We start from the raw sequence: 112,070 nt of genomic DNA, 5'->3' as shown, positions 1-112,070 counted from the left end.
AGGCCGAGCTTGGTGGCGAGGAAGCGTTCGACCGGGCGGCCGAGCAGCGCCAGGTCGCGGTGGGGGCACGGCAGCGACCCCAGGTGGGTGGCCATGAGGCGGCCGAGCCGCTGGGCCAGGTCGCCGCTGGTGTCGGGTGGGACGTAGTCGGCGCGCAGGCGGGCGACCGCCTCCTCCAGCCGGGGCGGGGCCGGCCGCAGCTCGCGCACCAGCAGGAACAGCCCGAACCCGATCAGGGCCCCGGCCAGCAGGAACAGGTTCATCGCACTCCCCCGGTGAGGAAGCGGCCAGGTGGGCGGGCGGTGCCGAGGCGGTGCAGCCACCACAGCCCGACGGCGTAGCAGGCGACGACGACCGCAAGCGCTATTTGTCCGGCGGTGGTGCCGAACGGGGCCACGTAGTCCCTGTTCAACGCGGCGAAGCCGCTGTAGCCGAACAGGAAGGCCATGATCCAGCGGACGGTGGCGCGGTGGCGGGCACGTTCGGCTTCGACCTCCCGCCGGGCGGCGACGTTGGCTGCGACCATGGCCGCCAGATTGGTCAGCACCTGCCGTACGCCGGCGCCGCGCCGGGACGCGGCGCGGATGAGCGCGGCGGCGATCAGGTCGGCCACCGGGTCGTCGAGGGCTTCGGCGAAGGCGCGCAGCGCCTGCTCGGTGTCCGCCCGGGCGGCGAGTTTGCGGCCCAGGTCGCGCACTTCGGCGGCGATCGCCTCGGGCGGGTGCTCGACACTGCGGGCCAGGGCGTCCTCGAGCCCGGAGGCGGCGCCGAGCAGGTCGGAAAGGCGCCGCGTCCACTGCTCCAGCCCTTCCAGGCGGGCGATGCGCGAGCGGGCGCCGCGCCCTCCCGTCAGGCGTGGCACGGCGAAGCAGGCGCCGATGGCGGCGAGGCCGGCGACGGGCCATCCGGTCAGCAGGAACACCGCGGGGCCGAGCAGGATCGCTGCCCCGGCCTGCCGGCGCACTGCGACGTCGCCGGCCGCGCGGGCAAGGGTGGCCAGGTGGCCGTCCGGCCTGGGCGGCGCCGGGGCCCTGCCGCGTACGGCGAGCACGAGGCAGACGATCCCGGCCGCGCCCAGCCCGCCGGCCAGCGGCGCGAGCAGCGCGCCGGTCATGACGCCCTCCACAGCACGGCGGGGTCGAACCCGGCGGCGACCAGGTCGTCCAGGCACTGCGGGGAGGTCGCCGGGATCGCACGCCCGTCGGGGCCGGGGCGGTAGATGTGGTTGCGCGCGGGCGTCGGCGTGTCGGCGGGCGGCAGCACCTCCAGCACCTCGGTGACGTAGCGGCGGTTGGTGCGCACGTCGCGGCGCAGGTGGACGACGAAGTCGACGGCCATGCCAACCAGCCCGTGGATGTCCTCGGAATCCAGCACGAGGCCGCCGGAGCGGCACAGCATGAGCAGGCGGGGGAAGACCTTCTCGGCGGAGTTGGCGTGGATGGTGCACAGCGAGCCTTCCTGGCCCGAGTTCATGGCCTGCAACATCGACCACGCCTCGTCGGCGCGGACCTCGCCGACGATGATCCGCACCGGGTTCATCCGCAGCGAGTGTTTGATCGCCGCATCAAGGGTGATCTGGCCGTGGCCTTCGCTGTTGGCTTGGCGTGACTCGAAGGCCACCACGTCGCGGTGCCGGTGCGGCAGCTGGTCCAGGTAGAGCTCGTACTCGCTTTCCAGCGTGGCGATCCGCTCGTCGGGGTCGATCTCGGCGGCCAGGGCCCGCAGCATCGTGGTCTTCCCGGCGTTGACCCCGCCGGTGACCAGGATGTCCTTACGCGCCCGCACCGCCGAGGCGAGAAACGACGCCTGCCCGGCCTCGAGAGTGCCGAGCTCGACCAGGTCGGTCAGGGTGACGTCGACGTGCCGGTGGCAGCGGATCGACACGTGCGGGCGCGGTGTGATCGCCATGACCGCCGACAGCCGCACCCGCTCCTTCAAGGCGGCGTTGAGCACGGGGGTGACGGTGGAGAACTCCCGGGAGGTCTGGCCGCCGTGGACGCCCCACATGCGGATCCGCTGAATGAGTTCCTCGTCGCTGCCGGCGACCGCCGGACCGCGTACCTTGCGCCCGTCGGCGTAGGTGACCCAGACCTCGCGGCAGCCGTTGATGTCGATGTTCTGCACCGCCGCATCGGCGATAAGCGATTGCAGCGCGCCCAGGCCGTAGCGCTCGTCCTCGACCGCGCGGACCAGACGGGCGTGCGTCCCGGGTGAGATGACGACGCCGTCGGTGAGTCGCTCTCGGGACCAGGCGGCGGTTGCGGCGTCGATGAGCTGGACGGCCTCCTCCCGGCCGGCCGCCCCTTCCAGGGCGTCGGCCACGCGGGCGCTGATGTCGCCGACCGCCGCACGGAACGCCACGTCGTCGAGGCCGTCGTCGGTCGGGGTGGGGATGCCGGGGATCGGCGGCAGGCTTCCCGGCCCGGCCGGGCGGGCGGCGGGGGCAGCGGGAAGGTCCTCGGCCAGCCACAGCGGGTGCTCACTCATGCTCGCCCTCCCCCAGACTCGGCACCCGCGGCGGGGCCGGAGTGAAGGTCGGGGCCGGCGCCGAAGGACGCAGGTGGCACCACCCCAACCGCGGCGACCGGCTGCTCCTCGGGTGCCGCTTCGAGGCGCTCCCGCAGTTGGGCCCCGAGGTTGCCCACCGTCCGCAGCAGGGAGGACATCTGCAACCGGCCGGCCCACCTTGTGCGGCCGGCGGCGCCGTCCGACAGGATGTGCGCGGCCTTCGGCAGCATTGGGACCGTCCCCAGGATGGGCGTCCCTCCGAGCGTCCGGCTGACCTCCGCCGCGGGGTAGGGCCCTTCGCCGATCAGGAGCAGGAAGCGGGGCGTGGCGGCGAGGGCGCCGCGGCTGAGCGCCTCGATCCGCGGCCCGGCCATCGCAACGAACCGCACCGTCGGCCGCAGCACGAGCACCACGGCGTCCGCAGCGGTGAGGATCGCGTACGGCACGCTCTCCACGCCGAGCGCGCCCACGTCCGCGATGACGTCGCGTCCGGCGGTCGTCAACACCTGGGCGATCTGCGGCCAGGAGCCCTTGATCTGCAGGGCCTGCCGCGGGTCGGCCACCCCGGGCAGCAGCAGCCTGCGCCGGGCGTCCCCATCCAGCGGAACGGCCTCCTCGGCCAGCTGCACCCGCGCCGCCTCCAGGTCGCGCGCGGCCGTCATGGCCACCTCGGCGACACCGATCCGGTACGGCTGCTGCCCGGCGAAGTAGCCCGGCAACACGCCGCCGCCCGACGGGTCGCATTCGGCGAGCAGCACCGGGTCGGGCCAGGTGAACGCGGCGGCCAGGCACACCGTGGTGACCCCGGGCGCCCCTCCAGGAGACGTGACCGCGATCAGCGCCATCCGCCCACCTCCGAGCAGGACGGCAGCGGTACGGCGGACACCAGGGCGGCGGCCGGCCCGCGCGAGCCGTACCGGCAGCAGCGCGGCCACCGCGCAGAGGAACCTCGGCCGATCACGCCGCGTCCCTGCGGGAGGTGAGGATGAGGGCGATGTGGCCACCCATGGCCTCCCGCGCGATGAAGCCGCCGGCCCCGGGGCCGACCAGCAGGTCGACGACTCGCACCCCGTCGGGGTCTGCCTCCCCCACCCGATCGACGACGGCGGCCAAGTCCTTCGTCACGGCCCTGGTTTCCTGCCCGGGGTCGGCCAGTTCGGCGGCGACCAGGACGCGGTCGCCGGCACGCAGGCCCCGGGCTGGAAGCTGACCCGGCTTGAGCGCGAGCGGCACCAGCTGCTGACCGGGGCCCGGCGTCATCGCGTCCGTCGTCTGCGTCTCCGCCAGGAGCGCGCCGGCCGTCAGGTCGGCGGCCGCGACCCGGCCGATTGTCTCCGGCAGCCGCCCCGCCGGGACGGTGGCGATCTGGGGGTCCGCCGAGATCTGTACCGAGGCCAGGTCGTCGGCGGTGATCACCTGGCCGATCGGGACGTCCCGGGCGACCATCAGCACGGGGCTGCGCCGGTCGAGTTCGGTGTAGGCGTACTGCCCGGCCAGCACGCCCGCCCCGATGAAGACCAAGACGAGCAGGAACATCGGCGACCGGCGCCGCCTCGGCAGGGGAAGCGGCGTGACCGTATCGCGCGTACGCGTGCGCACCATCGGAAGGGAACTCCTCAAATTTCAGTCGGTGACCAGGGCCTGCGCCTCGGCCACGGTCAGGGCGTAGGAGGTGGACCGGCTGATCGGCGCCAGCGGGCCTCCCGCTCCCCCAGACCCTCGCCACGTCGCGCCCCACACGACCGTCACCGACACCCGGTAGGCGTTTCGCGGCTGACCGGCCGACGACCGCTCATACAGATAGGTGCAGCCGCTGTCCTGCTCCTGTGGCGGGCGATGCGGGTCGTACGGCGTGCCGGGGCCGTCGCAGACGACGTCGGGCAAGCCCGCGCCCGGCGAGATGAGAAGCCGCCGCGGGGACGCCGTCACCTCGGCCCAGACAGCCCCGACGTGCACCCGTTTGGACTTGGTCGTCCACTGCCCCGAGCCGTTCAGCCAGAACCACTGCCGAATGCCGACCATCCCCGGACGGCCGCGCGGTGGCGCGGTGCTCACCTGCGGCAACGGCAGAGCCAGTTCCTTTACGGCCTGGCCCACCAGCATCTGCGGGGTCACCCCGGCTCCGCCACCCGGCCGAATCAGCCCGCAGTAGAAGTCGTCGCTGCCCTGAGGGAAACCATCGACCATCGGAGCGCAGTCGGCGTCAACTTCCTTCTTCGCCTTCCGCACCGGGGCCGGACGGACAGGGGCCCGGCCGGGCGATGTCTCCTTGGCCCAGATCGACCAGCCCTTGGGACTGCGGCTGGCTCCGGCCCCACTGCCGGGATCCCCATTGGCTACCGCAGCAGGTGAGGCAATCAGCGCGAGGACGAGCAGGGCGGTCACCGCGTGCACTTCGATTCCAGTGCCTTCTTCTGAAGGATGCGCCAGCGCCCGTCCGCACCCCTGCGCATCGTGGCTTCAACCGAGAAGTAAGGAGTGCTGAGCGTGCCCGGGATGAGCTTGTGGGTGCGTGAATCAGCTTCTCCTGTCCGAGATGCATCCATGCAGTCAAGGACGGTGGCCGTGTCGCCCTTCACCGTGACCTTCTTGACGTGCACGACAACCTCCCCCCATCCCTCGCGGTCCATCTCCTGGTAGCGCGCGATGCCCTTGAGCTCGCCCTCGACCTGGTCGTCGGTCTCGTACTGACTGAGCAGTCGCCGCGCCTCCTCGCGCGGCAAGGTGACAGCACGGGTGCTCGCTGGCCAGTAGGCGGTGTAGGCCTCGACGATGGCGTCCTCCACGGTGGTCGCCCGTGCAGAGGGCGCCGCCAGCGGAGGACTCCCGGTCGGCGAGGCGGGGGGTGTCGCCGTACGACCGACCTCCTGCGAGGCGGTGCAACCGGAGACGGCGGCCAAGAGAGCAAGGAATCCCACTCGCCACGTCACACAAGACACTTCAGCACTCTCTGTAGTCGAATAATTGCGCGCTGTAGGGTAAAGGGGCGGCCTGATTTAGATCAAGAGCAAATTGCGGTTGGCGACCCAGCTTTAGCTCCGCGCCTTCCTGCGGAGGTATGAGAGTCGCGCGCAGTGGCGGACAACACGTCGCAAGGATCACGAGAACCCATTGCTTACGCCGTGACATCGGACGCGAGAAACAGCGAGCTGAGCCGATGACCGTGAACTTTCCACCGGCATTTCGGTCGTCCCAATTCGCCAGGAAGCACGCAGCTCTCAGAGAGGCCCTGTTGCTCGTGATCGCGAGGGCTGATCCCTCTCCCTGACCGCCGACGAGGCTTTTCAGCCGGAAGGGCGACGAGCAGCTTGTACGCTTCTCCGTGGACGCCGCGACTACTCGCCGCAGGTCACGCGATGACGGCGATTGCCCATGGCTGGGACCGGAGGGAGGAGACAGAGGCAGATCGGAAAGCCCAGCGTTCTCACCAGCGCAACCGCGCCGAGAAGACGTGGAGCTGAGGGCGATTTCCTCTGGCTCTTTAGAGGGTTTACGGGCGTGACGTTTGTCGGGAGAGTCCCGCCTCGGCAGAAGGAGCCGCAAGCCGCGATGCGACTCTCACGGTTGGGAAGCGCGGCGAGTTACTCTCCTGCACCCATACGGGCCGAGTATTCCAGCAGGTACAGATCCGCCGGCAACACGATGTCGGCCGTCTCGACCACCTTCCCGCGCGACTCGTAGACCCGCTCGATCGTCAGCATGACGGAGCCCTGCGGGTGAGCGAGCTTTGCGCACTCCTCGGCAGTGCCCAATCGCGCTCCGACGGTCTCCCTCCAGTCGTCGATGGGGTGGCCGATGACGAGCATCCGCTCGGCCACACCTCGCCCGGCGTGCGGACCCTCCTCCGGCATAGCGATCGGCGTGCCCCTGGTGATCTCGAGCGGTTCCCAACTCGTGGAGAGCATGACGGGTTGTCCGTCCGCGGAGAAGAGGTACTCCGTACGGAGCACATCGGGCAGGTCCCCGGTCGGTTCGCCGAGGCCCAGCCGTTCCCGAATTGACGTGGGCGCCTGCGCGGTGTGTGAGGTGTAGTCCCATGCGGCCCGACGGCCCTGGGCTTCCATCTCCGCGGCGAAGGGGCTGCCGGAGCGGTTGCCTCGGTACCAGGCCCGAACGAGACGCTGAAGTTGGGGCTTGCTGCGCACGTAGGTGCCGGAGCCGGGCTTGGCCACAGCCAGGCCCTCGGAGACCAGAACTCGGGCGGCCTGCTTGGCGACCGCATCGGACACGCCGAACTCGCGCATGATCTCCGGACGGGACGGCAGGCGTGCGCCCGGAGGCAGCTCACCCGTGCTGATCTGCTGCCGGAAGTGTTCGACGATGCGCAGCCATAGCGGGCGATCGGAATCCATCGGAACAGGTTGACAGGCTGTGTCCCCAGGCTGCAAGCTGAGGACTCAGAACGTAAATCAGTGTCACCAGCTTAGGCGGTCTCCTCCCATGTACAAGCGAACTTTGCCCGGGCTCCCGGAGGCGGCCGACAAGGTGCGATCGTGGGCACGCAGCACTGCCAGCAGGCATCGCCCGGAACTCGCTGATCGGTGCGAGCGAGTGGTGTCCCGACTCGTCGCGAACGCGGTGCCCCGCACGCCCGAGGACGGGGTGATCGCGGTCACGATCACTCCGTCTGCCGGCCGCCTCCGGGTAGAAGTCCACGACCCGGGCGAACCCGTGGGAGGCGACGAGAAGGACGAATGGTCAGAGGTGTCGGAGCTCACGCCGTGGTACGGCAGCAGCCGTACTCGGAACGGGCACGTGACGTGGGCTGAGCTAAAAGGACCGGCGCCGTGATAGGTGCGATCCCCACGCTCTGCGCCGGGTGAGTCGTACGCACCTCGGTCGGCAAAGAGCCTGCGTGCAAGTCAGCACCTGCTTGAACAGGCGCATCGAAGCTGCCCCGCTGGTCGAGTTGTCACGACTGGCGGGGCTCGGGCGGCCCCACACCTGAGGGGGTCACGGGGCCGCCCGCCCTATCCGCACGCTGGCCGCCGAAAAAGCGAGCCCGCCGCGGCGACGAAACCACCGGACGGGCTCTTGAGATCAGGAATCGAGGTCCTGACCGTGAACAACGATCCCACACGTTCCGCCCAGCCCGACTCCGATGACGATTCGTCGTTTCGCCGACTCGTTGACGCGTACCGCGACGACTGGGTGGTCCGACGCCAACCATGGCTGTCGGCGACCAGGCGACGTCAGCTCCCCTTCGGTGTGCTCAGGAAGAGCGACCTGGCCATGACGATCGAGGCGTCCAATCTCGCCGACCTCGCGCGGCAGCTCGAAGAGCAGACCCGGCTCGCGAACGACCACCTGGTGAAGGAATGATCCCCCCGCCCTACCACGGCATCCACGTCCCTGACCCGCAACCCGGCGCGGAGGAGCTGCGGTGGCTGAAGCCGCAGCGCCGCTGCACCCACATCAGGGTACGGCGGCACACCTGCGAGTGCCGGCCCGCATATATGAGCTGTGTCAGGCCGGAGGCCTCGTCTTCGTCCGGCGGACCAACCGGAAGAAGACAGAGCTGGAGGTGGCGGAAACGGAGTGGCTGCTGACCGCCCGGGCGCAGGAGCTGTGGCAGAAGATCCTCACCGGCCGGAGCGTGTGAGCTGACGAGGGTGACGGCTGGCGTCACAGGCGGTGCAATCCGACCGGCGCAGCGTCAGGGGCGTGGTTGATGAGGTTCGAGACCCCGAACGCCCCGATGCTGCGGCGCTGCTGGACATGGCCGCTCAGGAAGCCTCCCTGCTGCGCAGCGGCCAGGACTGGGCGCGGTTTCTCGACCTGGCCGCCAAGCATCGCGGGTACGGTTTCGCCGCTCTCCTGCTCATCCGCGCGTCACGGCCGGACGCCACCATGCTGGCCGACTACGACTCCTGGCGACAGCTCGGCCGCCAGGTGCTCAAGGGCGAGCGAGGGATCCGCATCGTCCAGTCGAATGGCACGCGGCCGTCAACTGTGTTCGACATCGGCCAGACCACGGCCATTCCGTCCGCCGACAGCTGGGTACCAGGTGCGGCGCCGCTCGAACCTGGAGAGGCTCTGGCCTCGCTCTCCGATTTCGCTGGACGGCTGGGTTTCCCCGTTGTGCGGTCGCCGTACGACGGCGTGGCCCTGACCGTGCTTAGCAATGAGCACGGGCGCCGCTTCATCCGCGTCTCCGACCATCTGGACGACAACACCGCCGTCGCCGCGGTGGCCCACGAGCTGGCGCACGTCCTACTGAAGCACCCGGCCGAAGCCCCCGCCGTCACCTCGCCCGTCTGCCGGGGCATCGCGAAGCTTCAGGCGGACTCGGTCGCGTACCTTGTCCTGCGGCGGCTCAGCATGGACGCCCACGGGATCGGCTTTCCGAGCGTGTCCAGCTGGGCGGGGGCCGACCCCCGGGCTCCGCGCTTCGGCACGATGCTCGCGGTCGGCGACCGCGTCCTCCTGACCGCGTCGCTCGTCACCACGCACATGGACAGCGCGTCACGCACGACGACCGACGTGCAGCAGGGTCGGACAAAGGACGTACGCCGAGCGGAGCCGGATACTGCCCAGGCCCTCGAGGCGACGTCTTCGGCGGCGCGGATGCGTGGGATTCACCGTCAGGCCGAACAGTTCTTCGCGGCCCAACTGAAGGGTGGCTGGGCCGTGCCGTACCTCGGCAAGCGCGGCATCGACGCGCAGACGGCCAGGGCATAGCGGATTGGATACGCCCCGGGTGGGCGGAAAGGGCTGGTTGCGCACCTCCGCGGCCGCGGGTACGAGGACGCGGTGCTTGAAGCGTCCGGCTTGGCCAGACGGCGCGGTTCCCGTCTGGTCGATGCGTTACAGGACCGCATCGTGCTGACTCTGCGGACGCCGGAGGGCGGCATCGCCGGATTCATCGGCCGCCACTCTCCACGAGGTCACGGACCGAAGTACCTTGCCAGCCGCGGCTCGGCGAAGGGCAATGTGTTGTACGGCCTGGCGGAGAACCGGCAGGCCCTTGCCGCCGGTGCCCGCCCTGTCATCGTCGAGGGCCCGTTCGACGCCATCGCGGTCACCCTCGCCGGGCGCGGGCGCTATGTGGGCGTGGCGACCTGCGGGACGGCCCTCTCTCCCGCTCAGGTCGACGCCCTCGGACAGGTCTGCGACCTGGGCACGACCGGGGCCGTGATCACGTTCGACGGCGACTCGGCGGGGATGCGGGGTGCCGTCAAGGCGTTCGAACAGCTGCGAGGCGCGGAGGCCGTACGTCTCCCAGAGGGGAGGGACCCCTCGGCGATCCTGGCGCAGGACGGCCCCGCCGCACTGCACCGGCTGCTGGACCGCAGCCGGGTGCCGCTTGCCGACATCGTGGTCGACGCCGCGCTCGCGCGATTCCCGCGCTTGCAGTTTGCCGAAGACCGGATGCGTGCCCTGCAGGCCGTCGCCCCGATCGTCGCGGGCCTGCCGTCGGGACAGGTCGCCCGCCAGGTCGTCCGTACGGCCACGCGATTGGGGCTGGAGGCTACGACGGTCAACGATGCTGTCGTGAACGCCGTCGAGCAGGCACGCTTGCAGTCAGGACGGGTGACCCAAAGCTTTAACCCGGTCGACGTGGCTGGCCTCGATGCCCAGCCTGGGCACGCCAAGCCATATGCCGAACCAGCAGTCGCCCGTCCGACCTCCTCGGCACACCGGCCTCCATATTCTCTTCGCCCGAAAACATGATCAGTGGGCAACTCGAAGTCTGGACGCTTCGATCACCCCACGTGCGGGGAGGATCCTGGATATTGACCTGTAACGGTCGTACACCGGCTCACCCCCACGTGTGTGGGGAGGACGCCCGGCAGGCTGCTGGCGAGGTAGGTGGAGCGGGCACGTGCGTGGAGAGGACGAACTCGGCGCCCAGGCGGTGAATGTCGGCCTCGGCTCACCCCCAACTGCGTGGGTGTCCGTGGCCTTGTAAAAGTAGCCGCAGGTGGCCGGGTTGAGGTCACCGCCGGTGGCCAATTTTAAGTCCCCACTCGTCTTCGTGCGTGTTCGCGTGTCGTGGGGAGGGGTGTGCCCCTGAACGGTGATCGTGACGGTGTCAGCCAGTCACAAGATCAACGCTCAGGCAGTCTGCCCAGCGCGACCAGCGCGCCGAACGACGACTCACCCCCACGTGCGTGGGGAGGACGCCTGGAGGTGGCGCTGGTACTCGGCCACACGCGGCTCACCCCCACGTGCGTGGGGAGGACGTGGCATGGCGCCACATTAGGGTCTGACTCCAGGGCTCACCCCCACGTGCGTGGGGAGGACACCCTGATGCGCCCCGTGGAGGTGAGAATCACCGGCTCACCCCCACGTGCGTGGGGAGGGCGTGTCGAGGCTGCGGCGCATCGCCGGGCCGACCGGCTCACCCCACGCGCGTGAGGAGGACGTGCCCCGCGTCGAGATTCCGTACGTCGGCACCGGCTCACCCCCACATACGTGGGGCGGACTCCACCTTGAAGTGGCCGCGACCGGTCTCGTCCGGCTCACCCCCACGTGCGCGGGCAGGACAGCCGCGTCACCTCGTCGCGGTAGGGCGTCCCCGGCTCAGCCCGACGGGCGTGGGAGGACGGCAGCTCCATCAGCCGGTCGTGCCGTGCCTGCGGCTCACCCCCACGTGCGTGGGGAGGACTCATAGCAAGCCCATGTTTCCTTACCACCGTCCGGCTCACCCCCACGTGCGTGGGATGACCAGTTCGGCCCGTACGAGGTGCCCGCCTACGGTGGCTCACCCTCACGTGCGTGAGGATGCCTTCCGCAGCGCCTCACTCGGCTCCCCGGAGCGTCGGCTGACCGCGACGGACGACGATTCTTCAGGACCAGCTCGGCCTCTTACGACTCACCCCCCACAAGCGTGGGGAGGACGGGTGATGTCCTCGACCCGGAACTGGAACATCGGTCACCCCCACGGCGTGGGGAGGACAACATTGCGGCAGCGGGATCCTGCCCACCTGCGGCTTACCTCCAGGTGCGTGGGATGGAACCCTCGAAATCGCTGTCGTCCTCGGTCGGCTCTCTCACCCCCACGTGTGTGGGGAGAACGGTTCCGCGCCTCGTGCTCCGCGGCTCACTGCTCACCCGCGTGGGACCGACTCGGCCCGCTTGAAGAGGTCCTCGCCCAGCCACGGCTCACCCCCATATTTGTGGGGAGGACGTTAAGCCCGGCTGGACGCCCAGCTCCGTCTTCGGCTCACCCCCACGTGCGTGGGAGGACACACTCGCGCGTCGCGCGTACGCGCGTCGCACCGGCTCACCCCAGGCGCGCGTGGGGAGGACGCGGCCGTCGTCGCCTACCTCGTCCTGCACTTTGGCTCACCCCCACGTGCGTGGGAGGACGCTTCCCAGGACAGGGGGAACCCGGCCTCGTACGGCTCACCCCACGTGCATGGGGAGGACTCCTGCCCGCCGTTGGTCTCGGTCTCCGGCTCCGGATCACCCCCACATGCGTGGGGAACGCCCTAAAGGCAGTCAATGCACACGATTTCCTGTGGGTCACCCCAGAGCTGGGAGAGCTGCCCCATGGGCTCTTCAGTTGTCAATCTGCGACTTGCTGATCACCGCGCTGCGGCGAGACTGATTAGGCCGCAGCCGTAAGCCTTGCCCCGGCCGACGCCGTCTCGGACAGCCGACGCGAACAGACCTGGGTCTGTGACAATCAGATGACCGTCGTACCGGACGTGATCGATGGTAACTTTCTGCGCCTCATCGCCGAAGTAGGTCTTCCCCTGCATGCGGAACGCCGGGGAGGGTGCGACGTCGGGTCGGCCGTTTCTGCCCGCTGGGACGACGAACCCGTTGCGTTCCCCCTGGCGGATCATCCAGTCGATTTGAGCCTCGGGGGTGCGGTGAACGACGCGGCGCGGTTGATCCCGCTTGCCTTGCTCAGCTCGCGCGCTCTGCTGTTTCTCGTCGCGCTTGACGGCTCTTGTGGGGTTGGCGACCAGGCGGAACGCGAAGCATCGGCCACCCGTGATGGCGTCGAAGAGAGGTCGCAGATCCCGCACCTGGTGTGGTTCGGTGAGGTAGTGCTGCGGCAGGCGGGACCAGTCGGGCTCGACACGACTTTGCACATATAGGAGGTAGCCCTGCTGGCTGGGGTCCAGCCTCCAGAGCACGCCATGCTTTTGCCGTGGCGGCTGCTCGTCGTCGACCTGCGGGAACGCCGCCATTACGGTGCGGTGCATCTGATGCACGTCGGCGAAGTCGCGGCGGAACTCCCGCGAGGTCACGTCAATGTTGAGCTTGCTCAGGAACACCCGAGTCTCCTGCTGAAATCATGTCCTCAGTGAGTGCGACGTACCCGGGCAGTACAGCGCGGGTGGTGAAGCGCCGGTCGTGCCGGACAAGGGAAATGGGCTGGTCGTGTCTCGGTTCGGCTCCGGGGACGGCCGGGTCGCAATCGATCATCGTGCGCAGCTCGATGGTCTCGCCGCGCTGAAGGTCGGCGAGCGCCCAGGCGCGGGCTTTGGGGCGTGTTTCGAGCCAGGGGTGATCATGCAGGACCGTGTCGAGGGGCTTTTCCTGGAGGCCTTCACCGGTGCGTGGTCCCCCGGGACGGCCTGAGCGGGTCAGCGGGCGGGCCGGCACGAAGGGCTTGCGTCCGAAGCACAGCGGCCAGTGCGGGCGTTGCACGGCCGCGGCGGCTCTGGTGATCGTGGCTTCGTCTCCTTCGAGCACGACGAGGAACAGCGCGTCGGCGAGGTAGTAGCGCTCGCTGACCACGGTGCGGTGGCCCGTGCCCGCGGTGGTGGGGACGTTTTGGGCTGTGTGGTAGTCCCGCTCGAGGATGCCTTCGCGATCCACGCGCACGGCCATGCGTAAGCCGGCGAGCCGGCCCAGTTCCTTCTCGTCGTCGCGGGGGATGCCGAGGGCGGCGCCGAGCAGCCCCACGATGCCTGACTTGGTGGGTTCTCTGGTGGTCTCCCGCATGGTGAAGCGGGATCGGATGCCCCAGGACTGCATGGGTGCGTCGAGGCAAAGTGCCAGGGAGAGGGTCATGGCTCAGGCCTTGAGGGAAGCCAGGACGCGGTTGCTGAACTCCTCCAGGGTCGTGGCCCGTTCGGCTTCGTCGATGCCGGGGAGCGTGCCGGTGACCGATGCGGCCGTCACGGACAGGTCCTTGCCTCCGTAGAAGTTGCGCAACTGTCCCAGGTGCTCGATGAGCCGCTGGGTGGACAGGGCCATCAGGTCGGGGCCGGTGACCGGCTTGAGGAAGGCGTTGGCCAGGTTCCAAGCTCCCGTCTCGCGGGTGACGCCGATCAGCGTGTCCGGCATGGTGCGGGCCGCCATGGAATTCTGCTTGCCGGTGGGGACGGCGTGAACGAGGGCGTACAGCCATGCCTGTGCCGTACGTGCGGCCAGATCGGCGTCTCCGCCGAGGTTCTTGTTGAGCTGGCCCAGGTCGAGGTTGGCGTATCGGTAGTAGCAGGCGCTGTTGAAATCGACCGTGCCGATCATATCGGCGCCGGATTCGTCCTGCGGCTTGAGGTCGTCGACGGCGGTGTAGTAGTCGAACTCGTTGGCCACGGCGTGGGTGGACAGGGCATGGGCCACCTGGGAGGCGGCCTCGACGCTGAAGTCCTTGTTGTCGGCGATCATCCGCCCGAACAGTGCGATGTCGGCGACTTTCTGGGCATCCAGGATCTTCTGTGCCTCTGCCAGGGTCGCCTTGTCCGGCTTGATCTTCTTGCTCTTGGCGGGAGTCTCCGGCTCGGTAGAGTCCCCGTTCTTCTTCTTTTCTGCCGCCTTCTTCGCCTCCGCCGCCTTCTGTGCGGCGGCCTTCTCAAGCTTGTCCCACTCACGCTCGCAAAAGTCGGCCAGCAGTTCGCTCGCGCTGCGGCCGACGAACAAGAGGTATTGGGTGAGCCTGGTCTCGGCGTCGATACCGAAGCCAAGGGCCTCCAGGCCGGCTCCCGCCACGACCTGACTGCGCTCCCCGTCGCGGCCGTGCCGTTCGGCAAGCAGCTTTGCTGCATTGTCCAGGAGTCGCTTGGTGCGCACGCCTGTCTCGTCGACGCTGAGCCCGTACTGGTTGAACAATCCCCTGGCTGCTCTCTTGAGGCTCTGGCTGGAGATGCGCCCGCGGGTGACCCCGCCGAAGGTGGCCGTCTTGGGCTGCCCGATGTCGTCGCGGTTGAGGTTGCTGACCGGGAACGACTGCAGCAGGTGAAGCTCGATGATCACTAGTTCTCCTGGTGGGGGGACTGGTTAGGCAGTCGGGGCGACGGGGGCGTTCGCCGGGGTTTGGCGGAGCTGGCGATGGAAGTCGCGGGCCCACGTCAGCCGTACGCGGTGGGCGCGCTCGGGATCGTGGTGCTCGCTCATGAGGATCACCACGTCGTCCAGCAGCCGGTCGTAGTCGAGCGGGATGTTTTCGGTGTGCAGGAGTTGCACGGCCTGCCGGAGGTAGTGCGGCAGGGCTGTGCGGTCGACGCCCAGCAGCTGCAGGAATCTGCGTTCCGCGGAGCTTCGGCGTTCCACGAGCCGCCTCATGGACACGCCAATGGAGCGGGACGGCGGGCGTTGCGCACCTGACGGGCCGGGCGAGGTCCGGGGCCGAGGCTGAGGATGCAGCGCGAACAGACCGGCCACGAGCAGCCATGCCTGCTGCTCCTCGATCGGCGGGTCGTAGGGAAAAACCACCGCGTACGCGTCCGCCTCCTGACGGCCGCCAGCGAGGGAACGGCGCAGCAGGGCCAGGTCGCGCCGGGCCTCGGCGCTCTGATACTGCCGCCCGGACTCGAGCTTGGCGTGCAATCCGTACAGGTGGTTGACGAATCGGCGGCGCCGTTGGCGGATCTCCTCCAGTGAGGACGCTTGGGGGATCAAGAAGAGACCTCCTCGTCGACGTAATTCATGGCCTTGGCGGCGAACACTTCCGTGAGGTGGTGCAGCGCGCCTGTGAACCTGCCGAACTGCTTGCCGGCTTCGGAAAGGTTGCGCCCCTTGCGCGGCGATCCGTAGGCCCAGCGGTCGGCGACGGCGGTGGCCGCCTTCCGCACGGCCCGCGCCCATCCCTCGATCGCGTCCGTTTCCGGTTGCCCATTGCGGCGTGCCTCGGCCAGCGCGCGCAGGAACTCGTCGAAGGGCTGGGGGAGCTGCGTCCAGTACGGAAGGTCGATGCCCACGCTGCGGTCCGCGTGCATCGCCGCGCAGAAGTCGTGATCCATGTCACGAAGGGCGCCAGCGACCTGGTCGGCGAGATCGACGGCGTGGCCGATGATGGGGCCGACCGGCGCGTGGCGCGCGCGCAGCAGCGCGACCGGCGCGGAGACGGCCTCTTCCGCCCACGACTCCACCACCGCGCCCTTGGATCCGAGCTGCTGTCCGAAGACCCGGATCGTGTAGACGGTCTCCTCTGGGATCGTCTCGCTCTCGACGAGGTCCGCGATGTGGTCCAGCGGGCGGGGCCGGCGCCGCGTGTCCTCGTCCCCGGCCAACAGGAACGCCTCCGCATGCCGCCAAATCCCACGGCGCCCATCCAGGCGCACCGCGCGGAAGTCCTCGCGTTTCTTCTGCCTGGCCTTGCGCGGCGGCCGGCGGAAGGCGGCCATCAGCTCGATGTCCGCCAGGTCGCCTCGCAGACGCGTACCGGGGGTGATGACGACCTTGTCGACGGCTACGCCGGTGCCGTCGACGTGCGGGTGCAGAAGCACGCGCCGGGATGGCCAGGTGAGCAGGTCGGTCCACCCGAGGGGGGACCGCTCGTCCGGCTCCGGGTCGGGAGGGGAGTCTGCCTCCCACGGCGGCCGGTCGTCCGGGGAGGTGGGCTCCGGCTGCTCCCGCTCGGGGTTGTAGATCGGCATGTTGAGCAGCAGGGTCTCGTGGAGCGTCGCGCCTTCGACCAGCACCATTCCGAACTGGTTCGCCGGGGCGCGTTCCGATGACTTGACCTTCGTGTAGGGGGTCTTCAGGCCGCCCGGGTCGTACGCGTGGACCGTCACCAGCCACTGCGCGGCCTCCGCGGGTTCGAGGGCGACGCGATCATGTGCGGTGGTGTGATCGAACAGTGTGACGTTGTTGCCGACGGCGCGGCTGGGTACGAGCTTGGCCGCGCCTGTCGGCTCGCACGTGGCCAGGGCCGGGCATTGCAGGAATGGCCGGTCGGGATCGAACAGATCGAAGCGCCTGGGGTGCTGGGACAGGTAGTCATCCAGCTGTTTCCGAGCGAACTCCCCGTTCCACAAGGCTGCCCATGTCTCGCTGTCGGCTGGCCCATAGGCGCGATGTGCGAAGGCGAGCACCAGGCGGTAGAGCGCGGCCGTCACCGTGGGGGTCTCGGCCGACAGCCGCCTGATGTCACGTGCCTCCAGTAACAGCTGCCGCAGCCCCAGGCAATCGGGTGAGCCGTTCCTACGTTCGACTGGCAGCCACGGCTCCTCGACGAGATCGAAGGTCACGTTCGCCTTCCTGTTGTCCGGCGTCATTCACCTGTGTCCGTTCTGAGCAGCTCGTCGACGACGAGTCCGAGGCGTGGGCTGTACCTCATCTGGAAGGCACCCAGGGCCGCGCGGCCATCACGAAGGACCAGCGCCCGGTGCGCACGCAGCCAAGGCGTCCGCGTGAAGACCGCAGGAATCGGCACCTCATTGATGGCCTCGACGACCTCGTAGGGCACCTCGGAGGGCGCGGTGAGGCGCACGCTGGAGTCGAGCAGTTGGGCGACCAGCTCGGGTGTCGGGGGCGTGCCGGCGTCAAAATCGACAGCTATGTTCCCTTCGAGCGGGATGAGCTCCCCGCTGACCGGCCCTTCACGGAGGAGCACCACCGCGACCGTCGCGTCGATGCTTTCGGAGAAGCCGAGCGCGTCGGTCATGACGGGCGTCCTTCCCTGCGGGTCTGGCGGGAGCTTCCCGCTCGCCCGGTCATATCCCTGAGCGGCATGTCCCGGCGTGGCCAGGGCAGATAGAGCACGCGGGCGTCGAATCGCTGGTTGGCGTGCGACCTCTCCAGCGTGAGCGCCGCCTCAGCAAGGGCCGTCCACCCAGGCGGACAGGTCACCGGCTGCGGCCCGTACACCTTCTCGATCAGTTCGGCCACGTCGCCTGGCGAGTGGATCGCCGTACGGTCTCGCAGCAGCGCCCACGTACGCCACGTGAACGCCTTCGGATAGATGCTTCCCGTGTAGGGGGGAAGCTTCGGCCCCTTGTCGGTCTCCTCGACCCCGGTAATGGCCAGCGTCAACTCCGTCAAGTGCGCGGGGCGGGGATGCGCGTCTCCGCGACGGTGCACACGGCCCATGCGCTGGATGAGGCTGTCGATCGGGGCGAGGTCGCTGACGAGCAGGTCGAAGTCCAGATCGAGGCTGGATTCCAGCACCTGGGTGCCCACGACGATGGCACGAGCCGGCCGAGCAACCTCGCCTCGTCGCCCCTTGCACGGACTGTCCAATTCCTCTTCCCGGGAAGGAGGACCGAAGGCGCGACGAAGCTGATCTTCAACCTCGGACCGCGCCTTCGCCGACAGCTGGCCGGTGATGACGTACAGCTCCGGCCGTTCCTCGGCCGGGAGTCTGCTGATGGCTTCCTCGAGGGCAGCCTGCGTCTTCTCGACACGTCTCACCAGATTGTGAATCACGGCGACACAGCCGCCGCGACGTACCTGTTCCAGCAACCAGGTGACCATGTCCTCATCGGGGACCCGGATCACGGTCATGCGCCGATCGGCGTTGAGGCCGCTGACAGCGGTCGGGACCGTCCTGCTTGTCTCGGCGGTCGCGTAGGTGATGCGAGGGTAGGCGACCGTGGCGTCGAGGGCAGGGCTCGTCACGTTGTCGCCGAGCAGCCCCGTACGCCAGCTGCGGACAAGGTCATTACGCCGGTGGGCCGGCAGCGTGGCCGACAAAAGGATCACCGATACGCCGAGGAAGCCCAGCCACTGCAGGACCCGGTCCAGCATCGTGGACATGTACGGGTCATAAGCGTGCACCTCGTCGATCACGACGACCTTGCCGGACAGCCCAGTCATCCTGACAAAGACGTGGCGCGACCGGATCCCCGCCATCAGCACCTGGTCCACCGTGCCGACCGCGACCGGTGCCAACAGCCCTCTCTTGCGGGTGAACCACTCACGTGCGTCCGCCGCGACGGCCGGGTCCCCGTCCTCATCCACGGCGCTCGGCTGGAGGGCCTCGTCCTCCTGGTTCCGCATCCGCTCCGCGATAAGGAAGTCCTCCGCGCTGCTGTGCAGCAGTCGCACGGCGAGTTCGGGCTGGTGCCTATTGATGAGGTCATTGATCTCGCGATAGGCCTGATTGCTGGTTGCCCTGGTCGGGGTGGCGAAGTACAGCCCATCGCCAGAGCCGGAGCCCGGGCGGGAACGTGCCAAGCGTGCGGCAGCCTGCAGCGCGGCCTTCGTCTTCCCCTCGCCGGTCGGAGCCTCCACGATCAGCATCAGTGGAGCCTCGAGCTCATCGGTGATCTGTTCGACGTCGAGCTGCATCTGCCGAGGGTCCTCACCGAAAAGGCTCTTGTACCGGGCCCCTTCCGGCGGCTCCCAGGGGACCCACTCGAGCCGCCTCACGGCTTCGCGGGCCTGCTTCGCCGCGCGCTCGACGTAAGCAGCCAGGTCGACGTCGGCTCCGGCGTAGGGGAAGTTGCTCTCAGCGGAGGCGATCCAGTCGGAGACCGAGGTCAGTCCCGACAGGACCACCAGCAAGTCGGTCTCGATGTGCAGCTGCGCCCATGCCGCCTTTGCCGGCTTCGGCAGGTTCCGCAACTGGAGAACGTGCTCCGCGAATTCGACGCACCAGTCCTTCCAGAGGTCACCTCCGTGGTCGCGGACGCCGCTCCGGGCCTGCCGCAGGGTCTCGCTCCTCAGGAAGGAGCCGTGGTGCCCGCCGATCGCATTCGCCAGGTCCTGAGCCGTGCGGGCGCTGGCTCCCCACGCCCTGAGCATCGGTTCGACCCGCACCGCCGTCAGGACTCCATGCGGAGTATCAATACGTCCAACACGCTTGTAATCCGGCATCCGCCGGATGGCACCAGCCGCGGGCTCCCCCATCAACCGCACCGCCACATCGGCTCTCAGCGCCTGGAAGGCCGGCGACAACTTTCCAAGGTCATGAAGCCCACAGAAGAACGCCACCCACATACGCGCCTCACCGATCGGCGCGAACACTGAGGCGAACCTCGAGCGGAGCCGAGCGCTCAAGAGCTTGTCAAACAGCAGCTCCGCCACCGCCATGGTGTCGATCGCATGGCAGATCAGAGGATGCGGAACGTCGCTGTTGCCCAGCTTGCCCCAAGGAGCTCGCAGATCGATGACATGACTCAAACAGCACCATCCATCACTAGCAGGGCGGAAGGAAAGGAACTCGTCCCCGTAGGGCACGCCCCCACCACAGTGGGGAACTTGGCCAATAATCAGCTCGTACTGGCACACCCCCAACAACCCGGGGAGGCACCCTTCGGGAGCATTCGCCAGACACGCCCAGGGCATCACCGCTCTTGGCCGCCCCTCGCACGAATGTACGAGAGGACTATTGCCTGCGCCAGCCAAATCACCAAATCCACCACACCGAAGCATGTCAGGGCATGGCGCATAGAGCCCGCACTTGAACCACTCCGACTTTCGTGGAGGCCCTGAAGCCAGCATCATCTGCTGGCGGAAGGGAGAATCACGTCACGATGCCAGCCCCGAGGAAGTATCCCCAAGAGCTTCGAGAGCGCGCGGTGCGCATGGTCTTTGAGGTCCGCCGGCAGACCGGCGGTGCCCCCGGCGCGATCGCCCGGGTGGCCGATCAGCTCGGTGTTCACCGCGAGGCATTGCGCGGGTGGGTGCGCCAGGCCGAGATCGACGAGGGGCAGCGGCCGGGCACCTCGACCACCGACGCCCAGCGGATCGCCGAGTTGGAGCGCGAGGTGCGCGAGCTGCGCCGCGCCAACGAGATCCTCAAGGCCGCGGCCGCTTTTTTCGCGGCCGAACTCGACCCCCGGCCGCCCAGGTAGTCGCCTTCATCGACGCTCACCGCGGCGCTTTCGGCGTCGAGCCGATCTGCCAGGTGTTGCAGGTGGCGACGTCGACGTACTACGCGGCCAAGTCCCGTCCGCCCTCAGCCCGGCAGGTGCGGGACGCCCAGCTCATGGCCGAGATCACCACGGTGTGGAACGAGAACTTCGAGGTGTATGGCGTGCGCAAGATGTGGAAGGAGCTCAACCGGCGCGGCACCCGCGTGGCCCGCTGTACCGTGGCCCGGCTGATGAAGCGCCTGGGGCTGGCCGGGGCGGTTCGCGGGGACCACAAGCGACCGACCACGATCCCCGATGCTCTCATTGACCGGCCCGCCGACCTGGTCAAACGCGACTTCACCGCCCCCTCCCCCAACCGGTTGTGGGTCGCCGACCTGACCTACATCCCCACCGCGTCGGGGTTCGTGTACGCGGCGCTGGTGATCGACGCGTTCTCGCGGATGATCGTCGGGTGGCGTCTGGCCGATCATCTGCGCACCGACCTGGCGCTGGACGCCCTGGAGATGGCCATCTGGCGTCGCGGAGACGGACGGCGGCTGGAGGGCCTGGTGCACCACTCCGACCGCGGCTGCCAGTATCTGTCGATTCGCTACACCGAGCGCCTGTCGGGTGCCGGGGCGGTCTGCTCGGTCGGATCTCGAGGGGACAGCTATGACAACGCCCTGGCCGAAAGCACCATCGGGCTGTACAAGACCGAGCTGATCCACCGGCGCGGCCCGTGGAACGGCCTGGACGACGTCGAGATCGCCACCATGGAATGGGTCGACTGGTACAACAACCGGCGCCTCCACAGCGCCTGCAACGACCTTCCACCAGCCGAATTCGAGACCCACTACCGAACCCAAACCGCCCCGGCTATCCTCACCCCAGCCAGCTAACCCGGCCTCCACGAAACTCGGCGCGGTTCAGATTGCGAGCATGCGCGGAGGCAGGAAGGTCCGGATCACCATCACCGTGGACGCCGGCATCCTCGAATACGCCGAGCACCTCGTCGCGGCAGGCAAGGCCGCCAGCGTGACCGCGGTCTTCAACGACGCCGTCACCGAAAAGCACATCACCGACCAGCGCGCGCTGGCTCTGCTGCGCGAACGCGCCCGGCAGGCCGACCCCGCCCGGGTGGCCCGGATGACGCGGCACGTGAACCGCCAACTGGCTGAGCACGGCTTCCCGGTGGCACCGGCCTCGACATCACTATCCGCCAGTCCGGTTCGCAGTGATCGTAGCCGTTTCATCCCAGGTCACCCCGAGGCGTGTTCACCGAGTGACCGCCGGATTCCGCCCGAGGCTGTCAGGGGTCTGTCACGCTGTGTGACGTGCTGCTGGCGTACGTGGACGAGAGCTACACCCGCGACCGCTACTCCATGGTTGCGCTGCCGGTCTCGTACGTCCAGGTGATCTCCCTGACACGCGCCCTGGACGAGGTCGTGGCCGGCGCCGGGCAGGCGTACGGGGTCGTCCCGGAGGAGTTGCATGGCACGGACCTGTTGCACAGTGACCGTGGCTGGGAGCCGATCGTGAAGATGCCGCGGGCGACGATCGGGGTCTACCGTGCGGGGTTCCTGGTCATCGCCGACCACGAGGTGCTGCGGGCCCGATTCCGAGGAGGCCCCCGGGGGACGATGCCGCGTGAGGGTGAGCACCGCTTGGGCGGATGAGTCGTTTCAGGAGCACGACACGGCCGGCTTCTACATCATCGCTGCCGTGATCATCCCCGCTTCCGCGCAGGAGTCGGCACGTGCGCAGATGCTGCAGGCGCAGGCCCGGCACGCCCCGGCCAAGCTGCACTGGGTCGCCCGCGATGACAAAGAGCGGTTGGAGCTGGCCTACACGGTGGCCGAGATCGACGGGTTGCATGTCGTTGCGGTCGGGTCTCCGGTCCATCAGCGCAGACAAGAGCGCGCCCGCGCCTACTGCCTTCACCAACTGGTGCTCGAACTGCACGGGTTCGGAGTCGAGCAACTGTTCATGGAGGCCCGCCAGCCAACGCTCAACACCAGGGACGTCACCACTGTGCAGCACGCCCGCTACACACTGCCCAAGGGCACCCGCTTCCGCATCGATCATCTGCCCGGCGCGGGCGAGGCCCTACTGTGGGTCGCCGACATCGTGGCCGGCGCCGTCCGCGCCGAGAAGCTGGGCGACCCTCGCTACCGGGAGATTCTCGGCGACAGGGTGATCGACTTCCCCGTGAGGGTGCTCTGATCCGAACCCTGAAAAGCGCCAGGCCAGGCTCCCGGTCATGCCCCAGGTCACCTGGCCTCACGGCTTCCAGGAACCCGCGGTTCCCGGCGTCACCGACAGACTACCTCGGGTGACTATCTCACCGGAAGCGCAGCAACTCAGCCGGAACCTCAGCCGCTACAGATCAAGCGCGCCCCGGATAACTTCGATCTTTCGGCGAACACTACGGTTGATGCCGGTCACCGACACTGCATGCATCTTGAACGTCGCGCCTTGGGCGCTCGCCGCCTACCGGACGCTCCCTTGCCTGGATGGGGCGTGGGAGCGTCAACCCGGCCTTCTGTTATCTCTGCTGACCAGCGTCTGGCTTTGTTCGTGAGTTCTGGCATCAGATCTCGCTGATTTTCGGCACCAGCGGAATTTCACCGACCTCGATGTTCGTAAGTTTGGGCGCCACCCCTCGGTGGGGGCGGGATATGCCTGTCGTCTGCCAGCGCACCGCTAACGCACGGTGACGGGGTGTCGGCGGCGGGGCGCGCCTTGTCTGCGGCAGATCCCCATGGATCAGAATGTGCCGATGACGATCTCCGCTGACGACTCCGGTCCCGTCCGGATTGTGACGGCAGTTCTTCGCGACGGCGATCGGGTGTTGCTGTGTCATCGAAGCGCCGGGCGCCGTTGGTATCCCGACGTGTGGGACCTACCGGGCGGTCATGTTGAGGAGGGGGAGGATCCGAAAGAGAGCCTTGTCCGCGAGCTTCGGGAGGAGTTGGCAATCACGGCATCGGAGCCGTCCAGCCCGCCGATGCATGAGATCCGGACCGCGACGTTCGACATGCAAATCTGGTTGGTCGACAGGTGGACCGGAACACCCGTCAACGCCGCGCCGGACGAGCATGACGCTGTGGCGTGGTTCGAGACGTCCGACCTTGACAGCCTGCGTCTCGCCCATGAGTCGTATCTCTCGATGCTCACCGCCGTGCTCGTCACGTGACGTCGCTCCGAAAGCCAGGGGTGCGCGCTCATCGGCAGATCCGCGCACTCGCACCCGGCTCGGTCCATGAGTGATTGCACGGAGGTGAACGGGGCTCCGGAGCTACCGCCGACGTCACCGGCGGGCAAGATCCGCAAGTGGTGCCAGTTCTCACGAACATCTCGGCACGCGGCGCCAGCAACGTGGCGCCGAAAGTCGCGAACATCTGGCGCCCAATCTCGCGAACGAAGCCAAGCGTCATCAGGTTGTGAAGATCTCAAAGTTGGCGGGAGTCGTCGCGATCGCCAGGTGAGGCCAGCCGCTGCCGCCAATGGGCTCCTCCGGGTGCGGGCCAGGTGTCTTCCGCCACCCGCCTCTCCCACCGATGCACGTAGTCCCGGAACCCGGTCTCAGTCCGCGGCATGTCCAGCCACTCCCGCGCCGCGAGTCTGAACTCGCGCATGACCAGGTCATCGGTGTCCGCCCCATAGTCGACGGGCCAGCCGTCGAGAATGTCGTCGATTTGAACCGCGCCGAGTTTCGTGGAGGCCGGGTTAGCTGGCTGGGGTGAGGATAGCCGGGGCGGTTTGGGTTCGGTAGTGGGTCTCGAATTCGGCTGGTGGGAGGTCGTTGCAGGCGCTGTGGAGGCGCCGGTTGTTGTACCAGTCGACCCATTCCATGGTGGCGATCTCGACGTCGTCCAGGCCGTTCCACGGGCCGCGCCGGTGGATCAGCTCGGTCTTGTACAGCCCGATGGTGCTTTCGGCCAGGGCGTTGTCATAGCTGTCCCCACGGGAGCCGACCGAGCAGACCGCCCCGGCACCCGACAGGCGCTCGGTGTAGCGAATCGACAGATACTGGCAGCCGCGGTCGGAGTGGTGCACCAGCCCTTCCAGCCGCCGTCCGTCTCCGCGGCGCCAGATGGCCATCTCCAGGGCGTCCAGCGCCAGGTCGGTGCGCAGATGATCGGCCAGACGCCAGCCGACGATCATCCGCGAGAACGCGTCGATCACCAGCGCCGCGTACACGAACCCCGACGCGGTGGGGATGTAGGTCAGGTCGGCGACCCACAACCGGTTGGGGGAGGGGGCGGTGAAGTCGCGTTTGACCAGGTCGGCGGGCCGGTCAATGAGAGCATCGGGGATCGTTGTCGTGGGCCGCTTGTGATCCCCGCGCACCGCCCCGGCAAGCCCCAGGCGCTTCATCAGCCGGGCCACGGTACAGCGGGCCACGCGGGTGCCGCGCCGGTTGAGCTCTTTCCACATCTTGCGCACGCCATACACCTCGAAGTTCTCGTTCCACACCGTGGTGATCTCGGCCATGAGCTGGGCGTCCCGCACCGCCCTCGCGGAGGGCGGGCGGGACTTGGCCGCGTAGTACGTCGACGTCGCCACCTGCAACACTTGGCAGATCGGCTCGACGCCGAAAGCGCCGCGGTGAGCGTCGATGAAGGCGACTACCTGGGCGGCCGTGGGTCGAGTTCGGCCGCGAAAAAGCGGCCGCGGCCTTGAGGATCTCGTTGGCGCGGCGCAGCTCGCGCACCTCACGCTCCAGCTCGGCGATCCGCTGCGCATCAGCGGTCGAGGTGCCGGGACGCTGTCCCTCGTCGATCTCGGCCTGGCGCACCCACCCGCGCAGCGCCTCGCGGTGAACACCGAGCTGATCGGCCACCCGGGCGATCGCGCCGGGGGCACCGCCGGTCTGCCGGCGAACCTCAAACACCATCCGGACCGCGCGCTCGCGAAGCTCTTGGGGATACTTCCTCGGGGCTGGCATCGTGACGTGATTCTCCCTTCCGCCAGCAGATGATGCTGGCTTCAGGGCCTCCACGAAAGTCGGAGTGGTTCAATTTCCATCCAGGCACGGTAGAGCCCGCCTACCCCCCGCAGGTGCTCGAAGTACGGCCGCTCCATACAGTTCCACGCTGCTTCGAGGACGAAGCCGCGTATCTGCTTCACATCCCCACTGACGAGGACGCCCTGCATGAGCGGATCAATCCTTGCGGCGGTCCCGGCGAGCAACTCCAGATCCACAGGCTCGAGATCGGTCACGACTCTAGAATCGCAAGAGGTGCTGGACTGCTTACGGTCGGCGCGGCCAGGGCCCCGATGATCGCTGGCCTCACCGGCTATGAGCTGCGATTTCAGGATGAAAGAGGCTTGCGGATGTGCCACGTCTCTCCGGGGCACATGGGCCGCCCGTAGGTGTAGCGCTTTCCGGTCTCCGTCGTCGCCGTGAACCGGTCGTCGGGCAGGGGAGTGACCCGGCAGCGGTTTGGCGGCGGAATCTTCTCGATGGATCCGCCGGGAGGAAGGTTGGCGTACAGGTCGCCTCTGTTCCAGGTGACCACGACGTTCTCGCCAGTTTCGTTGACGATGTTGAAGATCTCGTCCCGGTAAGGCTGGCACGCGGCCAAGGCGAGGGTCACCAAGACCACCGCCCCGGCCAACGGCCGAATGCGCTTGCGGCTCGCGCCTGGCACCACTTGTCCTCGTCTCCGTCGACCATGTGTGTCCGGGGTCTTTGAACCGCGCCGAGTTCCGTAGAGCCTCTGATGTGGCTCGGGTTTCGCCGCGCACACGCCGTTGCTCCCGCACTCGTTGCACGACCGCGCCCGGTCGTAGGACTCCCGCCGCCCCGGGAGTCGTAAGCATGGTTTATGCATATCTTGCTGCTTCGAGTGCGGCGGGTTCACGGTGACTGAAGGTTCTTCAGCAGGAACCCACGGCTGTTCGGCGTTCCAGGGTCGCAATGGCGTCGGGTTCGGGTGTCAATTCCGGCTCGATCGTGACCCGGCTGTTCCGGGTGAACTTTGAACCACCCGAAGTTTTGATCTTTAGTTGTCGGTCTTGGCTGCGGGGACACGGCCGAGGTCTCGGTCCTTGAGCCGGTAGCTGTCGCCTTTCAGCGAGACGACCTCGGCATGATGGACCAGGCGGTCGATCATGGCTGCGGCCACGACGTCGTCGCCGAAGACTTCGCCCCAGCGGCCGAACGGCTTGTTGCTGGTCACGATCAGGCTCGCCCGCTCGTAGCGACTGCTGACCAGCTGGAAGAACAGATTGGCCGCCTCGGCCTCGAAGGGGATGTAACCCACCTCATCGACGATCAGCAGCGGGATGCGGCCGAGCTTGACGAGCTCGCCCTGGAGCCGTCCGGCCTGGTGGGCCTCGGCCAGACGCGCCACCCACTCGGCGGCGGTGGCGAAGGCGACGCGGTGCCCGGCCTGGCAGGCCCGTATCCCCAGCCCGATGGACAGGTGGGTCTTGCCGGTGCCGGGCGGGCCGAGGAACACCACGTTCTCCTTGGCGGTGATGAAGTCCAGCGTGCCCAGGTGGGTGATGACCTCGCGTTTGAGGGACCGCTGGTGATCGAAGTCGAACTCCTCGATCGACTTGCGGGCGGAGAAGCGGGCGGTGCGGATGCGGCCTTCACCGCCGTGGGCTTCGCGGGCGGCGACTTCCCGCTGCAGGCATGCGGCCAGGAACTCCTCATGACTCCACTGTTCGGAGCGGGCGCGTTCGGCCAGCCGTTCGACCGCTGCGGCCAGGGAGGGAGCCTTTAGCGCCCGGGTGAGATAGGCGATCTCACTGGCCACGTTCCTGCCGGTGCTTTTGCTGCCGGTCGGGGCGCTCATCCGGCGATCTCCTCATCGGTCAGGCCGAGCAGCCGGTCGTAGTCCGACAACGGCCGCTGCTCCACCGCGGTCTGCAGCGGGCGCAGCGCAGCCAGGTGCCGCGCCTGACGCAGTTGCGCCGCTGCAGCCTGGTGGGCAGGGTCGGTGATGGTCTGATGGTCGGCCCAGCAGCGGTCATGGCGGGCCACCGCGGCGCCGTCACAGGTGACCACGACTTGGTCCAGGTCAGCGGTCACGTGGACTCGCCGGCCGATCACCGACGGGTGCACCGAATAGTCGTTGGAGTCCAGCCGCACGTAGTGGTCGCGGGGCAAGCGGGTGCTCAGTTGCCATCCCACCGTCGGCGCGACCGGCGGCAGGGGCAGCATCGCCGCCCGGTCGGCCTCCCACCGGTCGATCGGCCGGCAACCGAGCCGCCGGTGATGACGGGTACCGGCCCGCACCAGCCAATCGCTCAGCTGGGCGGTGAAGTCGGCCGGGCCGACGAACGACCGGCCGGGCAGGAATGAGGTCTCCAGATAGCCGTTGGCGCGTTCGACCAGGCCCTTGGCCTCCGGGTCGGCCGGACGGCATTGGATGACCTTGATACCCAGCGTTCCGCGGAAGGCGGTCATCGCCTCGCTCAGCTGCGGTTTCCCGGCCCGCCACTGGCCGATCGCGGCCTCGTTGTCCCACACCAGGGCCCTCGGCACCCGGCCCCACTCGCTGAGCAGTCTCCAGTGTCCGGCCAGCAGGTCCGGCGCTCTGCGCGAGGGCAGCATGACCGCGCTGATGATCCGTGAGTAGCCGCTGACCATGACCAGCACCGGCGGACGGCCCCTCTGCCCGAACCCCAAAGGGACATCGACCGGCGGGAACCACAGATCGCATTGGGCCAGCTCGCCGGCCTGGTACTCGGTGCGGGAGGCCGGATCGACCGGCCGATACAGCGGTCGCAGCTGCTGCACCCGCTCGAAGAACACCGTCTTACCCCTGCTCCAGCCGACCCGTTCCATGACGACCGAGGTCGGCATGTCCGGGAACTCCGCCAGCAGCGCCCGGATCCGCGGCTCGACCGCGTCGACGATCGATCCTTTCCCGGATCGCACATACCGGGGCGGTTCATGCGAGGCCAGTGCCTTGCGCACCGTGTTCCGAGCGATCCCGAGCCTGCGGGCGATCGCTCGGATCGCCAGTCCCTCAGCCCGATGCAACCGGCGGATCTCCGCCCAGTCCTCCACCTTCAACACCTCACCAGCGTCGGGGGTGGGTCACGATTCCGCCGGAACCACAGGGTCAGTCTTCAACCGGAACCGACATTCGGGGTGCGACTCACGCCGGGGACGGCGGTCGGCATCGGGTGCCAGTGTGGGAGGCGGCGGGCGCCTCGGCTGAGGCGGTGGCGGTTCGATGGGTCGCTCGAGCAGGTGCCGGGCGATGCCGGCGTGGGCGATCGCGGTCGCCGAGCTGAGGTTGAAGGCAATCGCCAGATGCAAAGGACGACGGCCAGAGCGATGACCGGCCGCTGCCCGGGCGTCACCGCGACGTGCTTGACCGCAGTGATCTGTTAGTCGGTCATCGGCAGGAACGCATTCTGTGGCGCTGTCCGGCGCTGAGCCGACGGGTGGGGTCGGCGAAGATCCCGCTGACGGCCTGACTCGCCGAATAGGTGGCGTGACCGTTGTTGTGCACGATCGGCATGCTGATCTTGATCCGCATCACCCACGGCCAGTCCGACGCCCTCCGGCAAGTGATGGTCGCCGCATACGACGCGACGACGTTCCTAGTCGGGATATGGGTCATCGGGTGCTCGATCGCCGGGCCAGCACATCCTTGATTTGGCTTCGCTTGATCAGCGGGCTCGTTCAGCGCATGGTCTGACGCGCAGCGGTAGGAGATTTTTCGAAATACCTCTCATCTCTCCGTGGTAACCAGTAAGTTCAACCCCGTCCCGCCTTCATCTAGGCCTCTCGTCTCTGCGTGATTTAGCCCGGGATGGTTCGTCGCCCGCTTCGCGGGCCTTCATCTCCCGCCTCCGGTGATAGCAGCCGGGTGCGACATTTCCGTTCAAGTCAAGGAGCTGAGGTTGTCTTCGATCACGTTGGACACGCTGTTACGCGCGACCGCCCCGGGAGGCGGTAGCTGTCTCACGTCCACGACCGAACTCGCCCCTGCGGGAGGGAGTCACCAGGCGGTGGCTCCGGCCAAGTTCGCGGCCCCTCGCGGCAAGGAGAGCGTCTACGCCTACGAGCGGCGGTACTTCGGCGGGGAGTTGCGAACCGCGGTGATCATTGATTCGAAGCAGAGCCAACTCAATCGGGCGGAGGCGGGGCTGGCGCTGGCCATTGAGGACGGGAACCCCGTCTTGGCACGGATGCCGCGAATCGTCGTCACGTACGAGATCGATGGGCGGGTCGAGAGGTACTCGGATCTCACTCTTCCGCACAGGGCTTATGACGGCCACATCCGCGCTGCGACAAAGGCCGGCGTTCCGGTTACTGACCTGCCGGAATACCGTGCGATCCGCGACGCCTCGCCAGCGAACGCTCGGGCGTTGCTGGATGCCAGTCCCATCACACTCGTATACGGGGGCTGGGATTCGAGCAGAAGGGCGCGGCAGGGCCGCTGGCGCAGCGCCCTGGTCGGAGAGATCATCGGATTCTGCCGCGAGCGAGAGCCGTCACTGCGTGGCGGCGCACGCGTCGACGGAGTCGGAATGCAGATGCTGCTGACGGGCAAGGATCTGCGGGAGATCGTGGAGCGCCAGAACGGCGAACTGAGCCCGAAGACGGCGGACAAGCTCCTCAAGGAGGCCGACAAAGCGACCAAGGACAAGACCTTGATCTCGGCGTCGCCTCTCGGATTGGGCGGAATTCCGCCCACGCTCAACCAACTGGCCGGTGTCGCATGCGAGCGGATCATCCGAAGCCACGTGCTGTCGTTCGCCACGCTGCGCCAGATGCGATTCGGCGCCGGCGCGGAGGGCGATCAGGCGTGCAGAGCGCTGCTGGCGGCGTTGGCGCTCAACGGGCTGGCCCGTTCGGACGCGGAGCTGTATCTGCGGGCCAACTGCGACCTGCTCGAGGCCGATGCCACCAGGGTGACCATGGATCAGCGCGGCGGCCAGACGATCAGTCTCGAACCGCTCGGCATCAAGGAGGCAGACGCCCTGCTGGCGGAGGCGTTGGCGCACGCCGAGCAGGTAGCTGGCGTTCAATGGAACGGTCCGGTGCTGGAGGTCGACGGAAACCCCGCGATCGTCGCGGGCGCCGTGGCTGGTGACGCGGCCGACGGGGAGTGATCGGCTGTGCCGTACGCCATCATCGCCGAGCTTCCGCTCGGCACCTACCACGGTCACACGGGTGACGGTGAGATCGATTCGGTTCCCTCGCCGGCTCGGCTGGCGGCGGCGCTGTTGTGCGCGGCGGCGAGCGGACCGCGGGCCGAGCAGGACGGCGAGCTGCTGCGTCCCTGCGAGGCGGATATGGCCGCGCTTCGGTGGCTGGAGACTCATCCGCCGGACGGAGTTCGTGTGCCCCCGCTGTCGGTGAACCAGCCCGATGGGCTGGCCTACCGGATTCGCCTTTTGGAGACGCGCCGGCATGGGCGGGTCTTCTCCCGAACACCGCAACCGCTGGGGTCAGTCGCGGTGAACGGAAGTTACGCATGGACATGGCAGGTCGGCCCCCCTGCCTCGCTCCGCGAGCCGATCGAGGCCCTGTGCGCGGACGTGTCACACCTGGGCATGGCAGAGACGCCTGTGCGGATGCGTGTCGGTACGGCCGAGCCCACTCATGACCTGGTCCCGGATGCGGACTGGTGGGACAACGCCAGAGGTGATCTGGACCTGGACGTTCCGGAGCAAGGTCGTGCAGAGGCCCTCCTGGCCGCCTATCGGACCGACAATGCCAAGGCTCCTGCCGCCACAAAGGACCGGCTGGTCAGCAATGAGACCCATGTGAGGCCGACGCGGGTCACGAAAGCCATCGCTCCGGCCAGGTACGCTTCCCGCCAGCCGGCGCCTCCCAGCGGCCCGTGGGGCCAGGTACTGCTCGCGGACGTCGACATGCCGCTGACCAGCGACGCTGATCGGGTGCGCTGGGCGGTCACTATGCATAAGGCCCTGATCAAGATGATCGGGTACGGCGCTCCCCCCGTGCTGACCGGGGTGTACGCGCCCGGGGTCGAACGTCCGGCCAACCGGTGCGCAATCCAGATCCTCACCGAGCGGGAGGCATCCGCCTGCGGGTGGATCTCACAATCCGTGTTCGCCCTGATGCTGCCATCCGACATCGACGGTGGGGACTACCAGGTCATCAAGGACGCATGGGCAGCGCTCACCGAGATCCGCCCCGGCCGGCGTCTGACCTTGACCGCACGCCCGGAACAGCGCGCGGACCAGTTCTGGGACGCGCCACGCGACGGGCTTGTCCGGTTGTGGCGCACTGTCCCGGCCGCTGTGCCGGAGACGCATGGCCAGGGCAGGAACTGGACACTGACCGACGCCATCCGGCTGTCGGTGGGCCTGGTGCTGCGGGACCAGCTGGGCATCCCCGCGGGCAAGGGCAGTGCGTGGTACCGAGAGGTCGCCGAAGCCGTGGGGCGAGGCGGGCTCACCGTGGCAAATGCCGAGCCGGTCCGGGATGGCGACTTGAGCCGGTTCGTCCATAAGATCCCATCCGGGCTGCCGCTGCGCCCCTATCGGGCGATCATCGACCTCGCTGACCTGGCCCCCTCCCGGGGGCTGCTCGCCATCGGCCAGGCCCGGCATCTGGGCAACGGGCTGTTCGTGCCCGAGGACGTCCCCGCCGAAGAGGTAACCCGATGACTCTGTCCATCAGCGACTTCGATGACTTCTTCTCCGCCGTCAACAGCGGGGATGGGATCCCTCACGACGGCATCCGACCGTTCGGTTGGCAGCGCAGACTCCTGGAGGGCCTCGTCGAGGACGGCAGGTGGCCCGATGTCATCGGGGCACCGACCGGCGCCGGGAAGACCAGCGTGATCGACATTCATGTGTTCAGCGTCGCGCTGATGGCGGCGGGTGCTGCACCCCGGCTGCCGCGCCGCCTATCGATGGTCGTGGACCGGCGGGTACTGGTCGACGATCAGTACCAGCACGCCTGCGGCGTGCGTGACAAGCTCGGCAATCCGTCCAGCGAGATCCTGGCCGAGGTCGCCCACCTCCTGCGGTCACTGCGCATCACCGCGGATGCCGTATCCCCCCTTATGGTCACCAGGCTGCGCGGTGGGATGCCGGCGCCGCGCGCCTGGCGCGACGACGCGACCGCCTGCCAGATCATCTGTGCGACACCCGACATGTGGGGCAGCCGACTCCTCTTCAGTGGGTACGGCTCCAGCTCCTCCTCCCGGCCTCGGGAGGCGGGGCTGCTCGCCTTCGATTCGGCGGTGGTCGTGGACGAGGCGCACCTGTCTCGGCAACTGATCCGAACGGCCCGGCGGGTGGCGGAGCTCGCCGCGATCAGCGATCGGCCGTTGCCCGTGCCCGTGCTGCAAGTTGTGGAGGCGACCGCGACCCCGGATGAGCCCGGCGCCATGGTCATGGTCGACGTGGACGAGGCCGACCTCACCGAGAGCCCAACCCTGGAGGAGCGGCTACGCACCCCCAAGCCCGTCGAGTTCCTAAAGCTGCCGACCTGGCCCATCCCGGCCAAAGGCACCCCGCGAACCGCCGCACTGGCATCGATGGTGGAATGCGCGACGAGGTTGCGCGACACCTACGGCCCCACCATCGGCTGTTTCGTGAACAACGTGGCGACCGCGACGGATCTCGCCGCGCTGCTCGGTAAGCGTGGCGTCACGCGCCTGGTGTGCGGCCGACTGCGCCCGTACGACCTGGACCGGCTGCGGGACACCAATCCGGGCTTGCTGAGCGCAGATGGTAACCCGGCGGTCGATTTCCTGATCTCCACGCAGAGTCTGGAGGTTGGCGTCGACCTCGACTGGGCCGCCGCCCTGATCGAACCGGCCTCCGGTTCTGCGATCGCGCAACGCGCTGGCCGAGTCAACCGGCGGGGCAAGCGCGCCGACACCCGCATCGTCATGGTGGTGCCCGAAAAAGACGTCGGCGACAAGGCCAACACCGCGCCGTACCAACCCGAAGACGTCAATGCCGCGCTCACGTGGCTGCACGGACGTCAGGCCGACCCACGAGGGCTGGCCCCGTGGGCGCTGCGGGAGGATCCCCCACCCAGCCAGCGCCGACACCGTACGCTGTTGCAGCGTGCCGAGCTGGGCGACGCCTGGATGTGGGCGCGCACCAGTGACCAACTGTTCGCCACCGCCGATCTGGACCTTTGGCTGTCCGACAACCTCGCTGAAGACCTCGACGTGGGAGTCGTCGTACGACAGGGTCTGCCCACCGACCCGGTCGCGGCCATCGAACTGCTCCGAGCACTCCCACCGTTCGACTACGAGGCGATCCCGGTAAGGATCAACACGTGCCGAAAGAGGATCGACGACATCTCCACGCCCGTCTTCCTCGTCCGGGACGACGAGGTGTCGATCTACTCCACGGGAGATCTGCGTCCCGGCGACATCGTCGTGGTGGACGCGAGCTCTTCCATCTTCACCGTCATCGACGGCATGCCGGTGGTGGACCAGACCGGTTCCTGCGCGGCGGCGGATGTGCTGGAAGGCCCCGCCGATCCGGAGACCGGTCAGTTCGTCTTCCGGCTTGGCCACGGTCCCTTCCTTGACCCCGCCACATGCAATGACGACGAGACCAGGACGGCAATCGCCCATGTCCTCACCGTCGCGACTACCCTCATGAGCACCGACGGCCTCGACAGTCGTCGGGCACGGACCGACCTGGCCGACGCACTGGACAAGCTCACCCCGGTGCTGGCCGAACCCGTGGCGGACAAAGTACGGGCCGCAATCCAAGTCCTCAGGAAGGCCAGGCTCAAGGATTTCGAGGTACACCTGCTCGGCGAGCCACCTGCCACCCTCCTCATCACAGACAACCGACGGATGGTGCACGACGAAACCGCCCGTCAGCAGTGGACACCCCGACAGCGCGTCCCCTTACAAGCCCATGCCGCCGCCGTCGCCGAACGGGCCCGGATCACCAGCGACCAGCTCGGCCTGGAATCCCTGAGCACCTTGCTGGAACTCGCCGGGCTCCACCACGACGACGGGAAAGCCGATCCACGGTTCCAGTTCAGCCTGGACCCCCAGCGGACGAGCGAGCAGCCCCTGGCCAAAAGCGATATGAGCACATTGCGGCAGATCACCCAGGCGCGAGCTCAATCAGGCCTGCCGGCAGGGTGGCGGCATGAGCAACTGTCCGTACTCGCCTGCTGGAGTGCCCTCGCGCATCTCCCCACCGGCGACCGCGACCTCGTTGCCCGTCTCGTGGGCACAAGCCATGGCCAGGGACGCCACGGTTTCCCCCACACCGCCACGGAACTGACCGGGGACGACACCTATCGGGAACTGGCCCGGCTCCTCTATGACGAGGGCGAGTGGGACCACCTGATCGAGCGAACCCATTCGACCTTTGGCGTGTGGGGCTGCGCCTACCTGGAGGCGCTACTACGGGCCGCCGATGGCCAAGTGTCCAGCGAGGGATCATGAGCGGCATCACTCTCGGCGGCGACCCCCGCCGCCTCATCACCCACCTGGCCCTGTACGGCCTGGCCGCAATCTGCTCCGACGCCGGCCACACTGACCTGCGCATCTCCTGGACCACAGGCATGAGCCCGCGCCCTCACCTGAACATCGACCCAGATGCCGCCGGGCGTATCGTCCAAGCTCACGCTTCCAAGTGCGACTGGGTGAAGGAGACGATCACCCTCGGCGGCACACCGCGCGGCCTCATGAGCCCCCGCCTAACCGCCATCGCCACCGACGACGGCTGGCAGGAACTCCAGAACCGGCGCCACAAGGTGCTCGACACCCTGACCACAGCCCGCGCGGACCTCGACCTCCGCTTTCTCGGCGCTCTCGGCGAGCCGGCCTACTGGCGGTTCGACAGGACGGGGAAACGGTTGCAGGACGATGCGGCCAACCGGCTCGAGATGCAGCCGCGTAATACCGGAGCGGAATTCATCGGCAGCCGCCTCAGCAAGATCGCGGAAAAGGTTGCCGAGCGGACGCACAGCCAGATCCTCGACGGGCTCCTCGGGCATCACGTACGCGATGAACTGTCCGGCGACGCCCCCGACAGCCGTTCGGCGACCGGATTGGACGCCCCGGGCCCCGCTGACAACACCGTGGTGTGGTGCGCGCTGTGGGGCATTTCCCAGATCCACATCGCCCTCCGAACCGGTGGAGCAGCCTTGACCAGCGTGTCCGTACGCAACAGTCGCTCCGAGCACTTCGCCGTCCCTCTGTGGCGTATCCCGTGGCATCCCGCGCGGCTTCGCAGCATCCTCGCCTCCGCGCAGTTCCAAGCCGTCGCCGCCGCACTCGCCCACGGACAAGCACCCGACGACATCCCTCGCTTGTGGCTGAACGCTCGCGGAGTGACCGCGATCATTACATTCCCCGTGACCATTTCCGGTAGCGACAAAGCCCCGGAACGCCGAGCGGGCACCGGCCAACTCCACCCGATCGGCAGGCGCCAATGACCGCCCTTCAACGGCCGTGACCGACGCCCGCGGACGCCGCCCTTCATTGAGGCTCCTGGTTGAACTCGATCTCCACGGAGCCGGCCTTCGGTCGCGGCGCTCGTGAGTGCCGCCCTTCATCGAGGTGCGTGGATCACGCCGTCGAAGTCGACCGCGATCGCGTCTCGGCGCTCTTGGGCGCCACCCTTCATCGAGGCTCGATCGTGAGTGGCGCCTGGCAGATCCGGACGCGTCGCGGCGCTTCTGGGCGCCGCCCTTCATCGAGGCGCGTCCATCTTCCGGCCGGCCACGTCACCACCATCGAGTCGCGGCGCTCCTGGGCGCCGCCCTTCATCAAGGCGAGGGCGTGCCTGTGAAGACCATGGTGGCGTTGGTGCGCGCGGCGCTCGTTGGTGCCGCCCTTCATCGAGGCCGCCAGCACTGGGTTCAGCAGGCCAAGGGCCGCAGTCCCGGCGCTCGTGGACGCCGCCCTTCATCGAGGCGCCTCGGCGTAGCCGCAGATCCCGGCGACCTCGCCGTCGCTGCGCTCCTGAGCGCCGCCCTTCATCGAGGCGACCCGATGAAGCCCCGTCTTCGGATCCTGCTGACTGGGTCGCGGCGCTCCTGGGCGCCGCCCTTCATCGAGGCTCGTCGTACTCGCGCTCGCCGAAGACGGGCACCAGGTCGCGGCGCTCGGAAACGCCGCCCTTCATCGAGGCTTCGTCATCTCGATCCCCGTGGGGTCGTCACGCACGTCGCGACGCTGGTGGCGCCGCCCTTCATCAAGGCCACGGTGACCGGCTGATCCGGCAATCATGGGACCTGGTCGCGGTGTTCGTGTGCGCCGCCTTTCATCAAGGCGCTTCGCCGCCAGTTTCAGGTTCGGTCCAGACACGCAGTAGCGGCGCTTGCGGGTGCCGCCCTTCATCGAGGCTTCGTGCAGGGGTCCGCCTACGACTTCCTGGCGGAAGTCGCGGCGCTGGTGGGCGCTGCCCTTCATCGAGGCCAGAAAAAGATCGACGGGCTGGTGTACCTTACGGGATCGCAGCGCTCGTATGTGTGCGCTGCCCTTCATCGAGGCCCGGTGCGCTGCTGGGTGATGTGCCGCCACACATCCCGTCGTGGCGCTCCTGGGTGCCGCCCTTCATCGAGGCGAGCGCACGGTCTGCGTGTATAAGGCCGTCGAGGCCGCCGCGGCGCTTGTAGGCGCCGCCCTTCATCGAGGCTCGTCGTACTCGCGCTCGTCGAAGACGGGCACCAGGTACGCGGCGCTCGGAAACGCCGCCCTTCATCGAGGCAGGATGTTCGCCGTGGTCGACTCCGCGGGGAACAGGTGTCGCGGCGCTCGTGGGCGCCGCCCTTCATCGAGGCCCGAGGAAATACAAGGACCAGGCTCGGAAACGCCAGTCGCGGCGCTTGCAGGCGTACCCTTCATCGAGGCAATGGCAGGTCGGTCCACCTGACCGCGGGCATCGCTGCGGCGTTCGTGGGTGCCGCCCTTCATCGAGGCTATGACCCCAACGGTGTCGTCCTGCACCCCTTCGATGCCGCGGCGCTTGTGAGCGCCGCCCTTCATAAGGCATTAACGACGACCTAATCGACCGGCGGCCGAACGCGTCGCGGCGCTCTTGGGCGCCGCCCTTCATCGAGCCACGCCTGATGACGATGTAGCTGCACAGTTGCCTGGAGCGGGTGGAGCGGGCCAGCGATGAGCTGCCCGGCGATCCTCGACCACCGGCACGGACGAAAGACTGGAGCCGTGCGGCTTCTGGGTCCTCTCCGTCTTACCCTCGGCGACAATACCGGATGTGATGGAAGTCACACTAACTCTGTCCAAGGCTTTACAGGGGGCACCTGCGTGCGTGGAACCTGACCGCCTCGGTTTATACAGTCCGAGGTGAGGAGGTATTTTCGCCAGCTAAGTACCCGTACGTTGGCCTGCGACTATGTCGCTAGGTGGATGTACTCGTCCCCCTTGCGGCGTGCCTTGTACTGCCGCCTAAAGGCGGCGCACGGATTAGGCTTCTCGGCGTAGCGCTCCCCAGGGTTCGCCCCTTTCCTTCCGAGTCCGTAGACCTCCCGCGGGGGTCTACCGGCTCCGCCCCCGGCCTCGCCGAGGAGCCCTGCAAAGGAAGGAAAGGGATGACGATGGAGGAGTGGCGCAGGAGGTCGAGTAGGCCCAGTGAGTGGGTGGCACTCGCCGTACGGGGACGGCTAATCCTGCTGGACTGGCTGCTGAACAGGAGGCCGCGTCCATGATCGTGGTGTATGAGAAGACCACTCGTAATCCGGCGAACTTCTAAGCCGTAATCGCCTCGATATTCACTTTAGCATCATTTGTCTCATTTTGAGAGTGGGTGTGCTTACGGCATTCGGCCAGGATCTCCAGGCCCATGTAGCGGCGCTGCTCGGTCCACTCGTCGTTCTGCTCGGCCAGCACCGCGCCGACCAGGCGGACGATGGCCTCCCGGTCGGGGAAGATGCCGACCACGTCGGTGCGGCGGCGGATCTCCTTGTTCAGCCGCTCTTGGGGGTTGTTGGACCAGATCTGCCGCCAGACGGCCGTGGGGAAGGCGGTGAAGGCCAGGATGTCATCACGGGCCTCGTCCAGCCGGTCGGCGGCCTTGGGGTACTTGGCCTCCAGCACCTCGACCACGTGCCGGTGCTGGGCGTGCACGGACTCGGTGTCGGGCTGTTCGAAGATGGTGCGCAGCATCGTGTGCACCCACGGCTGCGCCGTCTTCGGGACACAGGTGCCCAGGTTTCTCGCGAAGTGGGTGCGGCAGCGCTGCCAGGAGGCGCCGGGCAGCGTGGCGGCGATCGCGTCACGTAGCCCGGCGTGGCAGTCGCTGGTGACCAGCAGGACGCCGGACAGGCCGCGGGCGACCAGGCCACGCAGGAACGCCAGCCAGCCCGCCCCGTCTTCGCAGGAGACGACGTCCAGGCCGAGGATCTCCCGCTGCCCGTCGGCATTGACACCGGTGGCGATCAGGCAGTGCACGTTCACCGTCCGCCCGCCCTCACGCACCTTCTGAGTGAGCGCGTCGATCCAGACGAAGGTGTACGGCCCGCCGTCCAAAGGCCGGGACCGGAACGAGGCGACCAGCTCATCCAGCTCGGCGGCCATCTTCGACACCTGCGATTTGGACAGCTTGGTGATGCCCATCGACTCGGCGAGTTTTTCCATCCGCCGTGTGGACACACCCAGCAGGTAGGAGGTGGCCACCACGCTGGTCAGCGCCCGTTCGGCCCGGCGGCGCTTGTCCAGCAGGAAGTCCGGGAAGTACGACCCCGACCGCAGGCGGGGGATGGCCAGCTCGATGGTCCCGGCCCGGGTGTCCCACTCCCGGCTGCGGTAGCCGTTGCGGGAGTTGACCCGCTCGCTGCTGACCTCGCCGTAGCCGGCCCCGCACAGCTGCTCGACCTCGGCGTCCATCATCCGCTGCGCGAACTCGCGGATCATCGTGCGCAGCAGGTCCGGGCTCGCCGCGGCGAGAGTCTCGTCGAAGTAGTCCCCGGCAGCGGGCACAATGTCATTGACGGCCACTTCATCCCCTTCGTGTCTGAATGTGCGAATCGAAGGATTACGAAGTGGCCGTCTCTTGTCACATGGATCTCTCCCGTCGCACCAAGGGAAAGATCACCCGTACACCACTCCCATGGACGCTAACGAACAGGAACGGGCTCGGCTGACGCCGAGCCCGAACCAAACCTTCTAGCGGGCAGTTGGCCCCGCGTTGTTGCTTGGCCGGCACGCGCGGGGCTTTCTGCTGTTGCCACACAGACTACATTCCATGTGATGGGGGTGTACTACCGGCGGTGGAAGCCGGAGATGGAAACGAGCACTCCAACTGGGCATTCGATACGGATGACGAAACGGGCATCGCCTCGGGATCGAGCGGCGGAATGCTGCTGGCGCAGGCGAGAACTCGTCGGCCCATGCGACCTGGTGGAGAGGACGACGCTGGGATTCCCGCATCCTCAAGTCACGACGAGCGTCCGCTACGGAAAGAACTAGCGTCCTCGGCACCACCACCAGGCAAGATCAATTCGACGGGCCCCTCCCCCATGCAATGCGGCCGTGGCGGTCGATTCGGACGAGCAGCGGGCCGGAGGTGTGGCCGACCTCGGTCATAAAGGCCAGAAGGTCGCGCAAGGCCCGGAGGAGGCAGGTAGCGGGGATGCGCCGTACGGGTTCGGTGACGGTCTCGGCGGTTGACGGGAGCGGGAGGCAGCCGTGCTCAGCGCACCAGGCGGTGCAGGCCGATCAGTCGCGAGCGTAGGCGCGGCGGGTCGAAGCGGAGATGCCAGCGAGGACGGCCGCCCGGGCGGCGTCGCTGAGGAAATGGTCGGCGGCGGAATAGACGGACCAGGCGTTGACGACCGCGGGGCCGAAATGGCTCCTGAGAAGAAACATTCTCAGGAGCCAAGACGGGGAGGGAAGGGACGACGCGGCACGGCGGGAGACGGACAGAGACGGCGGCGGAGTCAGCGATGGGGCGCCAAGGGGGATGGCTCGCGGCCCGAGTCGCGAGGGCAGTACCGGGCCGAAACAGGGAGATACGCGCCCGCCCGTGAGTGATGCGCTCACGGGCGGGGAGGCAAGGCCAGGCGATCGACCGGACGTCAGGTTCCGACCTCTGGGAAGCGAGGTCTGAGGAACAACGGAACTGGACCGTGCGCTGAGCGTTGTCCCTTACGTTGCGGACATCACGCCCCAGAAGCGGTCGTCTGCACCTTCGGCCGGGGCCCCTTCTTCTTGACACGGCGGGTTGGGTAGATGGCCTTAGGAGAGATCAAGCCCATGTCCTTGGCCGCCTGCTCCAGCAGCTTGCGCAGGGGGTCGCCCACGATCATGGGGCTGATGGCGTGCCCAGCCTGGATGAGCGACACCGCTATCCAGATGGCGTCGGCGTAACCGAGATTGCGGGACGTGGTGCGCAGTCGGAACTTGCCGTCCCCGACCTGCTCGGCGTACTTGTCGGCGGTCGTCACACCAGCATGGGTGTATTCCGACAGGTGCCGATACACCGTGTACATGTCCGGAGGGCCAAAGTGCTTCGCCCGCTCCTGGAAAGAGCCGATCTCCCCCATGAGAGTCCTGTACCGCTTGGCTGCATCCGGGTCGGAGGGGCCGACGGGCGGCGGGCCGGGGTCAGCGTCGGCCGGGATGTCCCAGTCATTTCCCACGGCGTCCTCATAGATGCCCTGATTCCGGTTGTGCTGAATACCTTCCGCAGCTTCTAGGCCGGCGGCTCCGACATCGGCGAGCCACACCATCGCGTAGGTGTGGTCTATGATGTTGCGGTTCAGTACGACGATCTCGGCAGAGTAGCCCGCGTTGTGGGCATGCCAGAACGCCTTGGCGCTCTGGTTAACAAATCGCCACCAGCCGAACATCAGTGGGAAGATCGGCACATGCTCGGCGCGGACGTCCACGTACCCGCCCTCAGTGATCCGGTCGGCTGCAGCCAGCAACTCAGCGGCGAAGTGATCGGCTCGCCGGAACGTGGACCTGTTGTTCTTGAACTCGTAGACCAAGGGGTCTCCTTCTAGGGGAAATCTGCAGGCCCCGGGCCCGCCAGCGGCGGGAGCTCCCGGGGCCCACTTACAAGCGTCCGAACGCTTAGCGCATGATCCGGTTCCGTTGTTCCTCAGACCTTCTTCGTACGAACGGACGCCCCTATCGACGATGTGCGCGATCTGCTTCTCAAGAGCTCTACCAGCCTCTTGGTTGCTCTCGATACCGCAGGGACGGTGGCTGGCTACATCAATTACCAGACGGCTCTGGCCGGCACATTGAGCAGGAATCCAGCAGCACCCGGCGTTCCCTGCTCACCGTGGCCCACGCCCCTCTCCCGGAAGGGGGTGAACTGTCATATCGACGAGCCGAGCGCCGACGGTGGTCACGAATCACCGCCGAACCGATCCATCGGGCGCTTGGTTGGCGCGTCGTTTCCAGCGGCGGCGTTTTCCGGTGCCGGTGAATATCAGGGGCTGAGCCGGGTGAAGAGCATGGCGTGGTCGGAGGCCGGCGCGTCGCGACGGCTGGTGGGGTCTTCGGTCATCGAGGGCAGCCCGTCGTGCGGGCTGGCCCCGTCCTCCGGACGCATCGTATGGACCTCGACGGCGCGGGCGACGAGGACGTGCGAAACCAGCAGGTGGTCGATGAGTTCGCCACGACCGTGAAAGACCCGGGAGAACCGCTCGGCAGCGGGGATACGAGGGGCGAGGTTCCATAGCCGGGCCTTGTCGCCCCGGTCGGGCTGGTCGGCGCCCCTGGTGCCCAATTCGGAGCCGGGCGGGCCCAGCAGGATCTGGGTGGTAGCGGCCTCCGGCTCGTCGTTGAAGTCGCCCATCACCATGACCTGGCGCGCCTCTCCCTGACCAGCGAGCAGTTCGTCGGCCAAGGCACGTACGGTGACGGCCTCAGCGGTCCGCCGGTACAGGGCGTAGGCAGCTACCCGGGCCCGTTCGCCCTCGTCCCGGGGCTGGAAGCGGGGCCGCCCATTGGGCCCTGTCGGGAACGACAGCAGCTTGCTCTTCAGGTGCGCGACGATAACGTTGATGGTCCGGCCGTCGGGTTCGGTGACGCGGACGGCCAGGGCGCCCCGGCCCATCTGGTGGGCCGTCGCGCCGTCATCGCCGGCTTGAATCGCAGACAGCTGCTGGGGGAAGGTCGCTCGGTCAGCGACAACCTCGACCGAAAGTCGGGACAACAACCCGACCCGGATGGGGTGCCCGGGATCGAAGATCCCGGAGGTGACGTGCTGCCACCCATCGCCCAAACGGGCCGCCAGCTCGGCGAGCGCGTCGGGGTCGCCGACCTCCTCCACGGCCAGGACGTCGACGCCTGCCCTGGTGATGGTCGCGGCTAGGCCCTCGATCTTGGCGTCGTACGCCGCCTGGCTGGTCGGACCGAACTTGCTCCCCAGCGTGAATTTGAACAGATTCTCGACGTTCCAGGTTCCGATAACAGTCATCGTCGTTTTCCCGTCTCGTCTGTCCGGGTGAACAAGAACGCGCAACCCGTCTTACAACCAGAAGCGCATCTGTCGCAATGACCCTTAAGCCATGGTCGTCGTTGCGCCGCGCGCCCGCTCGGCGACCGGCAGTTTGGTTCCGACGTGCCCGAAGGACGGCGCCGTGTCGGCTACGGCCAGGTCGAGCGGGAGCGCCATGGCGATGCCCACGTCCGGATCACTGCCCTGCAGCGCCGCCTGGGAGCACATGGAGCGGAGGTAGCTGGTGAGCTGGTGGCGGTCCTTCTCCGGCGGCGTCGGTGACGATCGGCGAAGGCCCCGTCGTCGAGCGGCTCGGCGTCGCCAGAGCCTCATAGATCTCCGGCACCGTCAGCGACCTGGCGAAGGCGAGGAAGCCCTCCAGGTTGGTTGGAGGTCGCCGAGCATGCCGGTGAGCGTCAGCTGGCTCACGTCGCCGGGCAGCTTTGGGAAGAACGCGCCGCGCGCGTTGGCGGGCAGAGCCAGCGAGTTGATCGACAGGTCGCCCTCATAGAGGTCGGACCGCAGCCTGAAGTGTGGGTGGTGTGAGCCAGGCCGACCTTCACCCGGTCCTTCTCCGGCTTGCGGTAGCCGAGCTCCTGCAGCCACGGGGGCGTCCGCAAGCCTCGGCCGGTGGCATCGACGACCAGATCGGCCTCGACTACCTCCGAGGCACCCTAATTGAGGCCGTAGCAGTGGGTTTCGCCGGTCTCGAGGGTCTTCTCGCCCATGTACGGGTTCGGCGATGCCCTCGCCTGATCCCAGCGGGATGCCGCCGAGGGAGTCCCGGTAGGGCAGGGCAGGAATGAGCCAGCGTGGGAACTCCGACGCGGAGGGCTTACCCGACCCTGAGGAGCCGAGTAGCTCAACGCACATGTTCAGGGAGGCCGGCGAGCCGACCCGGTGTCCGTCTGAGGCGGCACCAGGTCCCACCCAGGCCAGCTCGCCGCCCCACACCAGCTGAGCTCATGAGAGCGGTAACGGGAGTGCGCCGCCTGCCGGGCGTCCCAACATCCTCGACGCGCGCCGACGCGCCCCGGCGCACCCCCCTCGTCGTGCTCTACGCCCGCTTCCAGTGCCACCGCCGGTTGCTCGTGTAATACGAGCAGCGGTACCGCTTGCCCGTGACCTTCGCGTACCCGTACTTCCCGTGCGCGGCCGCCGGGCAGTATGCGCCGGGGGTGATGCAGTTCCAGTGGTTGCCGACCCGCTTGTAGCAGCTCGCCGCAGCGCTGGCCGAATGGGTGGCTGTGGCACCGGCCGGGGCCTCGAGCGTAGCGGGAGCGACGAGGGCGGAGGCGACGAGCGCACCCGCAACGAGGACACGACGGAGCATCAGCTCTCCCGTGATTGGGGGACATTGACCGGTGAGAGGACGGCTGCGTGGCACCACGAGTTTGCAACTGACAGCACGAAGTTGTGATCCCTGGTAGGCACCCGATCAAGGCCGGTGCAGGCCCCGCCGGTCACACTGCCGGAAGTTGTGATCAATCTTTCGGATTCGCCTGTTTGTCGTGGCCTGATCCGTTAGATCGGCGTGTGTGACGCGTGCTCAACTGACGGATGAGGAGTGGGGAGTTCATCAAGCCTTATCTGCCGATCGGCAGGTTCGGCCCGTACCCCGAGCGGCTGCGGCAGCAGTTTGAGGGTGTGATCTGGCGGTTCAGGACGGGCGGGCGGTGGCAGGAGATGCCGCAGGAGTTCGGCGCCTGGCCGACCGTCCACAACCGCTTCCGGCAGTGGAGGGATACCGGCGTCTTCGACGCCCTGCTGGAAGGGGCGATCGCGGAAGCCGGCAGGCGCGGCGAGGTGGATTTGTCTTTGGTCAGTGTGGACTCCACCGTCGCCCGGGCGCACCACGACGCTGCGGGGATACACCTCGGCCACGAGCTTTCGCCGCGCTGGAGAAGGCCGCCGAGGAGGAGAAGGCCCGGCAAAAAGGGGCGACTCGGAGGGACGACAGGAGCAGAACGCGGTTAACGACCCCGGAGCAGAACAACGGCGATGCATCCGGCATCGGCGGAGGCTCCGGCTGAAAGCCGCCCTGGTCGGACGGTCCAGGGGCGGGCAGACCAGCAAGATTCACCTTGCTGCCGACCGCAGGTGCCGCCCGCTGGCGTTCGTTCTGACCGCGGGACAGGCCGCCGACAGCCCGCAGTTCATCCCCGTGCTCAAGAAAGTACGCGTCCGGGTGCCCGTCGGCCGTCCCCGCACCCGGCCCGATGCGGTCGCCGCCGATAAGGCCTATTCCTCCCGCGGCAACCGCGCTTACCTGCGCAGACGTCGCATCAAGGTGGTCATCCCGGAAAAGAGGGAGCAGGCCGCGAACCGGAAGAAGAAGGGCAGCAAGGGCGGCCAGCCGGTCAGCCACGACGCCGGCTTGTACAAGGAGCGCAACACCGTCGAGCGCCTGATCAACAAGCTGAAGGCCTGGCGAGGCATCGCCACCCGCTACGACAAGACTCCTGCCAGCTACCTCGCCGGCCTCCACCTCCGCGCCGCGATGATCTGGATCAAAGACCTCACCCGGACCACCCCTTGATCACAACCAAATACACGCCCTAGTACTACAGCCAGGTTTTGTGATCTATAGTTCTGGATCATGTCTGATGAGCTGACCGCGGGCGACCTTCAAGAGTGGGTGGCCGGGCTGGATGTGTTGTTCGCGCGGGTGGCGGGACGGTTCGGGCGGGTGGAACCGCGCAGGCAGGCGCGGGCGTATCTGCTGGGGCTGCTGGCTCCGATCGAGCGTAAGAACGGCTGGCAGCTGGCGGAGGCGGCCGGGGATGCGGCTCCTGATCGCATGCAGCGCTTGTTGAACAGTGCCCGCTGGGACCCCCGCCAGGTGCGGGTCGACCTGCGCGATTACGTGATGGACAACCTCGGTCACCGCGATGGCGTATTGATCGTGGATGACACCGGCTTCCTGAAGAAGGGCGACAAGTCGGCCGGGGTGCAGCGCCAGTACTCCGGCACGGCGGGTCGCATTGAGAACTGCCAGCTGGGCGTGTTCCTCGCCTACGCCTCTCCGCTGGGCCGGACGCTGATCGACGCCGAGCTGTATCTGCCGAAGTCCTGGACTGAAGACAGGGAGCGTTGCATCCGGGCCGGCATCGGGGAGGAGGTGGCGTTCGCCACCAAGCCGGTGCTGGCTCGGACGATGCTGGCCCGGGCCGTGAAGGCGGGGGTGCCGGCGTCCTGGGTGAGCGCTGATGAGGCCTATGGCATGGACAACAAGTTCCGGCGCTTCCTGGAAGAGCACCGCCTGAGCTATGTGGTGGCGGTGCCCAAGAGCCAATGGATCGGCATGGGGTGGGGCGGGGAAATCCGGGCCGACACCGCGACCGCACAAGCTCCGCCCGAGGCGTGGAAGCGCCGTTCCTGTAGCGACGGCGCCAAGGGCGAGCGTCTGTATGACTGGGCGCTGGCCACGGTGACCTTCGAGGCCGAGCCCGGCTACCAACGGTGGCTGCTCGTCCGGCGCAGCCTCACTCCCAATGCCAAGGGCGAGCTTGAGCTGGCCTACTACCTGTGTTACGCACCGGTCGGCACCACCTTGGAGGACCTCATCGCCGTCGCCGGTTCCCGCTGGGCGATCGAGGAGTGTTTCCAGTCTGCTAAGAACGAGACCGGACTGGACCACTATCAGGTCCGGCGGTTCGACGCCTGGCACCGCCACATCACCTTGGCGATGCTCGCCCACGCCTATCTCGCCGTCACCGCCGCGCACGCCCCAAAAGTCCAAGCGGCCTGGTCCGCCTCACACCAGCAGAAATCCGCCGTCTGCTGGCACGCCTGACCGCCGCGATCACCCTTCCCCTCAGTCACGCCCTCGCCTGGTCCCGACACAGACGACACCACCAAGCCCGCGCCCGAGCTAGCCACTACTGGAAACGCTGGCTCCGACATCACGAAATCAGGCTGTAGTACTAGTACGCCTGAGCCTGGACCCGCGTCGACACCCACCGGCCCGGTCACCGGTGGCTGCTGATCCGTCGCGACCTGACCACCGGGGAACTGGCCTTCTACCGTTGCTACGCATCCACGCCGGTGCCGCTGGTCGCCCTGGTGCGCATCGCCGGCATCCGCTGGACGGTCGAGGAGTCCTTCCAGGCCGCCAAGGGCCAGGTCGGGCTGGACCACTACCAGGTCCGCAGCTGGAACGGCTGGCACCGCCACATCACGCTGGCGATGCTCGCCCTGGCCTTCCCCGCGGGCCTGGCCGCATCCCAGCCCGGCGGCGACGAAAAGCACCTGCCTTGACTATGCCGGAGATCCGTCGCCTGCTGATCAGGCCACCGCCCGCCGATGCCACTACCAGCGCAGACCTCACTCATGATCTCAAAATGTCACTGGAGTACTTAGGTGGTCCTCACCGTGCCGAAGGCAGAGTTCGTGCATGTGCTTGAACGAGACCACCGCTGCGATCAGCGCCAGAAGCGCGACACCCGCGATCGTCATACACCGGATGCGTCGCGCAGCCAGGGAGAGACCGGTTTCCACAACCGCTCACCTCTGGTCGAGTAGGAAGCGGGTGGTGAGGGCGAAGGGATGTGTAATTGGTTCGTCTCCCCCCTCCGACATCAACCCCCATGTGAGATCAAGGATTGCCCCCGAGCTGCGGCTCCACCCCAAGAAGCTTGAGCAGTTCGGCTGTAGGGACGAGGTAGGCGACGCCGACGCGGATGACGCGGCAGGGGAACTCGCCCTTCTTGGCCAGCTCGTACGCCTTGGTCCGCCCAAGCCCAAGAGCCCGGGCGGCGGTGAGCAGGTCGACCGTCGCAGGCAGTTGCTGCAGCTCGGCCAGGGTGAGGCCCTTCATTTCTTCTCCATCAAGCTTGCCGGCCGGGTGAACCCGACCACATCAGAACGAGCGGAATAGGACGCGTAGCGCACGACGTCTCCGGTGTGCGGCGCGTGGATCATCTGGCCGGGAGTGACGACGACCCCGACATGCCCGGGCCCGCCGGCTCCCGGGTGCATGAAGACCAGGTCGCCGGGCTGCTCCTGGCCGCGAGTGACAGTGGGCCCCTGGCGCCACTGGTCGGCGGCGACACGCGGCAGCAGGATTCCCGCGTACTGATAGGCGCGCATGGTCAGCCCCGAGCAGTCGAACGCGCCTGGCCCCTCAGCTCCCCACGCGTACGGCTTGCCAAGCTGCATCCGCGCGTAGGCGAGGACACGGCCGGCCACGGCAGTCCGCGCCGCAGGAAGCGCGCACAGCTCCTCCCCCACACCAGCCGAGCCCGAAGAGTAACCGCGGGCGAAGCCGAGGACCCGGCGGACGTACCAGTCGGCGTGGTTGTAGCGCCAGACGGCCCGGTACATGTCCGCCGGCGCCCCGTTCGCCTTCAGGTACTTCGCCGCCGACGGGATCGCGTCGGCCGGGTCGTAGACATCCGTTCGGCCGTCGCCGTTCCCGTCCACGCCGTACGCCGCCCAGGTCGTATCAAGGAACTGCATGGGGCCCATCGCGCCGGCGCGGTTCGCACCATCCCGGATGCCGACACCGGTACCGCGCCCGTGGTCGCTTTCGGCCTTGCCAATCCCCGCGAGCACTTGCCAGGGGATGCCGTACTTCTGCCCAGCCTGCTGATACAGCTGCAGGTAGTCCGGCGGGATGCCACCGTCCTGCCCCTGACCACAGCCAACGGAGCCGTTCAAGGCGGTGAACGCCAGGATCAGCCCGAGCGGTATCGCGATGAGCAGACCGGCGGCCGCCACGAGCAGCCGCGCGGTCATCGAGACCGGCCGGTGTCACAACTCCCGCGCAGCTCGGTCCCGAGCTTGCTGCGTCGCCAGCCGTCCGGCGCCCGGCCTGCTCTCCTCATTTCCACTGCCCCCCGCTATCGGATGGGGCTGTTGCAGCACGTCGAGGACCGCGTTCCACGAGTAGCGGTAGTCCTTGCCGGTCCGCAGCGCCGGGATCTGGCCGGCGCTGGCCATGCGGCGGACGGTCTGGGCCGACAGCCCGAGCTTGGCGGCCAGTTCCTTGGTGGTCAGCACATCCGGATCACGCCCAAGCGGATCGGTCATGGTCACTCCTCGTGGTCAGCGGTCACCGTTCAGTTTCCCCCACGCGACTGCGACAGCACGTCTTGTGAATACCTGAAGACGGATGCAGCCGTTTGAGACTGCTTGCGCTCTGGAATACCCACGGAGCGTGACAGTCACGCTACCGATTGCGACAATCCATCGACCCCATGTCAGCAAAGGGAGGGCAATCCATGCTGGTCAGCGCAGTTGCCGACATGCTTCAGGCGGGGCCGGTGCCGAATCCGGCGCCGATCGCACCGCCGGGCCTAGAGAGGCCGATCACGACCATCCTCGGCTGGGGCAAGTGGGGCGTCATCGTCGCGGGCGTCGCCGGCCTGCTCATCTGCGGCGCGCAGATGGCGATCGGCCGCAAGAACCGCTCGTCCTTCGCGGCCGACGGCGCGTCCGGCATCCCCTGGGTGCTCGGCGGGCTCAGCCTGGCCGCGACCGCCTCCGGCATCGTCGGGATGTTCCTCCGATGAAGGCGCCCGCCCTCGTCCTGGTGCTGCTGACGGCGTGCGCCTGCGGCACGTCGACAACACCGGCTCCCCCGGCCCGCCAGGCGCGCATCACCTGGCTGGACTTTCATGGAGTACGGCTGCCGCTGTCGGACCTCGACGGCCCGCGCGTGCTCGACCATGACCGCGCCAAGGGCTTCTCCCACACCCGGGAGGGTGCGCTGCTCGCCGCGCTGCACATCGGCGTACGGGCGAACTCGCAGTGGGGCCCGACCGTGTTCGAGCCCACCATCACCGAGCAGGTGGTCGGTCCGGACGCAGGTCGTCTCCTGGAGCAGACGCGGACCACATACGAGGAGAGCAGGCAGGAAGCCGGACTCCCCCAAGGCAGTCCGCTCGGCAAGGCCTACGTGGATGAGGAGGCCTACCGCTGGGAGTCCTACGCCGCCGATGCCGCCACCGTCGACATCGTCAGCGCCGGCCCGGACCGACGCGGCACCACGGTCCGAGCCACCACCCGCATCCAGGTCGTCTGGCGGGACGGCGACTGGCGCGTGGTCGCGCCACTGGACGGCGACTGGGGCAACGCCGCGACGGAGCTCAAGTCTCTCGACGGCTACACCCGCTTCAAGGAGTGACCAACCATGCCGTGCGAGAGCCTGCTTTCTCCAAGCTGTTCAGTGACCGAGTACGTCGCCGGCAAGGTGGCCGCCGGGGCCGCCAACGGCGTGCTGGGCGAGATCGCCAAAGCCATCCAGGACGGCGTGGCATGGGTGGTCGGCAACAGCATCTCCTGGTGGGTCAGGGTGCCCTCGCCCGACCTCGCCACCGAATCAGCCGTGGACCGTTTGCGCGAATGGACGTTGCCGATCGCGATCGCGGTCGCCGTACTCGGTGTGCTCAGTGCGGGCGGCAAGATGGCACTGACCCGCAAGGGCAGCCCGCTGGTCGACGTCGGCTCCGGCCTGGTCGTCATCGCGACGACCTCGACCATCGGCGTGCTGACGGCTTCGATGCTCGTCAAAGCTGGCGACGCCTGGTCCACCTGGGTCCTCGACACCGTCTCCCATGACGACTTCGGCCGGCGCCTCACGAAAATCCTGGCTCTGACCGGCGCGGCACCCGGTGTGGTGATCGTGCTGGGGGTCGTGGCCATCTTGATCGGCGTGGTGCAGGCCGTGCTCATGCTGTTTCGCGAGGCGGCCCTGGTCGTGCTCGCCGGCCTTCTCCCCTTGGCCGCCGCCGGGTCGATGACTGTGATGACCAAGCCGTGGTTCCGCAAGGTGACCGGCTGGATGCTCGCCCTGATCTTCTACAAGCCCGCCGTCGCCGCCGTGTTCGCCACGACGTTCACCATGGTCGGCGAAGGCAAGGACGTACGGACCATCCTCATGGGGTTCGCGATGATGCTCCTGTCGCTGATCGCCATGCCGGTGCTGATGAAGTTCTTCACGTGGACGACGGGCTCGCTGGCAACCGCCGGTGGAGGTGGCGGCATCCTCGGAGCGAGCGTCGCCGGAGCCGTCGCCCTCAGCTCCTTCCGCAACTCGTCTTCGTCCTCCTCCCCCACGGGCGCGAGCAGCCACGCCGATTACTTGTCATCCCAGCTCGGGGGCAGACGAGCGTCAACTGGCGCGCCCCCATCCTCTGGGACGACGACCGCGGGCTCGACGACGGCAGGAGCAGGTGCCAAAGCGGCGGGACCAGCTGCCGCCGCGGCGTCGACCGCGGCGAGTGGCGTGGCATCCGGCGCGAAGACCGCGGCGAACTCCATGCGAGAGGACCACCAGCGATGACGGACATCCGTACCTACGGAGGCTGGCGCCGACGGCGCGGGCTCGGCCTGCTCGGCCTGGGCACGACCGGGACGTTCGTCGCGCTGGGTGCGCTCACCGCACTGGTCCTCACCGTGTCCGTGGACCTCCGTGCCGCGCTCTACACCGGGCCGCCCACTGCCCTGGCTGGAGCACTGGTGCTTATCCGGGTCAGCGGCGTTCCCGTCGCCCACCTCGTCACGCGCCGGATCCGCTGGTCGTACGGCAAAGCCCGCGGTCACACCCGCTACCGCGCCGGAGTCGTCGTCGCTCACCCCCGCGCCTTTCAGCTCCCTGGGGTTCTGGCCGCGACTCGGCTGATGTCAGCCGAGGACGCCTTCGGCCGGCCGTACGGCATCGCGTGGGATCGCCGCACCGGGCTGTTCACCGCGACGCTGAAGGTGTCGCCCGCGTCGACCTGGCTGGCGGAGCGGTCGGACGCCGACGCCTGGGTGTCCAATTGGGGTGCCTGGCTGGCCTCGCTCGGACACATGCCGGCCGTCCGCTGGGCCACGGTCACCGTCGACACCGCGCCCGAGCCCGGCTCCGCGCTCGCCGACACCGTCGGCCGCGCGCTGTCCTCCACGGCTCCCGAGGCGGCGGCCCTGCTCATGCGGCAACTGGTCAGTACGGCACCGCGTACGGCGGCCCGCGTGAACACCTACGTGAGCGTGACGTTCGACCCGGCCCGCTCCCCCGCCGGACAGGGCGACATGAGCACGGCAATCGGCGAGCTCGGCCGCACCACCGACGCGCTGGCCTCCGCGCTCGGATCGTGCGGCGTCACCGTCACCGGCCGGGCGACCGCCGCCGAGCTGGCTGGAATCGTCCGTGCCGCATACGATCCCGCCGCCAGAGCCGACACCGCCCGCGCCGATGACCTGACATGGGCGGACGCCGGTCCGATCGGCGCCGAAGAGCACCCAGATCACTACCGGCACGACAGCGGGATCAGCGTGAGCTGGGCCTGGCACGAGGCGCCACGCCAGAACGTCCCCGCCGACGTACTCAGCCGCCTGGTCGCTCCGGGTCCATACCCGAAGCGGGTCAGTCTCCAATACCGTCCGTTGCCCGCCGCCGAGGCCACACGGGTGCTCGAAGACGAGGTCAACGCCGCCGCGTTCCGCGAGCAGTACCGCCGCCGGACCGGGCGGGACGAGACCGCCCGTGACGCCTACGACCAGGCCCGCGCCCGGCAGGCCGCCGCCGAGGAAGCCACCGGGGCCGGGGTCACGCTCGTGACGCTGTACGTCACCACCACGGTCACTCACGAAGAGGACCTGGCCCAGGCCGTCGCGGTCACCGAGGCCGCCGCGGAAGCCTCCCGAATCCGGCTGCGCCGCCTGTGGGGCAGCCAGTCCGCCGGGTTCGCCACCACCTTGCCCTGCGGCGTCTGCCCGGCCGAGCTGACCAGGAGGTCATGGTGAAGACTCCCGCACGCGGCTGGCGAGAGCCGTACGGCGGATGCGCCGTGCACGTGGAGGCCGGCGCGGAGTTCCAGGCGACCACGGCACAAGTGTGCGGCCTCTTCCCGTTCGTGGCCGGCTCGGGCTCCCCCGCCATCGGCACACCGATCGGCCGCCACCAGCTGTTCGGGGAGGTCGTCTGCCTCGACCCACTGGCCTGGCTGCGCGCCGGGCTGGTCACCAACCCGGGCGTGTTCGTCCTCGGCCAGCCGGGGACCGGCAAGTCGACCCTGGTCAAGCGGCTCATCGTCGGGGCCATCGCGTCCGGCTCGACCGCGCTGATCCTCGGCGACACCAAACCCGACTACACCATGCTCGTCGAGCACGTCGGCGGACAGGTCATCCGCGTCGGTCGCGGCCTCGACCGCATCAACCCCCTCGACGCCGGGCCGCTCGGCGCCGCCGTACGGACCCAGCGCGGGGCCGAAGCCGAACGCACCCGCTGGGAGCTGCGCGGACGGCGGCTCTCGCTGCTGATGGCGCTCTGCACGCTCATCCGCGAGGCACCGGTCAGCAACGCCGAAGAGGTCATCCTCGGCCGGGCCATCGACCTGCTCGACGAACGCCTCACCGCCCCGACCGTGCCCGACGTGCTCGCCGTACTCGAAGAAGGCCCCGAAGCGCTGCGATCGGCCGCGCGGACTGACGACCCGGAGCGATACCGCGAGCGGGTCAGCGACCTCGTCTTCACTCTCGAACTGCTCTGCACCGGTTCGCTTGCCGGCGTCTTCGACGGGCCGACCACCCGCCCCATCGACCTGACCGCGCCCGCGGTCTCCGTGGACATCTCCCGCGTCGGCGCGGCCGGCGACAAGCTCCTGACCGCAGCGATGCTGTGCACTTGGGCATACGGCTTCGCCATGGTCGACGGCACGACCGGCCACTCCTATATGGCGGTCATGGACGAGCTGTGGCGGGCGCTGCGCGGGGCGCCGGGTTTGGTCGAGTACGCCGACAGCCTGACTCGGCTCAACCGCGCCAAGGGCATGGCCTCCATCATGATCACTCACTCGCTTGCCGATCTGGAGGCACTGCCCACCGAGGAGGACCGGGCAAAGGCTCGCGGCTTCATCGACCGCAGCGCCATCACCGTGCTGGCCGGGCTGCCCCCGCGCGAGCTGGCCCGCGTCAGCGAGATCACCCGCCTGACCGGGCCGGAGCAGGAGCTGGTCGCCTCCTGGTCCGCGCCGGACACCTGGCAACCGGGCGCCCGGCATCCGGGTCGCGGCAAGTACCTCATCAAGACCGGCGACCGGCTCGGCATCCCGGTCGAGCTCGCGCTCGTCGGCGTCGAGCACGAGCTCTACGACACCGACCAGGCGATCCGATGACGAGAGCGGTGGGACCGCGCACCGGATTCACCCCGCACGGCGCGACCGGAGCGTGGATAGCGCTCTTCGCGGGGTGGGGCGTCGTTGCGTTCTTCGGCCTCATTTGGGTCGCCGCCCGCGTCGCGGCCGCCCTGTTCGGCGGGCGGGTCCGCGAGTTCGGCACCGACTTCGCATGGCGTGTGCTCGAAGGCCGTACGGCATCCGCCTGGCCCAGCACCCCGACGCTCGCCGTTGTCGTCGTTGCCGCCGTCCTCCTGACTACCGCGCTCGGCATCGTCGTGGCCGCCTGGTGGTTCGTCATCGGACGGCTGCCCGATCCGGTGGATCCGGTGGCCGCCCTCGCGGACAATCCCGGGCTCGCTGCGCTGAAGCCGGAGGCGGCAGAGAAGAAGGCGCGCGAGCTGCGGCCGTCCCTGTCCGGGGCGGTGATGCCCTGCGACATCGGGCTGGCGCTCGGCGACCTGATGCGAAGCGGGCCCACGCTGTACGCCTCCTGGGAGGACACCATCGTGGCCTTCATGGCCCCCAGGTCGGGCAAGACGACCTGCCTGAGCATTCCGTACGTGCTCTCGGCTCCTGGGCCGGTCATCGCGACGTCGAACAAGTCCGACCTGTGGGCGGCGACAGCCTCACTTCGTGCTGCCGAGGGCACTGTGTGGCTGTTCGACCCACAGCACATCACCTATCAGCCGCAAACATGGTGGTGGGACCCGCTACGCGGTCTCGCGACGGTGGAGGACGCTCACCGCCTCGCTGGGCACTTCGTCCTCACCGTCGACGACGGCACCAAGCGTGACCTGTGGGGACCCGCCGCGCAGGACCTGCTCTGCGCGTTGTTCCTCGCCGCCGCGTCCTCCGGCCGCACGATGCGCGATGTCGCCAAATGGCTCGACACGCCTGCCGTACCAACGCCGGTTGAGCTGCTGGAGGCCGCAGGCTTCTCCCTGCTCGCCTCGTCGCTGCGCGGCGCGCAGAACGGCGCGGTCGAGACACGCGACGGCATCTACCAGACAGCCCGCACAGCCGCCAAAGCACTGCGCGACGAGGCGATAATCTCCTGGGTCACGCCGTCGGCCCTGCCGGTCTTCGACCCGCAGGCTTTCGCCGCTGGAACCGACACCCTCTATCTGTTGTCGAAGTCGCGCTCGGCTGCCGCGCCGCTGATCGCCGCGCTCACCGACACCGCGATGCGGGCCGCCGAACGCCGGGCTGAGCGCATGGGCGGCAGGCTCGACCCGCCGATGGTCGTCTCCCTCGACGAGGCGGCCAACATCTGCCGGATCGCCGACCTGCCCGAGCTGTACAGCCACCTCGGCTCGCGCGGCATCGTCCCCGTGACGATCCTCCAGTCGTACGAGCAAGGCGTCACGGTGTGGGGCGAGGCGGGCATGGCCGCCATGTGGGGTGCGGCCACCCGCAAGGTCATCGGTGCCGGCGTCGACTCCCCGCGCCTGGCTCGTGACCTGGCCACGCTCGTCGGCCAGCACGACGTGCCCGTCCGTTCCGTCTCGTACGCCGACGGCCGGGCCTCGGAGCAGATCTCGCTGCGCCGGCAGGACATTCTCGAACCCGCCGCCATCCGCGCGCTCCCGCCGGGGACCGCGCTGCTGCTGGCCACCGGCGGACGTCCCGCCCTGATCTCACTGCTCCCCTGGTACGAGAGCCGCGACGCCGACCGGATCCAAGCCTGCCGTGACCGGCTCGAACGGCTCATCGCGGAAGGAGCGGCACGATGACCGAACCGGTCTACGAGACGGTCGAGGAATGGGTGACCGAGCGATTTGTCCCCATGTACCGGCGGACGCTCGGTGGGGAGTTCCGCTGGTGCGCCCAGTGGTGGAGGCACGCCGAGGCCATCTCGCGGCTCACGGCACTCTGGCACGCCTGGGAGGTGTTGCGCCTGGAAGCGGGCACCGGCATGGGCGTCTGGTACCGCGACCACCTCGACCACCAACTGCCCATCCTGCTCGGTGCCCGCGGCCCCTTCTATCAGTGCAGTGAGGACGAACACCTCGAACCCCATCTGGCCAACGTCGACCCCGCCCCGCCTGGCTGGTGGCCCTCTTCCACAGAATCCGCTTCGGATGGTCCGGCGGATGAGCCCGAGCTCGACAGTCATGTCTGAATCACTAGGAGGTCTCATGTCCCTGATCGATGAGCTGTCCAAGGCGCACGCCGAGCTGGAGGCATGGCGCGACGTCGACACCGCTCTGCACGCGTTCCTGGTCGCGTCGGAGGCGGCCAGAGCCATGGAAGGCGCGAGCGCCCCAGAGGAATTTCCGGCGTGGGTTTCGGCCGGAAGCGCCGCGTTCGAGGGAGCGTCGGCGTTGAGGTCGGTTCCTGCCACGGCGTACGACATGCCGCTGGTCTTCAAGGACGCCGACGACCGGTCAGCTGTCACAGAGGCGATGGCTGCCCTGGGCGGGCTTCTCCGAGAGGTGATGGCCGAAAGGGCTCTCGATCTGAAGACCCCGGACGCCCGGCTTGCCGCGCTGACCGCCTCACGCTGCGGGACCCGTATTCAGCTTTTCCTGGGCGGGTGAACGGCCATGACTACTGTCTTCGGCGTCTTCTTGCGTGAGGCGTCCGAGCAGATGAACACGGCCGTCTATTGCGCGGAGCGGTCCGTTTCCGGTGTCGCCGCCATCGCGACGATCCAGCCGGCGCGCCGGATGACGACGGTCCTGCTCCGCTACCTGGACGATCTCGCACCCGAACGCGCCCCCGCGCACGAGCGGCTGTCCCATCTGTGGGACCGGGTGAACCATCCGCGCGTCCTGCTGCAGGAAGCCGACGTGATCCTACGCGACCTCGACCGGCAACTCACCGGCCGGAATCGCAACACCGCGCATCCCGTTCCGGTCCATGTCGCCGGCGCCGCGCTCGCCCTCGGCACCGGCCATGACCTGCTGAAGACGCACTACAACCCACGGTCGGACTGGGCGAACGCGATCGAGGACATGAGCGTCCGGCACGCGGTGCTGGACATCGTGGCACGCCAGGCACAGCTCCTCGGCCGAGTCATGAAGGCGGCCCGAGCCGAAGTGCGCAGGGCGGGTCTGGACAGCGTACGGCTCGACCGGTTGGTCACCGCTCTGCAGACTGCGGGTGACATCGCCTTCCGGGTGACGGCGCCGGGCGCCACCGAGACGCTGGCCGCCGTACCCCTCAGGGCGACCCAGCCACCGTCCGCGCTACCTGCGACCGCTTCGGTCGAGCAGCTCTGCGCCGGGATCATCACGAACGCCGAGGGGATACGCACGGCCCAGCCCGAGGCGGGAGGGCAGCTGTCGTCCGCGGACTGCCGGCGCAACGCCACCGCCGCCGTCGTGGCCCTCCACTGCGCCTACCAGGCGGTCACGATGCTGACCCGACGGCACATCGAACTGCATCCCGCCCGCGAACTGCTTGTCCGCCGCGCACTCCGCCAATCGGCGGAAGGTCTTCACCGTGTGCTCGACCGCTGGCAAGCCGTACGGCACCGCTGGCAGCGGCTCCTGTTCGACCAGCGGCGTCCAGGCCCCGCGGATCACCTTGACCAGATGACCATTCGCCTGGGCCGTCTCATCTCGGCCAACCCGGAGTGGACCTTCGAGCTGCGGAACCTGCCGGCGCTGAAGTCCCCAGCCGAGCTGGCGCCGACGACCGCGGACATGTCGCAAATTCTGCTTTCCGTCCGGCATGCCGTAGAAGCCCTCGCCGTACTCGGCCATCGTGATCTGGCGCAGGTCACCGCCCCTGGCCAGATCGAAGCGATCCACGCGATGTCGAGAACCACCGCTGCCGTGAACGGCCAGGTGGGAGCATCCGGGGTACGAGCCCTCGTGGGGGCGTACCGAGACGTCGTCGGCTACACGAACGCGGTGCTTGCGGATCTGAACCGGGCCGCTCTCGACACTGCGACTCCCGCGGAACGTCCGAGCGTCATGGTCGCGCTGTCCATCTTGGACCGCCGCCGAGATCCCGCCCTGGTCTCGGCACTCTTCGACGATAACACCGTGGCCAACAGCGCGACGGCATCGCAGTACACCTCGAATATCCCGGGGGCTCCCGTCGGCGCGGTCACGGCAGCCTCAAGGTCCAACTCCGACGGCGGACGGCAGGCAAGCAAGCCGACGAGGTAGTGGCGGGGAGCGGGAAGACTTTGGTTGTCTCCCCGGCTCTCGTGCGCTCCGCCATCCTGGCCCTGGGCGGCCCGAGCCGAGCCGTGAGATCGTGACGGTCATGGCGACCGAAGATCCTCTGCGCCTTTTAGGACGGCTCCGGCTCGGCCGGGAAGAATATTGCCAGCGGCTGCTGACCATGCTGATCCTCGGCGGGCCCTATCCACGGTGGAATACGCCCAACGCTCCCTCGGACCGCGGAGCCCGTTTCCTGCTTGAGCTGGACGCGCTCTCGTTCGGCACCGGCGCCTGGGATGTTCGGCCGCAGTTCGTCGACGAGTTCGACCTTCCACGGCGGCATGACGACGAACAGGGCGGAGCACCGGACTACGCGATGCTCTGGCCCGAGCGCCTGTGGATGATCGAGCTGAAGACCGAGACCGCAAGTCACCGTCAAGGGCAGCTCTCGGGGTACCTCGACCTCGCCGAACATCATCATCCGGCTCGCCGCATCGACCTCACCTACCTGACTCCGCCGATGCCTCACACACCGCCGGCCGCCCAGGCGCTTCAACCACCTCACCTGGGCTCAGGTCACTCCGCTGATCACCGCTGTGTGGGGAAACGGCGACGACGCAGAGCGGCGCGCCGTCGAACTACTGCTGGCCGCCTTGGACAGCATCGGAACCGACTGGAGCACCTGGCGCACAGCCCGGCTCCAGGTAGTGCCGGGCACCGAGCTCGAGGCTCCCGTCGCTGACACGCAGCCGACGGCCGACCCTTTCAAGCAGGCGATGGCGCTTGTCGATGCCACCGCCCGGGACGGACGGCAACGGGCCCTCAGTCACGCGGTGACGGACCTGCAGGATCTGCAGGAGCTGCGCCTATCCCTACGGCAGGCCATCTGCGCCTCACCCGGCCCCTCCCCCATTCACCACGTACTGCCCTGGATCTGGAACGCCAGAGCAATCGTCAAGACCTGTGGATCACGAGTTCCTAAGCAGCTGCTGGTGAGGGCTGATCGTCGGGGCGTTCGACGAGCTTGCCGTTGACGAAGGTGGCCCCGGCGCGGACCAGGGCGACGAGGTGGGGTGCGTTGACCGCGCGCCAGCGGGCCTGGGCCGACTCGATCAGCTTGAACGCCATGGCCAGCCCTGCCGCCCGTGAACCGGGGCCTTTGGTGACCTTGGTGCGGTGCCGGACTGTGGCGAACGTCGACTCGATGGGGTTGGTCGTGCGCAGATGCACCCAATGCTCGGCTGGGAAGTCGTAGAAGGCCAGCAGTTCGTCCACGTCGTCGACGACCTTGGCCACGGCCTTGCCGTACTTGGCCCCGTAAGCGGCCTGGAACGCCTTCACCGCCGCCAGGGCGTGGTCTTTGTCCTCGGCGTTCCAGATCTCCGCCAACGCCTTCTTCGCGCCGCTCTGTGCGGACTTCGGCATGGCTCCCAGCACGTTGGCGATTTTGTGAAACCAGCACCTTTGAGCCCTGGCCTGCGGGAACACCTCACCGAGGGCGGCCCAGAACCCCAGTGCGCCGTCCCCGACGGCCAGCACCGGCGCGCGCATCCCCCGCCGTTTGCAATCGCGCAGCAGGTCGGCCCACGACTCGGTCGACTCGCGGTAGCCGTCGGACAGCGCGATGAGCTCCTTACGGCCGTCGGCGCGCACGCCGATCATCACCAGCAGGCACAAACGGTGCTCCTCCAGGCGGACGTTGACGTGCACCCCGTCGGCCCACAGGTAGACGTAGTCCACGCCCGACAGGTCACGGTCGGCGAAGGCGCGCTGCTCGGCCTTCCACTGCTCGGTCAGCTTCGTGATGACCGGCGCCGACAGGCCGGCCGCCGAGCCGAGGAACTGCCCCAGCGCCGGGACGAAGTCACCGGAGGACAGGCCGTGCAGGTAGAGCAAGGGCAGCACTTCGGTGATCTTCGGTGTCTTGCGCGCCCAGGGCGGCAGGATCGCCGAGGAGAAGCGCTTGCGCTCGCCGGTGACCTCATCGACGCGCCTGTCGTTGACCCTGGGCGCTTTGACCTCGATCGCGCCGGCCGCGGTGAGCACCTCGCGCGCGGCGTGGTAGCCGTTGCGCACGACCAGACGGCGTCCATCGTCGTCACGCTGATCGGAGAACTGGGCGATATAGGCGTCGACTTCGGCTTTGAGCGCTTCGGCGAGCATCCTGCGGGCGCCTTCCCGGACGATCTCGTCGATCAGGGAGGAGGAGACCGGGCCGTCTGTCATGCGGCGGTCGCCGTCAGCGGGGTCAGGGACTACGGTGAGCACGGGTGTGCCTTCCCGACCGACGTTGGCGCGTCGGTCATGCATGAGACCTACATGATCATCGGGAAGGTACACCCCTTCCCTGAAGATCCACAGGTTCTAAGCATTGCTCGGAACGCCACGACCAGCGGCGGCACGGCACTCACCGCCGCTGGCGCGGAGACGGGATACGAACTGCGCCTATCCCGGTATCGCAAGCCCATCTGCTGACGGGCTGCTCGGGCGACGCTCGTATCAATCGCGCAGGGACGTGAAGGGCCGGGAGGGCATGCTGACGAGTTCGGCCATCCACGAACGGATCGTCTCCAGATGCGTCGGCAGCAGCCCGACTCTGGGATCCGGCTGGACGAGCAAGGTGGGAATTCCTGCTGCCGTCCGGCCTGCGGCCCAGGCGTGGTCGGCGGGGGTGAAGTCGTCGTCGATCCAGACGGCCTGAGCTGTGCCGAGCCAGGCCGAGACGTCGTCCCGTTTCCAGAGGTAGCCGTTGGGGTGGCTCGTCGTGATGTCCTGACGCGCCAGTTCGACATGCGCGAACGGCTCCAGGCCCAGCTTGGCGCCGATCAAGGGGCTGGCGTCGCCACGCCAACTGGTGCACCAGACCGGTGTCAGAGGCAGCTCGCTGATCAGCTCAGCCAGCATGGGCCCGTGCGTGGGATCCAGCCATATGGGAACCGGTGAGCCCGCGTCATAGCCGGTGGGTACGACGCTGTGCCTCACGTGAGTAGCCGGTCCGTTCCCCTCGCTGTCGGGGAACGGGATCAGCACGCCGTCGACGTCGATGAGCAGATAAACCTCGGGCACGACAGCCTCCTCGAACCGTCATGATTTACGGGCGACAACGAGCAAGGTGTTCGGGCCTGCCGGCGACTCACCCAGGTGCTGGAGGTCCTTGACCCGGAAACCGGCTGCCAACAGCAGCGCGACCCAGGCGAGCACGCTCGGCTCCCAGCGGCGGATCGGCATTCTGCCGCCGGACGGCAACAACAACGTGCTGTCCCGGTCACTGCGTCTGGGATGCGGAACGGCGAAGGCCAACACTCCGCCGGGCCGCAGCACCCGCGCGATCAACGGCACGAGCACATTCGGCGAGGTGAGTCCCACGGCGCCGAAGACGGAGTAGCAGATGTCGTGCGAATGGCACGACGCCTCCAGGAACTCAACCGCGTCGGCAGCGACGAAGGAGATCCCCGGCAGGTGCCCATAGCGCGTGCGCGCCCGTTCGATCTGCCTCTCCGAGATGTCGACGCCGACCCCAGTGGCGCCATGGACTCCTACAAGGTGCGCGAGGTGATGGCCCGGGCCACACCCCAACTCGAGAACGCGCGCACACGCGAGGTGTCCCAGGATCTCGGCTCCTGGCCCGCCGTCAGGCTCCGGCGTCCAATACATGCGAGGCGGAGCCGCCGCCGGCGCTGCCGACTCGACAGCCTGACGTTGCCGGGCGTGCTCCTGCCATGCCTGGCGGTTCATGGCGCGAGCAGCCGTACGGCTTCACGGAGGTGACGCCGAACGGCCTTGATGTAGACCGGATCGCTGCTCGGGTCGTTGATCCAGTGCACGGTCTGGTCCATGAACCACTCCACGATCCAGACCCGGTGCCAGCCGAGGGCCCACGCCTCGGCGGACAGGCCACCCCGTGGCGCCAAGGCCTCCTGCGATCCGCCGGCGGCGACGTAGGCTTCGATCAGCCGACGGACCCGTTGCACGTTGGCGGGCTGTTGAGTTCCAGGCCAGGAGGCCAAGTCGAGCAGGCCGGAGCCGTTGAAGGCGCGGGCGAAATCGAGCAGCCGCCATCCTGTCCGCCCGACCTGCAGCGAGCTGGGGTGGAACTCCGAGTGGCACAGCCCGAACGGCGCCAGCTCCGCCCCCTGAGCACGTACGGGAGCCACCTTGTCCAGCGCGGAGAGCATCTCGGCAATGTCGAGAGTGGATTTCCAGCGACGGACCTGCCGCAGGTAGTCCAGGTGGGCGAGCGCCCGCAAGGGCAGGGCCCGCAGTTCGTCGGCGTCGATGGTCGTCGGCAGGATCTCCGAGGGGCGAACCCGGTGGAGGACAACCGCCGCCTTGACCCCGTCGTCGTCCGCTGCCTCCCGAACCGGTTCGCCAAGGTCCTGCATCAGCATGCCGAGGATGCCGCCGCTGACGGCGGAGGCGTACAGCTCGGGGACGGGTACGCCATGAACGCCGGCCAGCTTGAGCGCCCGGTCCTCGCCGGTGAACGGCTCGGCGGCGAATTTGAAGATAGCCGTGGAGCCGTCGGGAAAGTGCAGGCGTTCCACCGCCGACAGCGACCAGGCACGCATCGGCTCACGTTTCGGCTCACCCGGGACCCTCGCCTTGGCACACAACTCGGCGCACAGCCGGGTGACGGTCAACTCATGCACGACGGTTACTCCTTCGGCATCTGGGGCGCACGGCCCGCGCTCATCGAAGCGCGGGCCGTACGGGAAGAGTCAGCTGGCGGTGCGACAGGCGTAGACCTTGGCGAGCCACTCCTCGCGGAAGCTCGTCAGCTCGGTGCGGAAGGTCTGCATCGAGGCGCCGTACGGCACGCAGGCACCGCCCGACTGGTTGGGCACCGACTGGCAGCCATGGACCAGCCGGCCGCCGAGCGCGGCGTGCGCCTTGATCGACTCGATGCGGCGGTACTCGTTGAACCATGTGCCGTGGTAGACCTCGTCGAGCATGCCGCCCTCCTCCTCGTCCAGCTCGTAGACGACGGAGGTCGCGGCGGGGAAGAACCAGCATGGGCCGACGTTGGAGATGTGGCCGTCCAGCTCGACCTTGTTGAGCGCCATGAAGGTGGCGGCCTCGCGGAGCATCCGCAGGTGGTCGGCGGTGATCTGGGGCAGGCCGAGGGTGGGCAGGTGCTCCTCACGGAACAGGTAGCTGTAGACCTCCCAGGCCGTGGCCAGCACCCGGCCCGCGTCGGAGGTGGAGTAGCCGTGCTCCTGCACGAACTCCAAGGCAAGCTGTTCGACAGCGGTCTCCGCGGACTCCTCGATGCCGAGAAGCTGGCCGGCGACGAGGTTCCAGTCGCACAGGAGCCAGGTGGAGTTCTCGAACCGGAAGAAGTACTTCTCGGGGTCGACCGTGATGGTGGCTCCGTCCACGGTGATCCCGGGGATACGGTTCCAGCGCGGGTCGAAGGCGACCGGCAATTCGACGGCGAACGCGTCGAGCTGGGCGCTCAGGGTCATTGAGGCACTCTCCTTCTGACGTGGGATTGCTGGTGGAGGGGGAGCTATCGGGCCTGCCCGGTGAGCAGGCGCTGCCAGAGCTCCATGGCTCTGGCCGTCAGGAACCACTCCGTCTCGCGTACGGACAGACCGGCCGGCTTGCGGACGGTACGGCGGATGAACACCAGGCCGCCGGAAACGCACAGCTCGTAGACCACCGGCTGGCACTCACAGGTGTGCCGTCGTACCCGCAGGTGTGTGCACCGCGCCGTCGGTTTCCTCCACACGAGCCTTTCGCAGCCTGTCTGCGGTGGCGCGACGTGGACGCCGTGGAACGGCGCGGGAAGCTGCGCGTCCTTGGGAGCGCCGCGAGGTGCACCGTGCGAGACCATACGGGTGTGCTCCGGCTAACGGTCGACCTCGGCCAGCACACGCTCGATGCGTTCGGCGGCCTCGGTGACATTCGTGACGAGGGCGATCCGTTCGGGCCAGGGGAACCAGAAGCTCCACTCCCCCTCCGCATCCGGCGCGATCATGATGTGTTCCGTGAGGACGGGAGCCTCAGGGTTCATCACGAACAGGTGGAGCGAAGACCCCTCACCGCCGCGGAGCCGCGCGGCGAAGCCCCGGCCATCGAGTGCGGCGGCGAGCGACTGGAGGGCGTCGCGGACCACCGCCGGATCGGCAAGCTGCGTACTCATGGCGCGACCGTACGGCCGGCTCACGTGGGCAAACCCAACCAGCGGTTGGGGGTGGCATTCAGGCGATGACGCGGGCTCTTGTCGCGAGGTCCAGCAACAGAGCCGGAGGACGGTGCCTCGCCTCGATCATCTCGCCGATGGTCTGCCGTGCGAGCGGATTGAAGACGACGGTCTCCGTCGACTGTGTCTCCGACATCCGGAGGCAGGTGAGGGCCGCGTCGAAATCCCGCTGCCGCATGTGCCCTCGCGCCAGGTCCAGCAGGTGCTGGGCCCGCCGATTCGTCGAGGGGATGGCGGAGACGGTGATGGCCTTGGCCCGGTCGATCGCCGCGCTGGAACGCCCTGTCTCCACCTCGATCGCGACGCCATAAATGGCGACGTTGGCCTGGCCGAACATCGTCAGAGGGTTGTGGTGAGCAGGACCGAGAGCGGAGGCGGCCCTGTGAGCGCGGTCCCAGTGCCGCCAGGCGTCGGCGCCGCGGTGGTTCTTCGCGCAGGCGATGGCGGCGAACAGGTGCAAGGAACCCCACGCCGACAGCACGGCCTGTGAGGAGCTCGACCTCGGCTCCAAGTAGGTCGCCGCGGTCGACGCCACTTCGAATGCCTCGTCAGTCTGGCCGCGCCCAAGTGCGGCCATCGTGGAAGTCCAGGCGGAGATGGCGATCAGTTGCGGATCGTCGGTCTCCTCGGCGGCGACCATCGCACGGTCGGCTGCGCGGGCCGCCAGCTCAGCCTCCCCAACGCAGTAGAGGAAACGCTGCGCGAGCTGGAAGGTCTCGGCGAGAAGCGCCCAGGTGGTGCGCCGCATGCTGGGCGCGGCCGCTCGGTGCAGGTTCAGTGCGTCTTGTAGCAGGCCGGGCGCCACCGCGCCCAGAGCGGTGTACGGCCGAGCCGACCCATGCCAGGCCGACCAGGCGACGGCCAGCCGACTCCGCAGCTTCTCGCTCTCGGCGAGCAGGTCATCCACGGGCTGCGGCGGATAGATCGGCGTGGACAGCACTTGGCGAATGGCGGGAACAGCCTCGTGCCGGATCCTGCCGCCCTCGGTGACGGCGCACGTCATGCCCTGAAGCCGGTCTTCGACGATGAGGCTCAGATCTCGTACGCCGAGCACGTTCGCCAGGGCGACGAGGGTGGAGAGCTTGTCCAGGCGCTGCTCGCCGCGCTCGACCTGACGCAGCCACTCCTCCGTCCGTCCGCACAACTCCGCACACGCGCGCAATCCAAGGCCTCGGCGCAACCGAAGCACTCGGACGCGCCTGCCGATGCGCCGGTCCAGCTCTCCACTTTCCACGTGCTCAGTCGCCATGGCACGACCTCACGTTGGGGACGTAGTGTTCGCCTCGACCACGGTAACCGTGTCCGTGGGTCAGCGGATAGTAACCGATGGTGATCGCAGAGGAATGGGGAACGGCGGGATATGGCAGAAAGCAAGCCGGTTCTGTATGTGATCGCGTGCGGAGGCCGGCCGGCGGGTGAGCTTCCCGCCTTCGTCGAGCGCCTTGCGGCGGACGGCTGGACGGTCTGCATCATCGCGACGCCGTCAGCCACGAAGTTCACCGACGCCGAGCGGCTCAGCAAGCTCACCGGCTATCCCGTACGGCACGACTACAAGCGGCCCGAGGAGCCGGACGTGCTGCCCCCGGCGGACGCCATGGCGGTCGTCCCGGCGACCTTCAACACCACCAACAAGTGGGCCCAGGGCATCAGCGACACCTTGGCACTGGGCCTGCTGAACGAAGCCCTCGGGCTCGGCCTGCCGATCGTCGCCGTCCCCTGGCCCAACCATGCGCTCGCGAGGCATCCCGCCTTCCCCAGCAGCGTGGCCCGGCTCGAGGAATGGGGCGTACGGATAATCCTCGATTGGGACCGTCTCCCCGCCCCCAACTCAGGCGCCCCAGGAGCGGTCTTCTTTCCCTGGGACGATCTTTACGAAGCACTGCACGCCATACGCGAAGGCTTCGATTCTTCATCCAGCTGAAGCGGTTTCACTGCCCCGCTCTCCACATCACGGTGGCCGTCACACGCGAAGGCCTTTCGCCACACGCCCTGCAGGCCACCGTGGTCCGCTTCCCCGTCTACCCGGTCGGCGGGCTCATCGCGGTGCTCGCCACGCTGTACCTCATGTGGCGCTTCATGGCCTCCCGGTTCACCCTGCAACGCCGCCCACCACAACCACCGGCATGACGGGGACAGCAGCCGAAAGCCGCGCACTCGCAAGTTGCGGTGATAGCCCCCCGATACCCGGGCATCAGGGGGAGGCCGGGCATCGCTCACACGCCCGGTAAGGCGGGCAGGTCGGCTCCCAGCGGCCTGCTCATCGTCCCGCTCCCCGAGCGAATCGCCTGGTGAGCGGTGCCGTCTCCCTCATGCACGACCTGAGGTGCGGACAGGGTGTGACTACGGAGCCTGGGGCCTGTAGTAGCGGGCCCGGCTCTCGCGGTTCGTCACGGGCTCCCTTCGCGCCTCAGGCGGCGAACAGGAGAAGCAGCCCCACGACGGTGTAGACCACCATCAGCACGAGCAGGGGAATCTGCCCGAGCACGGCGGTCCGGCGGGGAAACAGGGCCAGCGCGCGGTCGTGCGCCAGGACGGTGCCCAGCACGTGGCCGATGACGATGACCGTGACCTGGAGGGTGGCGACCCCGGCCGGAGTGGTGCCGAACGCCTGGATGGTCCACCCGGCGGTGCCGAGCCAGTCCGCGCCGGTGTCCAGCGGATCGGACAGCAGGGCGATGGTCCGCTGCCCCTCCAGCAGGAACAGGGTGTAGTAGTGGGCGACGACGTATCCGACGGCTATCGGCACGATCGAATGAGCGATCTCGCCCGCCGTCATGCCGGGATCGGCCGCGCCCCATCGGCCGGCGAGCGCGGTCGCGGCCCGGTACGCCGCGAGCACCACAGCGATGACGGCCACCAGGCCCGCGGTGCCCGTGACCGGGGCCGGCACCGCGCTCTCCTGAACGAAGCGCACCCACACCGGGGCGTTGGACAGGCTGTCGTACATGGTGGAGCCCAGGAGCACGACCACCAGCGTCGTCAGCCCCGGCGCCGGTCGCAGCCCGGCCATGCCGTCGAGGGAGTTACGCCAGACCACGGCGCCGTCGCCGCGTCTCGCCGACGGGGCGAGCCTGCCCACGAGGTCGCTGTAGACCTCGAACGGATCGGCGTGGTCGAACCACCGGGAGCCGAAGACGACGGCTCCGGCGAGCATGAGCACGGCGTAGGCCGCGAGCCAGGCGCCGATGACCGGCAGGGTGGCCCGTTCGGGGGCGACGAGTTCCAGCCAGACGAAGGCGAACAGACCGGCGCAGGCGGGCCAGTATCCGACGCGAACGGGCAGTGGCCGCAGGCCGAGTTCGGGGTCGCGTCCGAGTCCCCTGCAGGCCAGCAGGTGCAGCGTCCGCAGCGGGCTCAGGCCGCGCCACACCGGGCCGAACAGCACCGACAGCGGCACCAGGCCGACCCAGAACAGGACGTAGAACGCCCCCGCCGTGGGGTTGTCGGCCCGATCGGGCCCGAAGATCAGCCCGATGCAGAAGTACGCCGCGACGACGAGCCCGGCGATCCGCCAGCCCCACCGCCAGGCCGGCGAGGTCACCGCCGTCTGGATGGCGGCGGGCACCGAGCGGGCAGCGGTGAGGGCGGCGTCCAGGCGCGGTTGTTTCCACAGCGCGCCGAGCGCTACGAACGACACCAGCAACGCGAGGGCCGCGCCGGTCAGCGCGGCCGAGAACGGGATCGGCAGGTCCTGACGGCCCCCGACGCCGTGAGCCAGCAGCATCCCGGCGGCCTAACGCACGACGAGCTGGAACAGCTGCAGTCCCGAGCCGTGGGTTTCCATCTCGAACAGACCGGTCTGATCGGCGACGAACTCGATGCTCGCCGGGGTGCCGGGCTGAAGCTCGGCCTCCTTGTCGTACCCGTGCAGATGCGCCTCGTCGGCGGCGTCGCCGGTGACCGTGATCCGCACCGTCTGGCCCTTGGTCACCTCGATCCGTCCCGGCGGCGGGGTGACCTTCCGACCGGCGATGGTGACCGTGATCTCCTTCACGGCCGAATCGGCGGGGGCGGCGGCTGCTGACTCCGCAGGGGCCGCGGGAGCCGATTCGGCGGATGCCGGGGCGGCCGACTGGGCGGGGGCGGCGGCATCCGACCCGCCGCAGGCAGACGTGGCCATCAGCAGGACCACGCCGAGCGGGAGCGCGGCGAGCAGCGGGCGCAGGCGGGCAGGGACGATCATCATGGGGGGGTTCTCCTGAAGGGGTGGTGGCGCGTCAGCGTCGCCTGGTGGATTTGGAACGCTCTGGGGTGCGCGACGACGCCGCGCGTGCGGGTTTCTTCGCCTGTGGGCGGCCGGAAGGCCGCCCGGGCGCCGGGGTGACGGGCGCAGGTCTCCGCGCTGCCCGCACCACCAGGACGCCCGCTCCGACGACCAGGACCGCGGGCACCAGCCATACCGACAACCCGCTGCCGGAGTCGCCCGGCTGCGCTGCCCTCGCGGCGGTGCCGGCCGTGCCGGTTTCGGGCACGGCGCCCTGACTGCCACCGGTTTCGGGAACCGCGGCCGCGCCGGCGCCAGCCTGTGGCGCCGCGGGGCCCATCGCCGCCGGGCTGCCCCCACTCTGCGGCGCCGGGGGCTGGGCGCCGCTTCCTGGCTCGGCCGAGGCGAGCAGGCTGGGGTCGGGCTCGTCGTCCGGGGCCTGCCAGCCCTTCGGCGGTCCCGAGGTCGGGCCCTTGTAGGTGAACCGCAGCTCACCCTGCACCGGCTCCCCGTCCGAGGCGATCGACAGATACCGGACGACGTACTCGCCCCGCTCCGGCCAGTAGGCGACCGGGATCTGCGCCGGGTATCCGGTGTTGTACACGCTCGGTTCCCAGAAGCCGTTCACCAGGTGATACTCCTGGACCGGCTTGTCGAGGCGCTTGGGTCCACCGTGCGTCCAGGGCCGGTCGACCCGGGCACCGCTGGGAGCGGTGACCGCGAAGTACGCGTTCGGAGCGGGCGCCTCGGTGAAGTAGAGCGCGAGGGACTCCATCGGCTCGCGCACCGTACTGTCCTTGACCGGTGTCGACATCGCGAGCTGGCCGTGGGCGGAAGCAGGCGCCGCCAAGGCGGCCATCGCCAGCACACCGACGATGATCAGCAGAAGCAACCGGCCCAACCAGCGCGCCATGGTCACTTCTGCTCTCCACGAAATACGGCCCCTGAATAGGGAGATTCGGCTCGGACCGATAAGACCGACAGCGACGAGATTACCGACTTTCACCACAAAAGAACACAACTTGGATCGCTGACAACAGAAGTAGATATGTTGCCGTTAGCGCTGCCGCGCGGGTCCGCCTGTAGACTGCTGCTCTACGCGGCGTAGAGCAGAGGTGGAGGTCGTGCGGCGCCCGCCTGGATGGTTTCGGCTGATGCGTGCCGGGGTTTTCGCCCTGGTGTGCGTTGGCCTGTCCCAGGTAGGTCATGATCTGATGGCCCCGCGGCCGGTGCCGGCATGGTCGGTAGGCATGGCATTAGGCCTGGTCACGATGATCGGCTACCGGCTGGCCGGTCACGAGCGGTCGACCCGCTGGCTTCTGGCGGCGGTGGAGGCGGTCCAGCTCTACCTACACGCGTGGTTCACCTGGACGACCCCGGCGGACGGAACCTACAGCGTCGGCGCACACACCATGATGCCGGGGCACACGGCCTCGGTGGCCCTCGCGCACGGCGCGATCCCCGCACATCACGGGATGTCTGTCCCGGCGATGTTCGCCGCGCACGCGGTGGCGGGCGCGTTGGTCGCCTTCTGGCTGTCGGTGGGTGAACGCGCGCTCTGGCGGGCCCTGCGTTCGCTGGCGTTCGCCGTCTCAGCCCACCTCTGCCGCGTTCTCGCTCTTATCGGGCCTGTGGCGATCCCCACCCACCCGGGCGCGGCGCCCGTGTCGCACGACGAAGACGATCTTTCGGCCACGACCGCGCTCCGGCACACCGTGGTCCGTCGGGGGCCCCCGAGGCGACGGCGTATCTCCCTTCATCCCGCCTGACCGCGCCGGATCTCGTCCGGGCAAGGCACCGCGTCGTCTGAAGCACCGGGCCGTCCACGGCCCCGGGCCGCCTGTGGTCGTCCTCGGCATCGTCCTGGTCAGGCGTGCCGTCAGCCTGCCCGAGAACGAGGAACGACCTTGACCCATCCACCAATTACTTCGGCGGCGCCCCGGCGAAGGTCCGCTGTGCGACGATCGGCGGCCGGGCTCGCCCTGCTGCTCCTGACCGGAGTGCTCGCCGGCTGCGCGGGATCGGCGGACACCGCCGCAGCGCCCGTACGGTTGCTCGGCCCCGCGCGCGAGTTCCACGGAACCTGGCTGGAGCAGCCGCTTCCCGAGCCCGACGTGACGCTGACCGACACCTCCGGCAAGCCGTTCGACCTGCGGCGAGACACAGCGGGCCGGCTCACGCTCGTGTACTTCGGCTACACCCACTGCCCGGACATCTGCCCGACCACCCTGGCCGACCTCGCCGCAGCCCTGAGAGATCTGACCGGACCCGAGCGCGACAAGATCTCCGTCGTCTTCATCACCACCGACCCCGACCGGGACACCCCAGGGGTCGTCAAGTCGTGGCTCGCGTCCTTCGATTCCTCCTTCGTCGGGCTCACCGGCGACTACGCGACGATCCGGTCCGCGGCCAAGTCGGTGGGGATCGCGCTGGAGCCGCCGGCGACCAAGAAGGGCACATACGAGGTGACGCACGGCGCCCAGATCATCGCCTTCGACGGCACCCACCGAGGCCGCCTGATCTTCAGCTCGGGCACATCGTCCGCCGATTACGTGGCCGACCTGCGCAAGCTGCTCGGGCGAGTCACGCTGGGAAGCTCCACACCGGGTGCCGGCGGCCAAGGAGCGGCGTCATGACCGCTCTCGCGAGAACCCGCACGCCTCTGATCGTCGCGGGTATCGTCGTGGCCGCCGTCGTGGCCGCGATCGCCTGGGTGTCGACCGGCCACGCCGGGCCTATGAAGATTTCCGATCTGCGCGTGACAGGGGCGTACGTTCCGCAACCGGCCTCCCCGGACGTGGCCGCCGCCTACTTCACCGTCACCAACTCCGGCAACGTCCCCGCCGTGCTCACCGGCGTCCACACCGACGTCTCCGACATGTCGATGATGCACGAGAACACCGGCACCACCATGACGATGCTCCACTCGGTGACCGTACCCGCACACGGCACCGTCGCTTTCAGCCCCGGCCGCTACCACATCATGATCGAGTCGCCGGCGCGGGCTCTGAAGCAGGGCGACCACGTGACACTCATGCTGAGCTTCGCCAAGCTCGGCCAGATCACGGTGACCGCTCCCGTTATGCCGGTGGGCTACCGTCCCCCGGCTCCGAATCCATGAGCGCCGCGGGCGCACCGCGCCGGTTCACCCGGCGCGGCGTGCTGGCGGCGACCTCGGCGGCCGGCGTCGCGGCCGTCGCGGGAGCGGTGGGCGGCGACGCCGCGGCCTCGGTCTTGCGAGGGGAGCGTGCCGAGGAGGTGGGCGGACGGCGCATTCCGTTCGACGGCGCCCACCAGGCCGGCGTCCTGGCCCCGGCCGCCGCACACGGGTGGTTCGCCGCCTTCGACCTGGCCCCCGGCGTCACGGCCCGCCAGTTGGAAGCTCTGCTGCGCACATGGACACGTGACGCCCGGCTGCTGACGGCGGGCGAGCCCGTGCCGGGAGACGACGCCATGGCGCTGGGTCACGGGCCGTCCTCTCTGACGATCACCGTGGGTTTCGGCGCCTCGCTGTTGCGCAAGTTGACGATGGCCGTTCCCGCCGAACTCGCCGCGATCCCGCCCTTCCCTCGCGACCAGTTGGACCCGGGGCGCGGCGACGGCGACATCGGCGTGCTGCTGACCGCCGACGACGCGGTCGTCGTCGCCCACGCCCTGCGGGCGCTGAGCCGTACGGCACGCGGAACGGCGGCCGTGCGATGGCAGATGAGCGGTTTCAACGCGGTCGACGGAGTCACCGTGGCCAAGGGAGCCACCCCCCGCAACCTCATGGGCCAGCTCGACGGAACGGGCAACCCGAAAGTGGGCGAGCCGGGGTTCGACACGCACATCTTCGCCACCGATCCGGGGTGGATGCGCGGAGGCAGCTATCTGGTGTTCCGGCGCATCCGGATGCTGCTCGACGCGTGGGACACCCTGTCACGCGAACGGCAGGAGCAGATCGTCGGGCGGCGCAAGGACACCGGGGCCCCGCTGTCCGGCGGCACCGAGTTCACCCCGTTCGACCTCGGCAAGCAGATCCCCGGCGGCGGGCTGGCCATCGGCCCCGGCGCCCACGTGCGGCAGGCCGCCCCCGCGTCGAACGGCGGGGCGACGATCCTCCGGAAGGGGTTCTCCTATTTCGACGGCTTACGGCCCGACGGCGCGCCGGACGCCGGGCTGCTGTTCCTCGCCTTCCAGCGCGACCCCAGGGACGGATTCACCCGGATCCAGCAGCGCCTGGCGCTGGCCGACGAACTCAGCCGGTTCATCGTGCACGAGACCAGCGCGCTGTTCGCCGTCCCACCCGGGACGAGTTCCCACGGCTACCTCGGCCAGAGCCTGCTGGAGGCTCTGTGACCGCGCCGCACGACCGAATCTCGAAGATCAGGAGAGATGCATGAGCACATCGAAGCGCGAGCGGCTGCGTCAGGAGCGGATCCGGCAGGCGCAGAGGGAGAAGCGACGCCGGAGACTGGTGCTCGTGTCCGTCTGCCTGGTGGTGCTCGTCGCCGCCGTGGCCACCATCCTCGTGCAGATGAACCGCACGAAACCCACGTCGTACGCCGGCGACCTCGCCCCCGTCAGCGTTCAGGAGGACGGGACGGTCGTCATGGCCCGATCCGGGACGACGAAGCCGGTGCTGGACATCTACGAGGACTTCCAGTGCCCGATCTGTAAGGAGTTCGAGCACATCAACGGCGCACAGATCAAGCAGTTCGCCGCGGAAGGCAAGATCAAGGTCGTCTACCATCCGATCGCCTTCGTCAATCCGCAGGGGTCCCTGCGGGCCGCCGCCGCCGCGCGGTGCGTACCCGGCGACTCCTGGACGGCCTTCCACGACGAACTGTTCGCCAAACAGCCGGACGAGCGGGTCGCCCTCACGGTCGACGACTTGAAGAAGTTCGCCGACGACGCCGGAATCACCGACTCGGCCGTGCTGTCCTGCATGGAATCCCAGAGGCATGCCGCCCAAGTCCAGCAGTACACCCAGGCGGCCTTCTCCTCCGGTGTCCAGGGCACTCCCACGGTCCTGCTCGACGGCAGGAAGCTGCCCGACGACCAGGTCCTCACCTCCAGCGGCCTGCGCGGCACGCTGGAGAACGCGACCAAGTAAGAGACGCGTGCCAACCCCGGCCGTTCCCCAGCGAGAAGACGGACGCCACGGCCGGGGCCGGTGTCAACGACGCCGCCGCGCCGGTTCAGGCGGTTCCGCGCATTCGCGATGGGCACCGGTACTGACGCCGTTGTCGACGCCTCCGGCCTGACGCTCATTGGCGACAGCCTCCGGCCGCGCCGCTTCCGCTGACCCGCCGCACCTTCCGGGGCTTTCGCGGAGCACCCGTCGGGCCGTCGCCGTGATGTGCAGCTCATCGGGCCCGTCGAGGATGCCGGCCGTCCGGCCGGTGCGGAACAGCCGGGGCAGCGCGGTGTCGGGACCCAGTCCTTCCGCACCGTGGACCTGGATGGCCGCGTCGGTCACCTGCCGCAACATGCGGGCGGCCGCGACCTTCGCCAGGCCCGTCTCTGTTCTCGCGTCCAGCCCCGCATCCAGACGGGCGACGGCCTCGAAGACGAGCGGCCGGGTCGTCCTGATGGCGAGCAGCGCGTCGAAGACGAGCTTCTGGACGAGCTGGTGATCGGCCAGCCGTCCCGTGGAGGTCCGCCGGTCACAGGCTCGCCCACACATGAGGGTGAAGGCGCGTTCGGCCTGGCCCAGCCAGCGTAGGCACCGAAGCAGACGGCCGAGCCGTACGCGCCGCGCCACCACGCGCAGGCCCTCGCCCTCCTCACCGACGAGGTGGTCGGCCGGCACGCGCACGCCGTCCAGGGCGATCTCCCACTGACCACCCGCACCGAGGACGGGCAACTCGCGCACCACCCGGAATCCCGGCGAGGACGTGGGGACGAGCAGCACCGACAGTCCGTTCTTGCCGGGCGGCGCGCCGGCCGTACGGGCGAGCACGGCGGCGAGGCTGGCAGCGGCAACGCCGCTGACGAACCACTTGCTGCCGCGTAACGTCCAGGAGCCGTCGGGCTCCCGAGTCGCGCGTGTCGTGGTGAGGGCCGGGTCGGATCCGGGGGTGCCCGGCTCGGTCATCGCGTTGCACAGCGACAACCGCCCATCGGCGACCTGCTCGCGGTACGCGTCGTGCCCGGCCAGGGTCACCAGGTCGAGCAGCGCCGATCCACCGAGCACGGCGGGGCCGTGGTCGCTGGCGCCCTCCGCCTCGGCGACGTGCGCGTACTCCAGCAGGGACAGTCCTGCCCCGCCCAGGTCGCGCGGGAGCGCCAGCCCCCACAGGCCCTCGGTCCGAGCCTGCCGGGTGAGCCGCTCGGTCAGTTCCCGAGCGCGCCTGCCACCGGCGTCGAACGTGTCCTCGTGCGGGACGATCCGATCGCGGACGAACGCGCTCACTCGCTCGCGCAGTGGGCGGACATGCGGCGGGCAGGCCGGTTCGCCCCATTCAAAGTCCGACATTGCAACCTTCCAGACATTCCGGGAACTCGGCGAAATATCCGTACGACTCCTCCACGGGACACGTCGCCGAAAGACGCCGACGAGTTCCACACGCGGCATGCACGGCTCGCGGGGCCTCACCGCGGGGAAGGAGAGTCATGGCACATCCCGAGACGATTCGATCGGCCCTCCCGCTCACCGACGCCGTGGTGCGTACGGGCGGCCCGCCCTCGCTCACCTCGACGATCGCGCGCCAGCTCCGCCTTCTGGGAGCACATGACCTCGAAGGAACACCGACCGGGAGCGATGGGGTCGTGACGCTCACCGGCGTGGACGGAAGCCTCAGCGCGGAGATCGCCTGGGCCGGCGTCACGCCGGCGGAGGAGGTGACCGACGAGGCCACCGCGCAGGCCGCCACCGGGGTGGCGCACGTGCACGGCCGCCGGGACGGCACACCCCGCGGGCTCGCGGTCGACTACTTGTCCATGGCCGCCGGAGTCCTGGCGTCGCAAGGGCTGCTGGCGGGCCTGATCGGCCGGTATCGCGGCCTGGCCGTCCAGAGCGTGCGCACCGCCGTGGACCTCGCCGGGCTGCTCGCCGTGGCCCAGTATCTGGCCTGCGCGGCGGCCGAGGAGGACGAGGCGGTGCCGCTCGCCCCGGGCGGTCCGCCGTTCACCACCTCTGACGGCGTCGTCTTCGAGGTCGAGACGCTGGACTCACGGGTGTGGGTGACGTTCTGGCAGCGCCTCGGGACGACCGAGCGCCTCGCGGGCTCTGCCTGGCGGTCCTTCCAGTTCCGGTACGCCACCGCGTGCTGTCCTCTGCCGCCCGAGTTGCACGCGCGGGCGCGGGCGCACACCTGGGATAACGTACGGGCCGCCGCGGATCGGTCAGGCGTGTCGCTGTGCGTGCTCACCCGGCTCGTCGACCGCCTGACCGATTCGCGCGCGGACGCGCCCTGGCTGCTGTCCCTTCTGGGACCGGGCGCCACGGCGGGTGCGGCCGGCAGGCCGGCCTCCGCCGACATCGCCCGGCCGCTCGCCGGATTCACGGTCGTGGAGGCCGGCCGGCGCATCCAGGCCCCGTTGGCGACCTGCGTTCTGCGCATGCTCGGAGCCGATGTCATCAGGATCGAGCCGCCCGGTGGCGACCCGCTCAGGGGCATGCCGCCGACCTGCGGCGGACTGTCGGCGCGCTGGCTGGCGCTCAACCGGGGCAAGGGGGCCGTCGAGATCGACATCAAGTCGGCGGCGGGGCGTGCCGAACTGCTCGACCTCGTCGCGGGCGCCGACGTATTTCTGCACAACTGGGCTCCCGGCACCGCCGAGCGCCTCGGCCTCGACGACGGCGATCTGTCGGCCGTCAACCCCCGGCTCGTGTACGCGTACACGAGCGGCTGGGCGGGACGGCTGCCCGACGCGCCGCTGGGCACCGATTTCATGGTCCAGGCACGCTCGGGCCTCGCCGAGGCCGTGCGGCCGTCGGGCGAGGCCCCGGCCCCGTCGCTGATGACGCTGCTCGACGTCTTCGGCGGCCTCATCGGGGCCGAGGCCGTGCTGGCCGGGCTCCTGCTGCGCGAACGGGAGCGGCGGGGCGTACGGGTGGACTCCTCGCTGCTGGGCGCGGCGGAGATGCTCACCGGGCCCGCGCTACTCCGGGCCGCCCGAGGTGAACAGCCCCGAGCCCCGGAGAGATTCCGGCGGCCCCTGCGCACCGCCGACGGCTGGGTCGCCGTCGCCGACGACGACGTCACCCGGGCGCAGGAGCTCACCGGTCCCCGCGGCCGGCTGAGCGACCAGGGCGAGATCACCACGGCGGAGGCGGTCCGCTTCCTTCGAGCCGAGGGCGTTCGCGTCACGGCGGTGACAGCCGCGCTCGACGCCATGACCGGCGATCCGCGCTTCGCCGCGGCCCTCACCCGTGACGCGCACGGGGCTCTCATCGTGCCGACCCCCTGGAGGTTCTCATGACCGCTCAGCTGATCGACCTCGTCCCGGCCACGCTGCGCCGGGAGTGGGCCGCCGAGGGCACCTACCCCGATCTCGACCTGTACGCGCTGTTCCGGGCGCACCGTGTCGCCGATCCCGGCCGGATCGCGGTCGTCGACGCGGCGGGACACCTGAGCTATGCCGAACTCGACATCCTCACTCGCTCCGCGGCGGCGGGCCTGCGGGCGCTCGGCGTGTGCGAGGGCGACGTCGTCGGAGTCCAGTTGCCCAACGGCGCGGACGCCGTGATCGCCGACCTGGCGCTGGCCGCCCTGGGCGCCGTGGCGCTCCCCTTCCCCGTCGGCAGGGGCGCCTCCGAAGCGGTCTCGCTGCTCGGCCGCTCCGGGGCGAGGGCCGTCATCGCCGCCTCGGAGCATCGGGGCGTCCGCCATGCGGCCGATCTGGTGGCGGCGGCGGAGCGGCTGCCCGCGTTGCGGTTCGTCGTCGCCGTGGGACCGGGCGAAGCGCCCGCGGGCAGCGTGCCGTGGGCCGAGTTGACGGCCGGGTACGACCCGGGGTTCGTCCCGGCCCGGCCCGATCCCGACGAGGCCGCCCGCATCCTCGTCTCCTCCGGCTCCGAGGCCGATCCCAAGATGATCGCCTATTCGCACAACGCGCTGGCCGGCGGGCGCGGCAACTTCCTCGCCACCCTGATCGAGGACGGCTGCCCTCCGCGGTGCCTGTTCCTGGTCCCGCTGGCCTCCGCCTTCGGCAGCAACGGCACCGCCGTCACCCTGGCCAGGCACGGCGGCACGCTGGTGCTGCTCGACCACTTCACCCCCGAGCACGCCCTTGCCGCGATCCGCGACCACCGGCCCACGCACGTGCTGGCCGTACCGACCATGGTCCGCAAGATGCTCACCGGACCGGTGCCGGAACCGATGCCGCCGATGACCGCGCTGGTCCTCGGCGGCGCCGACCTGGACGCCCCGACCGCCGCGGCGGCCCGTGAGCGGTTCGGCTGTCCCGTGGTCAACCTGTACGGCTCGGCCGACGGGGTGAACTGCCACGGCGGCCTGCGGCCGGAGCCGCCGGCCGCGGGGCCCGGCACCGTCGTCGGCTCACCGGATCCGCGGGTCACCGACATCCGCATCGACCCGCTCGAGAACGACGACCCGGTGGGAGAGATCATCGCCCGTGGCCCGATGACTCCCATGTGCTACGTCGGGGCGCCCGAATTGAACCAGCGCTACCGAACCGCCGAGGGCTGGGTGCGTACGGGCGATCTGGGACTGATCGACGAGCACGGGCGTCTGCGTCTGGTGGGCAGGCTGAAGCAGATCGTCATCCGAGGAGGACTCAACATCAGTCCCGCCGAGGTCGAGCGAGCCGTGGCCACTCATCCCGGTGTGGCCGAAGCGGTCTGCCTGGGGGTGCCCGACCCGGTGTTCGGTGAGCGGCTCGCCGTGTGCCTCGTCGCGCGGCCCGGTATGACCGTCGACCTCCCCGGCCTGTGCGCGCATCTCGCCGCGCATGGCCTCGACAAGCGCAAGCACCCCGAGTCGCTGCTCGTCGTGGAGTCAATCCCGCTCAACCCCGCCGGCAAGCCCGACCGGCGGGCGCTGCGCGATCGCTTGCTGACATCAGGCTGAGCGACTGCTGGGGCCGGAGCTGCCTCCGGCCCCAGCAGTGTCCGCGGCGCGAGCGGATCAGGCCGCTCGTTCGGCGGCCAGCAGGGATGCGACGAGTTGACGACGGGCCCGCGCCACCCGCGAGCGCACGGTGCCCACCGGACATCCGATCAGCACGGCGGCCTCCGCGTACGACAGTCCCATGAGCTGAGTCAGGACGAACGCCTCACGCCGCTGGGGCGGCACCCGGGAGAGCAGGTCGTCGAGGGCCACGCCATCCTCGTGACCGGGCAGTCCGCGCGGCAGGCACCGTTCGGCCGCACTCTGCCAGTCGGCGACGTCGGCGACGGCGGGCCGCACCGCCGCCGAGCGGAACATGTCGACGACGACCCTCCGGGCGATCGACAGCAACCAGGTGCGTGCCGACGACCGGCCGGCGAACCTCGGCAGACTGCCGAGCGCCCGCACGAAGGTCTCCTGGGTCAGGTCGTCGGCGGCCTGCACGTCGGACAGATAGGCGACGAAGCGGCGCACGTCAGGGTAGAACGCGCGGGCGAACGCCTCCACGTCCTCGGAGGTCCCTTCGCGTGCGGCCAGGGCGAGCCGTGAGCCGGTGGTCGTCGGCAGATCGATGGTCACTGGTGACAGAGAACATGGTGAGCGTTCCTTCCGTCCCGGGCGGTGGCTGAGCAGCTCGGAGGATGCGGCGTCGGGTGACTGGTGCGCGGACAGGTCGCCGGGACGAGGCGGCGGCCCGCGCGTCCGGCGGGACGGCGTCACCGGAATCCCTCCGTCCGGGAACTCACCGGGGCCCACCCACGACTTCTGGTGCGCGATCGTCACGCGCTACTGCGGGCGGAATCCCGGGCGAGAGGAGAAGGCCATGCGAACGCCGGTGCGTCCGCCGAACGAGGCGGCCGGGACGAGGAGCGTCACCGCACTGCTCACCGCTGTGATGGGCGTCTCCATGGTGCAGTTGTTCCTCATCGGGGCGCTCGGCCCGCGTCTGGTGGAGGCGGGCGTACCGCGCGCGGTGCTCGGATTGACGACCACGGCAGGCTTCGGCATCGCCGCCGCGCTGTCGTTCACGGCGGGCCGATGGGTGGACCGGCTCGGTGCCCGCCGGTGCCTCGTCGCCCTGCTGGTGATCGCGGCCGCGGCCCTGGCGCTGATCTCCGTCTCCGGCGGGTCGTGGATGCTCCTGCTGGCGGTGGCGCTGGGCGGGCTTCCGCAGGCGCTGGCCAATCCCGCCACCAACAAGGTGATCCTGGCCGTGGTCGAGCCCACCCGGCGCGGCGCGGTCACGGGCTGGAAACAGTCCGGCGTCCAGCTCGGAGCGCTCGCGGCCGGACTGCCGCTGGCCACTGTCGCCGTGTGGGCGGGCTGGCGGGGTGCGGTCGCTGTCTCGGCGGCCATCGCCCTGCTCATCGCGGTGTGGGCGACACGCGCCCTGCCGCCCGACCCCGCGCGGGCCGACTCGCGGCGCCCGGCCGCGCCGCCCGGGAGGGGCGTCGCCGTCCTGGCCTTCTTCTCCTTCCTCCTCGGTTGCGCCATCGCGGCGGTCAACACCTACCTGTCGCTGTACGGGGCACAGCGGCTCGGTCTGAGCCCGGTGGTCGCGGGGTGGCTGGTCGCGGTGCTCGGCGTCACCGGTGTCGCGGGCAGAGTCGGCTGGGCACGCCGGGCCGGACGCATCCCCCGGGCCGACGCGCTGCTCGCCCCCCTGGCGGCCGGCGCCTGCGCGGCCGCCCTGCTGCTGTTCGCCTCCGGAAACGTGTCCCTCCTGGTATGGGCGGGGGCAGCCGTCGTCGGGGCCTTCGCCGTCGCCGCCAACGCCGTCAGCATGGTCGCGGTGATCAGGTGGGCGGATCCGCGTACGGCCGGCCGCGACTCCGCGCTCGTGTCGTCCGGTTTCTTCGCCGGCTTCGCCGCCGGGCCTCCCCTTTTCGGGATCGTCGTCGACGCCACCGGCTATGGCCCGGCGTGGCTGCTGGTCGCCGGCGAGTTCGCCGCGGCGGCCGTCGTCGCGGCGCCTGCGTGGTTCGGATCGAGGGCACACGCGTGAGCTGGGAGCGGCGGGCCCTCGGCCAGATCCTGGAACGGGTGGCGGAAACGGAGTCGCGAGCCGCGACACGGTGGCCGCTGTACGCCGACCCGGCGTCGGGAAGCTGGACGACCACCGCTCGCGGTTCATGGGCGGGCGGCTTCTGGACTGGTCTGTTGTGGTTGCGGGTCGTCGTGCATGGGGACGAGGGCGCCCATGCCGCCGCGAGCAGGCGGACGGCGGCTCTGGCTCCCTGGGTCGAGGCCGACACCGCAGCCCGCGGCCTTATCTTCTGGTACGGCACCGCCCTGGCACGCGACTGCCCGGAGTCTGAAGCGCTGCGAGAGCGTGCGGCACAGGCCTGCCTGGACGCCTTCGATCCCGCGCTGGGAATGGTGCCGTGGGGCACGGCGTTCGGGGGCCCCCGTGAGCTGGCCAGGGTCGACGCCCTGCCCGGCCTGGTGCCCCTGCTCGGCCTGGCCGGGTCGCCGGGGGACGCCGCCGCCGGTGCGCAGTTGCGCCTGCAGATCGACCTGACGGACGACACGGCTGTCCCCGCGTGGGCGCTCCAACCGGACGGCATGTGGCGGGCGCATCCCGAGCCGCCTCCCGGCTGGAGCCGCACCATCGGCTGGCTGGCGCTCGCCTGCGCCGACGCCGCGCACACGGGGCGGGTCCTGCCACCCGGCGATCTGCGCCGGATCCTCGCCCGGCCCTGCGTCGCGGCCCGTTTCGCGCCCGGCTCGCCCGCGGTTCCTCCCGCCTCGGCCGTGCGACAGGGCAGTCCGCCCGACACCTCCGCCGCGGCCATCGAGGCCGTAGCAGCCCTCAAGCTGGCCGCGCTGGCCGAGGGCCGGGTCGCCTCCGCCCTGCGCGACCGGGCGGCAGGTGTGCTCGCCGAACTGGTGGGATCGCATCTGCGTGACGGCCGTCTGCTCGACGGCTGCTACGACCTCGTCCACGGTGTGGCCACCCGTCATGAGCTGGTGTGGGGAGACTTCTTCCTGGCCGCGGGCCTCGCGATGCTCATCGGGGCGATCGGACCGTTCGCCTGCTGAGCGTCGCGTCCAACCACCGCGGCGAGCTTCCAGGCCAGGTTGTCGGCGTCCTGGATGCCGCAGTTCTTGCGAAACCCGCCGTACGGAGTCATCGGGTGGGCGGCGTCACCGGCCAGGAAGACAGGGCCCGACCGGTAGCGATCGGCGAGCATGGCCGAGGCCGTCCACTCCTGCGTCGCGACGACCTTCACCTCCAGGTCCGGCACGCCCGCGGCCTGCCGCACCAGATCGGCGCAGTCGTCCGCGGTGAGCCCGTCGACGGACCGGCGGGTGGGGTCGTGCACGAGGTTGAACAGCCATCGGCCATGGTTGTCCACAGTCATGAACGTCCCGGTCAGGGCCGGGTCCGCGATGCTGTAGACCAGGCTGAGCCAATCGGCGACGTGCGGGCGCAGGTCGGCCTCGAACAGGATGTCGAGGTTACGGCTCAGCACTCGGTCGCCTGGCATGGCGATGCCGAGCATGCCCCGTACGCGTCCGGAGGCTCCGTCGGCGGCGAGCAGGTACGCGGCGCGGAGAATGCAGGGCCGGCCGTCCGCGCCCGTCAGCCGCGCGGTGACGCTGTCGGGGTCCTGCTCGAAACCGGTCAGCTCCCATCCGAAGAGCACCCGGGCGGGAGCGAACGACTCGGCGTGCTCACGGAGCAGCGGCTCCAGCACGTCCTGGGACCTCGCCGCGGTGAAGGTGGAGCTGAGCGCGGCCCTGGCCGGGTCGGGCACGTTGCTGTTGCGGGTGTGCTCGGCGGCCGTCAGCGACGCGCCGAAGTAGAAGTGCAGGCTCTCCTCGCGGGGCACCCGCGCCGCCACGACCCGGTCTTCCAGGCCGTAGCCGCGCAGCACCTCCATGGTCCGGATGCTGAGCGCCCGGCCCTTGGGAAAGGGTGAGCTCGCGGGGTGTCTTTCGACCAGTGTCGAGGCGACTCCGGCGCGGGACAGGGCGATCGACGTGCACAGGCCGACCGGTCCGCCCCCGACGATGAGCACGGGTGTGTCCACGAGATCCTCCAGGGCAGGGGCGGCCACGGGCAGGGCCGCCCCTGGTCGGCGCGTCAGCTGAGTGCGGCGGTGAGGGCGTCGGCGTTGCGCTGGAACACCTCCAGCAGGTCGAGCCCCTGGCCGGGGAAGTTGTCGATGACCACCCGTTTGGCGTTGACGTTGGCCAGGGCGTCGCCTCCGGGCATCGCGGAGTTGTCCAGAATGAGCTGCGGCTTCTTGGCGGCCAGCTCGGAGATCTGACTCACCGTGGGCGGCTGGGGGCCGTAGGTGCCCGCAGGAGTGGTGCCCGCGAGGTCGGCGGCCCAGGCGACGAACGCCTGGGTGACGACGACCGGCGGGGTGCCGCCCGCGGCGGCGCTGACCTTCTGCTTGAGCGCCGCATACTTCGTGTCGAAGGAATCGATCCACTTCGTGGCGGCGTCAGCCGTGCCGAACTCGGCACCCAGCCGCTGGACCTGGCTCTTGACGGTGGCGGGCGCGTTGTCCAGCGTCAGCGCGATCAGCTTCGCCTTGGATCCCGCCGCATCCTTGATCTTGCCGGCGAACCCTTCGAAGTCCGCATAGAGCACGACGTCGGCCTGGGCCACCTTGGCCAGGTCGGACGGCTTCGGGTCGTAGTCGGGCGCGTGCTGAACGCCGGGAGGGACGATGACGGCGACGTCGGTGGCTCCCGCTGCCCTGGCGAAGCCGGCCTCCCATGTGGACGCGGCCACGATCTTCAGTCCCTTGGCTGTGGCGGCGGGAGTCGCCGCCGTACCGCTCTGGTCGCCGCCGCAGGCGGCGGTGGCGAGGGCGACGACGGCGGTCACGGCGGCCACGAGGCGTAGTCGGTGCAGGGTAATCATCGGGAGATGGCCTTTCTTCGTTGGGAGTAAACGGCGGGTACCGCATGGAGGAGGAGGGTGCACACCCCGCCCAGGAGCACGAGCGTGGGGCCCGGCGGGAAGTCCAAGATCAACGAGACGAAGAAGCCGCCCACGTTGAACGCGAGGCCGAAGATCACCGACCAACGGATCATGGCGGGCAGGGAACGGCCGACGCGGCGTGCCGCCAGGGCCGGCAGCAGGGTCAGCGCGTCGACGAGGAGGGCTCCGGTCAGCCGGATCGCTGACGCGATGGCCACGGCGACCACGACCAGCAGGATGAGGGTCAGCCGTTCGACCGCGACCCCCGAGCACAGCGCGAGCTCCCGATCGTGCAGGAGCAGGGCAAGATCACGGCGGCGCAGGGCGTACAGCAGCGGGACGACGACCGCGAGCGCCGCGAGCGCGAGCACGTCGGCGGGCCTGGTGGCCAGGATCGACCCCCACAGCAGTTCGAAGGCGCCGTTGGCGTTCACGCCCGAGATCGACAGCACCAGCAGCGCGGCGGCGACCGCGAGCGTCATCAGCAGGCCCATCGCCCCGGACAGGCCGGTGGCGCTGCGGGCGAGCGGGGTCAGCGCTCCGCCGGTCAGCCCGCACAGCACAAGAGCGCACAACAGTGGGTCGAGCCCGGTCAGCAGCCCGATCGCGATGCCCAGCAGCGCCACGTGCATCATCGCGAAGCGGACCGGCATGATGTCGAGCCCCACGATGAAGACCCCGACGATCGGCAGCGCGACGGACCCGAGCACCAGGGCCACCAAGGCCAGCCGTACCGACGGGATGTCAAGCAGGACGCCGAGCGAGCTCACGCGATCTCCCGCAACCGTCCGGCCGCCATCTCGGCCACCCGGCCACTGGCCTCGACCACGGCCCGATCGTGCGTGACCACCACGACCGTCACCGCGAGCCCGGCGAGCACGCCCGCCACCTGCTCCTGCCCCGCGAAGTCGAGCGCGGCCGTCGGCTCGTCGGCGAGCACCAGCCCCGCGCCCGCCGCCACCTGGCCCAGAGCACGCGCCAGGTAGGCCCGCTGCAACTGGCCACCCGACAGCGTGCCGAGCGGGCGGTCGAGCAGGTCGCCGACGCCCAGCTCCTCGGCGGCACGGACCGACCGCTCCATGTGGCCGCCGCTCGCGAGCAACTCGCTCACCAGGAGCGGGAAGCGGCCCGCGGTCTGCCGCTGGGGCACCCAGGCCACCTCCGATCGGCGCCGGGCCCAGTCGGCCGTCCCGCTCGCCCGGACTCCGCCGACCTCGATCAGGCCGCTGGTCTCGCGGTGCAGGCCGAGGATCGCGCGGAGCAACGTGCTCTTGCCCGACCCGTTGGTGCCGGTGATGGCCAGATGCTCGCCGGGGGCCAGGTCGAGATCCACGCGATCCACCGCGGCGAGCCGGCCGTGCCGGCAGGTGACACCGGCGAGGCGGAGCGGGGTGGCGCGCGCGTACAGACCTCGGGGAGGTGATGACATGGTCATGCTCCTGCGGAAGGTGGGTAGGCGTGACCGACCGCGACCCGGCGCGGACCACGGCGAAGGAACCGGCGGACCAGGCGGTCGACCGGGAAGTGAAGCAAGCTGACGACTGACGCATCCGGTGATGCATCCGGCGCCAATCAAAGGCGGGATGACCGCGCGGCTACACCGGAAGGCGGTCGCGCGACCGGAATAGGCGTGTCATCGCCTACGCCGACGGAGGCGCACGGAATGATGCGGCGTACCCAGGATGGCATTCCGCCTTGTCACCCGATCGCGACACCGAGGCAGGAAAAGCCCATCAAGGACGTCGACAGATGTCAGCCGGCCAGGACGGACACGGGCGGCCCACGTCGGTGGATCGCTGAGACGATCTCCCGCCTGCCGCCGTACGCCCGCGCACACGCGATCGGCGAGACCTGCTTCACCGGCGTCGTCACCGGCGTGGCGCCGCCGAGCAGCCAGCGCAGAACCGTGACCGAGCCCATGGCCAGCAGGCACAGCAGGAGCCAGATCGCGACCTCGCCGCGGTAGAGCCACCAGCCGGAAATCGTCCCGATCACGAGATGCACCAGCGCCATGCCGATGCCGAGATGCCCGTGGTCGGCGTGCGCGCCGTGGGCGAGATGTTCCGCGCTTGACGTCGCCGTCCGGGCGAACAGCTCGTGAAGAAGCGCCTGAGTGCCGATGCTCGCTGTGAGCAGGACCTCGGGCCGGGGCTCACGCCCGCTGAGCGCGTACGCGAGCACCGTGGCCGCCAGGGCCCCGGCGCCCAGAATGCCCGGCGGCACGGAGCCGCCCCCGGCGAAGGCATGGCCGGCCGCGGAGATGACGACGCACACCGTCGCGAAGACGAGGGCTCGCGCCATGCGCAGCACCGGATGCCGGGGGGACACGAACATCATCCTGTCAGCCTGACGCCTTGCCGAGAAGACCCATCGGCATCAGCGTGATGAACGTCGCCTGTGGATGTGCGGACGCGTTCGGCCTCGCAGCCCTGTCGCTCCGTGGGTTGTTCGGACATCGGTAGGTGGCCGGGGAACGACCGGAGAGCCGGTCGTTCCCCGGCGAGCGGTGCTACCAGGCGACCGGCAGGGAATCGAGACCGTAGACGATGGAGATCTCGCGAAAGGCGAGTTGCTCGAACGGCACGGCCAGCCGCAGACCGGGAAAACGGCGTAGCAGCGCGGGGAAGGCGATGCGCATCTCCATCTGCGCCAGAGGAGCCCCGATGCATCTGTGGATGCCGTGTCCGAAGGCGACGTGAGGGCTCACCTTGCGCCCCGGGACGGCCAGGTCCATGTCCGTGCCGAGAGCGGGATCGCGATTGGCGGCGGTCAGTGAGCACAGCACCATCTGCCCCTTGGCGATGGGCTGCCCGGCCAGCACGAGATCCTCTCGGGCGAAGCGCGGGAAGGCGACCTGAACAACTGTCAGGTACCGCAGGAGCTCCTCCACGACCTTGTCGACGTGGTCGTCGGTGTCGCGGACCAGGGCGGCCTGCTCGGGATTGTCCAGCAGCCACAGTGTGCCGAGAGCGAGCATGCTGGTGCTGGTGTCGTGCCCGCCGGTCAGCAGGCCGTCGGCCAGACCGGCCAGCTCGCGATCGCTCACCTCGTCACCGTGCTCGCGCAGCAGCGTGCCCAGTAGGCCGTCGCCGGGGTTCGCGCGTTCCTTGGCGACCAGATCGGTCAGGTAGGTGATCGAGTCGTTGACCGCCTGGATGGACGCTTCGGGACCGGCGGACAGGTCGAACCTGTCGGCACTCATCCGGAGGAAATCAGACCGGTCGCCGTACGGCACGCCCAGCAGTTCGCAGACGACGAGCGACGGGATGGGAAGGGCGAAAGACTGGACCAGGTCCGCCTCACGCCCGGCCTGCTCCATCGCGTCCAGGTGGTCGTTGACGATCTTTTGGATGCTGCCGTCCAGCCGCCGCAGCCGCCGCATGGTGAACTCGGGCGTCAGCAGGCGCCGCAGCCGCGTGTGCTCGGGCGGGTCGCGGAAGCCGAGACCGCCCGGGTCTTCCTGGTTCGCTCCCGCGGCGATCACGTTCGCGAAGTCGTTGCTGAACCGGGCCGCGTCGCCCAGCACCGCCCGGACGTCGTCATACCGGGTCACCAGCCAGACGGTGGACCCGTCGGGCATCCGCATCGGGAAGACGGGCTGCTCGGATCGAATGCGTCCGAGCTCCGCCACAGGATCGAAACCCTGACGGAGGAACTGCATGAGGGGAAATTCGTCATCTGCCATCGAAGATGATCCTTCGTACGAAAGGCGCGCCGGCTGTCACATCGGCCGGAAGCCGGCGCGGACGATGGAAGGCCGGAGGGAGACGTCGCATCAGCGGCTGTCCGGTCCGGAAACTGGTCTTGGGAAATACGGCGGTCAGGAAGGGGTGTCCCCGCCGGCGGGTTTCCTTCTCCGCCACATCAGCAGTGCCACGGCTCCGGCGAGTGCCAACCCGGCCATGACCGCCCATGTCCAGCCGGGGAGGGCGCCCTGCTCGTCCGTCTCGCCCGTCGCGCTCACGGGTGTGCGGGCCGGAACCGGGCTGGGCACGGGGATACTGGACACGGAGGTGCTGGAAACGGAGACGCTGGACACCGGGGTGCTGGACACGAGGGTGCTCGGCAGCGCAGCCGACGAGGAACCCACGATGAAGGGGATCTCTCCTTCGATGGGGCGGCCATCGGCGGAGACGACCCGCCAGACGACGGTGTAGCTGCCGGAGGGAAGCGGCTCGTCGACGTCCACAAGCACCTTGGCGCCGCGGGTTCGGGGTGTGCCGGAGGGGAAGCGCTGCCCGGCCGCGTCGTGCAGGAGCACGACGGGATAGCGCACATTGTTGTTGAACTCCAGCTCGATGAGGTCGAGGCTGGAGACCACGGCGTTGCTGGCGGGTGTGCTCGATCGCAGGGTGTCGTGTGCCAGCGCCGGTGCGGCGAATGCTCCCAGGACGGCGCTCAGAAAGCCGAGGAGGAGAAACGCTCTGGCTGTTTTCCTTGTCACCCGCGTTCACCGTTCTCGGGACCCGATGGGCGGTCCTCCACGTCGTCCGGGAGCGGTGGCGTCGGCGGTTTCCTGCCCCGCGCCACCAGGACGGCGGCCACTCCGAGAACCACGACCGCGGCCACGACCGCCCAGATCCAGCCGGGTGTGCCGGTCTCCTGACCTGGGCCTTCCTCTCCGGCCACCGGGGAGGCGACGGGCGCCGTCCCTCCTGCCGATGCCGCCGACGAGGATCCGACGATGAACGGTATCTCCCCTTCGATGGGGTGGCCGTCGGAGGAGACGACCCGCCAGGCGATGGTGTAGCTGCCCGGTGAAAGCGGGCCTGCGACCCCTTCCACCACCGTGGAGCCGTCGACGCGCGGAGTCCCCGATTCGAAGCGACGCCCGGCCGCGTTATGAAGAACGACCACGGGAAAACTGACATGCGCGCTGAACTCCAGCTCGATCTCATCGAGGCCGGAGACGACGGCGTTCGCAGCGGGTGTGCTCTTCTTCAGACTGTCGTGCGCAGACGCGGGTGCGGCGAACACCACCGCGAACAGGCACGAGATGCCGAACAGAAAAACCGCTCTGACCGAGGGATGCTTCACGACAGGCTCCAGGCATGCGGGGAGGTCGTGGCCCGGCGTGTGACGGTGGACGGCGGTGTCATCGGGGTATCTCCAGTCGTCGTGTGTGGGTACCTGCGGGCGCGCGGGCCGTACGGACCGGGATGAGTGGTCCGCGGGTCGTCGGGACGAGCCGCTGCGGGCAGGCGTGACGTCCGACCGGATAAGCCGCGCGAAGGAAACCTCAGAAGGGTTCGGAGAGGATCACAGGAACACGAGAACCGGCGGTCCACGCCGTACGACGGCGTGTCGCAGGACAGCCTCACGCCGAGGTTCGCGGTCAAGGTTGTACGACGCGAGCCGGGGGCGGGGGCGTATGCGGGCAAGGAACTGGAACAGCGTGAGCAGCGCCCGGAGCCAGTGGATCGCGCCCGTGCCGATCCTGTGCAGGATCGACCACAGCGCCGCTTCGCCCCGCGACAGCCACCACCCCGTGATCAGCGCCGCGGTGAGATGCGCGGTGAGCATCCCGGTGCCCACCCCCAGCCGGTGCGTGTGCGCCACGGCCGTTGTCTCCGTCGAGAGCGCGAGCGACCCGAGGAGTTCGTGCAGGAAGACCTGCGCTGCCAGGAGCAGGCCGATGACGACCAATGGTGACCGCTCCCGGCCCGCCGTCGCCGCGGCGACGGTCATGACGCCCGCTCCGCCGATGAGAAGTGCCTGGGGAGTCGGGGCGGCCCCACCGGCGAACCAGTGCGCGCCCACGGCGAGGAGCACGCAGACGACCGAGAAGGCGGCCGACCGCGCGAGTCGCAGAGGTAAGGCGGCGCGCATGACGAAGACGACTATCGCACAGAGGCTGGTCGGCCCCAAGACCGCCGCCATCCGTTCGCTCGGTCGGGCTCGGTCTGGCACACGAAGGGGAGAACCGGTGCCGGACGACAGGGTGAGCGCCTTGGTTCCTTCATCCTCATCGACCGCTCGCGCTCCTTCACGAGGCATTCGGCCCGATTATCACGATTTGCGCCGCATGCACTGAGGGACGGGGAGGCGGTGTGCGATGATTGCGGCGCCATGACAGCCACGATGCCCTTCCGTGCCATACGGGCCGCCGCGTTCGCCGCGGTCTCGGTGGCGCTCGGCGTCGGGGCGCATGCTGTCGGCGGCGGGTCGGTCTCCGTGGTCGCCGTTCTCATGGCCCTGCTCATCGCCTTCCTGCCCGCGCACGCCCTCGCGCGGCGTGAGCGGACGCTGGCCGTGATCCTGCCGGCGCTGGTGGCCTCGCAGGCGGCGCTCCACCTGCTGTTCTCGTTCGTGCACACCCTGGAACCGAGCGTCGCCGGTTCCGCGATGAGCGGCGGGCACGTCCATTCCGGGTTGGTGCCCGGCCTGGGCATGCTGGTCATGCACGGCTGGGCGGTCGCGCTGACGGCGGTCTGGCTGGCGCATGGTGAGGCGCTGCTCTGGGCCCTGCTGCGCCGGCTGGCCGTCCAGCTGCGGATCGTGTTCGCCGTCTTCCTGGACCCGGCGTACGGCGCGATCGTCGTCCCGGTGATCGAGCACCGGGTGGTCGCGCGGTCGGTCCTGCTCGGCCATTCGATGGGTCGGCGCGGCCCTCCTGGCACCGTTCGCACTGTTCCTGCCTGACCGGCATCTGGTCGGCGGGCTCTCTCTGATGTAACCAGCACCCCGTAGTGGCGGGGTGCGTCGGTGTGCGCTCGCGCGCGCCGAATTCGTTCAGTGCAGCGGTACCAGTACCGGCTCTCAGCCGGGTGAAGGGATCTTCATGTTCTCCCGCGTCATGCTCGTCGTTCTCAGCTTGGGCGCAGTGACGGCCACGGCCGCCTGCGGCTCTGAGGAGGCGTCCTCCGTATCAGCGGCTGCTTCGCCCGCTGCGGTGGCGGCCTCCCCGTCGTCCACCTCTGCCCCACTCAGCATCACCGACCCGTGGGTCAAGACCGCCAAGAAGGGGATGACCGCCGCCTTCGGCACCCTGGTCAACAACTCCGATTCGGACATCACCGTCATCGCCGGCAGCACTCCCGCGGCACCCAAGGTGGAGTTGCACGAGGTCGTGGAGTCCGAGGGGAAGATGGTGATGCGGCCGAAGGAGGGCGGTTTCGTGGTCCCCGCCCACGGCTCCCACGTCCTGCAGCCCGGCGGCGACCACATCATGGTCATGGACGTGCCTTCCGAGATCAAGCCAGGGTCCGAAGTGCCGTTCACGCTGGAGCTTCAGGGGGGCGGCACCTACACCTTCACGGCTCTGGGCAAGGACTTCGCGGGAGCCAAGGAGAACTACCAGCCGGGCGCCGACATGGGCGGCATGGATGAGTGAGCGGCTCAATGGGACAGATGACGTCTCCCGCCCGCGACTGAGCCGCAGGGCGCTGCTGTCCGGCGGCGCCGTGGTCGCCGCCGCCGCGACGAGCGGGGCCGTCGTGGCGCGGGCGAGCGCCGACGCCGACGACACGGGTACGGCGGGCCGTACCGCCGATCTGGACGTGAACTCGCCCCGGGCGACGGCGGTGGAGCCGTTCTACGGCGCCCACCAGGCCGGTGTCGCGACGACTCCGCAGGCGCACGCCGCGTTCGTGGCGTTCGATTTGCGGGCGGGCTCGGACCGGGAGAGCGTGGCGCGGCTGATGCGCGTGCTCACCGACGACGCCCGGCGCATCACTCAGGGACAGCCCGCCCTCGCCGACACCGAGCCCCATCTGGCCGTGCTGCCCGCCCGATTGACCGTCACCTTCGGCTTCGGACCGGGTCTGTTCGCGGCCACCAAGACCTCCGATCAGCGGCCGGAGTTCATCGCTCCCCTCCCCGCGTTCGGCATCGACCGGCTGAAGAAGCGGTGGACGGGCGGCGACCTGCTCGTCCAGATCTGCGCGGACGACCCGCTCACCGTCACCCATGCGCTGCGGGTGCTCGTCAAGGACGCCCGGTCGTTCGCGAAGGTCCGCTGGACCCAGCGGGGCTTCCGGCGGGCCGCGCACTCCCAGCAGCCCCACACCACCCAGCGCAACGTGATGGGACAGCTCGACGGGACCGTCAACCCCGTCGCCGGCACACCCCACTTCGATCGGGCGGTCTGGTTCGCCGGGGAGCAGGAGTGGCTGCGCGGCGGGACCACCCTGGTCCTACGGCGCATCCGCGCAGAGATGGAGACCTGGGACGCCGCCGACACGGTGGCCAAGGAGTTCACGATCGGCCGCCGCCTCACCGACGGCGCCCCGCTCACCGGCGCCCGCGAGCACGACGAACCGGACTTCGCGCGGCTCACCCCCGCCGGGCTGCCGGTCATCTCCGAATACGCCCACATCCGGCGAGCACACGTGGCCGACCCCGGCGCGCGTATCCTCCGTCGCATCTACAACTACGACGAGGGCGTTTCCCCCGACGGCACCGCCGACACCGGGCTGCTGTTCGCCTCCTACCAGGCCGACATCGCCCGGCAGTTCATCCCGGTACAGGAGCGACTTGCCGAGGCGGACCTGCTGAACGAGTGGACCACACCGATCGGTTCCGCCGTGTTCGCCATCCCTCCCGGCTGCGACCCCAATGGGTGGATCGGAGAAACCTTGCTGTCATGACGCGGTGCCGGCCAAGGCCGGGCGGATCGCCGCCACCCTGAATGCCCGCGGAGTGCCCTGCCCGTCCGCCCATGACCGCGCGCGGAACTCTCACCGCTCCGGCGAGATGCGGACGGACGGCACCACGTCCATCCTCCGCAACCCTCGCTACACCGGCAACCAGGTGTGGAACAAGCAACGCGCGACCGAGGTGCTGACCTGATGGACCCCCGTGGCGTCGCCACGGGGGTCCATCACGTCAGGCAGCGTGATCCCGGGTCCGCACGGACTTCGAACGTGTCCAGTTCGCTCCTGTGATCCTCGGTACACCACGGACCTATGCGTTCAGAGGGCTGCTGCGCTGCGGCCTCTGTCAGCGGTCCATCAAAGGGTCGCGGACCAACAACCGGTCCAATTATCGGTGCCGCCGGGGGTGTCGCGATACTGGCGCTGATCGCGGTGGTCGTGTCATTCAGGCACATGCACGAGCCCTGCCTCCGCCACTGTGAGGACCACCTCGCGGCCAGCAGGAAAACGCCGGCGATCGTCGTACGCTAGATCTGGCGTACCGCAAGGGAGTTCGGGGCCATCACTGCTCAGGCCTCCTCGTCCAGGGAGAGGTCAGCGGCAGCGATCCGCGCATAGTGATTTGATTCCAGACCCCCACCGACTCGAGCCCCTATAGAGCAAGATCATGGTGTGCTACATAGGTACACCGAACCTTCAGTGACCTCTGCCGCGTTCGAGGCGGGCGGCACTGATGATGAAGTCGGCCACGAGCTGGCGGCCGCCGTCGGACATCTCGACCAGGGCGCGGAGCGCCTCACGGTTGAGGCCAGACTCGCCGATTAAAGAGGACGCCACTACCTGGTCGGCCGTCGCCTCGGCATCCTCGTCGTCGCCGAAGTAGCCGATCGGCACGCCGAAGAACTTGGCCAGCGCCTTCAACGTCTTGAGCTGGGGGTTGTCCGACCTGCCCGTCCGCAGCTTCCAGATCGTCGTCGAGGACAGCTCCTCGCCCGTCGCCTCCGAGATCGCCGCCGCCGCCTCGAGGTTGTTCTTCGGCGGTCGACTACCTGCCGGCCAGCGGTTCTGGATCAACCACTCGATCTTGTCGGCAAGAGACCGCGTGGTGTTCGCCGCGCTTCGGTCGTCAGCCACTGCTCACCACATCAAGTTGGAGCGACACGCGCCCTGCTTCATCGCTTTTAGTTGACAGTCGGTGACGGAGAGTGCCTATCCTGCTCTCGTCATCAACTTTAGTTGATGGAGTCCGCCTCTCCACGCCCGAAGGTTACCGATGCGAGCCACACCGATGCGAGCACCTGACGAGAGCAAAGCTCGTCATGAACGACTCGTCCGCCTCGGCCTTGAGGTCAGCCGCCACCGGCCAGCCCGGCTGATCCGCCGCCGTAACGGCCAGTGGGCCCTCACCGTCGGCACCGAGACTGTGTACTGCGCGGGTGCCGAAGGCGTCTACGCCTATGTCACCCATCACGGCCTGATCCTCTCCCCCGCTAACGACGAGGGCGTCGCCCGAGCCGCGACCCACCTTGCAGAAGGTGGCGGCCGGTGACCCGCAACCTCACCCAGGCCGTCGCCCTGGCCGCGTGCGTCGTGGCTCCGCTCGTGGTCGCCCTGGCCGTACTCGGCGGGATCGGTTCTTTCGCCACCCTGCGTCACCTCGCCGAGCCGTGGTTCGGCCCGCAGGCGTGGATTGTCCCGATCGGCATCGACCTCGGCATCCTCGCCCTGCTGGCCTGGGACCTCCTCATGGAGTTCGCCGACCTGCCCTGGCCGGTCCTGCACTGGATCGCCTGGGCGTTCATCACCGTCACCGTCATCCTCAACATCGCCGCCGCGCACGGCGACCCGATCGCCGGCCTGATGCACGCGGCCATGCCCGTCCTGTTCGTCACGGTGATCGAGGGAATCCGCCACCTCATCCGCCGGTGGGTCGGCCTGGCCACGGGCACCCGGCGTGAGCGGGTACCTTTCTCACGCTGGCTCCTCGCCCCCGTCTCCAGCTTCATGCTCTGGCGGCGCATGGTGCTGTGGAACGTTACGAGCTACCCCCGCGGCCTCCAGCTCGAATACCTGCACCTCGAGGCCGTCTCCGCGCTCCACCAGGCGCACGGCCGCTGGCTGTGGCGGTGGAAGGCGCCCCTGTCCGAGCGGACCGCCGTACGACTTCAACTCGCGGGCGCGGCCTTTCCGACTCCGCAGATCCCACAGCAGCAGGACTCCGACGACCAGCTCATCCAGGCTGCTCAGGCCATCGTCGCCAGGGCCGAGCAGCGCGGCGTACGGCTGAGCCAGATGGACCTGGCCGCCCAGCTCCGTGCTCAGGGCCACCGCATCGCGAACGAGCGGCTGCGCTGGCTGGCCACCGCCATCGGGCTCCGCCGCGAGCCGGTCTAAGGACGCGACCTCATGCTCCTCGCTATCCACGAGCACGCCGAACGCTTTTTCCAGGCCCACGTCTCCACCAGCTGGGTCCCCGACTACCTGCGTCAGCGTGGATTCGACGACGACGTGCAGCGTCATTGGCGCATCGGCTACGCCCCGAACGAATGGCGAGCGCTGACCAGACACCTGCGCAGCCTCGGCTTCCCTGACACCGCGATCGAGGCCTCCGGCCTGGCCCGGCGGACCACCCGCGGCATGCTCATCGACTTCTTCCGCGACCGGGTCATGTTCCCCATCACCGAGCGCGACGCGACCACGATCGCCTTCATCGGTCGCAGCCGTACGAGCGAACCCAAATACCTCAACAGCCCGAACACGCCTGTCTACGGCAAGGGACGGGCGCTGTTCGGCCTGCACACGCTCAGCGCCGGGGCCAAGCCGGTCATCACCGAAGGCCCCCTGGATGCCATCGCCGTCACCGTCGTCGGCGGGGGTCGTCTGGCCGGGCTCGCCCTGTGCGGCACCAGCCTCACCCCCGACCAGGTCAGGGCTCTCGACGCAGCCGCCGACCTGCGCGCCGACGGTGTGCTGGTCGCCTTCGACGGCGACCGCGCCGGGCGGCAAGCCGCGGCACGCTCCTACTCGCTACTCAAAGACGCCGGTACGGCGGAAGCCTTCGTGCTCCCATCGGACTGGGATCCGGCTGCGGTACTCAGCGACGCCGGCCCCCAAAGGCTTGCGGCACTGCTTCGTGTGCGAGTACGGCCCCTGGCCGACCTGGTGACCGACGCCGCCATCGAGCCCTGGCACGACTTTCTGCAGTACGCCGAAGGGCGTGTCGGCGCACTTCGCGCCGCCGGTGCGGCTATCGCCACGATGGCACCCCGTGACGTCGCCCGGCAGGTCGCCCGTGTCGCCGCGCAGCTCAACTTCGACCACGCGACCGTCACCGAGACCACCACCGATTCGGTGACCGCCCAGCTGGCCCTCGCCGATTTCCCGACAGCGCCCACATCCGGCAGCACGACCACACGCTCGGGCGAGAGGAGAGCGAATGAACGACCACTACGCGGACCCACTCCGTGAGGCAGCCGCCCACGGCATGCAGAAGGTAGTGCAGGTCACCCCTACTGCCGCGGCGGCAGTTCAGGTGTGGCTGCACGTGAAGGCCCAGCGCGTACGCGAACAGGCCGAGCGGGAGCGTCAGGCAGCAGACGCCCTGCGCACCAAGCAACGCGCCGCCCATCGGGCGGCACGACTGCAGTGGCTGCCCGCCAACGACCCGGCATGGTTGCGCACCGCCGACCTGCTGCAGGTGAGCCGCGCCTGGGGAGCGGCCCTGCCGTACGCGACGAACGACCCGGGCGCCGAGCGCGCACTGTTGAGATGCGAAAGCCGACTGCGAGAGCTCCACCCGTACGCAATGAACCGCTATGACCGGCTGCGAGTCGAAGGACATACTCCCGAAGCGGCCATGCGGGAAGTCACCCCGTTGTTCGCCCGAGAGCCATGCCCACGAACCGGATATCCAGCGCCCGTTCGGCCTCAGCTGCCTCCGGTCGTGAGGCTCGCCCAGGAGGACTTCCCGCACACCATCGACAAAGTTGTCGAAGCGTGTGGCAGCACCAGGGCGACGGCAGGAGCTACGGCGCAGCCAGCTCGGACAGCTACCCTTAATCGCCGCCCGTGATCGGTCGATTACGAAAGGATGGGAGAGGTGGACGCCCTCGCGCACAGCTACCTGTTCTGGATCGGCCTGATCCTGCTGCTCGTTGTGCTGTACCTCCTGCCAACGCTGATCGCGCTCTTACGCGGCGTGGAGAACGTCCTTCTACTCATAGCGTTCAACTTCTTCGGCGGCCTCACCTGCATCGGCTGGCCGGCAGCGCTCTTCCTGGCCTTCGCACTGCCCACCCGCCACGACCGCCGATGACGTCCGTCAATCACCGCCCTCCAGATGCCGAACCGCGTCGGACTGGCTGCAGATCGCCAGGCGATGCGCGGTCCAGGCTGGGGCCGAGCGTCCTTCCAGATCTAGGATGACGCCGTGTTCGTCGACGGTGCAGGTGATGCCATACGGCCAGTCGCCGAGGAAGACCCCCAGAATCAGATCCTCCGTACCGCCCTGGACGATTCGGTGCAGCCGCTCAGCTGCGGCACCCGGCGAGGCGATGACGAACAACCAGGACTGGCCCTCCGGAACTCTCGCGTCCGTACGCTGCCCGCTTCGTCTGACGATCTCCACTTCCAGCTCGGTCACTACCTCCTGCATGGTGTCGAGCACCACGAGCCCCGGATTCGCCGCGTGTAGCGCTTGCTCGCCGAACAGGCGCACCGCGTCTTCGCGCGGCACGAGTACGCGAGCCGCCATATGACGCCCGGCCAACAGCTCCAGGACCATGGCACGCGTCACATTCTCCGCGCCCGGTCCGGTGAGTCCCGTCCCGTTCATGGCCGCCAGCGCGACGAGGTAGCCCAAGCTCGTCGACTCCTGTTCGAGCATGGAGTCGAGCGTTGTGACGGGCACATCATCGTCGGCCCCTATTGCGGTGACCGACTCTTCCGAGGCCTCCACCGGCGGGAACGGCAACGTATCCCTCACCTCGCCGTGGCGAACCAGCCGATCGCCCTGCCTGGTCAGACGGGTACGCCGCCACCACATCACCGCAGCGCCGACACACTGACGTCGTCGGTGGTAGGCGATGGCGAGCACAAGCAGCGCGGCGAGGCCGACGGGAATCGTCAGGGGCATCGTCGACGCCGACGACTCCAGAGCGGCATTGGCTGCGTAGGGAGCCGGCTCATGCTTTTCGCCGAGCGTCGGCCGCGGCGCCGGGCTCCTCTTTGGCCGCGTCAAAGGCTTGGCTGAGGGCGTTCGAGCGATGATTGCCGTTGGCCAATGGCCAAGCCCGCGTCTCGCCGCCACTTCATCTATCACCAGCGGCTTCTCCCCCGTGGCCGCTGCTGCCGGGCTCGCCGCAGGATGGCCTGGCGTCCGCCGGTGATCGCGCCAGGGCCGGTTCCGGACGTGATGCTCCTCCGCTTCCCGATCACGGCTCACAGGTGCAGCCTCCGGCTTCTCGGGACTCTTTGTAGCCATGGGAGAAGGCGCGGCGGCTGGAGCAGTTGCCGGCTGCTGCGGGACCTGCGGAAGTCGTACGACCTGTTGGGGCTGCTCCGGGGCCGGTTGCGAGGCCTGTCCGCGCCACGAGTCCCGTACGGCGCGGCCCACGTCGATGTTGTTGCCGGCGAGCCAGTTCTGCACCTCGCGCTGCATGGCCGCGCACAACTTCGTGTTGTCGACGTACCGGCCTGCTGTACCCGTCAGGTGCGGGCACCCGGGCGGCGGGTCCGCCTGAGCCGCCCCCGCCACGGCCAGCGCTGCGGCGCCTGCCAGCACTCCTGCGGCAGCCGACCGCCACATCGGCGTCCGGCCTCGGAACGGATTGCTGGCTGTCACGACGGCACCCCCGGGTCGATCACGAAGCGAAGATGATCAACCACGATAGGCAGCTATGCCGGTGCAACAGCGCAGCTCAGAGCCGAGTCGCGCGAGCAAAATAACGATCTTCCAGCTACCTATGCCGGGGTGACGCGGATGGTGCCGGAGGACCGGCGGAACGCCCGGACGAGCGAGGATTCTGGCCGGGATCCGTGCCGAGCGGCCTGGCGACGGGCTGCGGGAAGTCCGCCGCGGCCAGCCGTACCGGGGCACCCGCCGCAGGTGACGCCACAGCGAGGTGTTGGGCCGCCGCTCGTGCCGCGACCGCCTGGGCCATCCTGCCCTGGGCCGTACGGAGCTCGGCCACCGCGACGACCAGCGCCGCGATGTCGGCGATGAGCGATCCTCCGGACCCTCGCGTCCCGGCACCGAGCCTTCGCACGGCCCTCCGCAGCTCCAGCCCTGCTCGTGTCGGTGGCAGAATCCGCGCGTACGGCTCTCGCGCGGCGCGGTCGAATGCCTCTGCGGCATTGCGAAGCCGCTGGTCCTTCAGCAGGCGCGCCGCGACATGTAGCAGGTCGGAGGTCGCCCCGGGCACGTCCGCCGCGCCGCCCGTTTCGCCGACTGTGGCCTCGCGCAGCTGCGCGGCGGCCTGCCGGGCGGCCGTCGTCACCAGCTCCCAGATCTCCCGGCGGTCGTCGGCACCCGCTCCGTCGGGGTGGTGATCGCTTCCGCCGCGCCACCGGGCGCGGAGTTTCGGAAGAGTGAGGTCGGCGGCGAGCCTGCCGCCGCCGAACCACACCAGCTCGCCGGCGCGGTTGCGATGCTTCGGCAGCGCCACCGCGTACCCCGTCACCTCGCCGGGATTGCGCTGGCTCATCCGCTGCCGCACCAGCACCCCGGCGGCTTCCAACGACCGGAAGAACTCCTCTTCCGAGGCCGCTGCGGCGGCTGCGGTGACGACGTGCTGCCGTAGCACCGTCCGCGGCACCTCATCCCACCCGCGCCGCCGGGTCTGTTCTGTCTCGCTGCGGGTCGGCCGGCGCGCCGCCGTCCGATCTCCGGGTGCGGTCACGCGCAGGCCGTACCGGCGCTCGACGGCTTGGCAGGCCTCCCGTACCCGGTAGAAGTCGTTCCAGGTCCGGGGCTTGGTGCCGTCCTGGCGGGCGAGCGTGGCGACGATATGGATGTGGTCGTCGGCGTGCCGCACGGCGACCCAGCGCACGCCGTTGTCATCGTCGGCCGGCGCGAGACCGGTGCGGGTCATGATCTCCTGGGCGACCTGCGCCCACTCGTCATCGCTCAGGATGCGGTCCTGGCGTGCGGCACGGGCGACGCAGTGCCACACCGGCTCGGCGTAACCGCGCTCCCCCAGCGCGGCGAGCGGCTGGTTGAGCAATCCGATCAGATTTCGGAAATCCCGCCCGCCTTCCGGTCGGAGCGACGGCTCCACCTCGGCCGGATGCCGCCACCCGACGACGATGTGCGGGTTGACGTGCTCGTTGGCCCGGCCCGGGCCGTACAGGTAGTACAGCAACCCGCCGACGCGGCGCCCGCGCATCACCTTTCCGATCACCGGATCGCCTTCCGGACGCCTTCCGCGATTCCGTCCAAGCGTTGCACCGCCCGCAAGCACGCGGCGGCGTACGGAACCAGGTTGCCGGGATCGGCGCCGGTCGCGTTGAGCGCCGCGACGGCCTGGTTGAGGTTGACCCCGATGCGGCGCACCTGGCCAGCGGCGTGCATCAGCTCGATCAACGCCTCACGCAGCGGGTCGGGCATCGGCGGGTTCACCATCCGCGCCGCCGCCAGGGCCGCCTCCGCCGCATAGGCCCCGCGCGCCAGCCCAAGACGTTCGGCGGCCGTGCGGAAGTCGGCGTACTCCTCCTCGGTCAGCACGAACTTCACCACATGCGGCCGCGGCACCGCCTGGCGTTGACGCCGCCGCTGCCGCACCTGCCTGGACCCGGTGTCCTCTCCCTCATCAGACATCTTCGTGACCGCTCCCCCGACGACCGCGCCCGGTCGCAATCGATCAGAACCCACCCCGAACCAGTGGCGGGAGTGGGCGGTTCTGATCACGAATGTTCCCCGCCACATCCCGCCGGATGCAGCGGTAACGGGACATTACGAATATCTTGCTCCCGCCCTGCGGGACTCAGACTGCGGGTGCAGCGCCGTGGACCGACTGCCGCCATTCCAACGCCTCGGGCACGTCGCGGTACTCCAGCAGGTACTGTCCGTGATCTTTAGAGGTGACAGGGAGAGGCTGTCGCCTGAACGGCAGAACTAGCACGAGGCGGGGGCGTCAAACGGCGCAGGAGACTGAACCTCGCCGCTGCATGAAGGCGTGGGATGGAGTTCCAAATTCCGAGCTGGTTCTGCCTGCCAGAGAGCGCCACGTCGGCGACAATTTGCACATCGCCGGTTTCAGTAAGCAACAGAGGGTGGGCTCCGCAATGCCTCACCCCGCACAGCTACGAAGGATGTCGAGGCGGAGTGAACCATCCCTGGGCCATCTACCTGCGGGCGTACCTGGGTGTTCGGATTCAGCACGCGCGAACAGCTCCGACGCGTGGAGCCTCGGCCGTTGAGTGGGTGATCATCACGGCCATCATCGCCGGCGTCGCACTGGGCCTGGCCACGTTGATCAAGACAGTGGTGGAGCAGAAGCAGGGCGAGATTCAGCACACCCTCGGGGGCGGCGCGAGCGGCTGACCGGTTGCCTACGACAGTCGCGCCGCCCCGAGCAGGGTCGGTCAGCGGCCGCCCGGCCATACCGCCGCTCTGCAGGCACCCCACCTGACGCGCTTGTCCGAACCGATCTCCCCCTGGCAAAGCTTGAAGACCTTGACCGATCCGAACAGGGAACTGTCGGTAGCACAGCCGCCCTGCGGCGCCCGCACCTCGAACGGCTTGCGCGCGTCGACGGGATTGTCGTTGTGCCACACGGCCTTGTAGGCCACGTTGTCCTTCCTGCCGTCGCAGACCTTGATCATCGATCGATCCGCCGGAACGCTCACGCGGCCCTCGCCGTAAGCATCGCTCCAGCCTGGCGCGCCGGCCCGCGCCGATCCGACCGTCCCCAAGACCAGCGCCCCGGCCAGCAGCGCGACGGACAACCCTGCCCTCGATGCCATGTCTCCCCCGTTGATCCTCGACAGCCGTCCCTACTCTAAGTATTCGATCTTGCACTTCAAGCATTTGCGAGGCTGTTTCTAACAACTCAAGTGGGCTCTTCTGGCCGTCGTACAACCAGGACACGCCTCATTGCTGGCATCTGCAGGAAAGTGATGGCCAGCTGAATGAGCGCGGTTGCCGTCACCGGCGTGAACCATCAATTCACCTTGTAGGGGTCGTAATGGGCGATTGCCGTTTGGAGATGTCGCCGACCCGGTTGACGAGCACGGAGGAGAAAGGCAGACCTTGGGCTCAGAGGCGTACAAGGCATGTCCCCGCATCGCCGTACCGGCCAATTTCCGCTCATGCGCTCACGGAGACGTGGTTCTCTCGCGCGTAGACGACGAGGCGGTGACCGGCAGAGCTATCGAACTCGCCCTTGGACATCCATCCGAGATGCTGGTAGAGACGAGCGGCCGGGCTGTCTTTCAACGTCAGCAGCCACGCTCGTTCGCATCCACCGGCCACACGGTGGAGAAGCGTCCTGCCGAGGCCACTGCCTCTCGCTTTTCCGGCGACCATCAGTTCCACTACTTCGAAGGCGTTGCGCGACATCTCCGCGAAGGCGGCGGGACCGACCGCGTCGTGTACCTGCTCTATCAGCGGATCGGCGTCTCTGGTCGTGCGTGCGGGCCAGCCGTAACAGACGCCGAGCAAGGTGCCGTCCTCCGAGGCTAGCGCGGAGCGGAACCCGGGTTGCGCCACGTGGCCCGCGAGTCGCGAGGGGAAGGCACGCAGGCGCTCCTCCGGCTCTGACCAGGGCGGTACGGAGAAGCATTCGATGTAGAGATCGTGCATCGGTTGTTGCCATCTGAGCACTTCGGCCGCGTCCAGGTCATCCACCAGCACATAGCAAGTCTTTCGCAGTTGCGAATGACTTGCAATAAGTTGCCTGGGCGCTTTACCTTCGCCCCATGAAGATCCTCCGTGCCCGGTTTGTCACCCTCGCCCGGCTCGGCGTGGTGGCGATCCTCGGCCTGTCCGCCTCCTGCGCGGCACCGTCGTCACCTGGCACCTCGTCGAGCAATCCGGGAACGCGGGACACGTTCGTCCTCGGTCTCGCTTCTGAGCCGGACACACTGAACCCGGTGCTCGGCTATGAACCCGATGGCGGGTCCTTACTGTTCGACGGTCTGGTCCGGCGTAATGCGGATCTCACGCTGGCGCCGGCGCTGGCCGAACGGTTGCCCGACGTCAAGGGCACGACCGTGACCTTCACCCTCCGCCAGGGCGTGCGGTTCCACGACGGCACGCCTCTAACAAGCGATGACGTGGCCTACACCTATCAGGCCGTGCTGGACCCGAAGAACAACTCCGGCATTCGAGGTGACTACACGGCGATCGAGTCCGTCGAAGCGCCCGATCCGGCCACGGTGGTGTTCCATCTCAAGCATCCCTACGCGCCGATCCTGCAGCGCGCCACGCTGGGCATCGTGCCGCGGCGTCTGCTGCAGGGCCAGAGCCTGGACAAGGTCGCGTTCAACACCAAGCCCGTCGGAACGGGACCGTACCGGTTCGTGTCCTGGACCCCGGGCGACAAGGTCGTCCTGGAGGCCAACCAGTCGTACTGGGGGGGCGCCCCGGCGATCAAACGCCTGGTCATGGCGTACTCGGCCGACGACAACGTACGCGCCACCCGGATGGCGGCGGGCGAGTTCGACGCCACCGAGCTGCCACCCAAGGCGGCCGCCCGCTTCGAAGACCAGGTCGGCCTGACCGTCTACAAGGTGCCGAGCGCGGACTACCGCGGTGTGATGTTCCCCCTGGACGCGCCGGTCACCGGCGACAAGGCCATCCGCAAGGCGCTGAGCCTGGCGCTGGACCGCTCGGCCATGGTCGGGGCCATCCTCGCGGGTGCCGGTCGGCCGGCCTTCGGTCCCGTGGCGCCCGGCACCACCTGGCACAACCCGGCCGTGGACGGCACGCCCACCCCCGACCGCGACCAGGCGGCCCGGCTTCTGGACCAGGCGGGATGGAAGCCGGGCTCGGGTGGCGTCCGAGTGAAGGACGGAACGCCCGCTTCCTTCACGCTCATGTACCCCGCAGGCGATTCCCTGCGGAAGGATCTCGCCCTCGCTGTCGCCTCGGACGCCAAGAAGATCGGTGTCGACGTACGGCTGGCAGGGCTGGACTGGGACGCCATCGAACCCCGCATGGCCAAGGACGCGCTCATCATGGGCTACGGCAGCCCGTACGACCCCGACTACATCAACTACGAGATGTTCCACTCCAGCTTCTCCGGCCAGGGATTCTTCAATCCCGGCCACTACAAGGAGCCGGATGTCGACGCCCTGCTGGAGAAGGGGCGGGCGGAGACCGACCCGACCGTGCGCAAGCAGACCTACGACGCCTTGCAGCAGCGCATCCGCGACGACGAGGTCTGGACCTACCTGGTCTATCTCCAGCACGTCTACGTCGTGCGCGGGAAGTGGACCGGCATCGCTCCGGCCGTGGAAGCGCACGAGCATGCCACCGGCGGGTTGTTCCGCACTCTGGCGGAGTGGAAGCCCGCCGCATGACGCGCGCCCTGGGACGGATGGCGGCATGGAGGCTGGCGTTCACCGCGCCGCTGCTCCTGGTCGTCACGCTGGGGATGTTCGTGCTGGCGAAGGCGTCGCCCTTTGATCCGGTGCGGCAGTATCTCGGCGATCGGGCGCTGACCACGAGCCCGGAGATCGCCCGGCAGATACGGGCCAACTGGGGTCTGGACCGGCCACTCGCCGAGCAGTACCTCACCTGGCTCGGCAACCTGCTCCGCGGCGATCTCGGGGAGTCACGGAGCATGCACCGGCCCGTCGCCGAGGTGATCGGGGAACGGCTGGGATGGACCCTGCTCGCGGCCGGCTGCGCCATGGTCGTCATGCTGGCCGCAAGCCTCGTGCTGGGGTCGCTGGCGGCCTGGCGTCGTGACTCCTGGGCCGACCGGTTGATCAGCGGCACGGCCTATGCCAACGAAGCGGCTCCGGTGTTCTGGACCGCGCTCATCGTGATCTGGATATTCGCCGTGAGACTGCGATGGCTGCCTCCCGGCGGCCTCACCGACGCGGCGTCCGGGACGGTGGAGCCCGCCGACGTGCTCCGGCACATGATCCTCCCGGTGGCCGTCCTGGCGTTCTCGCAGTCCTCATGGCTGGTGCTGTTCGTCCGCGAGTCGCTGATCACGACCTTGCGGGAGGACTTCGTCATCGGCGCCCGGGCCCGTGGCCTGCGCGAACGCACGGTCGTCGTCCGCCACGCGCTCCGGTCGGCGCTGCTGCCGTTCATCACCCTGCTGGGCGCCCGCATTCCCGAGCTCGTCACCGGGGCGATCCTCGTCGAGACCGTCTTCTCCTGGCCCGGAGTGGCCTCCGCGTCCGTGCAGGCGGCGCTCGCCGCGGACTTCCCGCTGCTCGCCGCGCTCACGCTGCTGGCGACCCTTGCGGTGGTCGCCGGCAACCTGCTCGCCGACACCGCGTACGTGATCGCCGACCCGCGGGTGCGGGTCCTGGGGGTGAGCTGATGGCGACAGGAGTCGCGGGTGGGCTCGCACGTTCCCGACGCCGCTTCCCACGCAGCGCCGCGGTGACGCTGGCGTTGCTCCTGCTCGCCGTGGTGCTCGTGCCGCTGTTCGCCAGGCTCGACCAGCAACTGGTCGACCTTCACGCCGCCTCGCTGCCGCCCTCGCTCAGGCATCCGTTCGGCACCGACGAGGTGGGCCGCGACGTGCTGCTGCGCGCCGTGTACGGCCTGCGCGTCTCCGTGCTCGTCGGTCTCGCCGCGGCCGTCGTCTCTGTCACGATCGGCACGTTGGCCGGGCTCGCCGCCGGAGCGGCCGGCGGGACGCTGAACCGGCTCATCATGAGGATCGTCGACGGTTTCAACTCCGTGCCGCACCTGCTGTTCGGCATCTTCATCGTCGCGCTGTTCACCCCGAGCACCACCGCAGTCGTCGTATCGGTCGCGCTCACCCATTGGATGACCGCGGCCAGGATCGTGCGCTCCGAGGTCCTGACCCTGCGCGCCCGGCCGTTCGTCGACGCCGCGATCTCCGGCGGATCGAGGCGGCTGCGGATCGTGCGCCGCCATTTCCTGCCCCATCTGATACCGCACATCATGCTCGCCTCGGTGCTGATGATCCCGCACGCCATCTGGCACGAGACCGCGCTCAGCTTCCTCGGCCTGGGACTGCCGGCCCATCTCGCCTCACTCGGGAACATGATCAACGACGGTGCGCGGTCCCTGCTCGCCGGCAACTGGTGGGCCTCGCTGTTCCCCGGCCTGTTCATCTTCCTGCCGACCCTGGCGATCTCCGCGCTCGCCCAGTACTGGCGCGACCGATCCAATCCGCGCTGGCGATCGGAGCTGCAGCTGTGAAACCACCACGTCTCCGCGTCGAGGGCCTGTCGGTTCGCTTCCACCTACCCGGCGCCACCGTGCGGGCCGTCACCGACGCCCACTTCGAGGTGCGGCGCGGTCAGTGCCTCGCCCTAGTCGGAGAATCCGGCTGCGGCAAATCCGTGATGGCCCACGCCCTCATGGGCCTGCTCCCCGGCAACGCCTCGGTCGAGGGCGCCGCCTGGCTCGAGTCCGGCGACACACCCCCCGTAAACCTGATCGCAGCACCGGAGAAGGTCCTCGCACGCACCGTGCGGGGCCGACGCATCGGGCTCGTCCCGCAGAGTCCCACCACGCATCTCACCCCGGTCCGCACAGCGCGCGCCCAGCTCACCGAGGCCCTGCACGAGCTAGGAAACCCCGATCACGCCGACACGCTGGCCGAGCGGGCAGGCCTGCGCCCATCTGACCTCGACCGTTATCCCCACCAGCTCTCCGGCGGGATGGCGCAGCGTGTGGTCAACGCGATCGCCCTCGCCGGCGACCCGTGGCTGATCATCGCCGACGAGCCGACCAGCGGCCTCGACCGCCCCCTCGTCGAGGCGACCATGACCGAGCTACGCCGCCTCGCCGACGACGGCCGGGCCGTCCTGCTCATCACGCACGACCTGCGGGCAGCGCAGCAGGTCGCCGACCACGTCGCCGTCATGTACGCCAGCCGTATCCTGTCCCTCGAACCGGCAGCCGACTTCTTCACCGGGCCCCGTCATCCGTACGCCGCAGGGCTGCTGGACGCGCTGCCTTCCCGGCGTTTCGCCGCGATTCCCGGCCAGCCGCCCGAGCTCACCGATCTGCCCGAAGGGTGCGCCTTCCGGCCGCGCTGCGCCAGGGCAACCGACGACTGCGGACGACTGCCCCTGCCACCCCTCGGTGACAACCGGGTGGCCTGCCACCACCCTCTGGAGAGCCATGTTGCGCGCTGAGGGCGTCGTCGTCTCCTACGGCCGCCAACGGGTACTGGGCGGCGTCGGCATAGAGGTATCGCCCGGACAGGTGACCGGACTCGCCGGGCCGAGCGGCTGCGGGAAGTCCACGCTCGCCCGCGTGCTCGCCATGCTGCTGAAGCCCGCCGCGGGCAGGCTCACCGTCGACGGAGTGGACGTCCGCCGCTGGCGCCACCGCGTCCCACGCGAGCTTCGCGGCCAGGTCGCACTGATATTCCAACAGCCCCGGCTCGCCGTCGACCCCCGCTTCACCCTGCTCGACGTTATCGCCGAACCCCTCCGCGCCGCCCACCGGTCGATCGAGCACGCGCGGGAACTGGCCGAGGAGATGGGCCTGACACCCGAACTGCTCTCCCGCCGCCCACATGAGGTCTCCGACGGTCAGCTCCAGCGGGCGTGCGTCGCCCGGAGCCTCACCCTCCGCCCTCGCTACGTGATCTGCGACGAGATGACCACCATGCTCGACGCGTCCACCCAGGCCCATCTCGTCGCACGGCTGGAGGCCTACCGCCTCGAATCGGGGGCCGGAGTGCTGGCCATCACCCACGACGACGAATTGCTCATCCGCTGGACCGGACCGTCCGGCGGATCCATCCGTCACCTGTCCGAGATGGCTCCTGCCGCCTGAGGACGTCGATCCGCTCACAGCGATCGACGCGGACAGCGGCAGCGTGGTCCTGCACCCCGATGGAGGTTCGAGTTCGACGATCACAGCGATCACACTCACACCTCCGTGTTGCGTGATAGATGTAGTTGCAAGTGATTCGCAATAACTGTTTGGAGGGACCTGATGGGCCAGTACGCCCTGCCCGACCTGCCCTACGACTACGCCGCGCTCGAACCGGCGATCACGGGCGAGATCCTGGAGTTGCACCACGCGAAGCATCACGCCGCCTACGTCAAGGGCGCCAACGACACCCTCGATCGCCTCGCCGAAGCCCGGGACAAGGGCGACTTCAGCGGACTGGTCGGCCTGGAGAAGACCTACGCCTTCAACCTGTCCGGGCACGTCCTGCACACGATCTTCTGGCAGAACCTCTCACCGGACGGCGGTGACCGGCCCGACGGGGCACTGCGCGACGCGATCGACGAGCACTTCGGCTCCTTCGAGGCGTTCCAGAAGCAGCTGACCACCGCGACCAGCACGGTGCAGGGCTCCGGCTGGGGAGTTCTGGCCTGGGAGCCCCTTTCCCGCCGGCTCGTCGTCGAGCAGGTCTACGACCACCACGGCAACGTCGGGATGAACACCACCCCGCTCCTGGTCTTCGACGCCTGGGAGCACGCCTACTACCTGCAGTATCGCAACGTCCGGCCGGACTACGTTGAAAAGCTCTGGAGCCTGGTCAACTGGACCGACGTGACTTCCCGCTTTGAGGCCGCGCGAGGCGTGGCCTGAACCTTCCCGCCCAAGACCGCGGCGGCCCGTGGTGCTAGGAGATCCTTCCGCAGCACTGTTCCAACCACGGGCCGCCGCCCGGGACTTCTCTCCCCAGCCCCGACAACCTGATGCGGAGAGGCGCGAACGAGCCTCCTTCAAACTCTCGCGCCGCGTCCGTCAGTCGCGCTCACCGTTCTCCGGTCCTGATCCGGGGTCCTCCGAGCTGTCCGGGAGCGGCGGCGTCGACGGTTTCCTGCCGCGTCCAGCAGGACGGCGGCCACTTCGAGAACAGCGAGCGCGGCCACGACCGCCCAGATCCAGCCCGGCATGCCAGTCTCCTGATCCGGGCTGTCCGCCACGGTCACCGGGGTAGCGGAGGGTGCCGCACCTCCGGCCGATGCCACCGAGTTCCTCCTGGATGGGCAGCGGACCATCGCCCTGCTGTCCGACCCGCTGGACACCGGCGCGAACTGGCTCGGCACCGCCGGGTGAACCACCCAGGCGCTCGGCACCACCCCCGCCGGAGTCGCCACCCTCCAGGTCACGGTCATCGTCATCGGCCACGTGCTGGGCACCGTCCTGGCACACGACCGCGCGCTGGCCCCGTCCCCCCGCCGGACCGCCGTCCTCGGCCAGATCCCCCTGCTCGTGCTGATGGTGGTCTACACCGTCGTGGGCCTGCTTCTCCTGTTCGCCGCCTGAGGCGCGAAGGGAGCCCGCGACGAACCGCGAGAGCCGGGCCCGCTACTACAGGCCCCAGGCTCCGTAACCGCGCCCTCCCCGCCGTACGCGCATCACGGTCATGTCCACACACGCCCACTGTTCACCACTCGGCGGGTGATGTGGCCGGAGCCCGAATTCTCGCGGATCCGGGCTCCGGCTGCACAAGCCATGCGCCTAGCCGGCGACCCTGGAACGGAGCCCGAGTAGGGTGTCAATCACCAGGAACGCGGCCAGGGAGATGCCCATCAGGGGCAGGAAGTACCCCACGACGAGGGCGAGCAGGGCCAGCGGCGCCAGAACTCCCCAGTGCACCGCCCGCCAACCGCCGCGGGGGTAGGGCCGGCCGAATCCGGGGGTCGGACGGCGCCGCCACCACATCCGGTAGCCCAGCACGATCAGCGTGACGAGCCCGATTGCGATCGCGGCCAGGACGATCTGGTTGGCCAGGCCGAACAGCAGCCCCATATGCGCGTCGATGCCCCACTCGGTGAGCTTGGCGGCCAGCGGGTAGTCGGCGAACCGCAACTCGCCCACGAACTGCCCGGTCGCCGGGTCGAACGCCAGCTGGTCCAGTCGCGTGGGAGCGGTCTTGCGGATCTCCTTGACCACGTACGCGGCCCCGGGCTCGGCCGGCGGGACGATCTCCAGCGGGCCGGACAGCCGCCAGCTGGCCGCCGCCTGCGCGATCTTGTCGATTCCCACGTCCGCGGTGTCGCCGGCCTGGCCGCCGCTCGCGGCGTGCCCGGCGTGCCCCGTGTGCCCGGCGTGCTCACCGAGATCGGTGCTGATCGACGGAGTCGCCCAGCCGAACCTCGTACGCAGCTCGCCGATGTTCTCTCCGGCGTACTTCGACCAGGTCAGGCCGGTGGCGGACAGGAACAGCACGCCCAGCACGGCCCACAAGCCCACCGAGCCGTGCCAGGACAGCGTGCGGCGTAGCCCAGTGGCGGCGCGGTCGGGAGTGAGCAGGCCACGGAGGCGGCGGCCGTTGCGGCGACGCCTGCTCAGCCACAGCGCCAGCCCGCCGAGGGCGACGACCCACAGCCAGCTGGCGGCCAGCTCGCTGTAGATCCGCCCGGGCTCTCCCAGGTGGAGGCGACGGTGCAGGTCGGAGATCCAGGCGCGTACGGGCAGCGCGCCGGAGCCGCCGTAGCTTTCCAGCGTGCCGCGCACCTGACCGGTGCCGGGGTCGACGAAGACCGCCATCTGAGTGCTTTCGGGCAGGTTCGGCACGTCCAGCAGCACCCGGGTGGTCAGGCCGGGCTCGGCCGCGGGCCGCACCGCGGTCACCTTCCCTTCGGGGAGCGCCTGGCGAGCCGCAGTGACCTGCTCGCTCAGGGGAACGCTGGTCTGAGTCACCGGCGCGGTCAGCTCATGCCGGTAGACGACGTTCTCGATCTGGAAAGAGGCGGCGTACAGCAGGCCCGTGGTCGCGGCCACGAGCAGGAAGGGGGCGATGAGGATTCCGGCATAGAAGTGCAGGCGCAGCACCAGCGGGCGCAGCACCGCCCAGGTCGCACGCCTGGGCTGGGGAGGCCGGGCCGGATCGACGGCACGCTGAATATCAGCGGTAGAAGTCATGGGGTTCTCCGTTCACGGCGAGCGCACACCGACAGGTACGCGTCACCTGCGTAGGGGGGTTACGCCGCGGACCGCGTTCAGCGCGGTTCAGGGCGGCGAAAACGGGCGTACGGCATGGCGAGCCGATGCCGCCAATGGCAGGCGGCAGCCCGTATCAGAGAACGGAGACGGCCAGAGGCGGACCGCGCCGAGCGACCACCACGACGAAGTCGGAACGACGAGGGACCCGGAGGAGAGGTTCCACCACGGGGCGGGGAGAGGGTGCGGCGATGCCGACCAGCGCACCCGCGAGGACGCGCAACACGGCCCGCAGACCGCGCACCGGCGTGACGGCCAGATGCACGATCAACGCCAGGGCCGACTCACCGTGTTCCAGCACCCAGGCGGACAAGACCGCCAGCGCGGCATGGATCAGCAGCATTCCCAAACCGGTGCCGTGCTCACCCGTCCACGGCGACGGCGACGCGTGCGCGGCGCCGAGAGTGAACAGATGGTGCATCCCGTACTGCGCGCCGAAGGAAGCGCTCAGCAGGACCCCCAGGCCCCGCTGACGGCCTGCGAGGAGGAACGCGCCCAGCCAGGTCAGCGCCATTGCGGCGACCAGGGTTCCCCCACGCACGGGAGCCCCGCCGGCCAGCATGTGCAGAGCGGCTGAGACCAGCACGCACGCTGCCGCGAACACCGCGGCACGTAACGCACGCAGGGACGATCCGCCGACATGCACAGCGCAATCGTCCCAGAACGCCCATATACCTTCCATTCTTGACATGTTTGATCGCTGTCGGATATGGGTGTCCATTTCCTTCATATGGGGCCTGGCCAGGCTCTACAGCCTGCCGCGGTTGCGGAATCAGCCGGAGGAACTCCTGAAACGCTCACAAGACGGGTAGATCAGACGATGGCCAGGTCTTCGGCACCAGCGTCGGCCGGGCGAGGCTGGCCTGGGCGCGGCTGGTGCTTTTAGCCCCGGGGACGACCGGTTCCTACGTCCCGCTCTCGACCGGCAAGAGGGTCCTGCGACCGGCTTCGTCGTACGGCCGAAGAAGAAAGACCGCTGGTACGTCACCCGCATGCGGATGAGCTGCTGCGCGGCCGACGCCATCGCCCTAAGGTGGCTGTGCTCGGCGCCGCTCCGCCGCCCGACGACACCTGGGTCGAGGTGACCGCCACCTGGGTCCCGCCGAGGTCCCGCAAGATCCCGAACGGAACCGTGCCACCGGAGATGACCGCCATCCAGGTGACGGAAATCCCAGAACCGAGCGAGCCGTACGAGTAGGCCGACACCACCCCCCAACTCTCCTCCGCCTTCCCACCCGACCCCCCACCGCCGGTCGCTTCGCCCTCTCGCTGACGCCGCTTCCGGATGCTTCACGAAGCAACGGACCGGTTTGGAGCTACGAGAGACAGGCGAGGGCGCTCTGCTCGGCGAGACGGCTGATCACGTTTCGAGCACCAGGAACATCAAGCTGCCGGGCAGCGAAAGATCGGGCCAAGAGCTCCTCCCCGATCAATTCGTCGTACTTGTCGATTCTCTTGTCGGGGATCAGCCGAGCCAGCTCGGTCGCTGCGGGCAGCTCGGATTCGCTCATTTCTCTCAGCAGGTCGGCGGTGGTCTGCGGCGATGCTCCGGACAGTGCCAGTGCCAACCCCTGTCGTTCCACACTGACTCCCCTGGTATGCAGGGTGAGCGCGATCGTCGTCATGATCGCATCACCGCAGAACGGGAAGAGCAGGGTGTCGTTTCCGTAGGCCAGGATCGGCTGGGCTTCCAGGCCGAAGCGGCGGTAGGCGGCGCGGCCCTCCTCCAAGAGGCGCTGGGCGGTCGCATCCAGGTAGATGGGAACAGCGCTGTCCTGGTAAACGCGCCGCATCTCGGTCCGAATGCGGTCGTGTACCTCCGGGCCGGCTCCCGTGAAGCGTGGCGGGCGGCCGCCTGATGCTCGCGCGACCTCGATGACCTTTGCCCGCGCGTCGATGGCGAGGACTCGCCAACGCCGGCCCGCGAAAATCAGCAGAGCACCTTCGGGGAGTGACTGT

General features: G+C 69.0%; 113 protein-coding genes, 3 pseudogenes and 1 other annotated feature (2 of these 117 only partly in view). Of the genes and pseudogenes, 54 read left to right on the top strand and 62 right to left on the bottom strand.

Going from position 1 to position 112,070, the window contains the following annotated elements; genetic code table 11:
• The 8 genes from OHB01_RS26065 to OHB01_RS26030 all read right to left on the bottom strand — a co-directional run.
• Nucleotides 1-263: the start of a type II secretion system F family protein gene (locus tag OHB01_RS26065; RefSeq protein ID WP_142652584.1), read on the bottom strand. It extends 607 nt beyond the left edge of the window; only the first 263 of its 870 coding nucleotides appear in the window; the start codon lies at nt 261-263; the stop codon falls past the left edge of the window.
• A complete protein-coding gene (locus tag OHB01_RS26060; protein ID WP_142652583.1) occupies nt 260-1,114 on the bottom strand; it encodes a type II secretion system F family protein in 855 nt (284 codons plus the stop codon). Before OHB01_RS26060 ends, OHB01_RS26065 begins: the two co-directional genes overlap by 4 nt.
• A complete protein-coding gene (locus OHB01_RS26055) occupies nt 1,111-2,487 on the bottom strand; it encodes a CpaF family protein (RefSeq protein WP_142652582.1) in 1,377 nt (458 codons plus the stop codon). The genes OHB01_RS26060 and OHB01_RS26055 overlap by 4 nt, the downstream gene beginning before the upstream one ends.
• A complete protein-coding gene (locus tag OHB01_RS26050; protein WP_328854083.1) occupies nt 2,484-3,443 on the bottom strand; it encodes a hypothetical protein in 960 nt (319 codons plus the stop codon). The genes OHB01_RS26055 and OHB01_RS26050 overlap by 4 nt, the downstream gene beginning before the upstream one ends.
• A gap of 22 nt (nt 3,444-3,465) precedes the next feature.
• Nucleotides 3,466-4,110, bottom strand: a complete 645-nt coding sequence (locus OHB01_RS26045) for an SAF domain-containing protein (protein WP_142652580.1) — start codon at nt 4,108-4,110, stop codon at nt 3,466-3,468.
• A 21-nt stretch (nt 4,111-4,131) separates the two neighbouring features.
• Entirely contained in the window at nt 4,132-4,695 is a 564-nt protein-coding gene (locus OHB01_RS26040) for a hypothetical protein (protein ID WP_142652579.1), read from the bottom strand.
• Nucleotides 4,696-4,889: 194 nt separating this feature from the next.
• Complete coding sequence (locus OHB01_RS26035; protein WP_328854082.1) at nt 4,890-5,294, bottom strand: hypothetical protein; 405 nt, start codon at nt 5,292-5,294, stop codon at nt 4,890-4,892.
• 795 nt (nt 5,295-6,089) lie between these two features.
• Nucleotides 6,090-6,860, bottom strand: coding sequence for a GntR family transcriptional regulator (locus tag OHB01_RS26030; RefSeq protein WP_142652550.1), 771 nt, complete (start codon nt 6,858-6,860; stop codon nt 6,090-6,092).
• Between the two features lie 709 nt (nt 6,861-7,569).
• On the opposite strand from OHB01_RS26030, the gene OHB01_RS26025 reads away from it, so the two are divergent.
• The 4 genes from OHB01_RS26025 (at nt 7,570) to OHB01_RS26010 (ending at nt 10,182) form a co-directional block, all read left to right on the top strand.
• Nucleotides 7,570-7,830, top strand: a complete 261-nt coding sequence (locus tag OHB01_RS26025; protein ID WP_142652551.1) for a hypothetical protein — start codon at nt 7,570-7,572, stop codon at nt 7,828-7,830.
• A 61-nt stretch (nt 7,831-7,891) separates the two neighbouring features.
• Nucleotides 7,892-8,110 carry a hypothetical protein gene (locus tag OHB01_RS26020; protein WP_142652552.1) on the top strand — a complete coding sequence of 73 codons (219 nt, stop codon included), beginning with the start codon at nt 7,892-7,894 and terminating at the stop codon, nt 8,108-8,110.
• 62 nt (nt 8,111-8,172) lie between these two features.
• A complete protein-coding gene (locus OHB01_RS26015) occupies nt 8,173-9,189 on the top strand; it encodes an ArdC-like ssDNA-binding domain-containing protein (RefSeq protein ID WP_328854081.1) in 1,017 nt (338 codons plus the stop codon).
• A 3-nt stretch (nt 9,190-9,192) separates the two neighbouring features.
• Nucleotides 9,193-10,182 carry a toprim domain-containing protein gene (locus OHB01_RS26010; protein WP_260617562.1) on the top strand — a complete coding sequence of 330 codons (990 nt, stop codon included), beginning with the start codon at nt 9,193-9,195 and terminating at the stop codon, nt 10,180-10,182.
• Nucleotides 10,183-12,041: 1,859 nt separating this feature from the next.
• Here OHB01_RS26010 and cas6e read toward each other — a convergent pair.
• From cas6e to cas3, 7 genes are read right to left on the bottom strand one after another with little or no spacing between them, the layout of a single operon-like run.
• Nucleotides 12,042-12,743, bottom strand: a complete 702-nt coding sequence (cas6e, locus tag OHB01_RS26005; RefSeq protein ID WP_142652555.1) for a type I-E CRISPR-associated protein Cas6/Cse3/CasE — start codon at nt 12,741-12,743, stop codon at nt 12,042-12,044.
• Entirely contained in the window at nt 12,718-13,485 is a 768-nt protein-coding gene (gene cas5e, locus OHB01_RS26000) for a type I-E CRISPR-associated protein Cas5/CasD (protein WP_142652556.1), read from the bottom strand. The genes cas6e and cas5e overlap by 26 nt, the downstream gene beginning before the upstream one ends.
• 3 nt (nt 13,486-13,488) lie before the next feature.
• Nucleotides 13,489-14,670 carry a type I-E CRISPR-associated protein Cas7/Cse4/CasC gene (gene cas7e, locus OHB01_RS25995; RefSeq protein WP_142652557.1) on the bottom strand — a complete coding sequence of 394 codons (1,182 nt, stop codon included), beginning with the start codon at nt 14,668-14,670 and terminating at the stop codon, nt 13,489-13,491.
• A gap of 24 nt (nt 14,671-14,694) precedes the next feature.
• Nucleotides 14,695-15,315, bottom strand: a complete 621-nt coding sequence (gene casB, locus OHB01_RS25990; protein ID WP_205831249.1) for a type I-E CRISPR-associated protein Cse2/CasB — start codon at nt 15,313-15,315, stop codon at nt 14,695-14,697.
• Nucleotides 15,312-16,886: a type I-E CRISPR-associated protein Cse1/CasA gene (gene casA, locus OHB01_RS25985; RefSeq protein ID WP_205831250.1), complete on the bottom strand. Its 1,575-nt coding sequence runs from the start codon at nt 16,884-16,886 to the stop codon at nt 15,312-15,314. Before casA ends, casB begins: the two co-directional genes overlap by 4 nt.
• Nucleotides 16,887-16,909: 23 nt before the next feature.
• On the bottom strand, nt 16,910-17,302 hold the full coding sequence (locus OHB01_RS25980; RefSeq protein WP_142652560.1) for a hypothetical protein: 393 nt from the start codon (nt 17,300-17,302) through the stop codon (nt 16,910-16,912).
• Complete coding sequence (gene cas3, locus OHB01_RS25975; RefSeq protein ID WP_328854080.1) at nt 17,299-19,761, bottom strand: CRISPR-associated helicase Cas3'; 2,463 nt, start codon at nt 19,759-19,761, stop codon at nt 17,299-17,301. The genes OHB01_RS25980 and cas3 overlap by 4 nt, the downstream gene beginning before the upstream one ends.
• Nucleotides 19,762-20,114: 353 nt before the next feature.
• Between cas3 and OHB01_RS25970 the strand changes: the two genes are divergently transcribed.
• Nucleotides 20,115-21,334, top strand: a protein-coding gene (locus OHB01_RS25970; RefSeq protein WP_328853951.1) for an IS3 family transposase whose coding sequence is annotated in 2 segments (ribosomal slippage) — nt 20,115-20,394 and nt 20,394-21,334 — 1,221 coding nt in all. Because the reading frame shifts where the segments join, the coding sequence is not laid out codon by codon here.
• Nucleotides 20,393-20,506 (top strand) — a sequence feature (AL1L pseudoknot). It overlaps the preceding gene by 114 nt.
• On the opposite strand, the gene OHB01_RS25965 is transcribed toward OHB01_RS25970, so the two are convergent.
• Nucleotides 21,318-21,617, bottom strand: coding sequence for a hypothetical protein (locus OHB01_RS25965; RefSeq protein ID WP_328854079.1), 300 nt, complete (start codon nt 21,615-21,617; stop codon nt 21,318-21,320). The genes OHB01_RS25970 and OHB01_RS25965 overlap by 17 nt on opposite strands.
• A gap of 152 nt (nt 21,618-21,769) precedes the next feature.
• Between OHB01_RS25965 and OHB01_RS25960 the strand changes: the two genes are divergently transcribed.
• From OHB01_RS25960 to OHB01_RS25950, 3 genes are all read left to right on the top strand, one after another.
• Nucleotides 21,770-22,111 (top strand): hypothetical protein, encoded by a 342-nt coding sequence (locus tag OHB01_RS25960; protein ID WP_142652469.1) that lies wholly within the window; start codon nt 21,770-21,772, stop codon nt 22,109-22,111.
• A gap of 46 nt (nt 22,112-22,157) precedes the next feature.
• Nucleotides 22,158-22,658: a hypothetical protein gene (locus OHB01_RS25955; protein WP_260617556.1), complete on the top strand. Its 501-nt coding sequence runs from the start codon at nt 22,158-22,160 to the stop codon at nt 22,656-22,658.
• Between the two features lie 556 nt (nt 22,659-23,214).
• Nucleotides 23,215-23,631, top strand: a complete 417-nt coding sequence (locus OHB01_RS25950; protein WP_142652470.1) for an NUDIX domain-containing protein — start codon at nt 23,215-23,217, stop codon at nt 23,629-23,631.
• A gap of 533 nt (nt 23,632-24,164) precedes the next feature.
• Here OHB01_RS25950 and OHB01_RS25945 read toward each other — a convergent pair.
• From OHB01_RS25945 to istA, 5 genes are all read right to left on the bottom strand, one after another.
• Nucleotides 24,165-25,386, bottom strand: a protein-coding gene (locus OHB01_RS25945; RefSeq protein ID WP_328854078.1) for an IS3 family transposase whose coding sequence is annotated in 2 segments (ribosomal slippage) — nt 24,165-25,101 and nt 25,100-25,386 — 1,224 coding nt in all. Because the reading frame shifts where the segments join, the coding sequence is not laid out codon by codon here.
• Between the two features lie 41 nt (nt 25,387-25,427).
• Complete coding sequence (locus tag OHB01_RS25940; RefSeq protein WP_328854077.1) at nt 25,428-25,661, bottom strand: hypothetical protein; 234 nt, start codon at nt 25,659-25,661, stop codon at nt 25,428-25,430.
• A 92-nt stretch (nt 25,662-25,753) separates the two neighbouring features.
• Nucleotides 25,754-26,092 carry a hypothetical protein gene (locus OHB01_RS25935; RefSeq protein WP_142652472.1) on the bottom strand — a complete coding sequence of 113 codons (339 nt, stop codon included), beginning with the start codon at nt 26,090-26,092 and terminating at the stop codon, nt 25,754-25,756.
• Nucleotides 26,093-26,446: 354 nt separating this feature from the next.
• On the bottom strand, nt 26,447-27,247 hold the full coding sequence (gene istB, locus OHB01_RS25930) for an IS21-like element helper ATPase IstB (protein ID WP_142652473.1): 801 nt from the start codon (nt 27,245-27,247) through the stop codon (nt 26,447-26,449).
• Entirely contained in the window at nt 27,244-28,476 is a 1,233-nt protein-coding gene (istA, locus tag OHB01_RS25925) for an IS21 family transposase (protein ID WP_142652474.1), read from the bottom strand. The genes istB and istA overlap by 4 nt, the downstream gene beginning before the upstream one ends.
• A 788-nt stretch (nt 28,477-29,264) precedes the next feature.
• On the opposite strand from istA, the gene cas7u reads away from it, so the two are divergent.
• From cas7u to OHB01_RS25905, 4 genes are read left to right on the top strand one after another with little or no spacing between them, the layout of a single operon-like run.
• Nucleotides 29,265-30,527, top strand: coding sequence for a type I-U CRISPR-associated RAMP protein Csb1/Cas7u (gene cas7u / locus OHB01_RS25920; RefSeq protein WP_260617557.1), 1,263 nt, complete (start codon nt 29,265-29,267; stop codon nt 30,525-30,527).
• A 6-nt stretch (nt 30,528-30,533) separates the two neighbouring features.
• The gene (gene csb2, locus OHB01_RS25915) at nt 30,534-32,054 is read left to right on the top strand and encodes a type I-U CRISPR-associated protein Csb2 (protein ID WP_142652476.1); all 1,521 of its coding nucleotides are present in this window, start codon (nt 30,534-30,536) and stop codon (nt 32,052-32,054) included.
• Nucleotides 32,051-34,825, top strand: coding sequence for a type I-U CRISPR-associated helicase/endonuclease Cas3 (gene cas3u / locus OHB01_RS25910; protein WP_142652477.1), 2,775 nt, complete (start codon nt 32,051-32,053; stop codon nt 34,823-34,825). Before csb2 ends, cas3u begins: the two co-directional genes overlap by 4 nt.
• Nucleotides 34,822-35,820, top strand: a complete 999-nt coding sequence (locus OHB01_RS25905; protein WP_142652478.1) for a hypothetical protein — start codon at nt 34,822-34,824, stop codon at nt 35,818-35,820. The genes cas3u and OHB01_RS25905 overlap by 4 nt, the downstream gene beginning before the upstream one ends.
• Nucleotides 35,821-36,508: 688 nt before the next feature.
• On the opposite strand, the gene OHB01_RS25900 is transcribed toward OHB01_RS25905, so the two are convergent.
• Both OHB01_RS25900 and OHB01_RS25895 read right to left on the bottom strand, forming a co-directional pair.
• Nucleotides 36,509-36,874, bottom strand: a complete 366-nt coding sequence (locus OHB01_RS25900; protein ID WP_142652479.1) for a hypothetical protein — start codon at nt 36,872-36,874, stop codon at nt 36,509-36,511.
• 1,224 nt (nt 36,875-38,098) lie between these two features.
• Nucleotides 38,099-39,346, bottom strand: coding sequence for an IS256 family transposase (locus tag OHB01_RS25895; protein WP_405393456.1), 1,248 nt, complete (start codon nt 39,344-39,346; stop codon nt 38,099-38,101).
• A gap of 534 nt (nt 39,347-39,880) precedes the next feature.
• On the opposite strand from OHB01_RS25895, the gene OHB01_RS25890 reads away from it, so the two are divergent.
• The gene (locus tag OHB01_RS25890; RefSeq protein ID WP_168066679.1) at nt 39,881-40,018 is read left to right on the top strand and encodes a hypothetical protein; all 138 of its coding nucleotides are present in this window, start codon (nt 39,881-39,883) and stop codon (nt 40,016-40,018) included.
• A 491-nt stretch (nt 40,019-40,509) separates the two neighbouring features.
• Here the strand turns inward: OHB01_RS25890 and OHB01_RS25885 are convergent, their stop codons facing one another.
• The 4 genes from OHB01_RS25885 to OHB01_RS25870 form a co-directional block, all read right to left on the bottom strand.
• Complete coding sequence (locus OHB01_RS25885) at nt 40,510-41,340, bottom strand: hypothetical protein (protein WP_142652743.1); 831 nt, start codon at nt 41,338-41,340, stop codon at nt 40,510-40,512.
• A gap of 449 nt (nt 41,341-41,789) precedes the next feature.
• Nucleotides 41,790-42,782, bottom strand: coding sequence for an endonuclease/exonuclease/phosphatase family protein (locus OHB01_RS25880; protein ID WP_142652730.1), 993 nt, complete (start codon nt 42,780-42,782; stop codon nt 41,790-41,792).
• A gap of 84 nt (nt 42,783-42,866) precedes the next feature.
• A complete protein-coding gene (locus tag OHB01_RS25875) occupies nt 42,867-43,031 on the bottom strand; it encodes a hypothetical protein (protein WP_168066675.1) in 165 nt (54 codons plus the stop codon).
• An 829-nt stretch (nt 43,032-43,860) separates the two neighbouring features.
• Complete coding sequence (locus OHB01_RS25870; RefSeq protein WP_142652731.1) at nt 43,861-44,136, bottom strand: hypothetical protein; 276 nt, start codon at nt 44,134-44,136, stop codon at nt 43,861-43,863.
• A gap of 205 nt (nt 44,137-44,341) precedes the next feature.
• Here OHB01_RS25870 and OHB01_RS25865 point away from each other — a divergent pair.
• The 3 pseudogenes from OHB01_RS25865 to OHB01_RS39950 all read left to right on the top strand — a co-directional run.
• Nucleotides 44,342-45,342, top strand: a pseudogene (locus OHB01_RS25865) (IS5 family transposase).
• Between the two features lie 60 nt (nt 45,343-45,402).
• Nucleotides 45,403-46,727, top strand: a pseudogene (locus tag OHB01_RS25860) (IS701 family transposase).
• Nucleotides 46,728-46,742: 15 nt separating this feature from the next.
• Nucleotides 46,743-47,139, top strand: a pseudogene (locus tag OHB01_RS39950) (transposase); the annotation flags it as partial.
• 2 nt (nt 47,140-47,141) lie between these two features.
• Here OHB01_RS39950 and OHB01_RS25850 read toward each other — a convergent pair.
• From OHB01_RS25850 to OHB01_RS25835, 4 genes are all read right to left on the bottom strand, one after another.
• Nucleotides 47,142-47,261, bottom strand: a complete 120-nt coding sequence (locus tag OHB01_RS25850; protein WP_142651873.1) for a DUF2637 domain-containing protein — start codon at nt 47,259-47,261, stop codon at nt 47,142-47,144.
• 139 nt (nt 47,262-47,400) lie between these two features.
• Entirely contained in the window at nt 47,401-47,622 is a 222-nt protein-coding gene (locus OHB01_RS25845; RefSeq protein ID WP_142651826.1) for a helix-turn-helix domain-containing protein, read from the bottom strand.
• On the bottom strand, nt 47,619-48,542 hold the full coding sequence (locus tag OHB01_RS25840; RefSeq protein WP_142651827.1) for an NlpC/P60 family protein: 924 nt from the start codon (nt 48,540-48,542) through the stop codon (nt 47,619-47,621). The genes OHB01_RS25845 and OHB01_RS25840 overlap by 4 nt, the downstream gene beginning before the upstream one ends.
• 15 nt (nt 48,543-48,557) lie before the next feature.
• Nucleotides 48,558-48,836, bottom strand: coding sequence for a helix-turn-helix domain-containing protein (locus tag OHB01_RS25835; RefSeq protein ID WP_142651828.1), 279 nt, complete (start codon nt 48,834-48,836; stop codon nt 48,558-48,560).
• A gap of 191 nt (nt 48,837-49,027) precedes the next feature.
• Here OHB01_RS25835 and OHB01_RS25830 point away from each other — a divergent pair, with 191 nt between their 5' ends.
• The 10 genes from OHB01_RS25830 (at nt 49,028) to OHB01_RS25785 (ending at nt 58,768) form a co-directional block, all read left to right on the top strand.
• Nucleotides 49,028-49,318, top strand: coding sequence for a hypothetical protein (locus OHB01_RS25830; protein WP_142624562.1), 291 nt, complete (start codon nt 49,028-49,030; stop codon nt 49,316-49,318).
• The gene (locus OHB01_RS25825) at nt 49,315-49,932 is read left to right on the top strand and encodes a hypothetical protein (protein WP_142651829.1); all 618 of its coding nucleotides are present in this window, start codon (nt 49,315-49,317) and stop codon (nt 49,930-49,932) included. Before OHB01_RS25830 ends, OHB01_RS25825 begins: the two co-directional genes overlap by 4 nt.
• A 42-nt stretch (nt 49,933-49,974) precedes the next feature.
• Nucleotides 49,975-51,090, top strand: a complete 1,116-nt coding sequence (locus OHB01_RS25820; protein WP_142651830.1) for a hypothetical protein — start codon at nt 49,975-49,977, stop codon at nt 51,088-51,090.
• Entirely contained in the window at nt 51,087-52,535 is a 1,449-nt protein-coding gene (locus OHB01_RS25815; protein WP_142651831.1) for an SCO6880 family protein, read from the top strand. Before OHB01_RS25820 ends, OHB01_RS25815 begins: the two co-directional genes overlap by 4 nt.
• A complete protein-coding gene (locus tag OHB01_RS25810) occupies nt 52,529-53,905 on the top strand; it encodes a hypothetical protein (RefSeq protein WP_142651832.1) in 1,377 nt (458 codons plus the stop codon). The genes OHB01_RS25815 and OHB01_RS25810 overlap by 7 nt, the downstream gene beginning before the upstream one ends.
• Nucleotides 53,902-55,641, top strand: a complete 1,740-nt coding sequence (locus OHB01_RS25805) for a type IV secretory system conjugative DNA transfer family protein (protein WP_142651833.1) — start codon at nt 53,902-53,904, stop codon at nt 55,639-55,641. The genes OHB01_RS25810 and OHB01_RS25805 overlap by 4 nt, the downstream gene beginning before the upstream one ends.
• Nucleotides 55,638-56,030 carry a DUF4913 domain-containing protein gene (locus OHB01_RS25800; RefSeq protein ID WP_142651834.1) on the top strand — a complete coding sequence of 131 codons (393 nt, stop codon included), beginning with the start codon at nt 55,638-55,640 and terminating at the stop codon, nt 56,028-56,030. Before OHB01_RS25805 ends, OHB01_RS25800 begins: the two co-directional genes overlap by 4 nt.
• A gap of 16 nt (nt 56,031-56,046) precedes the next feature.
• Complete coding sequence (locus OHB01_RS25795) at nt 56,047-56,448, top strand: hypothetical protein (RefSeq protein WP_328854076.1); 402 nt, start codon at nt 56,047-56,049, stop codon at nt 56,446-56,448.
• Nucleotides 56,449-56,499: 51 nt separating this feature from the next.
• Nucleotides 56,500-58,029: a hypothetical protein gene (locus OHB01_RS25790; protein ID WP_328854075.1), complete on the top strand. Its 1,530-nt coding sequence runs from the start codon at nt 56,500-56,502 to the stop codon at nt 58,027-58,029.
• 100 nt (nt 58,030-58,129) lie between these two features.
• Entirely contained in the window at nt 58,130-58,768 is a 639-nt protein-coding gene (locus tag OHB01_RS25785) for a hypothetical protein (RefSeq protein ID WP_328854074.1), read from the top strand.
• A gap of 236 nt (nt 58,769-59,004) precedes the next feature.
• On the opposite strand, the gene OHB01_RS25780 is transcribed toward OHB01_RS25785, so the two are convergent.
• The 8 genes from OHB01_RS25780 to OHB01_RS25745 all read right to left on the bottom strand — a co-directional run bounded on the left by OHB01_RS25780 (nt 59,005) and on the right by OHB01_RS25745 (nt 65,480).
• Nucleotides 59,005-60,294, bottom strand: a complete 1,290-nt coding sequence (locus OHB01_RS25780; protein WP_419197551.1) for an IS256 family transposase — start codon at nt 60,292-60,294, stop codon at nt 59,005-59,007.
• A 231-nt stretch (nt 60,295-60,525) separates the two neighbouring features.
• Nucleotides 60,526-61,092 carry an HAD domain-containing protein gene (locus OHB01_RS25775; RefSeq protein WP_142651838.1) on the bottom strand — a complete coding sequence of 189 codons (567 nt, stop codon included), beginning with the start codon at nt 61,090-61,092 and terminating at the stop codon, nt 60,526-60,528.
• Nucleotides 61,093-61,110: 18 nt separating this feature from the next.
• Nucleotides 61,111-61,761: a class I SAM-dependent methyltransferase gene (locus OHB01_RS25770; RefSeq protein ID WP_142651839.1), complete on the bottom strand. Its 651-nt coding sequence runs from the start codon at nt 61,759-61,761 to the stop codon at nt 61,111-61,113.
• Nucleotides 61,758-62,675 (bottom strand): hypothetical protein, encoded by a 918-nt coding sequence (locus OHB01_RS25765; RefSeq protein ID WP_328854072.1) that lies wholly within the window; start codon nt 62,673-62,675, stop codon nt 61,758-61,760. Before OHB01_RS25765 ends, OHB01_RS25770 begins: the two co-directional genes overlap by 4 nt.
• Before the next feature lie 69 nt (nt 62,676-62,744).
• A complete protein-coding gene (locus tag OHB01_RS25760) occupies nt 62,745-63,491 on the bottom strand; it encodes a hypothetical protein (protein ID WP_328854071.1) in 747 nt (248 codons plus the stop codon).
• A gap of 44 nt (nt 63,492-63,535) precedes the next feature.
• On the bottom strand, nt 63,536-63,688 hold the full coding sequence (locus tag OHB01_RS25755; protein ID WP_328854070.1) for a hypothetical protein: 153 nt from the start codon (nt 63,686-63,688) through the stop codon (nt 63,536-63,538).
• A 189-nt stretch (nt 63,689-63,877) separates the two neighbouring features.
• Nucleotides 63,878-64,171, bottom strand: a complete 294-nt coding sequence (locus OHB01_RS25750; RefSeq protein WP_328854069.1) for a hypothetical protein — start codon at nt 64,169-64,171, stop codon at nt 63,878-63,880.
• A gap of 58 nt (nt 64,172-64,229) precedes the next feature.
• Nucleotides 64,230-65,480, bottom strand: a complete 1,251-nt coding sequence (locus tag OHB01_RS25745) for a helix-turn-helix domain-containing protein (RefSeq protein ID WP_328854068.1) — start codon at nt 65,478-65,480, stop codon at nt 64,230-64,232.
• A gap of 111 nt (nt 65,481-65,591) precedes the next feature.
• On the opposite strand from OHB01_RS25745, the gene OHB01_RS25740 reads away from it, so the two are divergent.
• Both OHB01_RS25740 and OHB01_RS25735 read left to right on the top strand, forming a co-directional pair.
• Nucleotides 65,592-66,152, top strand: a complete 561-nt coding sequence (locus OHB01_RS25740) for a flavoprotein (protein WP_142651844.1) — start codon at nt 65,592-65,594, stop codon at nt 66,150-66,152.
• A gap of 32 nt (nt 66,153-66,184) precedes the next feature.
• Complete coding sequence (locus OHB01_RS25735) at nt 66,185-66,358, top strand: hypothetical protein (protein ID WP_168066541.1); 174 nt, start codon at nt 66,185-66,187, stop codon at nt 66,356-66,358.
• A 280-nt stretch (nt 66,359-66,638) separates the two neighbouring features.
• On the opposite strand, the gene OHB01_RS25730 is transcribed toward OHB01_RS25735, so the two are convergent.
• From OHB01_RS25730 to OHB01_RS25720, 3 genes are read right to left on the bottom strand one after another with little or no spacing between them, the layout of a single operon-like run.
• Nucleotides 66,639-67,955 carry a hypothetical protein gene (locus OHB01_RS25730; RefSeq protein ID WP_142651845.1) on the bottom strand — a complete coding sequence of 439 codons (1,317 nt, stop codon included), beginning with the start codon at nt 67,953-67,955 and terminating at the stop codon, nt 66,639-66,641.
• Between the two features lie 9 nt (nt 67,956-67,964).
• The gene (locus OHB01_RS25725; protein WP_142651846.1) at nt 67,965-68,417 is read right to left on the bottom strand and encodes a hypothetical protein; all 453 of its coding nucleotides are present in this window, start codon (nt 68,415-68,417) and stop codon (nt 67,965-67,967) included.
• Between the two features lie 31 nt (nt 68,418-68,448).
• Complete coding sequence (locus OHB01_RS25720) at nt 68,449-69,348, bottom strand: copper resistance CopC family protein (protein WP_142651847.1); 900 nt, start codon at nt 69,346-69,348, stop codon at nt 68,449-68,451.
• Between the two features lie 241 nt (nt 69,349-69,589).
• Here OHB01_RS25720 and OHB01_RS25715 point away from each other — a divergent pair, with 241 nt between their 5' ends.
• The 5 genes from OHB01_RS25715 to OHB01_RS25695 all read left to right on the top strand — a co-directional run bounded on the left by OHB01_RS25715 (nt 69,590) and on the right by OHB01_RS25695 (nt 73,530).
• Nucleotides 69,590-70,204, top strand: a complete 615-nt coding sequence (locus tag OHB01_RS25715) for a hypothetical protein (RefSeq protein ID WP_147942089.1) — start codon at nt 69,590-69,592, stop codon at nt 70,202-70,204.
• A 186-nt stretch (nt 70,205-70,390) separates the two neighbouring features.
• Entirely contained in the window at nt 70,391-71,071 is a 681-nt protein-coding gene (locus OHB01_RS25710; protein ID WP_168066543.1) for an SCO family protein, read from the top strand.
• Nucleotides 71,068-71,556: a copper chaperone PCu(A)C gene (locus OHB01_RS25705; protein WP_142651850.1), complete on the top strand. Its 489-nt coding sequence runs from the start codon at nt 71,068-71,070 to the stop codon at nt 71,554-71,556. The genes OHB01_RS25710 and OHB01_RS25705 overlap by 4 nt, the downstream gene beginning before the upstream one ends.
• A complete protein-coding gene (locus tag OHB01_RS25700) occupies nt 71,553-72,773 on the top strand; it encodes a Dyp-type peroxidase (protein ID WP_142651851.1) in 1,221 nt (406 codons plus the stop codon). Before OHB01_RS25705 ends, OHB01_RS25700 begins: the two co-directional genes overlap by 4 nt.
• A 40-nt stretch (nt 72,774-72,813) precedes the next feature.
• Entirely contained in the window at nt 72,814-73,530 is a 717-nt protein-coding gene (locus tag OHB01_RS25695; protein ID WP_142651852.1) for a DsbA family protein, read from the top strand.
• Nucleotides 73,531-73,593: 63 nt separating this feature from the next.
• Here OHB01_RS25695 and OHB01_RS25690 read toward each other — a convergent pair whose 3' ends face one another.
• Nucleotides 73,594-74,895, bottom strand: a complete 1,302-nt coding sequence (locus OHB01_RS25690) for an acyl-CoA dehydrogenase family protein (protein ID WP_142651853.1) — start codon at nt 74,893-74,895, stop codon at nt 73,594-73,596.
• A 137-nt stretch (nt 74,896-75,032) separates the two neighbouring features.
• On the opposite strand from OHB01_RS25690, the gene OHB01_RS25685 reads away from it, so the two are divergent.
• Both OHB01_RS25685 and OHB01_RS25680 read left to right on the top strand, forming a co-directional pair.
• Nucleotides 75,033-76,844, top strand: a complete 1,812-nt coding sequence (locus OHB01_RS25685) for a CoA transferase (protein ID WP_142651854.1) — start codon at nt 75,033-75,035, stop codon at nt 76,842-76,844.
• Nucleotides 76,841-78,454, top strand: a complete 1,614-nt coding sequence (locus OHB01_RS25680) for a class I adenylate-forming enzyme family protein (protein WP_142651855.1) — start codon at nt 76,841-76,843, stop codon at nt 78,452-78,454. Before OHB01_RS25685 ends, OHB01_RS25680 begins: the two co-directional genes overlap by 4 nt.
• A 57-nt stretch (nt 78,455-78,511) precedes the next feature.
• On the opposite strand, the gene OHB01_RS25675 is transcribed toward OHB01_RS25680, so the two are convergent.
• Entirely contained in the window at nt 78,512-79,072 is a 561-nt protein-coding gene (locus tag OHB01_RS25675; protein ID WP_328854067.1) for a sigma-70 family RNA polymerase sigma factor, read from the bottom strand.
• Nucleotides 79,073-79,316: 244 nt separating this feature from the next.
• Between OHB01_RS25675 and OHB01_RS25670 the strand changes: the two genes are divergently transcribed.
• Together OHB01_RS25670 and OHB01_RS25665 are read left to right on the top strand one after the other, a co-directional pair.
• Nucleotides 79,317-80,498, top strand: coding sequence for an MFS transporter (locus OHB01_RS25670; protein WP_205831150.1), 1,182 nt, complete (start codon nt 79,317-79,319; stop codon nt 80,496-80,498).
• On the top strand, nt 80,495-81,535 hold the full coding sequence (locus OHB01_RS25665) for a sugar ABC transporter permease (protein ID WP_142651856.1): 1,041 nt from the start codon (nt 80,495-80,497) through the stop codon (nt 81,533-81,535). Before OHB01_RS25670 ends, OHB01_RS25665 begins: the two co-directional genes overlap by 4 nt.
• Here OHB01_RS25665 and OHB01_RS25660 read toward each other — a convergent pair.
• From OHB01_RS25660 to OHB01_RS25620, 9 genes are all read right to left on the bottom strand, one after another.
• Complete coding sequence (locus tag OHB01_RS25660; protein WP_168066545.1) at nt 81,454-82,530, bottom strand: FAD-dependent monooxygenase; 1,077 nt, start codon at nt 82,528-82,530, stop codon at nt 81,454-81,456. The two genes, OHB01_RS25665 and OHB01_RS25660, sit on opposite strands and share 82 nt — an antisense overlap.
• Before the next feature lie 53 nt (nt 82,531-82,583).
• Complete coding sequence (locus OHB01_RS25655; protein WP_142651858.1) at nt 82,584-83,375, bottom strand: metal ABC transporter solute-binding protein, Zn/Mn family; 792 nt, start codon at nt 83,373-83,375, stop codon at nt 82,584-82,586.
• On the bottom strand, nt 83,372-84,205 hold the full coding sequence (locus tag OHB01_RS25650) for a metal ABC transporter permease (protein ID WP_142651859.1): 834 nt from the start codon (nt 84,203-84,205) through the stop codon (nt 83,372-83,374). Before OHB01_RS25650 ends, OHB01_RS25655 begins: the two co-directional genes overlap by 4 nt.
• The gene (locus tag OHB01_RS25645; protein ID WP_142651860.1) at nt 84,202-84,864 is read right to left on the bottom strand and encodes a metal ABC transporter ATP-binding protein; all 663 of its coding nucleotides are present in this window, start codon (nt 84,862-84,864) and stop codon (nt 84,202-84,204) included. The genes OHB01_RS25650 and OHB01_RS25645 overlap by 4 nt, the downstream gene beginning before the upstream one ends.
• 323 nt (nt 84,865-85,187) lie before the next feature.
• Nucleotides 85,188-85,772: a hypothetical protein gene (locus tag OHB01_RS25640; protein ID WP_142651861.1), complete on the bottom strand. Its 585-nt coding sequence runs from the start codon at nt 85,770-85,772 to the stop codon at nt 85,188-85,190.
• Nucleotides 85,773-85,944: 172 nt separating this feature from the next.
• Entirely contained in the window at nt 85,945-87,120 is a 1,176-nt protein-coding gene (locus OHB01_RS25635) for a cytochrome P450 (protein WP_142651862.1), read from the bottom strand.
• Nucleotides 87,121-87,255: 135 nt separating this feature from the next.
• Nucleotides 87,256-87,879: a copper resistance CopC family protein gene (locus tag OHB01_RS25630; protein WP_142651863.1), complete on the bottom strand. Its 624-nt coding sequence runs from the start codon at nt 87,877-87,879 to the stop codon at nt 87,256-87,258.
• A complete protein-coding gene (locus tag OHB01_RS25625) occupies nt 87,876-88,472 on the bottom strand; it encodes a copper resistance CopC family protein (protein ID WP_168066547.1) in 597 nt (198 codons plus the stop codon). Before OHB01_RS25625 ends, OHB01_RS25630 begins: the two co-directional genes overlap by 4 nt.
• Nucleotides 88,473-88,694: 222 nt before the next feature.
• Nucleotides 88,695-89,264 carry an MFS transporter gene (locus OHB01_RS25620; protein WP_328854066.1) on the bottom strand — a complete coding sequence of 190 codons (570 nt, stop codon included), beginning with the start codon at nt 89,262-89,264 and terminating at the stop codon, nt 88,695-88,697.
• Between the two features lie 240 nt (nt 89,265-89,504).
• Here OHB01_RS25620 and OHB01_RS25615 point away from each other — a divergent pair, with 240 nt between their 5' ends.
• From OHB01_RS25615 to OHB01_RS25600, 4 genes are all read left to right on the top strand, one after another.
• Nucleotides 89,505-90,077, top strand: a complete 573-nt coding sequence (locus OHB01_RS25615; RefSeq protein ID WP_142651866.1) for an MFS transporter — start codon at nt 89,505-89,507, stop codon at nt 90,075-90,077.
• Nucleotides 90,078-90,327: 250 nt separating this feature from the next.
• On the top strand, nt 90,328-90,768 hold the full coding sequence (locus OHB01_RS25610) for a copper chaperone PCu(A)C (protein WP_260617530.1): 441 nt from the start codon (nt 90,328-90,330) through the stop codon (nt 90,766-90,768).
• The gene (locus tag OHB01_RS25605; RefSeq protein ID WP_142651867.1) at nt 90,761-92,023 is read left to right on the top strand and encodes a Dyp-type peroxidase; all 1,263 of its coding nucleotides are present in this window, start codon (nt 90,761-90,763) and stop codon (nt 92,021-92,023) included. Before OHB01_RS25610 ends, OHB01_RS25605 begins: the two co-directional genes overlap by 8 nt.
• A gap of 4 nt (nt 92,024-92,027) precedes the next feature.
• The gene (locus tag OHB01_RS25600; protein ID WP_205831152.1) at nt 92,028-92,225 is read left to right on the top strand and encodes a recombinase family protein; all 198 of its coding nucleotides are present in this window, start codon (nt 92,028-92,030) and stop codon (nt 92,223-92,225) included.
• A gap of 500 nt (nt 92,226-92,725) precedes the next feature.
• Here the strand turns inward: OHB01_RS25600 and OHB01_RS25595 are convergent, their stop codons facing one another.
• The gene (locus OHB01_RS25595) at nt 92,726-93,163 is read right to left on the bottom strand and encodes a helix-turn-helix domain-containing protein (protein WP_142651869.1); all 438 of its coding nucleotides are present in this window, start codon (nt 93,161-93,163) and stop codon (nt 92,726-92,728) included.
• Nucleotides 93,164-93,574: 411 nt separating this feature from the next.
• Here OHB01_RS25595 and OHB01_RS25590 point away from each other — a divergent pair, with 411 nt between their 5' ends.
• Genes OHB01_RS25590 through OHB01_RS25575 form a run of 4 tightly spaced genes read left to right on the top strand, consistent with a single transcriptional unit; the run spans nt 93,575 to nt 96,344 of the window.
• A complete protein-coding gene (locus tag OHB01_RS25590; RefSeq protein WP_142651870.1) occupies nt 93,575-94,423 on the top strand; it encodes a DUF2637 domain-containing protein in 849 nt (282 codons plus the stop codon).
• A gap of 12 nt (nt 94,424-94,435) precedes the next feature.
• Entirely contained in the window at nt 94,436-95,497 is a 1,062-nt protein-coding gene (locus tag OHB01_RS25585) for a toprim domain-containing protein (protein ID WP_142651871.1), read from the top strand.
• A complete protein-coding gene (locus OHB01_RS25580; protein WP_147942102.1) occupies nt 95,466-96,101 on the top strand; it encodes a hypothetical protein in 636 nt (211 codons plus the stop codon). The genes OHB01_RS25585 and OHB01_RS25580 overlap by 32 nt, the downstream gene beginning before the upstream one ends.
• A gap of 27 nt (nt 96,102-96,128) precedes the next feature.
• Complete coding sequence (locus OHB01_RS25575; protein WP_168066658.1) at nt 96,129-96,344, top strand: superinfection immunity protein; 216 nt, start codon at nt 96,129-96,131, stop codon at nt 96,342-96,344.
• Between the two features lie 6 nt (nt 96,345-96,350).
• Here the strand turns inward: OHB01_RS25575 and OHB01_RS25570 are convergent, their stop codons facing one another.
• From OHB01_RS25570 to OHB01_RS25560, 3 genes are all read right to left on the bottom strand, one after another.
• Nucleotides 96,351-97,688 (bottom strand): hypothetical protein, encoded by a 1,338-nt coding sequence (locus OHB01_RS25570; protein WP_142652671.1) that lies wholly within the window; start codon nt 97,686-97,688, stop codon nt 96,351-96,353.
• Nucleotides 97,689-97,986: 298 nt separating this feature from the next.
• A complete protein-coding gene (locus tag OHB01_RS25565; RefSeq protein WP_142652670.1) occupies nt 97,987-99,429 on the bottom strand; it encodes a relaxase/mobilization nuclease domain-containing protein in 1,443 nt (480 codons plus the stop codon).
• A complete protein-coding gene (locus OHB01_RS25560) occupies nt 99,426-99,845 on the bottom strand; it encodes a MobC family plasmid mobilization relaxosome protein (protein WP_142617316.1) in 420 nt (139 codons plus the stop codon). The genes OHB01_RS25565 and OHB01_RS25560 overlap by 4 nt, the downstream gene beginning before the upstream one ends.
• A 507-nt stretch (nt 99,846-100,352) precedes the next feature.
• Between OHB01_RS25560 and OHB01_RS25555 the strand changes: the two genes are divergently transcribed.
• Nucleotides 100,353-100,571 (top strand): hypothetical protein, encoded by a 219-nt coding sequence (locus OHB01_RS25555; RefSeq protein WP_142617315.1) that lies wholly within the window; start codon nt 100,353-100,355, stop codon nt 100,569-100,571.
• 41 nt (nt 100,572-100,612) lie between these two features.
• On the opposite strand, the gene OHB01_RS25550 is transcribed toward OHB01_RS25555, so the two are convergent.
• Both OHB01_RS25550 and OHB01_RS25545 read right to left on the bottom strand, forming a co-directional pair.
• Nucleotides 100,613-100,975, bottom strand: a complete 363-nt coding sequence (locus OHB01_RS25550; RefSeq protein ID WP_142617314.1) for a hypothetical protein — start codon at nt 100,973-100,975, stop codon at nt 100,613-100,615.
• Nucleotides 100,976-101,336: 361 nt separating this feature from the next.
• The gene (locus OHB01_RS25545) at nt 101,337-101,882 is read right to left on the bottom strand and encodes a GNAT family N-acetyltransferase (protein WP_142652669.1); all 546 of its coding nucleotides are present in this window, start codon (nt 101,880-101,882) and stop codon (nt 101,337-101,339) included.
• Nucleotides 101,883-101,947: 65 nt separating this feature from the next.
• On the opposite strand from OHB01_RS25545, the gene OHB01_RS25540 reads away from it, so the two are divergent.
• The 7 genes from OHB01_RS25540 to OHB01_RS25510 all read left to right on the top strand — a co-directional run bounded on the left by OHB01_RS25540 (nt 101,948) and on the right by OHB01_RS25510 (nt 108,431).
• Nucleotides 101,948-103,552: an ABC transporter substrate-binding protein gene (locus OHB01_RS25540; protein ID WP_328854065.1), complete on the top strand. Its 1,605-nt coding sequence runs from the start codon at nt 101,948-101,950 to the stop codon at nt 103,550-103,552.
• A 17-nt stretch (nt 103,553-103,569) separates the two neighbouring features.
• Nucleotides 103,570-104,532 (top strand): ABC transporter permease, encoded by a 963-nt coding sequence (locus OHB01_RS25535; protein ID WP_240972104.1) that lies wholly within the window; start codon nt 103,570-103,572, stop codon nt 104,530-104,532.
• Nucleotides 104,532-105,386, top strand: a complete 855-nt coding sequence (locus tag OHB01_RS25530) for an ABC transporter permease (protein ID WP_142651612.1) — start codon at nt 104,532-104,534, stop codon at nt 105,384-105,386. The genes OHB01_RS25535 and OHB01_RS25530 overlap by 1 nt, the downstream gene beginning before the upstream one ends.
• On the top strand, nt 105,383-106,330 hold the full coding sequence (locus OHB01_RS25525; RefSeq protein WP_142651613.1) for an ABC transporter ATP-binding protein: 948 nt from the start codon (nt 105,383-105,385) through the stop codon (nt 106,328-106,330). Before OHB01_RS25530 ends, OHB01_RS25525 begins: the two co-directional genes overlap by 4 nt.
• Nucleotides 106,317-106,979 (top strand): ABC transporter ATP-binding protein, encoded by a 663-nt coding sequence (locus OHB01_RS25520; RefSeq protein ID WP_142617308.1) that lies wholly within the window; start codon nt 106,317-106,319, stop codon nt 106,977-106,979. The genes OHB01_RS25525 and OHB01_RS25520 overlap by 14 nt, the downstream gene beginning before the upstream one ends.
• A gap of 162 nt (nt 106,980-107,141) precedes the next feature.
• A complete protein-coding gene (locus OHB01_RS25515; protein ID WP_142617307.1) occupies nt 107,142-107,747 on the top strand; it encodes a superoxide dismutase in 606 nt (201 codons plus the stop codon).
• A 546-nt stretch (nt 107,748-108,293) separates the two neighbouring features.
• Entirely contained in the window at nt 108,294-108,431 is a 138-nt protein-coding gene (locus OHB01_RS25510) for a hypothetical protein (protein WP_167530296.1), read from the top strand.
• A gap of 195 nt (nt 108,432-108,626) precedes the next feature.
• Here the strand turns inward: OHB01_RS25510 and OHB01_RS25505 are convergent, their stop codons facing one another.
• Nucleotides 108,627-110,033 carry a PepSY-associated TM helix domain-containing protein gene (locus OHB01_RS25505; RefSeq protein WP_142651614.1) on the bottom strand — a complete coding sequence of 469 codons (1,407 nt, stop codon included), beginning with the start codon at nt 110,031-110,033 and terminating at the stop codon, nt 108,627-108,629.
• Between the two features lie 154 nt (nt 110,034-110,187).
• Nucleotides 110,188-110,841 (bottom strand): hypothetical protein, encoded by a 654-nt coding sequence (locus OHB01_RS25500; RefSeq protein ID WP_147942108.1) that lies wholly within the window; start codon nt 110,839-110,841, stop codon nt 110,188-110,190.
• Between the two features lie 309 nt (nt 110,842-111,150).
• Here OHB01_RS25500 and OHB01_RS25495 point away from each other — a divergent pair, with 309 nt between their 5' ends.
• Nucleotides 111,151-111,309, top strand: coding sequence for a hypothetical protein (locus OHB01_RS25495; RefSeq protein ID WP_328854064.1), 159 nt, complete (start codon nt 111,151-111,153; stop codon nt 111,307-111,309).
• A gap of 118 nt (nt 111,310-111,427) precedes the next feature.
• On the opposite strand, the gene OHB01_RS25490 is transcribed toward OHB01_RS25495, so the two are convergent.
• Nucleotides 111,428-112,070 carry the 3' portion of a DEAD/DEAH box helicase gene (locus OHB01_RS25490; protein WP_328854063.1) on the bottom strand. 1,619 nt of this gene lie beyond the right edge of the window, so the window shows 643 of its 2,262 coding nt (coding positions 1,620-2,262); its start codon lies beyond the right edge, outside the window; its stop codon occupies nt 111,428-111,430.

The organism is Microbispora hainanensis, from assembly GCF_036186745.1.
GTDB lineage: Bacteria > Actinomycetota > Actinomycetes > Streptosporangiales > Streptosporangiaceae > Microbispora.
Note: the sequence above shows the minus strand (reverse complement) of the source record. Positions and strands in the feature narration are given on the sequence as shown.

Excerpts from the sequence above, each read along its gene's own strand:
- OHB01_RS25840 (WP_142651827.1), bottom strand. The coding sequence starts at position 48,542 with ATGACCGCGCGGCTGCTCGTGGCGGCCGCCGGTCTGCTCATCGCGATA.
- istB (WP_142652473.1), bottom strand. The coding sequence starts at position 27,247 with ATGAGCGCCCCGACCGGCAGCAAAAGCACCGGCAGGAACGTGGCCAGT.
- OHB01_RS25695 (WP_142651852.1), top strand. The coding sequence starts at position 72,814 with ATGAGCACATCGAAGCGCGAGCGGCTGCGTCAGGAGCGGATCCGGCAG.
- OHB01_RS25950 (WP_142652470.1), top strand. The coding sequence starts at position 23,215 with ATGACGATCTCCGCTGACGACTCCGGTCCCGTCCGGATTGTGACGGCA.
- OHB01_RS25905 (WP_142652478.1), top strand. The coding sequence starts at position 34,822 with ATGAGCGGCATCACTCTCGGCGGCGACCCCCGCCGCCTCATCACCCAC.
- OHB01_RS25705 (WP_142651850.1), top strand. The coding sequence starts at position 71,068 with ATGACCGCTCTCGCGAGAACCCGCACGCCTCTGATCGTCGCGGGTATC.
- OHB01_RS25700 (WP_142651851.1), top strand. The coding sequence starts at position 71,553 with ATGAGCGCCGCGGGCGCACCGCGCCGGTTCACCCGGCGCGGCGTGCTG.
- OHB01_RS25505 (WP_142651614.1), bottom strand. The coding sequence starts at position 110,033 with ATGACTTCTACCGCTGATATTCAGCGTGCCGTCGATCCGGCCCGGCCT.
- OHB01_RS25785 (WP_328854074.1), top strand. The coding sequence starts at position 58,130 with ATGGCGACCGAAGATCCTCTGCGCCTTTTAGGACGGCTCCGGCTCGGC.
- OHB01_RS25825 (WP_142651829.1), top strand. The coding sequence starts at position 49,315 with ATGAAGGCGCCCGCCCTCGTCCTGGTGCTGCTGACGGCGTGCGCCTGC.
- OHB01_RS25870 (WP_142652731.1), bottom strand. The coding sequence starts at position 44,136 with ATGCTCCGTCGTGTCCTCGTTGCGGGTGCGCTCGTCGCCTCCGCCCTC.
- OHB01_RS25725 (WP_142651846.1), bottom strand. The coding sequence starts at position 68,417 with ATGATGATCGTCCCTGCCCGCCTGCGCCCGCTGCTCGCCGCGCTCCCG.
- OHB01_RS25815 (WP_142651831.1), top strand. The coding sequence starts at position 51,087 with ATGACGGACATCCGTACCTACGGAGGCTGGCGCCGACGGCGCGGGCTC.
- OHB01_RS25750 (WP_328854069.1), bottom strand. The coding sequence starts at position 64,171 with ATGAGTACGCAGCTTGCCGATCCGGCGGTGGTCCGCGACGCCCTCCAG.
- cas5e (WP_142652556.1), bottom strand. The coding sequence starts at position 13,485 with ATGACCCTCTCCCTGGCACTTTGCCTCGACGCACCCATGCAGTCCTGG.
- OHB01_RS25685 (WP_142651854.1), top strand. The coding sequence starts at position 75,033 with ATGGCACATCCCGAGACGATTCGATCGGCCCTCCCGCTCACCGACGCC.
- OHB01_RS25580 (WP_147942102.1), top strand. The coding sequence starts at position 95,466 with ATGAACGACCACTACGCGGACCCACTCCGTGAGGCAGCCGCCCACGGC.
- OHB01_RS25530 (WP_142651612.1), top strand. The coding sequence starts at position 104,532 with ATGGCGACAGGAGTCGCGGGTGGGCTCGCACGTTCCCGACGCCGCTTC.
- OHB01_RS25800 (WP_142651834.1), top strand. The coding sequence starts at position 55,638 with ATGACCGAACCGGTCTACGAGACGGTCGAGGAATGGGTGACCGAGCGA.
- OHB01_RS25540 (WP_328854065.1), top strand. The coding sequence starts at position 101,948 with ATGAAGATCCTCCGTGCCCGGTTTGTCACCCTCGCCCGGCTCGGCGTG.
- OHB01_RS25770 (WP_142651839.1), bottom strand. The coding sequence starts at position 61,761 with ATGAACCGCCAGGCATGGCAGGAGCACGCCCGGCAACGTCAGGCTGTC.
- OHB01_RS25655 (WP_142651858.1), bottom strand. The coding sequence starts at position 83,375 with ATGATTACCCTGCACCGACTACGCCTCGTGGCCGCCGTGACCGCCGTC.
- OHB01_RS25570 (WP_142652671.1), bottom strand. The coding sequence starts at position 97,688 with ATGCAGCGCGAGGTGCAGAACTGGCTCGCCGGCAACAACATCGACGTG.
- OHB01_RS25850 (WP_142651873.1), bottom strand. The coding sequence starts at position 47,261 with ATGACGATCGCGGGTGTCGCGCTTCTGGCGCTGATCGCAGCGGTGGTC.
- OHB01_RS25805 (WP_142651833.1), top strand. The coding sequence starts at position 53,902 with ATGACGAGAGCGGTGGGACCGCGCACCGGATTCACCCCGCACGGCGCG.
- OHB01_RS25635 (WP_142651862.1), bottom strand. The coding sequence starts at position 87,120 with ATGGCAGATGACGAATTTCCCCTCATGCAGTTCCTCCGTCAGGGTTTC.
- OHB01_RS25835 (WP_142651828.1), bottom strand. The coding sequence starts at position 48,836 with ATGACCGATCCGCTTGGGCGTGATCCGGATGTGCTGACCACCAAGGAA.
- OHB01_RS26045 (WP_142652580.1), bottom strand. The coding sequence starts at position 4,110 with ATGGTGCGCACGCGTACGCGCGATACGGTCACGCCGCTTCCCCTGCCG.
- OHB01_RS26030 (WP_142652550.1), bottom strand. The coding sequence starts at position 6,860 with ATGGATTCCGATCGCCCGCTATGGCTGCGCATCGTCGAACACTTCCGG.
- OHB01_RS25520 (WP_142617308.1), top strand. The coding sequence starts at position 106,317 with ATGTTGCGCGCTGAGGGCGTCGTCGTCTCCTACGGCCGCCAACGGGTA.
- OHB01_RS26055 (WP_142652582.1), bottom strand. The coding sequence starts at position 2,487 with ATGAGTGAGCACCCGCTGTGGCTGGCCGAGGACCTTCCCGCTGCCCCC.
- OHB01_RS25500 (WP_147942108.1), bottom strand. The coding sequence starts at position 110,841 with ATGAAGGAAATGGACACCCATATCCGACAGCGATCAAACATGTCAAGA.
- OHB01_RS25715 (WP_147942089.1), top strand. The coding sequence starts at position 69,590 with ATGCGTGCCGGGGTTTTCGCCCTGGTGTGCGTTGGCCTGTCCCAGGTA.
- OHB01_RS25670 (WP_205831150.1), top strand. The coding sequence starts at position 79,317 with ATGCGAACGCCGGTGCGTCCGCCGAACGAGGCGGCCGGGACGAGGAGC.
- OHB01_RS25645 (WP_142651860.1), bottom strand. The coding sequence starts at position 84,864 with ATGTCATCACCTCCCCGAGGTCTGTACGCGCGCGCCACCCCGCTCCGC.
- OHB01_RS25745 (WP_328854068.1), bottom strand. The coding sequence starts at position 65,480 with ATGGCGACTGAGCACGTGGAAAGTGGAGAGCTGGACCGGCGCATCGGC.
- OHB01_RS25640 (WP_142651861.1), bottom strand. The coding sequence starts at position 85,772 with ATGATGTTCGTGTCCCCCCGGCATCCGGTGCTGCGCATGGCGCGAGCC.
- OHB01_RS25980 (WP_142652560.1), bottom strand. The coding sequence starts at position 17,302 with ATGACCGACGCGCTCGGCTTCTCCGAAAGCATCGACGCGACGGTCGCG.
- OHB01_RS25900 (WP_142652479.1), bottom strand. The coding sequence starts at position 36,874 with ATGAAGGGCAGCGCACACATACGAGCGCTGCGATCCCGTAAGGTACAC.
- OHB01_RS25880 (WP_142652730.1), bottom strand. The coding sequence starts at position 42,782 with ATGACTGTTATCGGAACCTGGAACGTCGAGAATCTGTTCAAATTCACG.
- OHB01_RS25760 (WP_328854071.1), bottom strand. The coding sequence starts at position 63,491 with ATGACCCTGAGCGCCCAGCTCGACGCGTTCGCCGTCGAATTGCCGGTC.
- OHB01_RS25845 (WP_142651826.1), bottom strand. The coding sequence starts at position 47,622 with ATGAAGGGCCTCACCCTGGCCGAGCTGCAGCAACTGCCTGCGACGGTC.
- OHB01_RS25790 (WP_328854075.1), top strand. The coding sequence starts at position 56,500 with ATGAACACGGCCGTCTATTGCGCGGAGCGGTCCGTTTCCGGTGTCGCC.
- OHB01_RS25585 (WP_142651871.1), top strand. The coding sequence starts at position 94,436 with ATGCTCCTCGCTATCCACGAGCACGCCGAACGCTTTTTCCAGGCCCAC.
- OHB01_RS25605 (WP_142651867.1), top strand. The coding sequence starts at position 90,761 with ATGAGTGAGCGGCTCAATGGGACAGATGACGTCTCCCGCCCGCGACTG.
- OHB01_RS25560 (WP_142617316.1), bottom strand. The coding sequence starts at position 99,845 with ATGTCTGATGAGGGAGAGGACACCGGGTCCAGGCAGGTGCGGCAGCGG.
- OHB01_RS25615 (WP_142651866.1), top strand. The coding sequence starts at position 89,505 with ATGACAGCCACGATGCCCTTCCGTGCCATACGGGCCGCCGCGTTCGCC.
- OHB01_RS25830 (WP_142624562.1), top strand. The coding sequence starts at position 49,028 with ATGCTGGTCAGCGCAGTTGCCGACATGCTTCAGGCGGGGCCGGTGCCG.
- OHB01_RS25535 (WP_240972104.1), top strand. The coding sequence starts at position 103,570 with ATGGCGGCATGGAGGCTGGCGTTCACCGCGCCGCTGCTCCTGGTCGTC.
- OHB01_RS25875 (WP_168066675.1), bottom strand. The coding sequence starts at position 43,031 with ATGTGCTCCCAGGCGGCGCTGCAGGGCAGTGATCCGGACGTGGGCATC.
- OHB01_RS26060 (WP_142652583.1), bottom strand. The coding sequence starts at position 1,114 with ATGACCGGCGCGCTGCTCGCGCCGCTGGCCGGCGGGCTGGGCGCGGCC.
- OHB01_RS25680 (WP_142651855.1), top strand. The coding sequence starts at position 76,841 with ATGACCGCTCAGCTGATCGACCTCGTCCCGGCCACGCTGCGCCGGGAG.
- OHB01_RS25810 (WP_142651832.1), top strand. The coding sequence starts at position 52,529 with ATGGTGAAGACTCCCGCACGCGGCTGGCGAGAGCCGTACGGCGGATGC.
- OHB01_RS25690 (WP_142651853.1), bottom strand. The coding sequence starts at position 74,895 with ATGTCGGACTTTGAATGGGGCGAACCGGCCTGCCCGCCGCATGTCCGC.
- OHB01_RS26040 (WP_142652579.1), bottom strand. The coding sequence starts at position 4,695 with ATGGTCGATGGTTTCCCTCAGGGCAGCGACGACTTCTACTGCGGGCTG.
- OHB01_RS25795 (WP_328854076.1), top strand. The coding sequence starts at position 56,047 with ATGTCCCTGATCGATGAGCTGTCCAAGGCGCACGCCGAGCTGGAGGCA.
- OHB01_RS25515 (WP_142617307.1), top strand. The coding sequence starts at position 107,142 with ATGGGCCAGTACGCCCTGCCCGACCTGCCCTACGACTACGCCGCGCTC.
- OHB01_RS25740 (WP_142651844.1), top strand. The coding sequence starts at position 65,592 with ATGGCAGAAAGCAAGCCGGTTCTGTATGTGATCGCGTGCGGAGGCCGG.
- cas3u (WP_142652477.1), top strand. The coding sequence starts at position 32,051 with ATGACTCTGTCCATCAGCGACTTCGATGACTTCTTCTCCGCCGTCAAC.
- OHB01_RS25620 (WP_328854066.1), bottom strand. The coding sequence starts at position 89,264 with ATGCGCGCCGCCTTACCTCTGCGACTCGCGCGGTCGGCCGCCTTCTCG.
- OHB01_RS25720 (WP_142651847.1), bottom strand. The coding sequence starts at position 69,348 with ATGGCGCGCTGGTTGGGCCGGTTGCTTCTGCTGATCATCGTCGGTGTG.
- OHB01_RS25730 (WP_142651845.1), bottom strand. The coding sequence starts at position 67,955 with ATGCTGCTGGCTCACGGCGTCGGGGGCCGTCAGGACCTGCCGATCCCG.